Origin of the sequence: Nonlabens dokdonensis DSW-6, assembly GCF_000332115.1 — a bacterium.
Taxonomy (GTDB): Bacteria; Bacteroidota; Bacteroidia; order Flavobacteriales; family Flavobacteriaceae; genus Nonlabens; species Nonlabens dokdonensis.
Genome location: NC_020156.1, coordinates 864,311 through 979,653 on the forward strand (window position 1 = coordinate 864,311; position 115,343 = coordinate 979,653).

Below are 115,343 nucleotides of genomic sequence, written 5' to 3' on the forward strand. Positions count from 1 at the left end.
ATGCTCCAAGAAAAAATTAAACAACGGGAAATCTTTGGCACTTGCACTTTTGTTTATAGATAATGTTTCGTTTTCTAAAGCATAGGCAACCAGCTTTAACAACTCTTGCATTGCATTATTTTTGTTATTGAAATAAAAACCTTTAATATCCTCTTTGTTTGCCCAGGTTGCCAACTCGTCCCAATGTTTACCCACATTGGCTCTAATTTCCATTACTTGTTTAAAACTATATTTATGTTTTCTACCAATTTTTGTGATTAATAAACCTTTAATTAACTCTGCTTCAGTCAGCGGAACTTTATTACTATTTAAGTTTTTAAAAACGGTTTCACTTTCTATATGAGATTCTATTGAGTTTACAATCAGTTTTACATTGTTGATTAAGTAATTATAAAACAAACCCAAGTCTTTTTTTCCTTTAAAAAACGTAGCCGATTTTTGAAGGGCAGAAAATATATAAAAGACATCTTGCTTATTTAAGCTTTCGTCTGCACTAAAATCTTTCCAAGTGGTGACTAAAACTGCGTTTAACGCTTCTGTTGGATACACATGATTGGTAAAAATATTATCTCTTATGGCATAATCTAATTTGTTAAAAGAGATATTTTCCAACTCTAATTGTGCAGATAAAACGGCTAAAATGATAGACAAGGTGGTTAGACGCTGTTGACCGTCTATAACCTCTAAACAACTTGTATTTTTTAGTGCTATTTTTTTAACGGTAATGTATTGTAAATAATACTCTTTACTTTCTTGATTTTCGTAGCTTATAAAAGCATTCCATAAATCATTTAATAAAATACTTACTGCACCATTTTTAGTCGATGCCCATTTGTAACCACGTTGGTAAGCTGCAATATGATAATAACTACAATCGTATTGCGTTAAGCACCCATTTTGGTTATGGCTATTAAAAATATGTTCTATGCTAAAAATTAACTCTTTCATACCTAACAAACCCTAACCTTCCCAGTAACAACCCCATTAATCAAACTACTCTTATACTCGGTTAACTTCTCGATCTCTTGCTGCTTTAAAGCTATAGCCGTTTCTATTTTTTCTGAAGCGGTTTCTATATAAGCTGAAATTTCTTTTTGTTCTGAAAGTGGTGGATAAGGAAACCTTTCGTTCTTAATTACTCCTACGGCTATTCCTGGTTGTGCTGCTGATTGTGATAGGCGATTGAAATCCGCTACTTTTATTGTTTCTCCCAACCATAACGTATCTTCGTTATTTATTGGATAGACAACAACTGCGTGCTCTGTAGCATAAAATTTTCCATCTGCATAATTTACATTTCCACATAATGCGCCTTGCCGACCAATTAAAGCATATAAACCATCGTTAGTGTAATTTTCACAATATGCTCTAAATCCGTTTCCACCATAAACAGGATACCCTTCTTCTTTAAAATCATCAGAAGATATAAACTCTCCACTTTGAAGGTTAGAAATAAACTTTAATGCCTTCACTTCCCAATGCTCCGGAATCTCCCCAATCCACTCCACACCAGCGTTTTTCAAGGTCACACTATTATCTAGTCCACGAGTCACCGCTTGGTGTATTAAAATTTGCTTGCGCTCTTTAAGCAAACTGATTTGTTGCTCTTTAATGGCAATAGCATCCTCTATTTTACTGGTTTTATCGTCTAAAAATTGAGCGATGGCGGTTTGTTCTGGAAGTGGTGGAAATGGAAACGGAAATCTTTTAAAATCCCAAAAACTTATATTCTGTCTTAGTCCAGAACCTAAACCATAAATGACTTTATTTATATCAATTGTATGTAAATAATAATGATAAAACGAGTTAGAATACTTTTCCTTAACTCTTAAGTTAATATAAGCACTAGTAATAATTCCATGATCTTTTGCTAAACCAGTCCTTAAACTTGTCTTATCATTCTGTAAATCTGTTGGCCTAATAATTATATCTCCAGGTTTAACTAATTGATAAGTTTCAAAGGATTCAGGAACTAAACCTGTTAGTTTTTCTTTTGGTTTCACTATAACATTTCCATAGCTTAATGAAAGTACTGTTTTTTGAATAAAACCTATATTTTTTTCTTTGCTTTCATTTAATATTGTAAGACCAGGTTTCACCTGCCAATTCTCAGGAATTTCACCCAACCATTCCACGCCACTATCTTTATAGCTCGCATAACGCTCTATATTTTTTACAGCCGTTTTACTTTCCATCCTTCTTCTTTTTTAGCTGTTTATTAGTGATTTCTAAATGTTTTATAAAGTCTTTTTCTACTTTAGAGAGTTCGTTCTTGATCTGTTCTTTATAGCTGTTATAGTTTTCAGTAGCTTTTTCTAGTGCCTTTTTATGACTTACGGTTCCTGCATGCGTCAGGATATCGTTACCGGTCATTTGTATAAAGTCGTCAGCTCTTTGCAACCAGTCTTTCATGTACATGGGTTTACGATTAAGTGCCTGTAATTCTGCTAGCTCTAAATAAGCGGTTACCATACGGTTAAGCACGTTCATTTCTTGCTCATTGAGGTAATTCTTTGCAATGGTAGTTTCTTTCTTAGTAGGTTGTTCTCCTTTAAAACTCGTCAAACCTAAATAGGGTTTTGCGGCATCGATGCGGTTATAAATAACCTCTGCCGCAGTCTGTCCATGTGCTGCCCAGTGCATTTTATTCTGTATGGTTTTAAAGAAGCGTTGCGAGGTTTTTGCTTTAGGATCATAATCCACACTGGTCGCATAAATGTCCAGTACTTTGCGCCAAAACACTTTTTCTGAGGCTCGTATATCACGTATGCGTTCCAGTAGCTCCTCAAAATAATTACCACCACCAGCTTCTTTTAACAAATCATCATTAAGTGTAAATCCTTTTACAATATATTCTCGCAACCGCTGTGTTGCCCAAATCCTAAACTGAGTGCCACGCAACGACTTTACACGATAACCTACTGAGATGATCACGTCCAGGTTGTAAAATTTAACAGGCCTGTCTGAACCACTAATGTGCAAATGTTGCACATTGCTTTTTTCTTGTAGTTCTCCTTCTTTAAAAATCTTCCCTATATGCTTAGTGATCACACTGCGTTCCCTATCAAAAAGCACACTCATTTGTTCTTGAGACAACCAGACGGTTTCATTTTCTAATCGTGTCTGGATCTTAGTCTGTCCATCTTCAGTCTGGTATATGATGATTTGTGATTCCATAACTAGACTAGGTTTAAAATCTCTGCAATGAGACCATCGCTTTGTTTTTCTAGTTCTAAAATATCAACAGTTACTTCTTCTATATCACGCAGTGGTGTGTGCTCATAAAAGTATTTATTAAAGCTGATCTCATAACCTATTTTAGTCGCGTCTAGGTTGATCCAGGCTTCTGCTACGTGTGGTTGTACTTCTTTTTTGAAATAGTGGTGTATATTGTCTTTTAAAGGTACATTTTCTGTATCGCGCAGGTCGCTTTCGGTCTCGTAGGTGATGTATTCTCCTTTTTTGGGTGTTATTATTCCTAAAGCTTTTGAATTTGAGAAGCGCTTCGACAGGCTCAGCGTGACATCGGGATGATCATGAGCATAGTAACCAAAATCTGCTAGATCTTCTTCTTTGCAATCTAAATGTGCTAAGAGTTTTTTTAGTTTGTCACCTGAGAGTTTTTCTACTTTTTTGATGACTTTTTCAGCGGTAGCATCATACCAACTTACCGCATTTAGAATGGCTTTTTTATCGCTGGCGCTTATACTTAGTTTTTGTGCTTTCACTTCATCATCCACATCCTTTTTAAAAATATTAAAATCGCGGTATTCTTTATCTCCTATAACATTAGATAGCGCTAGCGCACATTTTAATTGGTTTAAATGCTTTTGCCAGGTAGCAGGCTTGGTTAGTTTAGTTTTATTTGCAGCCGATAGGTTCAACTCGTTTTTCTCGCACCATTCTAGTAATTCGGCGGCGTGTTGTTTAGTGTTGGTGTATATACGTTCTCCATAGGTTTCAAATGCATATTGCATGGGTTCTTGTAACACACGATCATAACGCAAGCTCTCGATACGTTCTGGCGTAAATTGTGCTTTGAGGCGTTTTGGTCGTTCTATTGTCGCTTTATAGTAGCCAAAATCTTCATTATCAAAAATTTGACTAGCAAGAGGCTGGTTTTCAGTTCGCTTTCGCGAAAGCGAACTCATATACACACTCGTGATTTCTTTTACATGTTCTGGTGCAAATTCACAGTTCTTGTTCCCTAAATTTTTGCGCAGTTTGCGGTACAGCTGTCCAGCATCAATCAATTGTACTTTACCTTTACGGTCAGTCGCTTTATTATTGCTCAAAATCCAGATGTATGTGGTAATACCTGTGTTATAAAACAGGTTATTAGGCAATTGTACAATGGCTTCTAGCCAGTCGTTTTCTATGATATAACGACGTATGTTGCTCTCGCCACCACCAGCATCTCCAGTAAACAAACCACTACCGTTATGTACTGAGGCGATGCGCGTACCAGCTGGGCTTTGAGATAGGGATTTCATTTTATCTACCATTTCCATAAGAAATAGTAACTGCCCATCGCTAGATCGTGGTATGGCATCTACCTCTTCTTCTACATTCCAGTAGTTCTTAAGACTGATTTTAAATCGTGGATCGATGATGTCTTTACCATCCTTAATATATTTTTGCTCACTGCTCCAGGACTTTCCATAAGGTGGATTAGATAGCATGAAGTCAAAGGTTTTTCCAGCAAACTCATCTGTAGAAAGAGTAGAGCCTACTTTTATGTTCTCTGGATCGTTACCTTTAATCATCATGTCTGACTTACAGATGGCATAGGTCTCGTCATTTATTTCTTTACCAAAAAGGTATACATCACCAGTGGCACGTATGGCGCCTTCTTCATCTTTGATAAAATTTTGACTCTCGGTAAGCATTCCACCACTACCACAGGCAGGATCATAGATGGTCATGACCTCTGGTAAATTATCTTTAATGGGATCAAAAATGATATGCGTCATCAGGTCGATTACCTCACGCGGTGTGAAGTGCTCACCAGCCTCTTCATTATTCTCCTCATTAAATTTTCTAATGAGTTCTTCAAACACATAACCCATTCCTAGGTTAGAGAGTGCTGGTAGTTTTCGACCTTCTGGATCTTCTTTTTCAAAAGGCGTTACGTTAATGTACGGTGATGTGAACTTTTCTAACACATCCAGAAGTACATCTTTGGTCGCCATGTGGCGCACCTGACTGCGCAGTTTAAATTTCTCAATGATTTCCTTTACATTAGGACTGAAACCGTTCAGGTAATCTTCAAAATTTGCTTGTAGTATTTGCTGGCTATTAGTCGCGGTGTCCTTTAACTTCTGTAAGGTATAGGTACTGGTATTATAAAACACATATCCAGAGGCTTCTCGCAATCCTACTTCATCCCATTCTGTAAAGCCAGCTTCATCACGTTGAAACGCTAGTTCTTCAAGCACGGCATCTTTAGTAGGTTCTAATAATGCATCTAGACGTCGCAAAACAATCATGGGTAAAATTACGTCACGGTATTTACCGCGGACGTAAACGTCACGCAGGCAGTCGTCTGCAATGGACCATATAAAGGATACTAATTTATTGTGGGATGATTTATTCATAGGTTATAGTTCTGGTAGTGTAGTTCTCAAAGTTAGGGAAACGGCAAGCTAGTTATAAATTTAAATCTTGTAAAATTTGCTGTGCTACAGGATTTCCTTCTTCATATTTACTAATCGATTTTTTGCTTTTATTTAATAGGATCATGTTTAATTCTTGCTCGCGTTTTTTTAATTCTTGGATAAGAGCCGTTTCTACTTTTAAAGTTTGTCTTCTCAACAATTTATGATGTTCATAATTATCGTGATTGCGATCTTTTACTTCTTCTAAATATTCAAAATCATTGAGCTTAAAAGAATGATTTTCGATAGTTTTATTTGAGATCCAATTTTCAAATTTTTCACGTTTTACTCTTGGCTCATAATTATCCCATCCTAATTCATTTACAATTCCATTAAAAAGCTGATTTTGAGTACTCGAAGAGTAACCTAAATGTGCAGCAATACGATAAAACGACGCTCGCGCAGATAGGTGTTTTGCATCACCAGTCTGACCTATATAAATATACTTATGCTGTTCATCTCTTATGATAATTACATATACGGCATAAGCACTTACTAGATCTTTACCTTGTATGGTGATGTGATTATGTTCTTGAATGTTTATGGTATCGTTATTCGTATCTATATTACTTGATCATCACTTTTAAACCCTTGACCAGTTCCATTAAACTACCGCTACTACCATCTACCGTCCAGAGATTATCACACCAATCCATACTGCCCCAAGAACTACCTCCTATATTCATACAGTGGAATCTGTTTTTCTTCTTTTGCAGTTTTTGGACTTCTTTGATTCGCTGCTCGTTTAGAGATGGGAAAACACCATCAGTAATCATTAATAAATCAGCATTTTTATAAGTATCAGATTTCATGGTATCGATAGCATATTCTAATGCTGGATCGATGTCCGTACCACCATGGAAACTATGCCCTAAAAATCTAGCTAGTTGCGCGATGTCCATGGTTTTGGTATTCAACTCTATTGTTTTAATGCTTGTAGAAAATGAAATGATCGTCATAGGTCTATCGTCCTTTGAGGCTTCTTTTGCAATGGCTAGCGCGATGAGCTTTGCCATTAACTCTGGTGTACCGTGCATACTACCACTAGTATCTACCGCTATAAGAAAAGGCCCTTTATCTTGCGGTATTTCTTTATCTACTGTAATCGTACGGTTTTCTTGAAACTGAGTGGTATTTCTATCAATTAACTCTAAGGTTTGAATTTTCTTTTCGGCAAATTTCTTTAGAAATATATCTTCTGTTTCTGGTGTTTCAAGGAGCGCCATCTCGCCTGGTAATGCATAATTGAGATCATTACTTTCTTTGATACCCATTACCTCAGCCTTACCATGTGGATTAATGACATCTTCAGGTCTGAAGAACATTTCTTGCATTTCTTCTTTCTCAACGGCAATTCCTGCCAGTCTCAATCGGCCTAAAAGTGCTGCCAGCTCTTTTACATGTTTATTTTCTTCTAGTAAAGCGGCATATTTCTCAATGGCATCCGTGTCCATTTCTTGCCATAATCCATTTGATAAATCCCATAATCTACCTGGTGGTAAAATTTCCTTAAGAATAGGATTGAGCTTTTTCATGAGGTCTAAGATCTTCTTCACATGCTCCTCTAATCGTTGCACCAGTTCTTTTCTCCATTCATCTATGGCATCAATTTCTGCCTGCATCGCTGCTAGATCTAATTGCTCTTCTAGGTTTTTGATGCGTTCATTTTTTAAGCGATCAATTTCTTTTTGAGAAGTAGATTGAGGTAAAGCGATGATTTTTTTAAATTGTTGATCTAGTTTATTGAGGTCTATCTGTCTTTTCTTATACTTTTCTCTAATAAAGTCTTTATGTCTATTATTTTGCTTCCAGTACTTTTCAAAGTATGTGTAACTATACCGATTAAGATCATCGATTAGTTGATCCTCCTTTGTGGTAATACCTGCATTGCTTAATTGAGCAGCGAGAGCTGTATTTGAAATAGGCTTCTGTTGCTTTTTCCATATGGCTATTAAATCGTTTTGAAAGTTTTTTATTTGTTCTGTTCTAGACGTTTGTAAGTCGTTGTCTTTTGTGGCAATTTCTTCATTATGGATTGTATACTCTTTTGATACAGGAATATTGTTTACGCTTTCGCGAAAGCGTAATTCCTTACCATCTTTCCACTGCTGTAATAATTCTCGATCTTCCTGAAATTGATCTTCTATTTCTTCAGGTGGCGATTCTTCCAAAGCCTTTAATATCTCTTCAGTGATTTGATCTTTAAATGAAGCATCTTCTTTCAATAAACTTCTAATAGCCCTATTACTCAAAAACTCTTGTAACAAAGATCGTGTAGAGTCAATCAATACTGATTTCTCTTGTGAAATTAAACGCCATTTATCTATGGTCGCAACAATTTCTGATCGTTGTTCTCTATTATAAAGAACACCAAAGTCAAGAAAGTCTTGCAGTTGTTCTTTACTTGAGCTTGTCATAATTTACCTTAATTTGAGCGAGTTGTTTTTCGAGCGCTTTAGTCTGAGATTTTAATTTAGATAAAGGATGATCCAGCATACTAGTAAGATGCTGTGATACAAATAGATTATCAAACGTATCCTTATTCTCTAAGATGTTGGAAGACTTTAGAAGCTTTTGAAACTCCTTAGTCAGAGATTTATGATTTTCTAGAATGTTTTTAGAGATGACGTCGTTGGGTTTTTTACGAGTTTTTTTCTTAACGTTCTCCTTTATCATCTGAATTCTGTATGAAATGAAATCATTATTCCAAGAGTTAAGTCTTTTGTGTAAAACATTTTTACCATACTTCTTAAAATCTCCACGGAATGCTCTGTTTCCATCATAGTAATATAACTGTTCAAAAAATGTAGTCAATTGATCCCAATCTTCTTTTTGTATCGCTATATCATCTGTAGGGTTTTCTTTAGCTACAAACTCGATATAAGTGCTATCATCTATTTCTCTTTCAACCAATACCTCTTTGGTAAGTTCTTCAAAAAAGGTGGTTTTTTCTACTACCATAGTTTTGAACCTTTCTATTTTACTGGTCCAATCTGCAAGGTCAGATTGCCCTTCTAGACCATGATTTAAAATAGCTTCTGTAACAAAATCGAGAACTCTATTCTCTTGAGAAGGATGATCCCAAATCATGTGGCGTATCAAAAAACAATCTGTTGCGTCTATTGCCTTACGATCATTCAGGTAAGCAGAGGTTTTAAGGATTTCAATGATCTTTTTCCATCGCCTGTCGGACACATAAATCTTGTGTTCGTTGATAGCGTCATTATTATAGAGATTGATGTAGTTTTTAATTTTTAATACTACATCTACTACGTGTATCAATACTTTTACTTGACTTGCCTTTTTCCTATGCATTTCATAGTCACGCGTTGACAGTTGTAATTTGGGGTCAATTTTAAAATCTGTTTGCGGCGCATTCATCAAGTAATCACTAAACTGAGACTGACCAGCAATATTTTTTACAGAAATACGTACAATGAAACGATCCCATAAGGCTTCCAGCCCTTGACCTTGATCGGGCAACTCATTACTTGCCGCGATTAATCCTTTGAGTGGAACTTTAATATCTTTACTACCATTGCGATATAGCTTTTCATTGATAATAGTTAATAATGTATTTTGAATGGAAGGACCAGCTTTCCATATCTCATCTAAAAAAGCAATGTCTGCATCTGGTAAATAACCTTTTACAGCTCTTTCATAGGTATCTGACTTTAGTTTAGAAATTGCCACAGGACCAAAAATCTCATCTGGTGTACTGAATCTATTCATTAGGTATTCAAATGCCGTAGCGTCTTTAAATACTTCTTTAATTCTGCGAGCAATCAAACTTTTTGCAACTCCTGGTTTTCCTAATAAAAATATACTCTGTCCTGAAAGAACGGTAAGCAAGGTTAGACGTATAGCTTGCTCTCTTTCATAGAGATCTTTATTTAAGGCGCCCAATAAGTCTTCAAAATGTTTTCTCATGCAACTACTTTTTCCCTTTTTGATTAGGGTTTAGCTGCTTACCCCTATTTCCCTGCGCCTTATCATAAGCCTTATTAGTACCTGATGTTCCTTTGTTTTTATTTACTTGATTTGAATTGTTGTTATTGTTTTTTTGAGCCATGGTATTATTTTAAAAATTAAAAAACCCTAAAACGCACTGATCCAATGATGTAGGAAAAAGAGTGTTTTAGGGGATTGTGAATATAAGAAATTGTACGTTTTTATTTGAAACCTAACACTCAAAAAAAGAAACACCCATAATAAATTTAGATACAGTTCCTATCTACCACTGTAGTATTTAATTGCAAAACTGCCCACAACTCTAGTACTGAAATAATCGAATCCAAATCCTATAGGAGCGCCTAGTAAAGGAACCATTTTGGTAAAACTAGTCAAGGATTTCTCGCCAGCTTTAGTAATAATTTTTTGTGGAACAACTTTCCATATTTTTTTCATTACTTCCACGGTAACCTTTTTCTGTATAGCTTTTTTTTGTAATTTCTTTAGAAGCTACCACACCTACTGTTTTTAACGCTTCTTTTGCAGAATTCCCTGCTAGTATTAAATAAACATCAGTTTTAAGATCTGCTGTATTGTGCGTCTGTCCATAAACATGAGCAATCGCAAAAGCTAGTCCTATTTGAATTTTCCAAGATGCAATTAAATCAACTGGTACAGTAATAGGTAAAGTAATTAAACCTCCTATTCCTGTAGCAGCGCCTACTAATCCATTTTTAAAGGACTTTCTATTCCTTATTTTTTTAGCAAGTTTTTCATTTGATATACTAGGATTTTGCTCACGTAATTTTGCAACATATCCCTCGATATATGATTTGTTTGCGCCTAAAAAAGTTTCAATGTATTGCTCGATCCAAAGAGCAACTTTGCCTTTATCTTCTTCTATGATTTGCTTTGACATAATTAATCCTTTATTGGACCAGTGGAACATTCACAATCATTAAAATTCTCTCCACAACTCGCACAAACTTTACTCTTTTTACTTTCTGGGTATTTTTTCATGTAATCAATTTTTATATAATATATTTTAAGAAGAATTAATCCAAATCTGGCGCACAAGGCGAGTTATCTCCATAAGGTTCTATATAACTCCAAAATGCTTTTCCTGCGCTATCCAGATAGTTCAAAGAGTAGTTATACTTTGTATTAGACCCTACTTGATATAAGTACTCACTACAGCCATAAGAGTATTTGCTCTTAAAACAAACTACGGCAAAATATATGGTGCTGTAATCTATTGTAGCTTCATAGAAAGTAACTTGAGATATCGCTGTACTTAATGGACTACTGTAGGTAGAGCCATAATAATTATCTTCTAAATATTCAATTTGCTCTTCACAGGATTGTGAGAACACCAGGCTTGATAAAAACAAGAATGTAATGGTGGTAAGAATAGTTTTCATAGCGTTTTATTTGAGTATAAAATCTTTGATGACTTTGTCCATATTAGCAGGAAGACCTGCTGTTTTAATCTCATACTTCTCAACTCCCATAGCATCAAACCATTCACTCCAATATTTCCTTATAACATCTTCTTCATACGGATTTTTACTATCTGGATTAATTCCTAAAACTAAAACTTCTAAATTATCGAGACCTTGCGTCGCAGGAATAAATCCATAATTATCATCATTAAACTTCTCTTCCCATTTACTAGTATTTAAACCATTTGCTCTAATCGTTTGAGGTGTTATATAGGTACTTTTATTGTCTTCTTTAAACTTAGTATCCTTATGATAGATGTAGCCGTCAGTCAACACAACTAATATGTTACGGTGATCTTTTTCTACACAATAATCTTTAACTTTAGTTTTAAAGAATTTCCAAGTATCAGAACCTATATATTTATCACTGCTATTGCTAGTTTATATATTTCAACTGGCATAGAATCATAAACCTTTCGAACTTCATCAATTTTATTTAGAGTAGTTGTTTTTCTAGTAAAAGAATATTTTAAATTACTGGACATTTTATTTATACTTTGATTTAAAGGCTCAGGATCAAAGAAGACTTGAATTTTATCATTCATTAATCGGACCTTTTTTCCTCTCAAATGAGAATAAAAAGCAGTAGATACAGATTTTATGTATGCTGCATCACGTTCATAAAACTCCATTGTGGGGTTAGGATATTTTTCTGGATTAATTCTATCTGATAAGTCAAGAAGAAAACTAATATTAAGATTTTCAGTCCCAGTACTAGTCTTTTCAATTAACAGTTCATCTAAAGCTAGAGAAGAATCAAGATCATCATTTTCAGTATCTTTCTTACAACTAGTGAGTAAAAAAGAAATTAAAATGAATGAGAAGAAAAAACAATCCCTATTAATGCATTTATAAATTTTCATATTTGGTTTAAATTATTATTAAGAATAAACTACATTTTGATGGTCAGACTCAGAAACATTTAGTTTCTTCAAATGATCACTTGCTACTATTTCACATTTTTCTCTCAAATCATCTAACTGTTTATTAGGAAACTTGAGTTCTGAATTGATGGCTTGATACCATCCTTTCATATATTGATAATGGTAATGGAGATATTCTTTAACAGGAAATATGAATCCGTCAATTTTGGACTGAAGCTCTGCAATTTTGCCTTCAATTTCTGAAATATCATGTTTTAATTTATCTATTTGCTCAATAAGCTCATGTTTCTTCTCCACATCGTTCCTAATAGCTTCTTTCTTGTTACGGATAAAATTTCTTATTTTGTCTACGTTCTCATATTCTTTCATCACAAAATCAAAAACCAATCCCCAGATAATATAAACTACAAATCCTGCGAATATAATTCCCCAAAAGTTAACGCTTTGAATAGCATCACCAGCAGTAAAAGATTCTCCTGGAAGTGCATTAAAATCAAATATTTTTTTCTCTATCAAATAAGCCAGAATAACATCAAAAAGGAAAGTCAGAAGAAATAGTACAATCAGTTTCATAACACTCTTCCATCCTTTTTCTTTCTGAAACATATGAACTAAGTACCCCAAGCCCATAAAGACAAATGGTATTGTCCCTACAAAAACTGCTTCCAGTACACCATCGTTTAACGCTTTGCTTAAAGCTTCAGCATCAAAGATAGCAGCCGTTAGACTTCCGTCTTCAAAGTTTTTAAAAAATGATGAATAAGACGCAGAAATATAAAATACAAAAAGATAAATTGTTATCGGGAGCAGAAGTGCTAGACCAATATAGAACTGCGCTTTAGGCCTTTTATCTACATCAATACCATATTTATCAGGATTCGTCTTCACATCCATAATCTCAAACTTATGCCTGTCTATATCATCAATTTTAGCTTTAAGTTGCCCCTCATAAATTGACAATGCTGTTTCTGATCTTCTAAGATTAGTCTTCTCTTGTTCTTGGCTCTGTTTATGAGGTTGTTTTAAAATCTCCTGTTCATTGAGCTGTTTTCTACATAAATCCTCAAAACTATTATAGAGATCACTTAGAGACATTCCTAGAGTGAGAGGTTCTCCCAATGCCTTGGTAGAATCTCCATAACCTGATTGATAGTAAGTAACTCTGATTTGTTCTCTCGCCTCTTGTGTGTCAACCTCTTTAAGAACTGGCTTCACAGTTTCATTTTTTAGCTTGAATAAATTTTTAATTGAACTCATAATTTTAAGAGTTTATACTATTGATGATTTCTGTTTTACTTACACCTTCTTTAGCAGACTTCAAGAGAAAATCGGCTAAAGCTTCAATGTTTTCATCTAAAAATTCAAACTTCTTACAGTATTTAGTCAATGTAATATATTCATCATCATCTACTCTGCCGTCTGCCCAGATCATAATAGCTAAATCATATAAATACTCGATTCGAGTTTCTAAAGATTCTGGAATAGAAGTATCTATCGATGGATTTAATAGAATACTATCTAGCTGTTCTTTTGTCAATCCTCTATCATTAGCAAATTTGTATAACATTTCTAATTCTAGTTTATCAAAACTATCATCTGCAAATGCAATTTGATAAAGACGTAAAAAATGACCTTTTAATTGGTTAGTTATCATTAAGTTGGTTATTAAATTATTCTGATAATCGATCTAAAAAACAAACCTAAACCTATCTTACATAAATTCTTTACGGTTTCCCGTAGCACAGGTCTAATTAGTTATAAATATCTTTGCAAATCTTGATTTGTCTTCTAGCTCAACTGGAGTAATAGACGCTTTTATAATTCCGCTTTCGCGAAAGCGAAACATTCAACCAACCAATTATCTTTTAACTAATGAGTAGAAAACACCTATTACTTTTACTGTTCTTTATGATGAGTTTACCACAACTTATCATAGCCCAAAAAGAAACCTCACTCGTTTCCTGGAACATCAGAGACTTTGGGAAAACAAAGTCTGCTGAAGAAATAGAAGATATTGCCGAAATCTTAAGAGATTACGACATCATCGCTATTCAAGAAGTGGTGGCAGGATATGGTGGTTCTCAAGCGGTAGCTAGACTGGCAGACGAGCTGAATAGAAAAGGTAGCAAATGGGATTATTCCATTAGCTACTCCACAAAGAGTCCTAAATACAAGACGGAGAAATATGCTTTTCTATGGAAAACAAGTAAGGTAAAAGTAGTTGAAAAAGGATCCCTAATTAAAGAGCTGGAAGCATGTGTTTATCGGGAACCCTTTCACATCAAGTTTAAAGCAAACGGGAATAAATTTACTGTTATCAATTATCATTTTAGAAAGCACAGCGAGCAACCAGAGACAGAAGTAAACTGTATAAGTGATTACATCCTCAACCATAAAGAGGAAAATATTATTCTTGCTGGAGATTTTAATTTATCAATAGGTCATAGCGCGTTCAACTCATTAAAAGAAAATGACTATAAAGCGTGCCTCGACGGCGATAGAACGACCTTAAAAAGAACCTGTAAAGACAACAATTACTTGAATCATGCAATAGATAACATTCTCCATGATTCACTTAAAAACGAATTAATAGAATGTGGCACGATTGACTTTGTGCAAGAATGTGATCGGTTAGAAGCCATGAGAATGCTTTCTGATCACTTGCCTGTTTTTATAAAGTTTAAGAGTAATAAAAAATAACTGTACCGGTCTCGACTCTTTGTAATAGTTTACCAGCACCATCAAGATTTTAAATAATTAAAACGAGCCGCGCCCTTAAGTAAGAGTCACAAAAAAAGCCCTTGATTTCTCAAGAGCTTTTTAACTTTAGTAGCGGGAACTGGACTCTTCTCGAACCAAATATACTATCAATTAAAGGAATTATACAAGCTGAAACCCATTCTTGAGGACGAGGGATTGTATCCGATCAATGATGATGTTGAATCTTTAAAAATCAACATCGGTGCATAAAGTACATAGTATACCGATAGATCTCTGCCAATATGCATTGAAAAACCGAAAGATTAATGAACTAAAACTATTCATTCATCTTAAAGATATCAGCAGTGGTCATATTAAATTCTCAAATACAATTTTTGACTATAAAATTGACTGGGCAGAGGATTTAGGTTTAAATCATAAGACTATTAAAAAATGTTTAAAGTGGCTCATAGAAGAAAAGTGGCTCACTATAAACAACAAAAGGAAATCTATACGAGTAGTTGGGTATCGACAGTTAAAGAGAAAAATGATGTTTGACAATAATTCTTCTGCCTTATGGGAATCAGAAGACTATAATATGTTTAAACCATTTTGTTGTTCAGCTGTAATTAGTTTTTATAGGAATAAGAAAAGATTTATTGATCATAGGCGATCGGCAACTAATATGGAGCGTGCCAGTATGAATCGCAAGAGAGATAAAGATTTTTATTCAATTCCAATACAGTATATCGCAACATGTATTGGAGTAAGTAAAACAACCGCCAACTCTTATATTAAGATTGCGATAGAATCAGGGATGATTGAAGTTAAAAAAGACATTAAAACGCTGAAAACAGAAACAGGAAAACCAATTACACTAGAACATTACTCCAGCTTGAAAATTTCCTATAAAGGATATGTATTTAATGGACGACTTAGAAGAGGTAAAAAGTACGTGAAATTAATTTGTGCAAATCGGATTAAGTCAAATCTACACTTAAAACACAAGCGTTATTCTTAAAGGAAAAAATCGGAACGTAAGTTATGGTTACCTAAGGCAAAGAATAATGGAGGAACGGAGCCTCAAAACTATCCAAAATCAATGCACGAGTAAAATAAATCTATAGTAATAAGTTATGCATAAACATAGAACAAGGAAAATATTTCAACGGAGAATGAATGAAGGTCTAAACATTTTTGACCTCATAGACTCATTTAGTTTAGATTATTCTGATATAGAAATATGGGTGTCAGATGATAGAAGTTTTTATCTAGATTACCTTAAGGCTATCGATATAACGGAGAAACAGGATAACTTCATCAAGGCTTACAAAAGACATTTATGTAACGTATCGAAAGCATGTAGAAAAGTGAATATTCACCGCAGTACCTACTACGATTGGAAGAACAAATCCGACAGTTTTTCCAATTTGGTCGATTCAGCTAGGGAAGAAATGTATGATGACATCGAAAGTATCCTCCTTAATAAAATCATTGTTGAAGGCAATACAAGACTTCTAATGTTTTATGCCAGTACAAGAATGAAAGACAGAGGTTATGGGTCGACAGTCATAGTTAAAGGAGACAATAGGTTAATCCAAGGATACTCAAATAAGTACTCTGGAATGACTATCGAACAACTGGACAGTAAAATATCTGAATTACAGGATTTTAAGCAATAAAACAAGCCTCTTAGATTGGTCAAAAGTCACTTTCTGCATAGTTTTAAAAAAAACTTATGCATCCAGAAATTTTCACTATCGGATATGGAAACCAGAGAATTGAAGACATAATATTTAAGCTGAAAAGATTTGGGGTCACGCTACTTGTTGATGTGCGCACTACTCCATTCTCCAGATTCAATCCAAACTTTAGAAAAGTAAAGCTTGAACTCCATTTAATGAACAATGATATCAAGTATCTATTCTTAGGTAATGAGTTAGGCGGAAGACCTAATGACGTTAGTTGTTACACTGATAATGTAGTTGACTATGACAAAGTAATCAGAACCGAAATATTTCAAGAAGGTATTAATGCTGTAAAAGAACTATCAACAGATTTTAATATCGTTCTCCTTTGTGCAGAGTTGAATCCAAACAGTTGTCATAGAAAGGCTATGATAGGTGATTATTTAGAATTAATGGGTTACAGAGTGAAACATATACTCAAAGACGGTACGATCTTAAATGAACTCTTCTAATGATTACGTTTCTTAAACATCCATCTAAAAAATGTAACTAATGAATAATTTTGTAGCCTATTATCGAGTTAGCACTCAAAAACAAGGGAGGTCTGGGTTAGGATTAGATTCTCAGAAAAAAGCGGTACTAAATTTCCTGTCAGTAGATGACGTCATATCTTGCGAGTTTACCGATATCGAAAGTGGTAAAAACAACAATAGACCCAATTTACTTAAAGCAATTGATATTTGTAGACAATCTGGAGCTATATTACTCATTGCAAAATTAGACAGGCTTAGTAGAAATGCTGCGTTTATTTTTAAACTCAGAGACTCACAGGTCAAATTCAAATGCGTAGATATGCCAGAAGCAAATTCTGTAACGATAGGAATTATGGCTGTTCTCGCCCAAGATGAAAGAGAAAGAATAAGTATAAGAACCAAAGCAGCGTTAGCGGAAAAGAAAAGTCAAGGTTTCAAATTAGGAAATCCAGAAAATCTGACCTCAAAAGCTCGGATTAAAGGAATGGAGCAGAGAATTAGGAATGCTAGATTAGACAGCAACAATAGAAAGGCTACAGCGATGATAGTTGCTTTAGAAAAACAAGGGAAAACATTTTATACAATAGCAAACGAATTAAATAATTTGGGCTTTTGTACAAGAAGAGGAAATAAATTTCAACAGAATCAAGTACAAAGATTATTTAATAGATTTGTAGAAGAACAAAAACAGAATATATGATTTAAGAAATTATTATAAATATAAAAGGAAGCGTTAGCTTTTTAGGTATCATAAAATCGCCAAATTTTAAAAATTCACCTATAAAAAGTATGACGCCCACGTGGATAATGGCGTGGGCTGTACTTATATGGTGGATGGGTGTTTGGCGATACCTTTGATACTTATGAGCCTCAGTTCCACGCTTCTTAATTTTCACAATGCTACAAGGACTGGTAGCTCATACTAATAAATATGTCTATAAACACCCTGCCGTTGAGGTATCATAAAATCGCCAAAATCACTCTACTTATTCTTATTGGTTTTGTATCTAGTTGCTCGAACAATTCAAAAAAAAGTCCGCTAGATGAACTTTGGAAATATCAAGACTATATTAAAGATTCTGAAAAAATCACCTCTCAATTAGATTCTTTAGCATTAAGTCAAAGAAATTTAGCTATAGAAAAACTTAAACAAAACAACACCTATATACAGATTGTAGATAGCTTACAAACAAACCCAGAATATTTAGTTATACTAAATGCCATCAATGATGGTGTAAGGAGTAGTTACGTTAATCAAGAAGGAAAGGAAATGTTTTCTATTGATGAATCATTATTAGCTAAAGTAGAAAGATTACCAAATGCTGATGACAAAATTGAATTTATTATAAACGTCACACTTTTAACGCTTCCAAATAAGGGAGGTCTAACGCAACCAATATTGAGTAGTTTGAATCGATATCAAAAACGATTCAATTACTATGGATTACCACAAACCTTTTATAATACAAAGGGAGAAAAGAAATGGAGCATTGACTACCCATACGATCTCAGTGCCATTTTCAACATACTTGATCCAAACAATAAAAAAGCTATAAATGCACTTTACGAAGCAAAATCAAAAGGCATTTCTAATTGGTTTACTGCCAATGACAAGAAATTTATTAATCCAAGATTAGCTACTGTCGAAGGCTATATTAAATTTCTTAAGTCAAATCATAAAAGAAGCGACCATTTACCTGATAATTATGATTCTGAATTTTGGGAAAATTATGATGAGGAGGTTAATATTAGAATTATAAAAATGATCCTATTTAAAGACTGTAAAGGTCTACAAAAGGAGTTTGATATTGCTGACAAAAATTCTGAAAGTCAAAGAATAAGAACAGGTTCTGGTAATGTTCAGCTTATGAACTTCATTAACTCTCAAATGATTAAAATGGATTGTTTCTAAATCAATCTTCTACCAATAAATTAACGTTTTACACGTATTATATTTATTGTAAATTGCAAAAAAAAACGACTTGTCTAGCCACAAAAAATTTCACTTCCCAGTAATAGAAAAAGTTACAATAAAAAACTTTTCTCTTTATAAGAGAAAAGAAGCTGTTGAAATAACATTTGACAAAGATGTATTTTGTCTTGCTGGTGCAAATGGATTAGGGAAATCAACCTTTTTAACAATAATAAATTATGGGCTTACCGGTGTGGTTCTTAATCCTAAAAAGAATTTCAAGTCTATAGTTTCGACATCTCAATTTTATAACCAAAACAAAAAATTCGCTGAGGAATACTTCAATGGTAGAATTTTAGAAGAGGATAGAGAAAGGGCTAGCGTTATTATAAAGTTGAAAATAGGAGATAAAAGAATTGAAATAGAAAGAAGCTTTTTTCAATCTGATCAACTAATTTCCTTTAAGAAGGGTTTGAATGAATATACCAAACTGTCAGAAGCGAAAAAGCATCAAGAATATGTAGATTTTGTTTTGAAGGAAACTGGGCTGAACAGCTTTGATCAATATTTTTTTATTCAGCATTTCATATTAACATTTGATGAATATCATCATTTACTATTTTGGGACGAAAGTCTAATGGAAACTGCACTATATCTATTTATAGGACTTAATCCAGAAGAAGCCCAAAATGCTAATGAGTTACGAAAAAAAATAAATCAATTTGGATCAAACATTAGAAACTGGAGTGACCAAAGAAACAGAACACTTAAAACGGTTAAGTCACTAGAAGACAAACTGCAGGAGGCAAGCTCTGGTATTTCAGATGAAATCTCTAAAGAATATGAAATATTAGATGACGAGGTTCTTGAACTTAAAGAGAAAGTCTATTCTAACACTAGAGAAACTAAACAAGCGGATCTTAACTTATCAGATTACTCCCTACGAAGAACTGAATTAGAAAATGTATATGAACAACAATTCGGGCGACTTTTTGAAAATAATCAAAAAGACTTATGTGATGATGAGCAGTTAAAAAAAATATTCCAAAGCCTTCAAAATGAAATTTGCAATGAGTTAGACTACAGTAAATCTATTGATGATATAGTGGCGAGGATACGACAGGAGCACTGCCAAAGCAAGAAGCAAGATGATTTAATAAATACAGATGATCTAAAAACAATCGATAAACAGATTCAAGAAATCAAAGATAACATCGATAGATCTAATAAGATTAAAATAAGATTACAAGGTGAATATACAGAGCTTCACAAAGCTATTCTAGATAAAGAAAAGCGTCTATTTAAAATCGAAGAAGAATATGGGGAAATTATAAAGTCTTTAAGAGCAGATTCAAAAAATGATGTCACCGGTGTACTTTCTTCTTACGAAAAGCAAATAGACAAACTAAATGAAGATATTGAAGCTAGAAAGACTGATCGTGAAAAAAAGAAAGATCAACTAAAAGAGCTTGAAAAAACTCTTTATAAAAGTTTTAAAAAAGCTCAGGATGATTTTATTCCAAAATTCAAAAGTTACGTAGAAAATTTTCTGGGCTTTGAAGTACAAATCCACTTGAGGAATAGGACAGGCGGAACTGTTCTAGTGTTAGAGATAAATGATACAGAGAGAGTAAAATCACATCAACTCTCAGAGAGTCAACGCTACTTTGTGGATATAGGTTTAAGAATGGCTCTTATTGATTATGCGTGTAATTCAGCAATGTTCTTAATTGATACTCCAGAAGGATCTCTCGACATAGCTTATGAAAGTAAAGCTGGAAAAATGTTTGCTAATTTTGCTTTTAATAATAGATTATTAATGACTGCGAATATCAATTCTTCTGAATTATTATTAGTACTTGCTGATCAGTGTAAGGATTCTAGAATGAAATTAGAAAGAATGACTGAATGGACGTTGTTGTCTGACGTACAACAACAGGAAGAAGATAAAATTGATAGAGCCTACGACGCAATTGAAAAAAAGCTGAACTCAAATGCAGATTAACCCATATACAACATATGATGTTATTTCATTAGTAGAGAAATTGCAAAAATTACTTGGGGACGTCGCTGAGCAAGAAATTCAATTGTTTTCTTATTTAGCTTGTTTACTCTCTCTTTATGACGGTAAAACACTGACTTATTGGAACTACCATTTTATAAAGAATGACATAGGTGCTCCATATTCAGTTCAGATAAATGAAGCGATTAAATTATTGAATAGAAATGATATGTTAATCAGCGACGATGGTTACCTACAAATAACTGATCGAGGTATGATTAATTTTAATCGCTTATCAGAATTAAATTTAAATGCAGACCGAGAGAAATATCTCAATGCCTCAGTCAACTGTTTACAATATTCACCCTTTTCAGTTGTTAAAGAATCTCTGTTCAAGGAACCTATTCTAAATGACGTTATTGAAATTTCTGATAGAAAAAATTTACTAGATGAAGAGGATCTATCTGTCGAGCTTTTGTATGAACAATTCACAAGTTTACATAAGGCTTTAGAGGGTAAATATTCTGATCACTTAGTTGTTCCAGCTTTAACTTGGCTTTCTTTACTTGGTAAAAATCAGATTGGATAATATGGATGTTACTGATCTGATAGAAAGCTATCTTAAAAATCTGTATGTAGCCAAAATAATTGATGCCTATGGAGCTATTGGAGAGCAAAACCTGAATAGATTGACGAAGGAACTCAGGGATATATATACCGTTTTAGATTTAAGAAAATTTGATTCAATATACGTACTAAAAAATATGGAGGACGAGTGTCTAATTAGAGACGCCTCCTTTTATAAACTCAACGAATTAGTCAGTTGGACAAAGAGTAATGTTTTAATTGAATTGAAAGATAATGGCTATTTAGTTCGTGAAATAGAAGACTTCGATCCGCAAAACTTCTGTGACAAGGCAATAATCTATGAATATACAAACTTATACGAAAGCTTTTATCTTTCAGATGGAAGTAAGGATAAATTGAATCATTTAGAAGGACACGATAGCTATTTTATTAAACCATCTTACAAAGAATTAGATGAAGCTTTGGCTCAATATAAAAGAAAGGAAGCTAGAACATCATCTTGTCTTATAATGAGAGCGAAGGCATGGACAAATGATAATCGAGTCGTTCTCGTCCCTTCGCCTGAATGGATTTTAAGAGATTCTTTATACCAATTTCTAAAGAGTAATTTAAGGAATTACAAAGAACTCTTAAGAGAACAAAATGTAAATGTTAGTAAACCAATAGATATTAAAATCTCTTGGAACTATAGTAACAAAGTAGCATTGATCGAAGTAAAATGGATTGGAATGTCTGGTTCTGGTAATGCTTATTTAAAAAACAAAGCAGAACGTCGTGTAAATGAAGGTGCTATACAATTAGTAGAATATCTAAATTTGTTTAGAACGGAATCACCAGATCAAAATACTAGAGGCTACCTCGTAACTTTCGATGCTAGGAGAGATAAAGTATCCAAAGATACGACCGCATTATCTAGGGAAGATGGTTTCAAATTTCAAAATGAAGAAATTGATTTAGATCCCAATTATCCTTCCCTAAGAAATGACTTTGAACCTCACGTAAGGATATTTTTAGAACCTAACTGTTTAAACTGATGATTAATAACGATTTCAGGCTAAAAGATAAAGGCTATTCTAATGCGCCAAGCACCCGAGAGCAATCAAGACATCGATGGTATTACTACAAAGAAGGTTTTTCAGAAAAGTTAGTTAGACAAGGTATTGACTTGTATGAGTTAAATTCAAAATCGACTATTCTTGACCCATTCAATGGAAGCGGAACCGTAACATTAACAGCTTCGCAAAACTTAATTCCTTCGATAGGGTTTGAGGTCAACCCATTTACAAGCTTTGTTTCCAAATCAAAAACTTTGAACGCAGATCCTAAAAGACTAATGGATCAATACAATAAAGTCAAGGAATCTATTGATAGGGGTTCTAAATCACCTTTAGAAAATTTTTCGACATTCACTGAAAGTAATAAAAACAATAGCAAATGGCTTTTCAACAAAGAAGTACTGCAAGCTTATGAAGGAGGTCTCAACATTGTTAAAAATGATAAATCCAATTCATCAAAACTACTAAAGCTAGCACTAATGTCGTCCGTGATGGATAACTGCAATGCTAGAAAGGATGGTAAGTGTGTCAGGTACAAGAATGACTGGCAAGAAAAAGGGTATTCTAAAGAAACTTTACTTACTTCTTTGGATATAAAAGTTAATCAAATTATTGCTGATTTAGAAAATCGTATTGTTCAAAGACCAAAAATTATTTCTGGTGATGTAAGAAAACAATTAGGCAAAATCTCTGAGAAATTTGACTTTTGCATAACATCACCACCGTACTTGAACACCTTTGATTACACGGACATTTATCGACCTGAATTATTCATGGGAAAATTTGTAAAAAGTCATGAAGAACTTTACAGATTGAGATTAAAAACTTTACGTTCTCATGTTCAAGCTAGATGGAAACATTCAAAAAAAGAAGATTTTGGATTACTATTCAACAAGATCATCAACGACTTGAAAAGGAATGAAAGTCAAATTAGACATAAGCAAATCATTCCAATGGTTTATGCTTATTTTGATGACATGGAAAAGATATTCCAGCAACTCAAGACAAAAGCAAATGAAAATGCTCACTTATGGATCGTAGTTTCAACTTCTGCATACGCCAATGTTCATATTCCAGTCGATTTGATTTTAGCGGACATTGCTTCAAATAACGGGTGGAAACTAAGAGAAGTTGGTGTACTAAGAGACATTTTGAAAAGAAAGTCTAAATACAGCCCCGATATAGATAAGCTTAGAGAAAGTCTAATAATCCTAGAAAGGAAATAGACTTCTTTAAATATTTAATTTTGTTACATTAATGTAATATCGTACCTTTACCAAAAATTTTGCTATGGGTATAGATGTAAATAAATTGCGTTCAAAAGAGGTATTAACAAAGTTTGATCAAAACGCAACAATTGAAAAACTGGAGCAAATTCCAGAGAAGTTGATCCAGTTTTCTGCCAGTTCAACAATAAAATATTGTCTAAACAAAAAATTTAGAGCTAAATCAGAGCCAAGTGCAAGAGTCCTGAACAACTGGATTGAAAAGGGACTCGTCCAAGTTTCACCTGATGATAAAGGTAAAATCAAACGTTTTGATAAGATTGAAAGTATTTGGATAAATATAATTATTGAGCTAAGAAGTTTTGGAGTTTCAATACCAAGTCTTTTAAGAACTAGGAAGATTTTATTTGATTATTTATTAGGAGAATTTTCGCTAATTAAATTTCAATTTTTAAATGCAATCCTCTTAGAGTCGCAAGTATTAATCGTTTATAAAGATGGAGGCGCAAGAATACTTTCTTCTAAAAACTATCAAGCAATAGCACTAAAAAGTCAACTTCTCCCTCATATAAGGCTTGATTTAGATCTTTTCATCAAGCCCGAATACCCCAACAATACTTTAGATAAAATATCGCTTCTAAGCCTTCCTTTTGATTCAATTGAAAAAATCAAACTTCTATTCTTTCTGCGCACTGGAGACTATCAATTTCTCAAAGTAAAAATTACGGAAAATGATATTCGATACATCGAACATTACGATATGTTACTCCAAAGTGATGACGTTATTCAATCTATTGAAAATTGGTCTTTTTCAGAAATACTAGTAAGTATCGATGAAGAAAATAGCACTATAATAAATGGTAAAAAGTAGTGGATGTATGTTATCAATTGAAAAATGTCAAATTATTCTGGAAGATAACAGCGACCGTTGTTATTCTAAAGAGGAGGTGATTCAAATACGAGAATTTCTTGAAAAAATGTCGAGATTGGTAAATGAAGAAGCTAGTAGACAGAAAAGAGAATGAAAAAATATAAAACCGCAGTAGGCTACCTACGCATAAGCTCAGAAAGTCAGAAGGATGGTTCTTCAATTGAGGAGCAAAAGCTAAGTATAAAAAGTTTTTGTACGAATCAAGGAATAGTATTATTAGAATTATATGTAGACACATTTTCAGGTAAAACATTTAATCGACCAGAATTTGAAAATTCATTTAAATATTTAAAGGATAATCGAAATGATGTGGATCTGTTTTTAACAAAAAAAGCTGACAGATTTACTAGAGGCTTGAAAACAGGATTAGAAGCATTTGATGAAATTTCAGAATTAGGGATTGAAGTTAATTTTGTAGATGAATGGATTGAAAACATTCAATCTCCTCAAGGGCAAATGCTTATGCATTTAAAATTTACGTTTGCTGAATATGAAAGAGCTTGTATTTATGAAAGGACGAGAGCAGGTGAAAGAAGAGCATTACAGAGCGGAAGATATACTAAAACTCCACCTTTAGGGTACAGCAGAGGAACTATTTCCAGAGGAGAGTTTATCGGGAAAAAAGGAATGGTTCCGAATGAGAAAGCTCCATTAGTTAAAGAACTTTTTGAAGACTACTCCACTGGATTATACAATCAGAGAGAGCTACTAACTAAATTTAGAGCTAAAGGTCTGAAAACTTCAAAAAGTGCAATAAGCGTTATACTTTCAAATCCTCTTTACGCAGGAATAATTGACTTAAAAAGATACGAGACTTCGCCTTTTACCCAGATCAAAGGATGTCATCAGCCAATTATAACGGAAGATCTATTCCTAAAAGTTCAGAGAATCAAGCAAGGCAAAAACAAGAATAAAAAGAAAATTAGAGGTAAAAATCCACTATTCCCCTTAAACACCTTTCTCTACTGTAGCTCATGCGGTAGTCCTATGAGAGGAAGCACAAGTAATAATGGTAAAAAAAGAAATAAGACAACTTGGTATAATTATTACAGATGTGCAAATAATTGTGGTGAGTCATATACTCCCGAAGAAATTCACTCTAAATTCCTATCTGCCTTGGCGTCTATTAAACCCTCAGCGGAAGTTATAGAACTTTTTCGTCATATCCTCATAGACAATTACAAAACCAATTCTCGGAATAGAATAAAAATGCTATCTAACATTAATAAACAAATTGAAGAGGTTGAAAAATTACAATTGTCCCTCACAGATAAATTTGCACGAGATTTGCTTTCTAACGAAATATATCAGAAAGCTATAACAGCAACTGAATATGATATCAACAAGTTAAAAACGGAAAGAGAACAGCTGGGAGACTATCAAGATGGCTTAGACAAATACGTAAGATTTGGCTTAAACATATTTGTCAGCCTAGACTATTATTACAAAAATGCTTCAATAGAGGTTAAAACGAAATTGCTAAGTTCGTACTTTAACGATAAGTTATATTTTGATAAAAATAAATTCCGAACCTTACCCTTTGTTAATATCATCAACCTCATTTGCAATAAAAACAAGGGTTTCCAACAATTAAACAAAAAAAAAGGAGCTAATAAAAATATTAACTCCTTGGTAGTAGCGAGGACTGGACTCGAACCAGCGACCTTCGGGTTATGAGCCCGACGAGCTACCTACTGCTCTACCTCGCGATTTAAAAACTATCAGTCACTTGTTTTACAACTTCAGATCATTACTCTGACGACTTATTGTTTTATTGGGGTGCAAATATACATCGGTTTGATACATTACACAAGATAATACGTAAATATTTTATTGGCCTAATTCCCTTGCCTCAAAACTCGTCAATTCGCCTTCTTCAAAAGCCACTTGTATTTCAATAGGGTTGCAACATACTTCACAGTCTTCTACATAAGTTTGTGAATAAGCAGGATCTAACAACATAGAAATCTCTTGCCAGCAATGCGGACACATAAAATAATGTTCTATCACAATGCTACATTTAGGATCTGTCCAGCTAATTGAAGCAACTGGTATTCTGCTAATTTTGCGTCGTATTTTGCAAGATTCTTTACCGTTTCAGCATTTAAGAGGTTTACTTGGGCCTGCCTAAATTCCACACTAGAAACCTGTCCTAGTTTGAATTGTTCTTGTGTACGTTCAAAATTACTTTTATTAGTCAACACGTTTTGCTCTTGCATTCTATAGATGGCAAGAGCGTTCATGTAATTTCCCTTTGCATTGGCTACATCTCTTGCTACTTCTTGCTCCATCTGACTTTTAAAAAGAGCTTCATTTTCGTAAGCAATTTTTGCATTGCGCAAATTGTTTATTGAACTACCACCATCAAAAATATCCCAAGTCAAATTTGCTCCTATAGCAACATTAGAAGCTGTACGAGTAGTCGCTGGAAAAAACGCACTAGGCGGATTCTCCGTCCTATTCCACCCATAACTTCCGGTTAAACCTATTCTAGGTAACAATAACGCCCTAGTAGTTTTGATATCGTAATCACTTATTTGCAATGAGGTTTCTGACTGTAATAGTCGTACGTTATTCTCAGGTACTTTTTCTAGAAAACTATCGATTACCAGCAAGCTTTGTAATGTTACGGTAGTATCTACTGCAAAGCTGGCATTTAACTCACGATTCAGTAATAAGTTTAAATCTCTTTTTGTATTGCGCAACTGCTGCAAAGAATTCATGATATTAATGCTATCGGTATTTATATCTACTTGCGCATTAAGAACTTCTAACTTATTAGCTTGTCCATATTCAAATTGGTATTGAGCACGTTCCTCACGTTTTTTAGAAATTTCCAAATTTTGTTCAAAAACCTTAACGTTCTCTGTGATGCGTGCAACTTCCAGATATACGCTCATTAATTGTACTGTAGTTGTCTCAATAGTAGATCGAGCTTCTAGCTGACTCAAAGCAAACTGCTCTTGAAGCCTCTTGTAATTGTACAAACGTCCTAAACCATCAAATAAAGTATAATTCAAATTAAGTCCCGCATTATACTGCGTGGTTTGGGCATCGTTAATTTCTATATCTGGTCGAGGATCACCGTTTTGATCTAGTGCGCCGTTAAAATCTGTTCTAGAATCGTTCTCATCTTTTGACGCTCCTGCCGTTCCTTGCAACGATGGCAAGTACCCAGAATTCAAGATTCCAGAGTTATTCTCTGCGATTTTGGTGGTGTTTTCTGCGATTTTGATGCCGTAGTTGTTTTCTAACATTAATTTTACAGCATCTTCTTTGCTTAAAACGCTTTCAATAGGTTGTTGTGAGTACGCTTTCGCGAAAGCGAGACACATCAAAACACCTAAACTATAAACCAGCTTACTCATTTTCATATTCTTCTAGTGCTTGTTGCTCTTTGGCAATGCTAGTTACCTCAGTTTTTTCTATTTTTTCTCCAGTTTTCAACCAATGAATCCATACTTTAATATTGTTTCCAAAACTTAAAAACAAGGGCAATAAAAGTAAAGTCAACAAGGTTGCGATTCCAATTCCGTAAGAAATGGAAATAGCCATAGGCTTTAGAAATTGTGCTTGACGACTTTTCTCAAGTAATAGTGGCGCAAGACCAGCGACAGTTGTCAACGAAGTTAAAAATATGGCTCTAAACCTGCTTTTACCAGCTTCAAAAAGTGCCTCGTCAAATTGTAAACCACTTTTTATCAAAGAATTAAATTTACCTATCAAAACCAATCCATCATTTACCATAATCCCTATCAATGCAATAATACCCAACATGGAAAGAATGTTTACTGGAAAACCGTGAATCCAGTGTCCCCATGCTACTGCTATAAAACTAAATGGTATTAATAATATGAGCATGATAGGTTGTGTACCACTACGGAAAGTAAAGGCAATCACAAAATAAATGAGTAATAGTACAATAGGAAAAATAAAACCAGCGCTGCTGCTTATCTTTTCGGCTTCTCGTGCTTGTCCACTTAGATAATTAGGAGATATGGTAGGATATTTTTTCTGTAAATCTGGAATGATGTTAGTTCTTATATCCTCCAGAATGTCAGTAGCGCTTTGATTAGGATCTTTCATATCTGCACTGATCAAAATCTCGCGTCTTCCTTCTAAGTGATTGATGACCACGTCACCTCTCTTGATCGTATAGCTCGCTACATCACGCAATGGTACTTTATCTCCTGTAGGTGTAGTAATTCTAAACTCATCCAGATCTTTAATACTGCTACGGTTTTCTCTATCGTATCGCACCCAAACTCTGATCTCGTCTTGTCCTCGTTGGAAACGCTGGGCTTCTCTACCGAAGAAAGCGGCTCTTACTTGAGACATGATTTCGCGCGAATTGAGACCTAAGGCAAATGCATTATCATTAAGTTCAAGATTGATTTCTTTTATACCAGCAGGATCGTTGTCTTCAATATCTTTAAGCAAAGGATTGCGACTCAATATTTCTTTAAAATCTTCTGTCGCAGCTTTTAATTCGCTGATGTCGTTGCTTAATAGAGAAACCGCTACTGGACTACCTCCAAAGTTACCACCAGAACCAAAGGTCAACGTTTCTGCGCCAGGAATAGTGCCTACAAGCTCTCTCAAACGATTTGCTACAATAGGTGATTTTAATTCTTCTGGCCTCGTCTCTCCTGGTAGTAAATTGATCGATAAACTCGCTGATGAAGAAGATGTTTGTGCTTTGATAATATTCTCAAAAAGCTGAACGGTATCGCCGTACTTCTCATCAGTTAAATATTCTTTAGTAAGTTCCTTATTAACGATTTTTGCTTTCTCTTCTATTGAAGAAATAATAGAATCAGTGATACTTTCTGCTGTTCCATTAGGCATGGAGAGATTAACCGATACCTGATCACTAGAAATACTAGGAAAAAGTGTCACACCTACAATTCCACCTTGTACAGAGCCTATCGTAAGTAACAACGCCGAAAGAAAAAATGAGAAAGCCAATAATTTATACTTTATAGTAAATCGCAGTGCTGGAGCATACACTGTATCTCTCATCCAGTTCATAGCTTTATCACCATAATCGTTGACAACGCGCATTTTCTGGAATAATCGAGCGATACCTTTTTTAGGCTGATCTGATCTAGGTTTTAAGGCTTTAGAATGAGCTAAGTGAGCAGGTAAAATAATAAGCGCCTCAACTAGAGAAACGGTTAAGGTTAAAATAACAATTACCGAAACCTCACTAAAGAACTCTCCTATTCTACCATCCAGAAATAGAAAGGTAGAAAAAGCAAGAATAGTCGTAATAATAGCGCTTAGGATAGGTGGTATAACTTCCATTGTACCATCAATAGCCGCTTGTACTGGACTTTTACCATCTTCATAATGTTGATAAATATTCTCTGCAATCACGATACCGTCATCCACGAGAATACCGATAACGATGATCATCCCAAACAAAGAAAGAACATTTATAGTCACATCAAATTGGCCAGCAAATATGAACATTCCCAAAAAAGCAATAGGTAAACCAAAAGCAACCCAAAAGGCTAGTCTTGTATTTAAAAATATAGAAAGAAACAATAATACTAATAGCATTCCTACTATTGCATTCTCAGTAAGTAATGCAGTACGTTGATTAAGCGTAATTGATAAATCTCGAACTACGTTTAACTCTACATTACTTGAACGCTGGTTGTACTCTTCAATATATTCTTTTACCTTATCTGCACTAACAATTAGATCTTCAGAGTTAGTACTTGTTACCGTAATATTTACAGATCGTTCTTCATTAAAATAGGAAGCATTAGGTGTTTCTGAAAAGCGATCCCTGATTTCAGCAACGTCTTTTAAATAAACGGTTGAGCCGTCTGCAAGAGTTCTTACTGGCACAAAACTTAGTTCATCACCATAATAACTTCTATTGTTAGCTCTTATTAAATACTCCTCCGTATTTGTTTTGATATTACCACCAGTGGTCAAGATGTTTGATGCAGCAACAGCATCTGCTACTTCTTGAAAGGTGAGATTATACCCTAAAAGTGTATTTTCATTTACTGCAATCTCAATTTCTTCATCTGGATAACCAGCGATAGAAATTTGTGAAATACCATCAATACCTCTTAAATCATTTTCTACATCTCGTGCTAGCTGCTTAAGCGTTTTAAGTGGCACATTTTTTCCACTTAAAGAAAAAACGATCGTAGGTCTTGCATTTTCTTGTTTGGCAACTACTAGAGGTTCCATACCAACAGGAAATGATGGTACTCGATCTACTGCATTTTTAATCTCTAGCAGCATGAAATCGATATCATAGCCTTTGATAATTTCTACGGTAATGGTTCCAGAATTCTCTCGTGATGCAGATGTCACACGATCAATACCTTCGATCCCTTTTAGGTTATCCTCAATCTTAAGCACCACACCTTCTTCAATTTCTTGTGGTGATGCTCCAGGATAAATCACATTTATAGTTATGATTTTAGAGTCAACTAATGGAAAAAAGGAAGACTTTAATGATAAAACTCCTAGAACTCCAAATATCACAAATGCAGCAATAACAACATTTACAGCAACATGATGTTTTATGAAATAAGCTATTACTTTTCTCATAATTTATTCTGATTGAGCGTCGTTAGATTCCTTTTCTTTTTCTTCTCTTGCTTGTTTTTCGGTCTTAACAATAAGGCCTTCATATGCGCCAGGAACTGATTTAATTATGATAACAGTTCCATCTTTAAGTCCTTTGAGAACTACCTTTTTATCAGAAAAATGAACTGGAGTAACATCAGTAAGCGCTAGCTTTCCTTCTTCAACAGTAAAAATTTGATTCCCTTCTTGAAGCAAACTGCGGTCTATAGAGATAGCTTTTTCAACCTCTTGAGCTTGTAAATTTGCCGTAAGGTACATTCCTTCTTTAAGATCAGGATGCGACACCTCAATAACGGTGGTAATGGTTTGAGTAGATTGATCTACTTTACCGTTAATACGCGTCACTTTTCCTGTATAATTTTTAGTGCCAGAAATATTGCTCAACTCCACTTGCTTTCCTATTTCAAGCAAATCAGAAAAATCAGCACTTATGGCAACTTGTATTTCAAAAGTACCGCTTTGGATAAACTCTCCTAATTGTTGCCCGTTACGCACTAGTGTTCCTTCGCTTACCATAGCTTCAGTTAAAATACCATTAAACGGAGCTGTAATTCTAAATTTAGTAAGTCGGTTTTCTAGGTTTTTGATATTGTAGTAAGTAGTATAAATATTTCTTCCAGTAATAAAGTACTTTTCTTTATCATTTTTAGGTTCAGGAAGTTTTGGAATAGTTCGATCAGTGTCTAGGGAATTTAAATAATCCAACCATTGTGGATAGGATTCTGGATAATCCAGTCTTAAATCTGGCATTAACGACGTGATTTGATTATTAAGGTTACTTCTTGAACTTCTTACTTGTGCATAAAACTCTGTATTATCGATAAGAATGATGGTCTCACCAGCGCGATAATTTTGTCCGGTTCTAAACAATTTACCTGTAGGCCTAAAAACACCAGTAACTTCTGCAAACAACTCTACTCGTTTCTTTGCTTCAAGATTACCATTTGCAGGAATTATAATAGGAATCTTAGTATTTTGAATCGTATCAGTAGATACTATTTTAATATCCTTCTTGACTTTTGGCTTCGGAGCAGTTTTGCTGTCAATAATCATTTTTGCACCAAATGCAGCACCCAAAATTAATATAACAGCGAGAATAGATAGTATTACTTTGCGCATTCTAGTGATAGTTATTTATTATAAATCAACCGTCAAAACTAGTCAAGTATAAAACTTTATGTCTTAAATAATACTTAAACCTAACTATCAAAATTTTCTAGCTCCTCAGAAATGTTTTCCCACTTAGTCATCCAGTCTTCTAATTCTTTCTTTTTAGACTGATAACCGTCAAAGAATCCTTCCTTTTGGGCTAGCTCGTCATAGTTTGCGGCAAGCTCTGCATCGAGTTTAGAAATCTTTTTCTCTAGTTCATTAATTTTAGATTCTGCTTTAGAGAGCCGGTTATTAAGTGATTTTTGCTTTTTTTGATCTTCGTAGGAAAGTTGCTGTTTCTGAGGATCTCGCTTTCGCGAAAGCGTATCATCCTTCTTCACTTCTACCTTCTCAATGGCTCTCATGTCCTCAGCCTTTCTTTGATCAAGATAATAATCGATATCACCTAAATATAAATTGAGCTTATGATCGCGGAATTCATAAACCAACTCTGTAAGACCTTGTAAAAATTCCCTATCGTGAGAAACCACTATTAAAGTACCATCAAATTTTACTAATGCAGCTTTGAGTACATTTTTAGACTGAATGTCTAAGTGGTTAGTAGGCTCATCCATAATCAAGACATTAAATGGCTGTAATAACAGTTTACATAAAGCGAGCCTGTTGCGTTCTCCACCACTTAATACTTTTACCTTTTTCTCTGCCTCATCACCTCTAAAGAGAAATGAACCTAGCATATCGCGCACCTTGACACGATTATTGTCGGTTGCGGCATCGAGCATGGTATCCAAAACCGTTTTCTCACCATCGAGATACTCGGCTTGATTTTGTGCAAAATACCCAAGCTGAACATTATGCCCTAAATTCACGTTTCCTTGCGCTTTTACATCTCCTACGATTATTTTGGCCAGCGTGGATTTTCCCATTCCATTTTGACCTACAAATGCAACACGTTTACCACGCTCTAAAGAAAGACCTACATCTTCAAGAACTTTTTTATCACCATAAGATTTACTGATATTTTCAATATCTAAAACTATTTTCCCAGGCTGGATAGATGTCGCAAAGTTGATGTTCATCGCTGCATTATCTGTTTGCTCTATCTCTACCACGTCCATGCGGTCCAGTTTTTTAACCAGCGATTGTGCCATGGTTGCTTTACTAGCTTTGGCTTTGAATTTTTGGATGAGCTTCTCCGTACGCTCAATTTCCTTTTGCTGGTTCTTAAAAGTGGCTTCTTGTTGTTCGCGCATTTCTGCTCTTAGGGCAAGGAACTTAGTGTAAGGCTTTGGGTAATCATAAATGCGGCCTAGACTTATTTCAATTGTACGGTTAGTCACGTTATCGAGAAACATTTTATCGTGACTTACAATCACCACAGCACCTGGATAGGTTTGCAAAAAAGATTCTAACCAGAGAATAGAATCGATATCTAAGTGGTTAGTAGGCTCATCCAGTAATAGAATATCGTGTTTTTCAAGTAGTAATTTAGCCAGCTCAATTCTCATGCGCCATCCACCAGAAAGCTCGTCAGTTAATTTATTAAACTGCTCTGGTTTGAACGCAAGTCCTTTAAGTATTTTCTCGGTTTCTCCTTTGTATTGGTAACCACCTATTATTTCATATTCATGGTTGAGATCTCCTATATCTTCTATGAGTTTTGAATAGGAATCTGACTCATAGTCTGTTCTAGTGGCTAACTCTTCATTTATTTGCTCGATTTGTGACTCTATGGTTCTCGCTTTCGCGAAAGCGGTATAAGCTTCCTCCAGCACCGTACGACCTTTTTCAAAATCAATATCTTGTCTCAGGAAACCTATGCTCATATCCTTTTCTATAGCAATATTACCTTGGTCGTGAGCAATATCACCAGAAATCACTTTAAGAAGCGTAGATTTTCCGGCACCATTTTTACCGATGAGACCTACGCGATTGCCCGCATTGAGCCTAAATGTAATCTCTTCAAATAACGGTTCTCCACCGAAACTAACATGTAAATCGTGAACGTTGAGCATAGTCGTTTTGTATCTTTGCAAAGATGTGTTTTTACAGACTATTACTAAAGTTTTATCATGCTAAAAGGAACTAAATTATACAGCATTTTTACAGGAACCTGCCCTGTATGTCAAAATGAATCCATGTATACGAGTAGTAATTTGTACAATCCTAAGAAAACTCAGGAAATGAGAGAAAGGTGCAGTCACTGTGATACTAAATACAAGATTGAACCTAGCTTTTTCTATGGTTCAATGTACGTGAGTTATGGAGTAGGTGTTGCTATTGCAATGGTTGCTTTTGCAGTTACTTATTTCTTACTCGACCTTTCTAGATGGAATATCTTTCTTGTGATTACCTTCATTTCTATATTTAGTCTTCCTATAGTTATACGCATCAGTCGTAATATCTGGATCAATATTTTTATGGATTACGATAAAGAAAAGGCGAAGAGGAGTTAGGAGTTAGGAGTTAGGAGTTAGGAGTTAGGAGTTAGGAGTTAGGAGTTAGGAGTTAGGAGTTAGGAGTTAGGAGTTAGGAGTTAGGAGTTAGGAAAATTTGAAATTCTGAATATAATTAGCAAGAAAAAGCTGGTCTCATTCCAAAAATAATAAGCCATTATTTTGTCATTCCTGAACAGCGGTGAGAAATAATTTCAAATTATAAAGGCATAAAATAACTAAGACTTTTTATAATTGAATAGTTTTAGTTATTGTTAAACCTATTGATATTGATTTCTTCGTTGAGCGGCTGATTATTATAAAGAGAATCAAATAGCTGCTTTGCTGCCCATGGTGCCATAAGGACTGCACGACTTCCCATACCATTAAACACCATATAATTAGGAAAATCTTTGTGCGCACCTACAAAAGGTCTTCGATCCTTTGTTGTAGGTCGTATGCCGTGCTTATGATCTACTATTTCATAAGGCAACTTTAAAAAACGCTCTAACCGTGAAATGAGAAAAGTTTTGGCTTCATCTGTTGGCATGTCTGACAACTCATCTCTGTTATAGGTGGCACCTACCCAGAAAAGGTCGTCAATATAAGGCATCAAGAAAACAGAAGACTTAATAATGTAATCTAATTGTAATCCTGGAATTTTAACCGTCAATACCTCACCTTTATTTCCTTGAAGTGGAAGGTCACTAAAGAAAGGATTTGCTGTCATTTTAAAACCTTCAGAAAATATAATTTTAGAAGCATGATAAATTTTATACTTTACAGAATCTTTTGAATGAACTAGCTCATTGTAATCGAACTCTTCTTCTAAGAAATTATTCTGATATAAAAAATACTTTCTTGAAAGCTTCATATATCCTATAGTATCCACCCAACCAGTTCCAGAAACTTTTCCATAATTAAAAGGAGCTTCTATCGCAGCATTGTCATAAGGAAAAATATCATGAGACATGAAAGGTTTCAATTCGGGACGTTGAGATTTTTTTTGCCATGTTTTAACCTCGCGTTCATCATGTAATCTTCTAAGAATTTCAATAGGATGTAAGAATTTGGAAGCGACCTTTTCTTCAATTAAAGGGTAAAAGCTATTCAAATAATCTAATTGCTCTCCAGCTTTCCAAACAGAGGTAAATCTTTTCAAAATAGTTGGGTTATACACTCCAGCCGCGACTGAAGAAGAACCTTTCTTTCCATCACCTACTAATAATACCGATTTCCCATTCAAATGCCATTGCCATGCAAGCGAACAACCGGCAATACCAGAACCTACTACTATAATGTCAAAATCTGTTTTCAAATCTTTTAATGCCAAAAATAATAATCTTAAAACGAGGTGAATAAAAAAAGCTTCACAATAAGTGAAGCTTTTCTTTATGTAATATAATAGGAATTAATAATTCCACATATCTAATTCAAAATTCCGAACGATCTCTTTCAATCTATCTGACTCTAATAATTGCATCATTGAATTATCAGCGATATAACTATCAATTGATCTATCACCTTGTACATTATCCATTTTATAGATAAGAGCATTGAATCTCCTGGAGTTTAGAATATGATCAAAAGAAATAGGTCTAGCAGAGTTCAGAGTGTTGAAAGCTTTGTTATTATGAAGTAACTCTCTGGCATCAGGATAATAAATCCAAAACAACTCTACGCCTGTAGGATCATCTGGAAAATTCACATCTGGTGTCACTGGACAAATACCCAACAATCTATATCTCAACTCACTTTGGCGTGTATCAAAATACCACAAACCACGAATCCTGTATTCCTTAACATCATCTGCACCTATAGTTCTCGTCTCAATGTATTCATCAAAACCAGGAATGTTATAAGTTGTATCGATATCTAAAGGCTTTACACCTTCTTCTGGAATTACACCATTGTCATTTAATATATCGATCCCGGCATTAGTAATCTTCTGACTTTTTAAGGTATTCTCTATATCTTTAAACTCACGTGCTTCATTAAAATAAGAATCACCATAAAGCGTGATCTCTTCAGACATAGCAGCTGCAGTCAATACATGATATAAAGATCTACGTTCTTTACCCACATAATTCGTATCTACTGGGTAGTATAGTGGAAAATTAACTCGCTCGTCTAGATCGATAGTTTCCCATACCGTACGTTGCCATAAAATGTCACGATCTCCAACAAAACCGTACGGCAGTGGTTTATCGTTATCATTTTCCTGCTGAGCCGAAGTTTTAGTACCAAACTCAGCTGGACTTTTTGCATTAAGGATATTGTTTTGAGCAAAAGCACTTCCTGAAAGAGCTATTGCTGCTAATACAACTATGATCTTATTCATAATTTGAATTTATAATATTAATTAGTCTGTAATTTCTACAGTGACGTCAGAGACACTTTTCACATTGACTCCTGGCAATACTGCTTTAATATTTGCAAACTGAACTAAGTCTCCTTTACGAGCCTTATTCAAAACATTAACCGCTGTACCACTTAGTTTAGTCCCAGTAACTGGAACAGAAGGTTGACCAGGAACTTTAAACAAGAAACCAGTAACTCTAGGAGTTAAATCAAAATCAAAATCTAAGAACTCAGCTGATACTGTTGAAATTGCAAGGTTACTACGCGTTTTACGCACATTTTCGTAAGCTTTACTTACCATACCTGTTGGACGTGGTAAGTTTTTAATACGGAATTCTTTAGAATCAGAAACAGACTCACCAGTAGAAAGCTTGGCCGTCACGTTAATTTTTACCGAAGTACCAGATCCAGGATTCATAACATAGCTATCACCAGACTTTCTAGTAAGACCAGGAGCACTAGCGTTTACGTTATTACCTGAAACACCAGCAAAAGAGATTGTCATAGGGTTAGGAACACCACGATAAACAACATTCATTTTATCTGCTGCAATTGTAGCAGAATTAGGCTTTGGAATGGTTGCAAAAGACTGTTCGACAGTTATAGACTCTTCCTTTCCGCCTTCTTCGAAAATTAAAGCACCTGTAATTTTGTGATCTCCAGGACTACCAGCACCTACTTTAAGATCGATACGGCCTTCTGAAATTTCAAAATCCTTACCTTGAGTTAAGTTACGACCATCTAATTTTAATTCTACTCGTTTAGGTTTGAAAGTAGGATCTTTTTTCCCTAATACAATACTTCCATCAAAGGTCTCACCATTATAATAAGCAGATTTAGGTTGTTCCAGCAAAGTAGTAAGCTTTGTAACACTTAACGCACTTGCCTGCTCTGAACTTATTAACCCAGCTAACACTTGAGTTTCTATGTTCTTAACTTCGCTTTGTAATAAAGTAACTTTTGCAATCGAAGCAATTAAAGGATACCCCTTGTAATTATAATCTAAATAAGGAACCATTACACCATCTCTATTTTCAACAGGTTCTGGGGTAAATTTCTCATCCAGTTCATTTGCTAATCCCGTATTATTAGGTATGGTTTCTTTTATAGCGTCTCTATATCCAGTCATACGGTCTAGAAACTCTTGACCTTCTGGTGTTATTTTACCGCCTTTAAGAAACTTTACATCTAAAAAGTCACCTTTATCCATAACCGCATAATCTTCAGAATCATCCACGGTACCTTCCATTTCATTTTTCAAACCTTCAAGATAATTAAAGTACTCTTTCGATATTTGATCAACTTTTTCACCTTTCAACTTTGCATCACCATATTGTTTTGGTTGTTCCGATGCTAATTGGGTCAACCCTGCCATTGCAGCATTATTTTTTGCGGTAGCCGCAGCATTACTTTCTTCTATATTAACATTAAGCAAACCGAATGCTGTAAGCACTTCCTTACTCATGTTTAACGCAAGCATTGCGATGAAAACCAAATACATTAGGTTAATCATCTTCTGCCTTGGGGACTGTTTTCCTCCTGCCATAATATTCTAATTAGTTTTGTTATAGTTTAAATTAAAATTTAACTAATTATCCTTTCATAGCTCCTAACATGTTTCCATAAACGCCGTTAAGAGAAGATAAGTTATTAGTAAGTCCTGCCATTTGCTCTTGAAGTTTTGTTGCATTATCAGCAATTGCTTCATTTGCTTGAGCCTGTCGAGAAGAACTCTCCACTTGAACTTTATATAAACTGTTTAATGATTCCATTTGAGCAGCAGCAAGAGCCATCTCCTCTGAATACTTTTTAGTAGAAGACATTGCTTCAGCCGTAGGAGCCATTCCTTTTGCAGCACCTTCAAAAGAACGGATACTATCACCTAAACTAGACATTAACTCACCATCTAATTTTGCTTCTTTCAACATCTCATCTAACTTTTTAGATAAAAGACCTTGAGCATCTTGAGGTGCTTCTTTTTTACCTTTAGCATTAGCTAACTCTCCACCTGCTAATTCTGGATATACTAATGACCAGTCCAGTTCATCTTCAACCGGCTCAAATGCAGATATAAAGAAGATCACTGCTTCTGTAATCAATCCTATCATAAGAAGATTATTACCAGAAAAACCGTAACCGAAATCCCAGTGTAGAATTTTGAAAAGTGCTCCAATGATTACTACAGAGGCTCCGATACCGTAAGCCATGTTAAATAATTTCTTTGTTGCTTTAGACTGTGCCATTTTTTTAAAAATTTAGTTAAGTTAATTTGTTTTAATTGGATATTTTAGTTAGTAGCTGCATTAAGAGTAACGTCAGTTCCCATGTAAGATTGTACCGTACGGAAGCCAATGTAGCTTCTTGCACTATCTTGATATTCATAATCACGAGTTCCTACTTGAAGAAAGTAAGAAACATCTTTCCATGATCCACCACGTACACCTTTACGTTTATTGTTAGCATCGTTTACAACAGGACTCATAGAAGACATCATTTCATAAGCTCCTGCTTCATAAGAAGAATTCACCCATTCAGAAACGTTACCAGCCATGTTGTATAAGTTATACTCATTAGGCTCATAAGATCTAGCTTCTACTGTATACAACGCTTGGTCTGCTGCATAATCACCTCTTAAAGGCTTAAAGTTTGCTAAGAAGCAACCTCTATCATTTTTTGCATAAGGACCACCCCAAGGATAAGTTGCTCCTTCTAACCCACCACGAGCGGCATATTCCCACTCTGCTTCTGTAGGCAAACGGTACTCATTTACTCTTTCAACATTACGTTGTTTACGGTAAGCATTGTGATATAAAGTTCTCCATTGGCAAAAAGCTTTCGCCTGATTCCAGTTTACACCTACAACAGGATAATCGCTATATGCTTCATGATAAAAATAATCATTATGCATTGGCTCATTATAACTATAATTAAAATCACGAATCCAAACAGTAGTATCTGGATAGATTTTTACGGGAACTTGAGAGATAAAATCTTTTCTAGTTTTGTTAGGATCACGATTTCTTGCCGCAGCATTTAAATCAAGACTTGTATATGTAAAGATGATCTTTTCTGTATCAATGGTACGCTCTCCGTTGTATGCCTCATCAAAAGGAATATACATTTGATCGTAAACCTCAGCATAGAATTCATCTGGAATATCTTCTGTATCCCAAATCAAATCAACATCGTGATTTAACTTGCGACCTTCATAACCTGTAGGACCTAATCCTACATAATTATCTTGAACATATTGTTCCCATGGTGTTAAAGGATCATTACCAGCTCCTTCTGCATCAAGAAAAGCATACTCTCCAATTCCATTATCTCCAGGAGTTGCACCGTTATCATCTGCCATGATAGCAAGGTTAGTTCTAAACAGAGAATCTCTTGTCCAGTGAACAAACTGACGGTACTCTGCATTTGTAATTTCAGTTTCATCCATATAATATGATGGAACCGTAACTGTTTTTGTGGGAGCATTACGAGTAGCGGCGATATCATCGTCACTTTTACCCATAATAAATGCACCACCTGGTACTAATGTCATACCATAAGGTTTCTCTGGGTGCCATTTTTTTCCTTTGGTACCTACTACCATTCCGCGGTCTCCTTTACCACAACTTGCTAAGAAGGTAACTACTGCAACAAGGACTAATAACTTTTTCATAAGGGTAATTTATGTTTTCTTTATGAATTAAGGGCGTAAACCTATCTAAAAGATTTCGATTCCACAACTTTTTTTTCTCAATAAATCAAATAAGACCTATTCTTTAACTTATCAAATTTCGTTTTTGCGACGAGCCTTAAGCCATCTATCGGGATAGACCTGATTACAAGCTGTCTCATAATCTTGCCTATCGCATGGTAATAACGTGTGTTGTTTTAATTTATTATTAACATGAGAAATAAATGGCAATTCTATCCACCATCTACCAGTATTTGTAGACTTATAGAATATAAGTACCTGATCATCAATAGGAACTTTATATACAATACAATCTTTGGTCACGTCCTTTGGGTACTCAAAACTTCTTAAATTATAACCTTCAATAAAATACCAAATCATTTCGGCTACCAACTGTGCCCCTGTATTTCTCTCATTATTGATCTCAAAAATTCCAAATACCTTTAATCGATCACTTATGCCAGAATATCTCGATAAACTGCAAATTTGTTTTCCATTCAGCCCGTTAGGATTCGCTTTCGCGAAAGCGAGATCACCAGCACGCACCACACTCATATCAACACCTACAACATCAGCATCTCTCAATACTGGTTCTGCGAGTGTACTATCTTCATCTAAGTGACCTAAACGAATGGCATCAAAATACATTCTCTCTAAAAGATCAATTTCTTCTTGAGAGTTAAAATAAGTCTGAAACCCTAGATTACTATAATTAAATAAGTTGTAAGGCTCCACAGTAATCATTTTACCAATGTAGCTGCGAGATGAAATAGGAAGATCAATATCGCCTAAATCAAATCTACAATCTACGTTCACCACATTTATCATATGCTGAAATTCATCAAATGCTCTATAAATGGGGTACATTAAATCCTGACTTCCTCCTAAAAATATAGGTATGATAGAAGATCGCAATAAATGCTCTGTCAACTGTCGCACCACGTAGTAAGTGTCTTCTACCGTTTCACCAGCGTGAACGTCTCCTAAATCTGCCATAGGGCTGGACCAGTTACCGGGATAAAGTTCATAGAATTTTTCTCTAGCAAAATCTAGAGATTCCACTTGAAACAAAGCATTTGCATCACGACGGTTTTCTAGAATACCGATGATAACAATTTGTACATCGTCTAGAACTGGCAAACCTTCATTTACCGTATGCAGTTTAATGGTAGACGCAATTGTATGCTTAGGTTGCATCTTTACATGAGCAACTAAGGCTTCACTGAGAGGTTTTAGAAAATCTAAAGCCATTTTATAAAATTACTTTTTTGTAGTTTTCTTTTTGGCTGTCGTTTTTTTCTTAGCTGGAGCTTTCTTTTTAGCCGCTGCTTTTTTCTTAGGCGCTTTCTTAGCTATAAGTTCTTGAGCTTTCTCTAAGGTTATTTTCAAAGGATCGATATCTTTAGACAACTCTACTTTTGTTTTACCTTTAATAATGTTATGCCTACCCCAACGAGCCTTTTCTATGCGGATTCCTTCCTCTTCCCAATCCACGATAAGTTTATCTTTCTCCTTTTGGATTTTTTCTTTTATCAGCGTTTCAATATCGTCATTTGATAAATTATCAAAATCATATTTCTTATTTACTGAAATAAACATTCCTGCCCACTTGATATAAGGACCAAAACGACCAACACCTTTAGTAACGGGCTGCTCATCATACATGTATATAGGAGCATCTGCTTTTTCTTTCATTTGAATAAGCTCTGCTGCTCGTTCAAAAGTAAGTGTCATAGGATCATCATCTTTCTCTAAGCTAACAAAGGTCTTACCATTGAATTTCACATAAGGCCCGAATCGACCTTGAGCAACCTCAACAGGATGTCCATTGTATTCTCCTACTGTTCTAGGTAATTTAAATAAATCCATTACCTCATCGAGAGTAATTGTATTTAAATTTTGAGAAGGCAGTAAACTAGCAAACTGTGGTTTTTCTTCATCTTCTACACTTCCTATTTGAGCCATGGCACCAAATCTTCCTAACCTCACACTTATAGGCTTGCCGCTCTCTGGATGTGTTCCTAAAACTCGTTCTCCTACTTCACGTTCTGCATTTTCGGCTACGTCTTTTACTGTAGGATGAAAACCTTTGTAGAAATGGTTCATCATGTCGGTCCACTCCTCTTTTCCTTCGGCAATATTGTCAAAGGACTCCTCTACCTTTGCAGTGAAGTTGTAGTCCAACACATTTCCAAAATGCTCTACTAAGAAATTATTAACCACTCGACCTACATCAGTAGGAATCATTTTGTTTTTATTAGATCCTGTTTTTTCTGTAAGCGCCTTTTCTGAGACTTTATCTTTACTTAGAGTGAGCTGCACGTAATTGCGTTCCTCACCTTCAGACTGTCCTTTTTCTATGTATTTTCTATTTTGGATTGTAGTAATAGTAGGTGCATAAGTAGATGGACGACCTATTCCTAGCTCTTCTAATTGCTTTACGAGAGAAGCTTCAGTATATCTATAAGGAGGTCTTGTAAAACGCTCTGTTGCTAGAATGCGTTTGTTTAATAAGTTCTGTCCTACTTTAAGATCTGGTAAAAGACCTTGTTGCTCTAAATCTTCGTCGTCGGTACTTTCTAGATAAACTTTAAGAAAGCCTTCAAACTTTACGATTTCTCCACTTGCTGTAAACTTCTTATCATGCTTGTCTGCAGCGATAGTAACGTTAGTTCTTTCCAGCTTTGCGTCACTCATTTGACTTGCAATCGCTCTCTTCCAGATCAACTCATATAATTTTACCTGATCACGATCTGCTCCAGAGCTGTGTAAAGCAAAATTAGTAGGTCGTATCGCCTCATGTGCTTCTTGAGCGCCTTTAGACTTTCCTTTATAGTTGCGTTCCTTATGAAACTCGTTACCGTATGCTTTTTTAATTTCTTCTTCAGCACCTTTTTTTGCTTCATTACTCAAGTTAACAGAATCTGTTCTCATATAAGTAATCAAACCTGCTTCATAAAGGCGTTGTGCGAGTTGCATCGTACGACTTACGTTAAAAAACAATTTGCGTGATGCTTCTTGTTGTAAAGTAGATGTGGTAAATGGCGGAGCTGGAGATTTTTTAGCTGGCTTTTTAACCAAGTCAGCTACCTCAAATTTTGCTCCTTTATTTTTATCTAAAAACTCTTTAGCAGCCTTCAAGGACTTTAGGTTGCTAGGTAATTTTGCTTTCAGTAACGCCCCATCACCTGTATTGAAATCGGCATCAATTCTAAAAAAGTTATCCGACTTGAAGTTTAATATTTCATCTTCTCGCTCCACGATCAAACGCACTGCAACAGATTGAACTCGACCAGCACTTGCACCGCCTTTTACCTTACGCCATAGAATAGGAGAAATTTCATATCCTACAATACGGTCTAAAACTCGTCTTGCTTGTTGCGCATTTACAAGATCGTAATCTATAGTTCTAGGATTATCGATAGCATGCTGTACAGCACTTTTTGTAATTGCATTAAAAACAATACGCTTGGTCTTTTCTTTCTTTAAATCCAGCTGCTCTGCAAGGTGCCATGCAATAGCTTCTCCTTCACGGTCCTCATCACTTGCTAGCCACACAATATCAGACGCCGCAGCAAGTTTTTTAAGCTTACGAACTAAATCTTTCTTATCGCTACTTACTACATATTTAGGAGCAAAATCTTTGTCAACATCAACTCCTAATTCTTTAGAAGGTAAGTCGGCAATATGACCAAAACTGGATTCTACTTTAAAATCCTTTCCTAGAAATTTTTCTATTGTTTTTGCCTTTGCAGGCGACTCTACTATTACAAGATTCTTTGCCATTAAGCTGCGATTTTTGGACTGCAAAGGTATGTGATATTTTTTTTAAGTTTACAAATAGCTGCAAAACAACTAGTTAAAAAGCTAAAAATAATTTTTAAACCGTTCAGGTCTTGACGGTTAAGAAATAAAAGCTTTTACGAGAAACATCATCTTACCCCATTCAACTTTATCAGTTCTTGTTTTTGATGTGTTCCGCTTTCGCGAAAGCGAGATAAAAATAAACCCATTACAGGTAGGATTTGAGAACCTATTTCGTACTCCTGGTTTTTCTTATCTACGCTTCTAAAAACATCATGCTGACATTGTGTCATAAATTATTCAAATAGTATATCTTTGCATCGATATTTAAGATCATGATTGATGGAAAAAGTAATTGAAGAAGAAAAGCAAGGAACTGCGGTAGTTTTAGAACATAATGCGCAAAATACTCGCAAATTATATATAGAAAGTTATGGATGTCAGATGAACTTTTCTGATAGTGAAATCGTTGCGTCCATTCTAGCTAAAGAAGGTTTCAACACCACAAATAACATGGAAGATGCTGACCTAGTTCTTGTGAACACCTGTTCTATAAGAGACAAGGCTGAGCAAACTGTGCGTAAAAGACTGGAGAAATACAATCGCGTTAAGAATAAAAAGAACCCTAATATGAAAGTAGGTGTTCTAGGCTGTATGGCTGAGCGATTGAAATCTAAATTTCTTGAAGAAGAGAAAATTGTAGATATGGTTGTAGGACCAGACGCCTATAAAGATTTACCAAATCTTGTTGCAGAGATTGATGAAGGTCGTGATGCCGTGAATGTTCTTCTTTCTAAAGAAGAGACTTATGGTGATATTGCTCCGGTAAGATTAAATTCTAATGGAGTAACCGCTTTTGTATCCATTACTCGTGGTTGTGATAACATGTGTACCTTTTGTGTAGTACCATTTACTCGTGGACGTGAGCGCAGCCGTGATCCACAATCTATTCTAGAGGAGGTAAATGATTTGTGGAATAAAGGTTTTAAGGAAGTAACTTTATTAGGTCAAAATGTAGACTCCTATTTATGGTATGGCGGTGGTCTTAAAAAAGACTTTAAAAAAGCGAGTAAAATGGCAAAAGCAACCGCTGTAGATTTTGCGCAATTGTTGCATAAAGTGGCAAATGCGCAACCTGATATGCGTGTAAGGTTTTCAACTAGCAATCCACAAGATATAAGTGACGATGTGTTGCATGCTATTGCTGCTCACAGAAACATTTGTAATTACATTCATTTACCTGTGCAATCTGGAAGTGATCGTATTTTGAAAGAAATGAATCGCTTGCATACTCGGGAAGAATACATGAGATTGATCGATAGAGTACATGCTATTATACCAGAATGTGCTGTTTCTCAAGATATGATTACAGGTTTCCCTACAGAAACTGAAGAAGACCATAAAAATACCTTGAGTCTTATGGAATATGTAAAATATGACTACGGCTTTATGTTTGCTTATTCTGAACGACCAGGAACAATGGCTGCTCGTAAACTAGAAGATGATGTACCTGAAGATGTGAAAAAACGACGTCTTAATGAAATCATCGCAGTGCAAAGAAGAACTGGTCATGAAAGAGCACAATACTTTGTAGGTAAAACAGTGGAATGTCTCATAGAAAAAGAGTCTAAAAAATCAGACCAACAATGGGCAGGACGTAATACACAAAATTATGTGGCTATTTTTGATAAGGAAGATTACAAAGTAGGTGACTATGTGATGGTGGAGATTACAGACTGTACCAGCGCAACCTTAATAGGTAAAGCAATAGGTTATAGCGATATGAAAGGACCTCTAACTTATGAAACCTTATAATATGGAAAGTGTACAAGCCATAAAACAACGTTTTGAACTTATAGGTAATGACCCTGGATTTAATAGAGCCATAGAAAAAGCTTTACAAGTTGCTCCCACAGATATTTCTGTTTTAGTGACTGGGGAAAGCGGTGTTGGAAAGGAAAGTATTCCTAAAATAATTCACTCGCAATCCTTTAGAAAACATGCTAAATACATTGCGGTAAACTGTGGTGCTATTCCAGAAGGGACAATAGATTCAGAATTATTTGGTCACGAGAAGGGTGCTTTTACAGGAGCTACTTCTACTCGATCAGGTTATTTTGAAGTAGCCGATGGCGGGACCATATTCCTTGATGAAGTAGGTGAATTGCCCTTACCAACTCAAGTGAGGCTTTTACGTGTTCTTGAAAATGGAGAATTTCTCAAAGTAGGATCTTCTAATACTCAAAAAACTGATGTGCGCATCGTGGCAGCAACAAATGTCAAGTTGTTTGACGCTATTGAAAAAGGAAAGTTTAGAGAAGATTTATATTACCGATTAAGTACTGTAGAAATAGATTTGCCTCCTCTAAGAGATCGCAAAGGAGACATTCATTTGCTATTCAGAAAGTTTGCAAGTGACTTTGCAATGAAATACAAAATGCCTACCATAAGACTAGATGAGAACGCAGTTTCTATGCTTTCTAATTACAGGTGGAGCGGTAACATCAGGCAACTAAGAAATATAGCTGAGCAAATAAGCGTTTTAGAAAAAGATAGAGAAATCAATGCTACTAAATTGCGCAACTACCTACCTGACGCTGGAAAAAATCTACCAGCAGTTATAGGGGGCAAAAAGAATAGCGATAGTGAATTTGCAAACGAGCGTGAGATCCTATATAAGGTATTGTTTGATATGAAAAACGATCTCAACGACTTAAAAAAACTCACTAATGAACTTATGGAGAACGGTAACGCAAGTCATGTTAGGGAAGAAAACCCCAACCTGATCAAGCGTATTTATGGCAACCATAATGACAGCGAGCAAGATTATGAAGAGGTTATAGATAACGCTTATGATTTCAATCAAGAAGAGCAAAAATCCACTACTATTTCATCAAATAATGAATCAAGTCCTTATGTTGAGCCTGTTCAAACCACTGGCGATCGATATGATTTTGCGCAGGAAATTGTAGAAGAAGAATCACTTTCTTTAGCTGATAAGGAAATAGAATTAATAAAAAAGTCGTTAGAAAGACATAAAGGAAAAAGAAAAGCCGCAGCAGATGATTTAGGTATCTCAGAGCGAACTCTTTACCGTAAAATAAAACAATATGATCTTTAAGGAAATTCGGTTTTTTATATTAGTAATTATCGCACTAAGTTTAAATTCTTGTGGGTTTTACAGTCTTAGCGGCGTTACTATTCCTGATAATATCAAGACATTTCAAGTAGATTATTTTGGTTATCAAGCGGTATTAGTTGAGCCAGGATTAGAAAGAGACTTCACTCTTGCTCTTCAAGATTTAATTAACGACCAGTCCAGATTAAGTCTTACACCTAGAAATGGTGATTACATTTATCAAGGTGAGATTACCAGATTCTACATCGCACCTATGACAGCTACTGCAGACAGTAGAGCTGCACAAAACCGAGTTACTCTAGAAGTAAATTTAAGGTTTACCAACACAAAAAACGACGAAGAAAGCTTTGAAAAAAAATACAGTTTCTTCTTTGACTATGATGCTAATGCCCAGTTGCAAGGCAGTACTCTAGAAGCAGCAAAAGAAGTGCTATTTGAGCAAATTACCCAAGATATTTTTAACGACACATTAGCCAAATGGTAAACACTGCCCGTATTAACGAAGTGATTGCACATCCAGAGTCCATACATGTGGACCATATTAGTATTCTAGAAAAAACACTAGAAGAATACCCTTATTTCCAGTCGGCTAGAAGTTTGTATTTGAAAGGATTGAAAAACCAAAACAGTCCTCTGTATAATCGCGAGCTTCAAAAAACAGCTGCACATACTACCGATAGATCTGTGCTATTTGATTTTATTACCTCAGCATCCTTTTCACAAAATGAAATAAGCGATCACATTAAAAATCTACAACTGCAAGATTTAGAAAATAGCAATGATGACTCTTCTCCAGTAGAAAAAGTGATTACGGTTATTCGAGAAGAAGATTTTAATGCCAACAAAGATTTTACAAAGATTACCGACAAAGATTTATTTGAAAAGAAAGAAGAAACATCGATTATTGATGAACCACTTGATTTTGATAAAAACGAGACGCACAGTTTCTCTACGTGGTTACAACTTACCACATTGAAACCCATTGACAGAGAAAATGAGACAGCTCTAGAGAAACAGTCTGAAGCAGGTAAATACAAAGTAGAAAATGAAGCTCCTCAAATAAAACCAGTGATTCAAGAAGTTGATGATCGTGCTAGAAAAATGGCAAAAATTGATCAATTTCTCGCTGAAAAACCGAAAATAAAACCTCGCAAGGGCGCAAATAGCGCCATACAAATCTCTATTTCTAATGAAGATCCGAGTCAATTCATGACAGAAACTTTAGCAAAGGTTTATCTAGCGCAGAAAAACTATTCTAAAGCTTTAAAGGCTTATGAGATTTTACTATTGCAGCATCCAGAAAAAAGTGGTTTATTTGCAGACCGAATTCAGGAAATCAAGAATTTACAAAGTAATAACATATAATGACAACATTTTATATCTTTTTAGGACTCATCGTTTTAGTATCCTTTCTACTCGTAGTAGTGATTATGGTACAAAATCCTAAAGGTGGTGGATTATCATCTAGCTTCGGTGGTGGAGGAACTCAACAATTAGGTGGAGTAAAGAAAACAGGTGACTTTTTAGACAAAAGTACTTGGGTACTTTCTACAGCGCTTTTAGTACTTATTCTTTTAGCGAGTACAACTCTTATCCAAGATAAGGCTACAAATACTATTGATGTAACCGATCCAAATGCTGTTGAAGTTCCAGCAGAGGTTCCTGCTCCAGCAACGACTACAACAGAAGAAACTACTTCAGACTCAGAATAGTTCTTACAACATATAACTGACAAAATATCCAGCTCTTAAGGCTGGATATTTTTATTTACAGCAGTTTTGTCAGTGAAAAAGAATTGGCATATTTATGGAAATAGAGCCAGTATATTAATCAAAAACACATTTTTTAAAATGGCATTAAATATTCAACCTTTATCAGACAGAGTAGTAATAGAACCTGCACCTGCTGAAACGAGAACCGCTTCAGGTCTTTATGTACCAGACACTGCAAAGGAAAAACCTCAACAAGGAAAAGTAGTAGCAGTAGGAAAAGGGAAAAAAGATCATGATATGACCGTAAAAGTGGGTGATACTGTGCTTTATGGAAAGTATAGTGGTACAGAATTAAAATTAGACGGTAGCGATTACCTCATCATGCGAGAAGACGATATTCTAGCGATAGTATAATCGATAATTAGGAAATAAATTCTAGAAATTAGTTTCATAAATCCGCTTTCGCGAAAGCGGAACAAAAACAAACAAAATGGCAAAAGACATAAAATTTGATATAGAAGCAAGAGATGGTATTAAACGTGGAGTTGATGCACTTGCAAATGCAGTTAAAGTAACATTAGGCCCTAAAGGTCGTAACGTTATTATAGGAAAATCATTTGGTGCTCCCGTAGTAACTAAAGATGGTGTAAGTGTTGCTAAAGAAATCGAGCTAGAGAACGAGCTGGAGAACATGGGCGCGCAAATGGTAAAAGAAGTAGCCTCAAGAACTAATGATCTTGCAGGTGATGGAACGACTACAGCAACTGTACTTGCTCAAGCAATTGTAAAAGAAGGACTAAAAAACGTTGCTGCCGGCGCAAACCCTATGGATTTAAAACGTGGTATCGACAAAGCTGTTGAGGCTATCGTAAAAGATCTTGAAAAGCAAGCAAAAAAGGTAGGCGACTCTAGCGAGATGATCAAGCAAGTTGCTTCTATCTCTGCAAATAACGACGAAGTAGTAGGTGATTTAATCGCTAAGGCTTTTGGAAAAGTAGGTAAAGAAGGTGTAATCACTGTTGAGGAAGCAAAAGGAACTGAAACTTATGTAGATGTTGTAGAAGGAATGCAGTTTGATCGAGGATATCTATCTCCTTATTTTGTTACTAATTCTGAGAAGATGACTACAGAGTTAGAAAACCCATACATCTTGTTATTTGACAAGAAGATTTCTACAATGAAAGAATTGATGCCAGTTCTTGAGCCAGTTGCTCAAACAGGTAAACCACTTCTTATTATTGCTGAAGATGTGGACGGTGAAGCTCTTGCAACACTTGTAGTAAATAAATTAAGAGGATCACTTAAGATCGCTGCTGTTAAAGCACCAGGTTTTGGAGATCGTAGAAAGGCAATGCTAGAAGACATCGCAATTCTTACTGGTGGTACTGTAATCTCTGAAGAAAGAGGATTTACTCTTGAGAACACTACTCTAGAAATGCTAGGAACTTGTGAAAAAGTTGATATTAATAAAGACAACACAACTCTTGTTAATGGAAGTGGTTCAAATGATGATATTAAATCAAGAGTAGGACAGATTAAATCTCAAATCGAGAACACTACCTCTGATTATGACAAAGAAAAACTTCAAGAGCGTCTTGCAAAACTTGCAGGTGGTGTTGCTGTCCTTTACGTAGGTGCAGCTAGTGAAGTTGAAATGAAAGAAAAGAAAGATCGTGTAGATGATGCACTTCACGCAACTCGCGCAGCAGTTGAAGAAGGTATCGTTGCTGGTGGTGGAGTTGCTCTTGTAAGAGCAAAATCAGTTCTTTCTAAAGTAAAATCTAACAATGCTGACGAAGAAACGGGAATTTCTATCGTTGCTCGTGCTATAGAATCTCCATTGAGAACTATTGTTGAAAATGCAGGTGGAGAAGGAAGTGTCGTAGTTTCTAAAGTTCTTGAATCAAAAGGAAACCATGGTTATGATGCCAAAAACGATAAGTATGTAGACATGCTTAAAGAAGGAATTATCGATCCTAAAAAAGTAACTCGTGTTGCTTTAGAAAATGCAGCTTCTGTTTCTGGAATGATTCTTACTACTGAGTGTGCTCTTGTAGAAATTAAAGAAGATGCTCCAGGTGGTGGAGGAATGCCAGGAGGAATGCCAGGAGGCATGGGCGGAATGATGTAATATCATTTTCCAGTAATTAACATTAAGCCATCTCATAAGAGGTGGCTTTTTTTATTTCTCGCTTTCGCGAAAGCTTCATCAGTAAAACTCTCTGCTAATTGTATAGTTATTCGTAAGAAATAGCTTCTAGTTAACGCCTTGTTAAGAAATAATGAATTTTATGATAATATATTTAGGCATCAAATAAAACTCTAACTACATGCGTACAATCAAAATGTTAATGATGTTGCTTCTTGCAGCCTCAGTCACAACAAGTTGTTCTATTTTCCAAGGAAAAAAGAAAGCTCCGGCAAAAAAAACTGCTTCGGCCAAAAAACCTAAAAAAGGCGATATTCAGCCATATTCTAAGGTGATTACAAAAGAAGCTAAAAGTGATGAAGGTTTATTTACCGTTCATCAGGTAGATGACAAGTATTTCTATGAAATTCCTGACTCTCTTTTTGAAAGAGAAATGCTCATGGTAACTCGTATTGCAAAAACTGCTTCTGGATTAGGTTTCGGAGGTGGTAAACAAAATACACAAACACTAAGATGGCAAAAGAAAAACAAAGATGTTCTTCTTAGAGTGGTGTCTCATCAAGTAGTTGCAGCAGACTCACTTCCTGTAAGCATCGCAGTGGAAAACTCTAATTTTGAACCTATTCTATATTCATTTCCTATAAAAGCAATAAAAAAGGATAGTGTTACTAATAATACTGTAATAGATGTTACCGACTTTTTTACAAAAGATGTAAAAGCTATCGGCTTCCCTCAGAGAGCGAGAAGAAATTACAAAGTTAGTAGGCTAGACGATTCACGATCCTACATAGATACCTTAAGATCATATCCTCAAAATATTGAATCTAGACATGTGAAAACTTATCTTTCTAGTGATCCTCCTTCTAATAGTAGTGTTCAATCTATTTCCTTAGAAATGAGTAACTCTATGATTCTTTTACCAAAGGAGCCTATGAAGAGACGCTATTTTGATCAACGCGTGGGATGGTTTGCTAGAGGGCAACAAGACTATGGACTAGAAGATCAAAAAACTAAAACAGTTACTTATCTAGACCGATGGAGACTAGAAGTTAAAGATGAAGACATTGCTAAATTTAAGGCCGGCGAGTTAGTAGTGCCTAAAAAGCAAATCGTTTATTACATCGATCCAGCGACACCGGTAAAGTGGAGGAAATACATCAAACAAGGAATTGAAGACTGGCAAGTTGCTTTTGAGGCTGCAGGTTTTAAGGAGGCTATTATCGCAAAAGATGCTCCTACTAAAGAAGAAAATCCTGAATGGAGTCCAGAAGATGTTCGTTATTCTACTGTAAGATACTTGGCCTCTCCTATTCCTAATGCAAATGGACCTCACGTAAGTGATCCTCGTTCTGGTGAGATTCTAGAAAGTGATATCAACTGGTATCACAATGTAATGACTTTATTACATAACTGGTTCTTTATTCAAACTGCAGCAATCAATCCAGATGCTCGAATGAATAACTTTGATGATGCAGTTATGGGTCGTTTGATACGTTTTGTAAGTGCTCACGAAGTAGGTCACACTTTAGGATTGCCTCACAACATGGGTAGTTCTATCGCATATCCTGTGGAGAAACTAAGAGATCCTGCTTTTACTAAGGAGTTTGGTACAGCACCTTCAATAATGGACTATGCTCGTTTTAATTATGTGGCTCAACCAGAAGATGGTGACGTGGCATTAATGCCAAATATAGGTCCTTATGACAAGTATGCTATCATGTGGGGTTACAAGCCTATATTAGACAAAACTGCAAAAGAAGAAAAAAGTGTTCTTGACTCTTGGATTCTAGAGAAAGCTGGAGATCCAGTTTACAGATTTGGACGTCAACAGCGTGGAGTAATCGATCACACTTCTCAAACTGAAGATTTAGGTGACGACTCCATGCGAGCAAGTGCTTATGGTATTAAAAACTTAAAGCGTATTGTTCCTAATTTAGGAAAATGGACTGGTGAAGAAGGAGAGAACTATGATGAGTTAGAAAACATGTACGGACAGCTGGTAGGACAGTTTAATCGTTATATGGGTCATGTAACCGGAAACATAGGTGGAGTTAAGGAAACTTACAAAGCCTATGGTCAAGAAGGAGCTGTTTATGAACATGCTTCTAGAGACAAGCAAACTCGTGCGATGGCATTCTTAAACGAGCAACTTTTTGACACACCAGAATGGCTTATTGATCAAGATATCTTCAATAAAATAGAATCTGATGGTGGAATAGATAGAATACGTAGTATTCAAGTTAGAACATTGAACAATGTACTAGATTTCGGTCGTATGGCTCGATTAATGGAGAATGAAGAAGTAAACGGAGACGATGCTTACGGTTTATTAGAAATGATGACTGACTTAAGACAAGGTCTTTTCAAAGAGCTTCCTAGAGGTAGAACTATTGATCGTTACCGTCGTAATCTACAGCGTGCTTATGTGGAGAGACTAGAGTTTATTATGAACAACGAACAACCTAGAATACCTGCGGCTTTTAGAAGATTTGTTTCTCAAAGTTCTGTTGATGTAGTTCAAAGTGATATTAGACCTATTGTACGTGCAGAATTAACTACACTAAGAAGAGATGCAGCTAGAGCAGCAAATCGAACTAGTGATAGACTTTCAAAAATTCATTTGCTAGACTTAGTAGAACGTATCGATATGATTTTAGATCCTAAGTAGTAAGATCTTAATTAAAATTCAAAAGCCGGTTCTTTTCAGAATCGGCTTTTTTATGTTCAATAGCTTAATAAAAAAATTACTGATTGATCTTAGTTTTAGAAATAAAGTAAAATCCTGGAACTAGAATGAAGAGTAAAATAGGATGTATTAAAAATCTTCTTGTATAAAAGAGTCCCATTTTAATCCATTCATAATCTAAATTACTAAGTATTAAAAACGCAACACTTAGAATAATAAAAGCAAATAGATAAACCCATAAGGCAGCTTTTATAAACTCTCTCTTTTTATAAAGAAACCAAATTATTACCAGTGATAAAGCTAGATTAAGGCTATATCTAAATATGGTCGACACGATATAACTTAAAGACTTAAAATCTGGCAGTTCATAAATTTGAAAATTAGATTTGAAATATGCTATAAACGGATCGTTGAACAGAACATTTTCAAATATCCTAACACAAACTAATCCTACAACAGCTAAGGCGATAAAAAATATAGAGCTAGCTTTTTTCATTACGAGCCGTTTTTGAATCCTTGATCCAGTAAATCCATAGCAACACTACTGCTCCATAAATTACTGAAGGAAAAATAATATCATGTGCAACATCTGAATAGTCACTGTAACTATAGAAAACGATTCCTAGAATAACTAATCGTATGAGATTCACGATATAAATAAACAGAATCCCAAATAAAATAAACAATAGTGTTTTCTTGAAACCTCTTGCAAAAGCGACTACAAACGCCGTAAAAAGTATCATGACACTGATAGCATTACAACCTTCTATTATCCTATAAAGTACAGATTCATCAATAAAAACTAATACCGAAGGATGACCTACAGAATTTAAAGTTTGTGCGTTATATCCCAACAAGATTAATAGCTCTTGAGTTTGATAAGCTATTTGAGCTGTAACAGGATCTGGATATAATTGTGAGCTCCATTCTAAGTCTAGAAAAAAGTAGTATAAAATAGAGAAGCCTATGTATAATACTGCAAACGTAGCTACAAACTTAAATATGGGATAATAAGGCTTAAGCGATTTCAATTCGTTTAATTTTAAAACAAAGTTAGCCAATAAAACAAAACCATAACCTAGCTTTGTAGTCTTAAAATTAATGCCATGAAAATAGCTGATTTAAAACCAAAAGTTTTAGAAATTTTACAACAGCCTGAACTACCTATTAATCATAAAATGCAAGCTGTTTGTGATTTGCTGCAATCTAATGTAGACACTTATGACTGGGTAGGTTTTTATATGGCACATGAGACAGAGCCTACTCTACACTTATGGAATCAAGCGGGAGAACCTACAGATCATACTGTAATTCCTTTTGGTAAAGGAATTTGTGGTCAGGTAGCGGTCTCAAACAAAAACTTTGTGGTAGATGATGTGCACGCTCAAGATAATTATATCGCCTGTAGCATTCATGTGAAAAGTGAGGTAGTCATACCTATGTTCAAAGATGGAAAAAACATAGGTCAGATTGATATCGATAGCAACACGCCTAATGCATTTAATGAAGAGGACGAGCGTTTTCTAGAATGGGTCAATGAATTAGTTGCTGCCCAACTATAGTATAAGCCTTTAAGACTCCTTTCGTAAAATTACTATTTTATTCTATTATAGTGTTATATTTAATTAAATTGCTGCCATGAATTACCTATTATACTTTGATGCTGGTTTAGGAGCCATGATTGCTCAAGCTGCCATCGCTGCATTAGCTGGCTTTGTTTTATTCTACAAAACAGTTATTGCTGTTATTAAAGGATGGTTAGGTATGAGAAAAGAAAAGAAAAACGGCAGCTTTGACAGCAGCTATGAAAAAGATCCTGAAAATAATTAATGCTCAGACATCCTTCATCATATCGAGATCCTTCTGGCTTTATGTACAAAGAAAACGGTCTTTATTACAGATGGATCAATCCAGTTTTCTTCATAGAGTACAATCAGGCAAAATCAGAAGGGATCTATCAAAAACTATTTGATAAAGGCTGGCTTATCCCGCATAAAGAAATTAGCTCTAGCGATGATAAAATAATCATCCAACCTGAGCAATTGGGTTTTATTACTTATCCCTATGAGTGGAGTTTTACACAGTACAAACATGCTGCACAACTCACCTTAAGGATTCAAATATTTCTCTTAGAAAATGACTTTTCTCTTAAAGATGCTAGCGCATTTAATATTGCTTTTCACAAAGGAAAAGCAATATTTATCGACACTTTAAGTATTGAAAAGTATAAAGAAAATACTCCTTGGAGAGCTTTGAAACAATTCAACGAGCATTTTTTCGGGCCATTATTACTTGCGCAAAAACATGGTGGTCGCTATTTGAAGACATTACAGCATTCTATCAATGGATTAGATCTCAATGACGTGAAAAGACAATTAAGTTTTATGTCTCGATTTAACCCTACAATTTATAGCCACATTCATTTGCTTTCTAAATTTCAGAATAACAATGAAAAAGAGAACAACACAAATAAAGAGGTTCACCTTTCTAAGCCTTCACAGATTAAAATGCTCAAAGCACTAGAACAGCATATCGATGCCATGACTTCTGCAGAGAATACCGAGTGGTCCAGTTATTATAATGAAATAAACTATCAAGAGACTTCCTTTCAAATTAAAAAAGAACTTATAAAAGAATGGTGTCGCGACGTTAATGCAGCAAAAGTTATCGATCTAGGCGGTAACGATGGCACTTTTGCAAAAGAATTGTTACCACAAACCGATCAAATAATTGTAAGCGATATCGACCAGCCAGCGATAGATCAATGTTACTTAAACTTGTTACAATCTAAGGAACAGAAAATTATACCTATAGTTTGCGATTTAATGCAACCATCACCATCTATAGGTTTCCACAATTCAGAGAGAGATTCATTTACCTCTAGAGTAATTGATTTTGAGCCAGATGTAAGCATGGCGCTTGCGTTAATTCATCATATAACTCTTACTGGAAATGTACCTTTCGAAATGAGTGCTGCATATTTTGCACAATTATCAAAGTATTTGATCATAGAGTTTCCAGACCGTACCGATAGCTGGGTGACCTATATCTTGGATAGCAAACGAGAAGCTCGACATTTATTTGATGGTTATAATAGTTCCGCTTTCGCGAAAGCGTACCAAAAAGAATTTAAATTGATCAAGTCAGAGAAAATTCAAGGCACAGAGCGCACGTTATTTCTTTTTGAAAGACATGAAAGATAAAATTTTACATTTCCTTTCTGAAGATAAACACCGCTGGTGGACGGTTACTGTTATACCAGGACTATATGCGATCGCGTATTTGTATCTTAAAAATTTTACTGTAGTTAATTCATGGCAACAATTATTAAGCTTTATCGCTTGTTTTATAGTGGTCCCATCGGTACTATTTTTAGGTGTCGATTTTTTCTTTAAGAAGAAGTTTCCAACTAAAAGACCACAATTATATTGGTCGTATTTCTTGATTAACTTTTCCATTATATTTTCTCTATCTATTTACTTGGGATGGCGATGGAAAGCTCTTTTACTATTTGCTTTTATCGCAATAGGCTCTTCTTATTTTACCGCAAAACATTACAAAAAACTAGTTTTGCTTTTATCCTTTATGTTGTTGATCGCATCTAGCCAGCTGCTTTATTATCTAGTTACAAAGGTCTATAATAGTAACGATTGGATTGAAGAAATGCCTTTTGAGACGGCTGTATTTAATCAGCGCCCTAACGTTTATGTGATACAGCCAGACGGTTTTGTAGGCAAGCGAGCAGGAGATAATCCTCTTTATAATTTAAAGTTAGGTGAGTTTTATAACACTTTATCTGATCTCGGCTTTCAATTCAATGATGAATTTAGAAGTAATTATCCTACTACCCTTGCATCTAACAGTACTTTGTTTACAGCTCAGCACCATTATTTGAATTATGGAGATATAGGCAACGAGTTGATAAATGCACGAGACATTATTCTAGGAGATAATCCAGTAATTAAAACTTTTAAAAAGAATGGATACCAGACTAACCTTATTTTAGAACATTCTTATTTGATGCTCAATTATCCAGAAGTGGCTTACGATAGAAATAATGTTTCTTATGCTGATCTTTCTCCTCTTTTACCCAACTATTTTCTAGGTAAAGATTATCAAATTGATTTTGAGAATATGGTTTCTAACTCTGGCAATAAGCCTCAGTTTTTCTTTGTAGAGATTTTAGAACCCAGACATATTTCTTTCAGTAAAGATCGAGAAGATGCTATTGCATTTGAAACACGACGCTATCAGCAAGAGGTTGATTCCATTTCAAAAAAGCTAATAGAAATGGTACGTTTCATTGAAAAGAGAGATCCAGAAGCAATAATTATGCTCGTAGCAGACCATGGAGGTTTTGTAGGCTACACGCACACTGGTGCTGCTTATAGCGAGCCAGAAAATGATGAAGATTTAAAGCAAAGCATATTTAACGCTTTATATGCGATTAAAGCGCCACCAGAATTTGAATCTCATCGTAAAGATGTAAAATCTAGTATTAGTGTATTTCCAGCTCTGTTTAATTACCTATCTGGTCAGAATGAAACCAATCTACTAAAATTAGATAATAGTAGTTATTTACTGATCGACAACAACTCTGATAAAGAATTGTATCAATATTTTGATAATAATGGTTACTCAGTTTCTCAAAAGCTGAGTAAAGATTCTATAACTAATTAGCTTCCTGCAGCCTCATACGTCTAGAATTCTATCCTAGCAAGCTTACCTTATTTTATTAGTCATTATTCTATTGTTGCATTGCTGAACTATCGTCTTATTAAACCGGAGCATAGTTAGATTAATAATCCCGCTTTCGCGAAAGCGGAATAGCAACAGAAGTAGTTGTAATAAAAAAATGATTTACCTCAGTTGTGTAACTGAGATAAATCATTTCTAAAGTTTTGTTTATTAGTGCTCTTCTCTACTCGATCACTAGTTTTCTTACTAGCTTATCTCCTTCTTCGGTAGAAACCTCTAGAATGTATAAACCTGTTTTCAAGTCGCTATCTTTCCATTCATATAATCCTTGTGCGCTGAACTCAATCGCTCGATCGCTGATTAGTTTTCCGGAAAGGTCGGTTACTCGTAATTTTGCCTGCTTGCTTGCTAGTTGTGAAGATTGCATGCTTATAACCGCATTAGTCGCTGCTGGATTAGGATACATCGTGAACGCTGCTCCTGCTATAGTATCTTCTACTCCTAACGTGACATTCTCAAATCTTAATTGGAAACGATCTGCCGCTATACTTCCTATTATAGAAGCATCTACTGTAAAGTTGAAAGTATTGAATCCATCTACTAGAGGTGTTGATGTACTTGTGTACTGATCATAAATATAAGCATCAACAGATGTAAGCCCTGTAAGGTCTATCGTATAGGTATAATCGGTATCACCATAGTTGTAATGATTTAATTGTATCACCTCATTATGAACTGGTAGCGATCTTCCTGCAACTGCATAATTGTTTGCTAACTGCTCTACGGCTACACTCTCATCAAAGTTCATGATCTTAACATAATCTCCAGCTCCTATAGCATTTGAATAATTAGAACCAAAACGTATCAATAACCCATCACTTAATGAGTTCCCGCTAGTAAAACTTGCAGTATCATATAAGGACATTGAGATAGATGCTGGTCCTGTAGATGGAATGCTTGTTACTGAATTTGAAGCTCCTGTTACTAAACCACTGATATCCGTCTGATCTGGTCTGTAGCTGATCACGGCATCATTGGTAGGCCCGTTTGCTCCTGCATTTGCTCTTACAAACACTGCTTGTCCTGGTTGTATGAATCCATTGTTAGCACTAGCTGGTGTTGCTATTCCTGCGCCGCCTCCATCAAATCCTGTGTACGTCACATAAGCTCCACCACTACCTGTTAAACCACCTAGGGTTGGATCCCAATAGTACACAACGTCATCTTCTATGTTTGTACTTGCATCAATAAGGTCTTCTACCTTAACCGCGTTTTGGTATGGATTTCCTGTAAAAATAAAGTCGCTTTGCTCTACATCATAGCTTTTTGAGATAGGCTTGTGCTCTAGAATTCCTGTTGATCTTAATACCGTAGCACTACTACTAGTGTTTGTTGTTAAATCAACATTACGGTCTCCACGTATATAAAGTAAGTAAGCTTGAGCCACTTTTAAAGAATCGGCTGCTTGATTTGTACTGGTAACTACATTAAAACTTTGACTGGTATCATTACTATAAGTGCGCATGCTATTTGCTCCAGAAGAAGTCTGATCAAATCCAGTTGCAGCATCTACCATTCCTACTGTTCCAGAAGTTCCTGTAATATGAGTTCCAAATCCTGATGGTGAAGCACCGTTTTCTTGCCATTGAGAGAAAATCGTACTCATAGAAGAAACTGGCGAGCTTACAAATCGATAAGCACGACCTCGTACACTGTTGTTTTCTGGTATGAACTGCTCTACTTGTACTAATCCTGTGATACTTGCATTCTCAGAAGATCCACTAGTAAAATCAATAGGATTATAAACAGCTGTACGATCATCTGTTGACTTAAATGTAATCGTTTTTGAGAAGTTTATTGAGCGATCACTCATCTGAAATTCTTCATAAACATCCATTTCTAAATCAACATCAACTGTATTTGCATTCCCATTCTCATTCACATAAACAAAAGCGCCTATGTATGCATTCCCTGTTCCACTAATCGAACTCAACGACTGATTAGTGATAATTACGATTGCAGTAGCGGTTGAAGGGATTCCTCCTGAAAGTGGATTCAAAGCTCCGTCAATTTCCATCTTATAATTAAGTAACAGGTAATCATAGGAAATACTTGCGTTCTGTGCTACATATAGACTTCCTACACTCGGCGGAATAGGTTGTGTACTGTTTTCTGATGGCTGCTGAAAAGCGTCGCCAGCAAGTACTTCTACCCTTTTGTGTGGATTATTTACTAATTCAGGATTACCGTTTGGTGCTTGCCATCCATTATTATAGGTGTAAATCACAGGCTCAGACACATCTATACAATAATCTATACTAGAATTATCATTGCTATATACTTGAACATAATACGTATTTCCAGCCGTAAGTCCTTTGGCATCTATAAAAGTACCGTCTAATAATTCTACCCCTGGTAGTACAGATGAAGAAGAACATGCTATCGCTGAGCCTAAAGTAGAAAAATCACCAGGTGTGGACGGTGCTTCATACAAAGCTAATGTCAATGCGATACTTGGAGATTGAGGTCCAAAAGTATCTATTCCATCATCAGTAATCTTAATCAATGCATCTCCACTACTAGAAGCTACAAATGTAAACCACTGAGATGAAGCTTGGGCAGGAGCAAATGGTGCACCTGTATCAAAAGCACAATCAGGAATATCTTCTCCCAACTCCAATGTAGAATCTTGAATATCATAAATACTTCCTGTACAACCAGCTCCATAAACTAAGGCAGTAGGTGTTGCTAAATTATCATTAGATGAAATAGTCACAGATTGTGAAGCACTATTAGGACATGTTCCAGTTGTTGTATAGGTCACTAAATAAGTTCCAGCCGTAGAAGCTGATAAGTCTATCGTTCCAGTCATACTATTTACTACCAATCCTAGACCACTTGAAAAACTTCCTCCTCCTAGTCCAGTAATCGTCGGTGTAGGGTCGGCATCTGAAGCGGAGTAAGAGCTAGCAGAGTAACTAAAGCTTGCATCATCCAATCCATTTATGGTTATTGTCGCCGTTGAAGTATTTGGGCAAGTACCACCTGTTGTATAAGTTACAGAATATGTCCCTGGTGTAGATGCTGAAACATCTATTGCTCCTGATGAGGCGTTTAACGACAAACCTGCGCCACTTGTAAATGTTCCTCCTCCTAAGCCTGTAACTGTTGGTGCTGGATCTGAGCCGTCTGCACAATATGCAACTGCGCTATAATTAAATGAAGCATCGTCTAAAGGCGTTACATTTACCACTTGTACACTAGTATTTTGACAACCACTAGAAGGAGTCGTATATTGTATAGTAATTTGATCGCCTGCTAAAAAATTAGATAAGATTCCAGATACGCTATCTATTGTTGCGCCACCTGATCCAGTCTGACTAGAGATTGAAAACACTCCGCCAGCTGTCGCAACTCCCGAAATCGTGTTTGTTGAAGACTCACAGAAATCTGTACTTGTAAAATCAGCATCGTCTAAAGGCGTTACATTTACCACTTGTACACTAGTATTTTGACAACCGCTAGAAGGAGTCGTGTATTGTATAGTAATTTGATCGCCTGCTAAAAAATTAGATAAGATTCCAGATACGCTATCTATTGTTGCTAAACCTGATCCAGTCTGACTAGAGATTGAAAACACTCCACCAGTTGTCGCAACTCCCGAAATCATGTTTGTTGAAGACTCACAGAAATCAGAAGAATTGAAACTTGCATCATCCAAAGGTGTAGGTGTTATTGTTATAGTACTGCAACTTCCAGGTGTCACGCATCCACCTTCACCTCTCACAAAATAAGTTGTTGCAGTATTAACTGCTGAAATTGAAAAACTACCTGTTGTAGTTGTACCTAATAAAGTACCACCACAGGAACCTGTATAAATATACCATGCGTTAGCGTCATTTAAGCTACCTGAAATATTAATCGTTGCACTGGAACCTACACAAACTGTACTAGGTGAGCTAGTAAGAGTTGGAATATCTGGATCGCTACAAGGTGTAGGCACTACAGGACTTGTAAAGTCGATTGAGCGTATTTCAAAATTTGCAGGTGGTCCTCCACCAGTTACGGTAAAAACAATTTTTGCAACACCTAGAATAGGTAAGTCGTCTCCAGAAAACAAAGGGTTAACTGAGGTTTCTGTTGTTGTAAGGGTTCCAGAGATAGTCATCGAGCCAACTGGATTATCATCTTTATCGAAATATTGAATTGTAGTACCTGTATAGGTAGATGAACCTGTAAAATTTGCAATTCGAATATCGTTTAAATCGAAGGACTCTGCATCTACATTATCAGCTTGGATAGTTAAAACTTCTGTACCACCTGAAAAAGATTCATCTGAGCCATATAAAAGGTTCAAATCATGATTCAGATTGTTACTTGCAACTAACTCTGCAATATTGTTAATTGTTTTAAATCCTGTACCTCCAGAATCAGCAGCACCCAAACCAGAAAAAGTCTGAGGAGCATAAAAATTGGACATATTTATTCCTGGAATTTCTGAGTGAAATGATTTTATAATCGAAGACTCAGAAATTGAACTAAAATTAGTTCTTGTGTTAGTTAAATCATCAACATTTTCTGTAGTTGGGATTTCAAATGAGTTGGTATAATTTACCACAGGCTCAGCAAACTTACCAGAAGTTTCGTTGAAAATCAATGTGACAAAAAGTAATGAGAAGAGATAATGAGTATAGTTTTTCATAGTAATCTTGGGTAGTAAATAAAAACATATCGTCGATATAATTACTGACGACAAGCTATTGTTAATTAAAAAAATGATTAAGAAAAATTAATTTCTTGAAGGGTACGTACCGACTAACGCAATGATGTAGTTCAGAGCTAAAAAAGGGCTTCTATTTTCATGCGACAATTGTTGCCCAGTATTACTAAGCGTAACCTCTACATTATTTGTACCCATAGGAACCGAAGTTACAGGACCAGCATCATACATATTGGTGGTTACCGAAGTTCGTCTCGTAACACGAGTAAGCGGTATACCAAGATTTGCCGAACTAGCTTCATGATCATCCCCATTAGAAGATGATGCTCGTACCGTTCCAGAGGCTGAATGATTATGTTGTGGCAGTTGTAGCTGATTTAGGGTGACACTTTCTATTCCACTTCGGCTACCCAATTGTCGATTGGATAAACCTGGACCTTGACCGGAACTAACTGCAACTCTTCCTCTCAAATCAGGAATACCAAACGTAGTTCTTCCATCACCACCATATGTTGTACCTACCAGAGAAAACAACGCTGAATTACCAGAAATGGCAAGCAGTTGACCGTGACAAAGTGCCCAACCGCGAGGGGCAAAATTACCTGCAAACAGTTTAATTTGTGCTATAAAAGGGTTCATAAAGATGGTTTTAAATTAATTTCTAGAAGGAAAGACTCCTTGAAGTGCTATAATATAATTAATTGCTAGAAAAGGTTGCATATTCGTATGTGATTGAGAACTTCCGGAGTTCCCAACTGTGACATCAACATTATTAGCTGCCATTGTTCCATCGTTTGCTCCAGACGTATACACTTGAGTATCTACAGTTGTTGTAGGGTTTAAAGGAGTACTTGCTGAGGCAAAGTTTGCACCAGCAGGATCATTACTAGTACCAGTACCACTTGATGCTTTTGCAGTACCTGATGCGGTATGCGTATGAGAAGGTATTTGAGTTTCATTTAGAGTAACACTTTCTAATCCACCTCTTTGACCAAGGTTGTAACTACTAAGCCCTGGACCGTTTCCTTGACTAACAGCAGCTCTACCTCTTAAATCAGGTAGAGCAAATGTGGTTCTTCCATCACCTCCGTAAGTAGTTCCTAAAATAGAAAAAAGTGCTGAGTTTTGACTTATTGCTAGAAGTTGTCCATGACAAAAGGCCCAGCCTCGAGGGGCAAAATTGCCTGCAAACGTTGTGATTTCTCCAAGAAAAGGATCCATAATTAAAATGTTTTTTGGTTAATTGACTCTAAATATAACACTTAAAACAAATAACACCCAAATCCATGTGAACAATAAAACTTACCCAATAGAATAATATTTGATTCGAGCTACTTTCTGATAATCAATGTCATAAATAATTATAGACTCTATTTCTCCCGCTTTCGCGAAAGCGGAATAGCAACAGAAGTAGCTGTAATAAAAAAATGATTTACCTCAGTTGTGTAACTGAGATAAATCATTTCTAAGGTTTTGTTTATTAGTGCTTTTCTCTACTCGATCACTAGTTTTCTTACTAGCTTATCTCCTTCTTCGGTAGAAACCTCTAGAATGTATAAACCTGTTTTCAAGTCGCTATCTTTCCATTCATATAATCCTTGTGCGCTGAATTCGATCGCTCGATCGCTGATTAGTTTTCCTGAAAGGTCGGTCACTCTTAATTTTGCCTGCTTGCTTGCTAGTTGTGAAGATTGCATGCTTATAACCGCATTAGTCGCTGCTGGATTAGGATACATCGTGAACGCTGCTCCTGCTATAGTATCTTCTACTCCTAACGTGACATTCTCAAATCTTAATTGGAAACGATCTGCCGCTATACTTCCTATTATAGAAGCATCTACTGTAAAGTTGAAAGTATTGAATCCATCTACTAGAGGTGTTGATGTACTTGTGTACTGATCATAAATATAAGCATCAACAGATGTAAGCCCTGTAAGGTCTATCGTATAGGTATAATCGGTATCACCATAGTTGTAATGATTTAATTGTATCACCTCATTATGAACTGGTAGCGATCTTCCTGCAACTGCATAATTGTTTGCTAACTGCTCTACGGCTACACTCTCATCAAAGTTCATGATCTTAACATAATCTCCAGCTCCTATAGCATTTGAATAATTAGAACCAAAACGTATCAATAACCCATCACTTAATGAGTTCCCGCTAGTAAAACTTGCAGTATCATATAAGGACATTGAGATAGATGCTGGTCCTGTAGATGGAATGCTTGTTACTGAATTTGAAGCTCCTGTTACTAAACCACTGATATCCGTCTGATCTGGTCTGTAGCTGATCACGGCATCATTGGTAGGCCCGTTTGCTCCTGCATTTGCTCTTACAAACACTGCTTGTCCTGGTTGTATGAATCCATTGTTAGCACTAGCTGGTGTTGCTATTCCTGCGCCGCCTCCATCAAATCCTGTGTACGTCACATAAGCTCCACCACTACCTGTTAAACCACCTAGGGTTGGATCCCAATAGTACACAACGTCATCTTCTATGTTTGTACTTGCATCAATAAGGTCTTCTACCTTAACCGCGTTTTGGTATGGATTTCCTGTAAAAATAAAGTCGCTTTGCTCTACATCATAGCTTTTTGAGATAGGCTTGTGCTCTAGAATTCCTGTTGATCTTAATACCGTAGCACTACTACTAGTGTTTGTTGTTAAATCAACATTACGGTCTCCACGTATATAAAGTAAGTAAGCTTGAGCCACTTTTAAAGAATCGGCTGCTTGATTTGTACTGGTAACTACATTAAAACTTTGACTGGTATCATTACTATAAGTGCGCATGCTATTTGCTCCAGAAGAAGTCTGGTCAAATCCTGTAGCTGCGTCTACCATTCCTACAGTTCCAGAAGTTCCTGTAATATGAGTTCCAAATCCTGATGGTGAAGCACCGTTTTCTTGCCATTGAGAGAAAATCGTACTCATAGAAGAAACTGGCGAGCTTACAAATCGATAAGCACGACCTCTTACACTATTGTTCTCTGGTATGAACTGCTCTACCTGTACTTGCCCTGTGATACTGGCTGTACTAGATACTGTAGAGGTTGGAAAAGCAAAGTTTTGCGAATTAAACACCGCGGTACGATTATCAGTTGATTTAAATGTAATCGTTTTTAGAAAGTTCATAGGACGGTCACTCATTTCAAATCTTTCATAAACATCCATCTCTAAATCTACGTTGACAGAGTTGGTATTTCCATTCTCATTTACATAGGCAAATGAACCGATATTTGCTTTACCTATTCCAGTTATAGCAGTTAAAGATTGATTTGTTGTAGATACTGCTGCGGTGGCTGTCGTAGGTATTCCTCCTGAAAGTGGATTCAAAGTTCCGTCTATCTGCATCTTATAGTTGAAAACTAAATTATCATAGGAAACACTTGCATTTTGCGCTACGTATAAACTTCCTACACTTGGAGGAACAGGTTGACCACTATTTGTCAGAGGCTGCTGCACGGCATCTCCATTTAAAATCTCCACTCTTTTATATGGGTTATTAACTAGCTCTGGATCTCCATTTGGTGCTTGCCATCCATTATCATAGGTGTAAATCACAGGCTCTGACACGTCAATACAGTAATCAATACTTGAGTTGTCATTACTGTATACTTGAACATAATACGTGTTTCCTTGGGTAAGCCCCTTAGCATCTATAAAAGTACCATCTAAGAACTCCAAAGGTGGTGTAATAGATGTTGATGAACATGCTATAGCTGCTCCTAAAGTTGAAAAATCACCAAGCGTAGACGGTGCTTCATAAAGACTCAAAGTTAAGCCAATACTAGCTGACTGAGCTCCAAATCCAGAGATACCATTATCAGTGATCTTAATTAACGCATCTCCACTACTAGAAGCTACAAATGTAAACCACTGAGATGAAGCTTGAGCAGGAGCAAATGGTGCACCTGTGTCAAATGCACAATCTGGAATATCTTCTCCCAATTCCAATGTAGAATCTTGAATATTATAAATACTTCCTGTACAACCAGCTCCATAAACTAAGGCAGTAGGTGTTGCTAAATTATCATTAGACGCTATAGTCACAGATTGTGAAGCACTACTAGAACATGTTCCAGTTGTTGTATAGGTCACTAAATAAGTTCCAGCCGTAGAAGCTGACAAGTCTATCGTTCCAGTCATACTATTTACTACTAACCCTAGACCACTTGAAAAACTTCCTCCTCCTAGGCCAGTAATAGTTGGCGTTGGGTCGGCGTCTGAAGCGGAGTAAGAGGTAGCAGAGTAACTAAAGCTAGCGTCGTCCAACGCATTAATGGTTACTATAGCTGTTGAAGTATTTGGACAAGTACCAACAGTCGTATAAGTTACCGTATACGCGCCTGGTGTAGATGCTGACACGTCTATTGCTCCTGAAGATCCATTGATAGATAATCCTGTGCCACTTGTAAATGTTCCACCTCCTAAACCTGTGATTGTAGGAGTTGGGTCTGCATCATCTTGACAGTAAGCGCTAGCAGAGTAGCTAAAGCTTGCATTATCCAGTGCATTAATGGTTACTGCAACTGTTGAGCTGTTCGGACAAGAACCTGAAGTTGTATAAGTAATCGTATATGCTCCTGGTGTAGAAGCTGACACGTCTATTGCACCTGAAGATCCATTGATAGATAATCCTGCGCCACTGGTGAATGAACCACCGCCTATACCAGTAATCGTCGGTGTTGGATCTGATTCATTTTGACAATAAGCGCTAGCAGAGTAACTAAAGCTTGCATTATCCAGTCCATTAATGGTTACTGCAACTGTTGAGCTGTTCGGACAAGAACCTGAAGTTGTATAAGTAACCGTATATGCTCCTGGTGTAGAAGCCGACACGTCTATTGCACCTGAAGATCCATTGATAGATAATCCTGCGCCACTTGTGAATGAACCACCGCCTAAACCTGTAACCGTAGGTGCTGGATCTGTATCATCCTGACAATAAGAGCTTGCAGAGTAACTAAAGCTTGCATTATCCAGTCCATTAATGGTTACTGCAACTGTTGAGCTGTTCGGGCAAGAACCTGAAGTTGTATAAGTAATCGTATATGCTCCTGGTGTAGAAGCTGACACGTCTATTGTACCTGATGATGTGTTGATAGACAAACCTGCGCCACTTGTAAATGTTCCTCCTCCTGAACCAGTAATAGTTGGAGTTGGATCTGATTCATTTTGACAATAAGCGCTAGCAGAATAACTGAAGCTTGCATCATCTGCTCCAGAAATACTTATAAATTGATTGGAACTTGCTGAACAAACTCCGCCCGTTGTATATGTTATTTGATAAAAAGCAGGAGACGAGGCAGATAAATCAATTAGACCTGAGCTACTATTTATAGAAAGTCCTGCAGGAGAACTAGTAAATGTACCTCCTGTTGTTCCTGATATCGTTGGAGAAACATCTGCACCATTAGAGCAATAACTAAAAGTAGAATAATTAAAGTTGGCGCTATCTGCTCCATTAATGGTCACATTTACACTAGAGCTACTAGGACAAGAACCTGATGTAGTGTATGCTATAGAGTAGTTTCCTGGAGTAGACGCTGATAAATCGATAAAACCATTTGATGGATTCAATGACAAACCGAATGTACTTGAAAATGTACCACCAGTTGTTCCAGTGATAGTAGGTAACGGATCTGAATCACTTGTGCAATAAGAAGAGGCAGAATAACTAAAACTAGCATCATCAACCGCAGTAGGATTGATGGTAATAGTACCACAACTTCCCGGAGTCACACAACCACCTTCTCCTCTTACAAAATATGTCGTTGAAAAATTTACTGCAGGAATCGCAAATGATCCAGTGGTAGTTGTACCTACTAATGAACCACTACAAGAACCAGTATAAATATGCCATGCAGTAGCATCATTCAAATTTCCAGAAATATTGATTGTTGCAGGTGAGCCTACACAAACAGTACTAGGTGAGCTAGAAAGAGTAGGGATGCTTGGTTCGTTACAAACTGCAACAACTGATGTTGCAGTAACTAAAAGGTCATCAAATAGCATTTCTTCTTGAGGACCTTGTGAATCAAAACGAACACGTACAACAAGAGATGTACCTGTCCCTGGAATAGCTTTAGTTATTTGTTGCGAATTTTGATTAATATTTATATCATCACCGCCTCCACTGATTCCGTTTCCAGCTACATCGTAGTAAAAGTTAGTATTTGGTGCACCTCCTGTATTAATAAGTGTTTGAAATGCACCACCATCAATAGAATATTGTACTTGTAGAAAATCACCTGGTTCATATCGGTTACCATCACTTCCACGTGGAGCGGCAAGACGAAATGTAAAACTCAATCCTGTTGCACCAGTAATATCAATTTGATCTGTATTAATAGAATGTGGTCCAAAAAAACCTGCACCATCATGATCCTCCAAAGCAATTACGTTACCAGAGAAACCAGAAGCTGGATTTCCTAAAGGTAAACCGCCTGAAGCTGCTCTTTGTATGTAATCGCTACCATTAATTGCAAAACTCGCAGGACCACCACTAGAGTTACGCAGTTGATAACCACTCATATCTGGACCTTCAAAACCATTAGAATAAAGAGTAACCTGTGCATGTAAGCTGACGGCACAGAATATGAACAATGCTGAGAGTAGTAATTTTTTCATAATAAATTTATTTAAACACGATTTTATAGTAAACAATCAAGGTGCTAGCATCAAATATGCTAGCACCTAAAAAAATTAAATCTATCAATTTCTAGATGGAAATGTTCCTTGCATTGCTATAATGTAATTAATACCAATGTAAGGATTTCTAGATGGAAATGGTTGTTGACCACCAGTATTCCCTAATTCAACACTTCCAAAACTTAAAGCTGTAGTTGACGCACCTTCTACAAATATTTCAGAAGACCCAATAGAGGCAGAACTTCCTGGTGAATCGTCATCAGCAGCAGCGTTAGACACTTTTATTTCACCTGTATGAGAGTGATTAGGTAAATTTAATAATGATAAACTGATTTGCTCATTACCGCTGCGCTCACCCAATCTAATGTCGGTTAAACCAGGACCTTTTCCCTGATGGATCGGAGACCTACTTCTAAAATCCGGTAACGCAAACGTTGTTCGACCATCGCCGCCATAAGTCGTACCTAAAATTGAAAAAAGTGCTGAGTATTGGGTTATTGCTAGTAATTGACCGTTACATAAAGACCAGCCACGTGGTGCAAAATTTCCGGCGAACATCACTATTTCTCCTAAGAATGGATTCATAATTTGAGTTTTAAATGGTTAGTTAAATTCTTGGGTAATTAATTTCTAGATGGAAAAATCCCCTGCATAGCTATTATAAAATTCACTCCTTCAAAAGGGTTTCTTAAATGAAATGGTTGTTGCCCTCCAGTAGCCAATGTTTGGACACTTCCAGAAGCTAAAGCCGTATTTGCAGAACCCTCTACAAAAATTTCAGATGCACCTATGGAAGAGCCTGAGCCTGGACTATCATCGTCTGCAGCGGCGCTAGAAACTTTCATAGAACCCATGTGCGTATGTGAAGGCATTTCAGAAATGGTTAATGTATGAGTCTCCGCTCCACCTCTTTCACCCAATTTGATATTAGTTAATCCAGGTCCTGTTCCTGGATGTATAGCTGTTCTACCTCTTAGGTCTGGCAATGCAAATGATGATCTACCATCACCACCATAAGTAGTTCCTAGAATTGAAAATAACGCTGTGTTTTGAGAGATTGCCAAAAGCTGGCCATCACAAAATGCCCAGCCTCTTGGTGCAAAATTTCCTGCAAAGGACACAATTTGTCCTATAAATGGATCCATAATAATTGAGTTTTTTGGTTATTAGTTGGATGAAAATACAACAAATAATATCCTAACCAATCATATAAACCGCTGTTTTTATCTAATTTAGGTGTAATTACCTATAAGAACATGGGTATAAATACCCATAGAAAGTTTGAAAATCAACAACTCACATTTCAAAAAAGCTATATCAAAGTAAACGTTAAGACTTGAATTAATGAACGAACTATACTAAAACCTAAATTGATCCATTAAAAAACTCCCTAGAATAAAATCCTAGGGAGTCATTTTTTAAAAGTTCGAGCCTTTAGTAGGATATAATAAATGAGCCATTGGTGACATCAAAGTTGTCAGGTGGACCAGTCATAAAGTTAAACGTCCCAGAAACGGTATTATTTGCAGCATCTGCTGCTGTTATAATTAAGTCACCGCTCACTGCTTGAGCCACATTACTACCTTCTACATAAGAAGCAGAATAAGTAGAACCAGCTCCCGATAACATATAAGTTCCTGGAACCACACTGTCTGGCATGGTAAGCACTATTGATCCATTACCATTACTACCTGTAACAGCAAGTATTCCTCCATTTGCCACACCATTAATAAGTGTAGGGTTCAAATTACTACCGTCTATAGTTGCGTTAAAAGAATTGGAAACTGCTCCTCCTGCACCACTTCCTAGAGCTGTGCCAAATGGCACTTGAAATATTACTCCTCTACGCATGTAAAGTGAATCTGCATTATTTGCCAAATAACTTACAAAGCTAAATTCACCTGTAACACCAGATATCGCATTTACTGAGGTAAGACGTACCTCACCAGTTCCGTTACCAAAATTTGTGGAAAAAGTATCGGCGCCATTAAAGGTGTACAACGCCTCACTTTGCGAGCCTGAACCTAATCTATAAATTCCTACACTATCATCTTCTAATCTCAACTCCAAAGTTTCTAATGGGGTCTGACCGAATAGCGATAAGCTACCATCGTCATTCAATGTTGCACTCATGCGGTCTGACTTAAAAAACTCGCCATTACGCACTGCTTGTAAAGCTGGAACGTTATCATCGTCAAGATTCTCTTCACAAGAAATAAAAGAAAAAACAGCTAGTGCTATTAATAAGTAAGTGCCTATCGTTTTCATAGTAATAAAATGTGTTTAAGCAAATGTAAATAAAATATAAAGATATGATGTATATAATTAAATAAATGATATTTTTGCAAACTCAAATTAATAATCAGGGTCGGGCACCCATAAACTTTAATAGTTATGCCAGTAAAAATTAGATTACAAAGACACGGTAAAAAAGGAAAACCTTTTTATTGGATCGTTGCAGCAGATGCAAGATCAAAAAGAGATGGTAAATATCTTGAAAAGTTAGGAACTTATAACCCTAACACAAACCCAGCAACAATTAATCTTGATGTAGATGGTGCTATAACTTGGTTAGAAAACGGAGCACAACCTACTGACACGGCACGTAACTTATTAAGCTACAAAGGTGTTATGATGAAAAAACACCTTAAAGGTGGTGTTTCTAAAGGAGCTTTTACTGAAGAGCAAGCAGAAGAGAAATTCAACGCATGGTTATCTGAAAAAGAAGCTAAGATTGCTGGTAAAGCATCTGGCCTTCAAGCTGATGCCGATGCAGCAGCTGAAAAAGCTCTAGAAGCTGAAAAAGCCGTTAATGAAGCTCGTATTGCCGCAAATGCTCCAGAAGTAGTTGAAGAACCAGCTGCAGATGGTGATGACGCAACAGGAGAAGAAGAATAAACCAAAGTCATGCGTAAAGAAGAATGTTTTTACGTAGGTACAGTAGTAAATAAATTTAGCTTTAAAGGTGAGCTGCTAGTTAAACTAGATACAGACGAGCCTGAGCTTTTTACAGAAATGGAATCAGTTTTTATCGAGATCGGTAAAAACTTGGTTCCATTTTTTATTGAAAAAAGTCAGTTGCATAAATCTTTGTTGCTTCGCCTTAAAATAGAAGACATCGATGATGAAGCTACTGCAGACAGTATGATGAAAAGAGATTTGTACCTACCTCTATCATTTCTACCAGAATTAGAAGGAAATAAATTCTACTTTCATGAAGTCATCAATTTTAAAATGGTAGACTCAAATCATGGTGACATCGGTATAATTACTGACATTAATGACACTACCACACAGGCTTTATTTGAGGTAGATTTCAACGGTAATGAAATTCTTATACCACTCAACGATCATTTTATCAATCAAGTAGATCGCAAGAACAAGACGATACACGTTACTACACCAGAAGGTCTAGTAGATTTGTACTTAGAATAATTAACTATCTCTATAATGGGTTTGTTTAAATTCAAAGAGTTTCACATTGCTCAAGACCGCTGTGCACAAAAAGTAGGTACTGATGGTGTTCTTTTAGGAGCCTGGACCACACCTCACAAGATTCCGCAAAATATTTTGGACATAGGAACTGGTACTGGAGTCATTTCTCTTATGCTTGCACAACGTTTCACTGCATCAAACATTGAGGCTATAGAGATAGATACAGATGCGTTTGAACAAGCTACAGAAAATTTTGAAAACAGTCCTTGGGGCGATAGGCTGTTTTGCTTTCATTCCTCGTTTCAAGAATTTTATGAAGAAGTAGAAGAACGTTTTGACCTCATTGTGAGTAATCCACCTTTTTTTGATTCCAACAGTTTAAAAAAAGAGTCTCAAATTGAAGAAAAAAGGCAGCAAGCACGATTTGATGATGCGTTACCTTTTGAAGAATTGGTTTACGGTGTGTATCAGCTGTTAGCTTTAGACGGCACATTTTCCTGCATCATTCCTAAAGAAAGAGAAGAACGTTTTCTTGAGATTACTTCTCATTTTCAATTAACTCCAGTACGTACAGTTTATATAAAAGGCACTGCTAATAGTCCTGTTAAAAGATGTTTGATGGAATTCCGCTTTCGCGAAAGCGTAAAAGAAACAAACACCACACCTACAATTGAACATCTCACGATAGAAATAGCAAGGCATGACTATACCGATGATTACATCAACCTCACCAAAGATTTTTATCTCAAGATGTAAGGCGATATTTATAAAAATATATCGAAATTTCTAACCACAAACCGTTTGTAGATTGCTATTTTTACGACCAATAGAAAACAGCTTAATAACTACTCTATCGATATAGTAGTTCTATAAAAAAATATCCAATGAAACCAGACTTATTTGAAGCACCAGATTATTATAACATTGACGATCTTTTAACTGAAGAGCATAAAATGATAAGGGACGCAGCTCGTTCATGGGTAAAGCGAGATGTTTCACCTATAATTGAAGAGGCTGCTCAAGAAGCAAAGTTTCCTAAAAGTATCATTCCAGGACTTGCATCCATAGGTGCTTTTGGACCTTATATTCCTGAAGAATATGGCGGTTCTGGACTAGATCAAATTTCTTATGGTCTTATCATGCAAGAAATTGAGCGCGGTGATAGTGGGGTGCGTTCTACAGCCTCAGTACAATCTTCACTAGTTATGTATCCTATATGGAAATACGGTAGTGAAGAGCAAAAGCAAAAATTCCTTCCTAAACTAGCCAGTGGAGAGTTTATGGGATCTTTTGGACTTACAGAGCCAGATCATGGATCTAATCCTGGAGGGATGATTACTAACTATAAAGATGCTGGTGATGGTGAGAATGTGATTCTTAATGGCGCTAAGCTATGGATTTCTAACAGTCCGTTTTGCGATGTTGCAGTAGTATGGGCAAAAAACGAAGAAGGCCGTATTCATGGTGTTATTGTGGAACGTGGTATGGAAGGTTTCTCTACTCCAGAAACGCACAACAAATGGTCATTAAGAGCTAGCGCTACAGGAGAACTCATCTTTCAAGATGTAAAAGTTCCTAAGTCCAATATCTTACCTAACAAATCTGGATTAGGAGCACCACTAGGTTGTTTAGACTCAGCTCGTTTTGGGATTGCCTGGGGCGCCATAGGGGCGGCAATGGATTGTTATGATACCGCATTGCGTTATGCAAAACAGCGCATACAATTTGGAAAGCCTATCGCAGCTTTCCAGTTGCAACAAAAGAAACTGGCCGAAATGATTACTGAAATTACAAAGGCACAATTACTAGCTTTAAGGTTAGGACAACTTAAAAACGAAGACCGAGCTACTAGCGCACAAATTTCTATGGCAAAACGTAACAACGTAGAAATGGCAATAAAAATAGCTCGTGAAGCGCGACAAATCTTAGGCGGAATGGGAATCACAGGAGAATACAGCATCATGCGACACATGATGAATTTAGAAAGTGTGATTACTTATGAAGGTACCCACGACATTCACTTATTAATCACAGGTTTAGATATTACCGGTGAGAATGCTTTTAAATAAGATATTTATTAATATTTGAAAGGCTTAGAAATAAATTTCTAAGCCTTTTTGTTTCAAAAATTTCATTATGAAATACGTTCAAATCTTTTTTTACTTTTTATTCACAGTTCCTGTTTTTGGGCAAATAAATATCAACGGCACATATAATATCATAAAATATGAAAGAAGCACGAAAATGATATTTATAGATGGAGAAGAAAAAAGTGTATTAACTTCAGAAACAAAATTTGAAGGAAAGAGTAATGCTAATATTACTTTCTTTGAAAACGGAACTGTTGTTACTGAAGGCTCCATTCTTTGTTCTGTAATTACCAATGATGAAGGCGAAATTTATGAAGAAACTGAAGAAATTAATTTAGATGATGAAGGCTCTTACAGCATTGAAGGAGAAGAATTAATTATAAGTTCTGGAGAGTTAATGACTTTCAAAATATTACAATCTAGTAAAAATAGATTCACAATAATGTATAAAGATTCTACAGAAGACGAATATGGACAGAAAGAAACAATGGCACTAATTGAATTTATGAAAGATTGAAAACGTTTTAGCAGAATATTATTCTCCTCAAAACAGAAACAAAGCCTGATTTTAAATTTAATGCGCAAGGCACTTACACATTAGTAACACAGTAATTAGATATTATTTTATTTAAAACGGTATTAAAATTGAGGGTTAGAAATCAAAATTACTAATCCTTTTTCATTTCTCTATTATGAAACTACTTATCAACTTCATATTCGTGCTATGCTGTATGTTACTAACAGCTCAAAACAACTCAAAATCTAGCTTTTCTAATGAAACTATAAAAAGGATTCATTTGCTTTCTCCTGGTTTTGAAATTGAACAGGATCTGAATAAAAACTTATCTTTCGTAGGGAACTTTGGTTTTTTCCCAGCTTTCTATAGTCAAGGTGGTAGTTTAAATAAAAGACGTGAAGGTATAGTATGGGCACCGTTTATAGATTTACAAGGCAGGTACTATACCAACTTTAATCGCCGACTTGACAAAGGAAAATCAATAGAAAATAATAGCGGTAATTTTATAGCATTAAAGCTTACTAACTACTTTCCAAGTGAAAATGATGAAGCTACTACAGATGCTTTGACTATAGCAGGTTTTGTCTATGGAATACAACGTACTTACTGGGATCATTTTCATATAAACCTTGAAAGCGGACTAATGGCAGACCTCAATGCCGCTCAAAATGACAGCTTTGTTTTGCCTTGGGTTTCTTTTCAATTAGGATATACATTTTAAACAATCCTTAAAGATTTGGGTTCAATTTAAGCCATTTGTAAGTCCTAATAATTAAAAACTTTTTCTCGACATTGTAAGTCACTTAATTTGTTTCATCTGCGATCAAAAGAAAGGTTTTATGTCCAGATAAAATCCAATACTTAGCATAAAAAAAGTCAGCTCAAAAGTAAGAGCTGACTTTTTTATATAGGTTTGATTTTAATTTACAAATCAATAGAATCTCTATGATCTTCTTTAAGCGTTTCACCACTTACATCTTGAACAGTTAAAATCTGCGGTGCGTGCTTTTTTATGGTAAGTTCTACTCCAGACTTAAGAGTCATTTGATTGACACTACATCCCACACAAGTACCTAAAAGTCGTACTTTTACATACTTATCTTCCTCGATAGAAACTAGCTCTATATCTCCATGATCACGTTGTAAAAAGGGTCTTATTTCTTCTAAGCCAGCCTCCACAGCAGTTTTTAATTCTTGTCCTGTCATCATTATTTCTTATTTACAGCACTACATCCAGCCATAGTGGTTATTTCTATCGCCTTTGTAGGTGGCAACGCGTCATTTCTACGCACGGTTTCTTGCACAACCTTTTTGGTAATTTCTATAAAGGCATTTTCTATATCTGTACCTTCTTGCATGGCTGCAGGCCTACCTATATCTCCAGCTTCTCTTATAGATTGTATTAGTGGTAATTCTCCTAAAAATGGAATATTCAAATCTTCAGAAAGGTTTCTTGCTCCATCTTTTCCAAAAATATGGTACCTATTTTCTGGTAATTCTGGTGGTGAGAAATACGCCATGTTTTCAACAATCCCTAATACTGGGACATTTATACTTTCTTGCTGAAACATAGCAACTCCTTTGCGAGCATCAGCTAGTGCAACAGTTTGAGGTGTGGATACTACTACTGCACCTGTAAGCGGTAGCGATTGCATGATACTTAAATGAATATCTCCTGTTCCTGGTGGAAGATCTACAATAAGAAAATCAAGATTACCCCATGCAGCATCAAAAATCATTTGATTCAATGCTTTTGCAGCCATTGGACCTCTCCATACCACTGCTTGATCTGGTTGTGTAAAGAATCCTATAGATAGAATTTTGACTCCGTAGCTTTCTACTGGCTTCATTTTAGACTTACCATCTACATTTACAGAAAGAGGTTTTTCATTGATGATATCAAACATTATCGTCGCACTAGGCCCATAAATATCAGCATCGAGAAGTCCTACTTTAAAGCCCATTTTAGATAGTGTTACAGCAAGATTTGCCGTAACTGTAGATTTACCTACACCACCTTTTCCAGATGCTACAGCAATGATATTATCAATACCAGGTATAGGTTTTCCTTTAATCTCTGGTTTTTTATCTGGGGTTGCGGCAGCTTCTACTTTTAAATTTACCTTGATTTGTGCCTTTTCATACACTTCTTTGTGGATCGCTTGTAATATAGAAACCTCTGTCTTTTTCTTTGCTTGAAGACTGTGGTTGTTAATGGTTACATCTACCACAACTTCATCACCAAAAACAAGAACGTTTTTAATCGCTCCACTCTCTACCATATTTTGTCCTTCTCCTGGAACCGAAATGGTTTCCAACGCTTTAAGGACATCTTTCTTTTCTATTTTCATCTTAAATTTTAGAGTCTTACAAAGATAACTCTCAGAACTCGTAGTTAAAAATCATTCTAAATAAAAGACATAGATTGTTCTTATACCGCTTTCGCGAAAGCGTATTTAAAAACAGTTAAATGATATTATAGACTTTCTTGATAATGAATACCTTCTATCATTAAAGGTCGCACCTCGTTTCCTAGCTTAAAACGAATAGTTTCTCCCACTTTTGCGCCCATCAACACTTTTGCTATAGGAGTGGTAAATGAAATTTTACCTTGAGCAACATTGGCTTCATCAACGCCGGTAATAGTTATTTTTTGACTAGAGTTGGAGTTTAAGTTTTTGAAGATTACCGTAGCCCCAAAGCGCACCTCATCCTGCGGTTGCATTTTTAAGTCAATAGGTCTTGCTTTGGCGATGCGTTCTTTGAGTAAATTTATTTTTCCCTGAATAAGAGTTTGCTCTCTTCTCCTTTCATTCTCGTCTTCTATTGTTATTGAAGAGAAATTATTTTCTAAACTTTTTAGCTCATCGTGTAAAGCAGTAAAACCAGAAGGCGTGACATAATTGATAACACCATCAGGCAACACAGCTCTTTGCGGTATCACTACTGGTTCTTCTTGATCGCCTTCTCTTACAAAACCTCTACTCATCTACGACATATTTTTGTAATAACTCTATGGTAGTGTATTCTAAAGCTTTATCATCAGTAGATTTGAGTGAAACCTTAGGAGCTTTTCCTACCTTTTCGGCCTCCAGCCATCTTAGAATGCACAAGCACCACTTGTCTCCAGGTTTCAAGCCTGGGAATTGATATGCAGGTATAGGTCTAGTAAGGTCATTTCCTTTAGACTTTGTAAAGTCTAGAAATTCTTGGGTCATTATGGCGCATACCACGTGCGTGCCTTGATCTTCATTTGCAGTACGGCAATAACCATCTCTCCAGTAACCAGTCATAGGATCAATACAACAAGATTCTAATGTGGTTCCTAGAACATTTAGTGCTTTGGGTTTTTCTGTGGTTTGTGACATACTAGTAGAGTAAATAAAAAGGGTTAATACTAATGTTAGAAACTTTGAATACATTATAGGTAGTAGAATTAATTAGTAATTTGAAAGTTACTGATAAAAACTAAACCGCTGCTGCTGCTTTATCAATTTGAGCTTTCAACTCATGTAAAGGTTGTACTCCAGCTCCTTTCCAAATTTGTTTCCCATTTTTAAAAATCATAAAAGCTGGAACTCCTCTTATTTGAAATTTAGTTGCCAGTGCTTGATTTTTATCTACATCAATTTTTAAAATACGCACCTTATCACCTAGTTCTTCTTTTAATTTATCTAAAACAGGCATCATGGTTTGACAAGGTCCACACCATGTGGCAAAAAAGTCAATTAAAACCGGCGTATCACTATTTGTTATTTCTTTAAAACTAGACATAAAATTTTATTTAAGTATGAAGGATATACAAAGATAAAAAGCAGTCGAAGCATTATTCAAAATCAAAACCTAAAGTTTACCCTAGTGAAATCGCTACATGTAGATTTCTAGTAGCTCCATATGTGTTGCTTCTAATTGTACTTCTGCTAATCCTGCAGGAAGTAATAAACACTCACCAAAACCCAATTTATAACTTGTTCCGTCATTTATCAAAGTACCGTTTCCTTTGACACACATATAAATTACAAATGAATCTAATTGTGAATAATCTCTATTCAACTCACCTTGAACTTGTAGAAAATTAGAATTGAAAAAAGGCGTATTAATCAGCTCATTAGTCTGGTTTATTTTCCTGTCATAATCGGTATGATAAGAATCTTGCAGTTCAAAATCTATAGCGTCTAGTGCATGATCTGTATGTAACTCACGTTTCTTGCCCGTGACAGCATCTTTACGGTCATAATCATAGATACGATAAGTCACGTCAGACGATTGCTGGATCTCTGCAAGCACAACTCCTTTTCCTATGGCGTGTATTCTACCTGTAGGAATATAAAAGGCATCACCTTCACTTACTTTAATTTCATTTAAAACCTCTGTAAGCGTATTATTTTTAAGGTGTTCTTGATAAGATTCCTTATCTATTTCTTGATTAAAACCTACAGTTATAGTGGCATCTTCAAAAGAAGGCATGATATACCACATTTCATTTTTACCAAAAGAATTGTGACGCTCTTTAGCCAGTTGATCATTAGGATGCACTTGTATAGAAAGAGGCTTTTTTGCATCTATGAATTTGATAAGCAATGGAAACTCGCCTTTATATTTTTGGTAAACTGATTTCCCTATAAAATCTTCCTTATATTCAGTGACCAACTCATAAATGGTTTTACCTGTATAGACTCCATTTTCCACTAGGGTCTCACTTCCTGGAACTGCACTAATTTCCCAAGTTTCACCTATAGATTCTTCCTCATAATCTTTACGAAAATGTGTTTTGAGACGTTCACCACCCCAAATACGGTAGTGAAATACTGGTTTAAATTTTAGGGGATAAAACTTCATTAATGACTAACTAACAGCATCAAGCCCGCAATTTAAGATATAGGCAGCACAAATACTATTATTTTATACTCTAGATCGCTTTGAGTTACGCTTTCGCGAAAGCGAGACAAGCATAAACTTCTATTAAAAACAACTTTGCAAAGTGATCAATATTCCTATCTTTACTGTGCTATGGAATTACCACCTCTTGAGGTACAAATTAAAACCTTACCACTATCGCCTGGAGTCTACTTGTATTTTGACAAAAAGGACAGACTTCTCTATGTAGGAAAAGCTAAAAAGCTTAAAAAACGCGTCTCCTCGTATTTCAATAAGAATCACGATAGTTACCGTATCAAAACGATGGTAAAAAACATCCATCGTATTGAACATATAGTGGTAGAAACAGAGACTGATGCTTTACTACTAGAAAATAGTTTAATAAAAAGTCGCAATCCTCGATATAACATCATGCTACGTGATGACAAAACCTATCCGTGGTTAGTTATTAAAAAAGAACGTTTTCCTAGAGTGTTTCTCACGCGTAAAATGATTAAAGATGGAAGTGAATACTACGGTCCTTATACTAGTGTAAGAACGGTGCGAACTTTACTTGAACTTGTGAAAACCTTATATCCTATACGAACTTGTAATTATGACTTACAACAAGACAAGATTAATGAAGGTAAATTCAAATTATGCCTAGAATACCACATAGGAAATTGTAAAGGACCATGTACAGGTTTACAAAATGAGGTGCAATACAATAGAAGTATCGAGGCCATAAGAGGAATTGTAAAGGGAGACTTTAAAGAGGCTGTTTCTTATTTTACAGAGTTGATGCAAGAGCATGCGGCAAATATGGAATTTGAAGAAGCACAACTGCTCAAGGAAAAATTAGAAATTCTCACTAGATATCAGGCAAAATCTACTGTGGTTAATCCTAATATTTCAAATGTTGATGTATTTACTATAGTAAGCGATGAAGCTGCAGGATATGTGAATTACTTGCAAATCAATCATGGAGCAATCACTCGTTCTCATACCATGGAGCTTAAAAAACAGCTGGATGAGACCGACAAAGAGCTTCTAGAATTAGCCATCATAGAAATAAGAAATAGATTTGATTCTCAATCTAGAGAAATTTATACTCAATTTGAAGTAGAACTAGGTGAATCCCTTAAAGTTACTATTCCAAAACTAGGCGATAAAAAGCGAGTTGTAGACCTGTCAGAACGTAATGCAAAGTTCTTTAGGCAAGAGCAATTTAAAACCATAAAAATCGTTGATCCAGACCGACATACAAATCGTCTTATGGTTCAAATGAAAGCAGATTTGAGGCTAGATGAAGAGCCACGTCATATGGAATGTTTTGACAACTCAAATATTCAAGGTACTAATCCTGTTGCTGCCTGTGTGGTATTTAAAAACGGTAAGCCCAGTAAAAAAGACTATAGAAACTTTAATATTAAAACCGTTGAAGGTCCAGACGACTTTGCCAGTATGGAAGAAGTCGTTTATCGACGTTATAGAAGATTACTAGAAGAAGATCAACCACTACCTCAACTTGTTATCGTAGATGGAGGAAAAGGACAGCTTTCTAGCGGTGTGACTGCATTAGAGCGATTAGGCTTGCGAGGCAAAGTACCGATTATAGGAATTGCAAAACGTCTGGAAGAGTTGTTTTATCCTAACGATCCTGTACCTTTATATCTAGATAAGAGATCAGAAACCTTAAAAGTTATACAGCAAATGCGTAATGAAGCGCACCGCTTCGGTATCACACACCATAGAAATAAAAGAAGTAAACAAGCCATAGAAACAGAGCTTGACGAGATACCTGGAATAGGAGAAAAAACAGTTGTAGAACTTTTGAAACACTTTAGAAGCGTAAAACGCGTTAAAAATGCAAGCAAAAAAGAATTAACTGAAATCGTGGGTACTTCAAGAGCTCAAAAAATAATAGACTTTTATATAGATGAGGAAGAGTAAGATCATATTACTTTTTATTGTTCTCGCTCTTGCGAAAGCGGACTATCTTCTAGCGCAACAGAATGAAACTTCTTCACGACCTAAAATAGGATTAGTGCTATCTGGTGGCGGCGCAAAAGGTCTTGCACACATAGGCACGTTAAAAATCATTGACTCCTTAGGTATCAAAATAGATTACATTGCTGGAACAAGTATGGGAGCGATAATAGGCTCTTCATATGCGTCTGGTTATACCGGCAAACAACTGGACTCAATATTCAAAACTTTGGACTTTGATAAAATCATCTCTGACGATATACCTCGTAGCGCCAAAACTTTCTTTGAACGTAGAAGCAATGAAAAGTATGCGATCACATTACCTTTCAAAGATTTTCAAGTGCAAATCCCTTCTTCACTAAGCAAGGGACAGAACATTTATGATCTTTTATCTGGATTGTTGTATCATGTAAAGGACATCGATGACTTTAGTGAGTTACCTATTCCATTTTTATGTATTGCGACAGATATTACCACGGGAGAAGAGGTTGTTTTAGACAGTGGTTATTTACCTAAAGCAGTAAATGCTAGCGGTGCACTACCTTCGCTTTTTGCGCCTGTTGACATCAACGGTAAACTTTTAATTGATGGCGGCGTTACAGATAATTACCCTATTCAAAAATTAAGAGATCGTGGAATGGACATTATTATAGGAGTAGATGTTCAGGACGATTTAAAATCTCTTGAAGAGCTGGATAGCGCACTCGATATCCTTTCTCAAATCAATAATTTCAGGACGATCAATGACATGAAAGAAAAAGCACCTGAAACAGATGTTTATATCATGCCAGATATCTCGTCGTTCTCTGTGGTGTCCTTTGAAAAAGGGAGAGAAATTATCAAAAAGGGAGAGCTCGCCGCAAGAAGACAAATGGAACAACTGAAGGCTCTCAGTGCAACAGATTATCAAAAACCTGAGTTGCAAATAAAAGCTCGGGATAGTGTTTATATAAATGATATAAACGTTGATGGCAATAACAATTATACCAGAGCTTATATAGTAGGTAGATTTAAAGTTAAAACACCAGGAAAGATCGCTTATGATGATATTAATATAGCTATTAATAATTTACAAGCCTCAGATAATTTTGCCAAAATCAACTATGAAATCATAGGGTCTGGAGAAGATGCCACTTTAAACATTGAAGTTGTAGAAAGCGATGTACGTAACTATCTACGTCTAGGATTGCACTATGATGAATTGCTAAGAAGTGCTGCACTAATTAACCTATCTAGAAAAAATGTGCTTTTTAATAGTGATATTATCTCTGCAGACGTTATTGTAGGAGATAACCTCCGATACAACTTCGACTATTATATCGATAAAGGAAGATACTGGTCCATAGGGATTCATAGTGAGTTTTTAAAATTTCAAAAAGATGTAAAAGCCTCCTTAGTTCAGGAAATAGGGAACATACCATCTTTAGGAGTAAATAATATCGACTTAGAATATAGGGACTGGACGCAACAATTGTATGTACAAACTAGAATTAACAAATCCATTAATTTTATCTCAGGTGCCGAAATTAAAACTCTTGATGTTTTTACAGAAACCTTGACCACTCCAGATCCAGATGATAATGATATAACGGACTTCTCAAATGGTACTCTAGGTAGTATTTATGGTAAGGTTCTACTTGATTCTTATGATAATGCATTCTTGCCTTCTTCGGGCTGGAGAATAGATGGAGATTTTCATCTGTACCTTTTTAATACCGAATTTGGCGAGCGTTTTAATGAATTTTCTATGGCTCAGTTGCAGGTAGGTCGTGCACAGAGTTTTGGTAATTTAACGTTACGCGGTAATGCGCACATTGGGATTACCATAGGTGACACAGATAACTCTGCGATGGATTTTTTCTTAGGAGGCTATGGCTCAAGACGCATTAATAATCTCGTCCCGTTTTTTGGATATGACTTCATAAGTGCTGGTGGAGACACTATAATTAAAGCGTTATTTGAAATCGATTATGAAATTTTTAAAAAAAACCACATCATCTTTAGTTCTAATTTTGCAAGTGTAGAAGATAATTTATTTGAAACTAAGGACTGGTTTACAAATGCCCGCTATACAGGTTATGCCATAGGCTATGGAATGGAAACTTTTTTAGGACCTATTGAAGTTAAATACACGTTCTCACCACAACAAGATGATGGGCAAGTTTTTGTCAATCTGGGATTCAGGTTCTAATGAGAAAAGTACTCCTGCAACAACGTTTGTGATGATCTCGCTTTCGCGAAAGCGGAATTAACAACATGCTTCTTCTAATTTTTCGTATTCAACAAGAATAACTTGTAAATAATTCCTATTCCTCATGGAAGGATCTAAATTATTTACGAAATTTGAGAGATTTAACTTGTTACTATGCCTTTTTACCACAAATTAGGAAAGATACCTCCTAAAAGACACACACAATTTAGAAAACCAGATGGTTCGTTGTATTCAGAACAACTCTTTGGCACGATAGGATTTGACGGAATGTCAACTAACTCCTATCATGTTCACCGACCTACGATGGTAAAGGAAATAAGGAATCAGTATAGTGTAAAACCAGAGATAGCCTTAAAAAATCATATCAAATCTTACAGATTGCGAGGTTTTCAAATTGCTCCTGAAAAGGATTATATAGAAAGCCGTAAAACTGTCCTAATCAACAGTGATTGCGCCATTATTCTTGCTGCACCACAAGAGTCAACTAAAGATTACTTCTATAAAAATAGTGATGCAGACGAGCTTTTATTTATACATAAAGGAACTGGAACATTAAGAACACATCTTGGAAACTTAGAATTTAAATATGGTGATTACTTATTAATTCCCAGAGGAGTCATTTATAAAATAGATTTTGATACAGAAGATAATAGAATGTTTATTGTAGAAAGTAGACGACCTATTTATACTCCTAAGCGATACAGAAACTGGTTCGGACAGCTGTTAGAGCATTCTCCATTTTGTGAACGTGATTTGCGACGGCCAGAAACACTAGAAACTCACGATGAAAAAGGTGAGTTTATAATCAAAATTAAAAAGCAGGACGATATTTTTGAAATGGTGTATGCTTCACATCCATTTGATGTAGTAGGTTATGATGGATACAATTTCCCTTATGCTTTTTCTATTCATGATTTTGAACCTATAACAGGACGCATCCATCAACCGCCGCCAGTGCACCAAACATTTGAGACCGATGCCTTTGTAGTTTGCAGTTTTGTACCTAGGCTGTATGATTACCATCCTGATAGTATCCCAGCACCTTATAATCATAGCAACATTGATAGTGATGAGGTGTTGTACTATGTAGATGGAGATTTTATGAGCCGCAATGATATAGATGCAGGACACATAAGCTTACATCCGGCCGGCATACCACATGGACCACATCCTGGAACCGTAGAAAAAAGTATCGGTAAGGAAAAAACAGAAGAACTAGCTGTTATGGTAGATACTTTTAAACCGCTTATGGTAACTAAAGAAGGATTAGAAATTGCCGATGATAGTTATCACAAAAGCTGGTTATAATAAATTATTTTTGCGCAAAACATTATAGCATTGGAAAACGACACACCAAATTATTCAAACAAGCCTCCTTACGGGAACTCGGGACAGCAACCTTATCAAAACCAAGGACAACAGCGGTCTGGACAGAATCAGTATCAAAATCAGGGGAATTATCAATTTCCCTATCAAGGAGAAAAATTACCTGGAGACCCTAGCGCATTGACTTTAGGAATAGTTTCTTTAGTGCTGTTTTTTATGGGGTGTATTTGCTATGGTATTCCATCAATTATTACCTTAATACTAGGAATCATAGGACTAGTAATTGCTAATAGAAGTTTAGCTACTTATCAGGAAGACCCATCAAAATATAGTCAAAGTACGGTAAAGAGTGTCAACGCAGGTAAAGTAATCAATATTATAAGCGTAGCCCTTTCTGGATTGACTTGTCTCATATTTTTAATCATCGCGTTGTTCTTTGGTGGTATTTTCCTTTCTATCATGAATGGTGAATTTGAAGGTTTTGAAGACTTTAAAAATCAACAAGAGCAAGAATCAATTTATGAAGACGACAATTCATACTCTGACGATGACTGGCAATACAACGATGATACTGAAGCAGAAAGCATAGAATTAGAAAATGATTCTGTACCTGTTTTTGAAGAGATGGAAGAGGAAGAATTATAATGGTAGTAAAAAGAATAGATTTAACGGCACACGGCAGAGCCATGTGGTAGCTTTAATAAGCTCAAAAAAAATCGTATTATTTAATTACCTATTTAAAAACAAATTATGGCAGCTGAAATAAAAAACCTCAAAGATTTACAGAACACAGAATATTCACTTAAAAAACTTTTTAAAGAAGCCGAAGACTTTCTTCCTCTTCTTGGAACTGACTATGTAGAGCTTTACGTAGGTAACGCAAAGCAAAGCGCACATTTCTACAAAACTGCTTTTGGTTTTCAATCAGAAGCCTATGCTGGTTTAGAAACAGGACTTAAAGACCGAGTTTCATACGTCTTGAAACAAGGCAAAATAAGATTAGTGCTTACCACACCACTTCAAAAAGGTGGCGAACTTAACGAACATATTAATATACATGGCGATGGTGTAAAAGTGGTGGCATTATGGGTAGAAGATGCAAGAAAAGCCTTTGAGGAAACAACCAAAAGAGGAGCAAAACCGTATATGGAACCTACCGTAACATCAGATGAACATGGTGAAGTTGTACAATCTGGTATTTACACCTATGGAGAAACAGTTCACATGTTTGTGGAACGCAAGAATTACGATGGCATCTTCTTGCCTGGATTTAAAAAATGGGAATCTCATTACAATCCAGAACCTGTTGGACTTAAATTCATAGACCATATGGTAGGTAATGTAGGCTGGGATGAAATGAATACCTGGTGTAAATTTTATGGCGAGGTCATGGGATTTGCACAAATCATCTCCTTTGCAGATGATGATATTTCCACTGAATACACAGCTCTTATGAGTAAAGTAATGAGCAATGGAAATGGAAGAGTTAAGTTTCCTATAAATGAACCTGCAGAAGGAAAGAAAAAATCTCAAATCGAAGAGTATTTAGATTTTTACAACGGTCCAGGAGTACAACATATAGCAGTTGCCACAGATGATATCGTTGCAACCGTAAGTGCCATGCGAGACCGAGGTGTTGAGTTTCTTTATGTTCCAGAAGAATACTATGACGACTTACTGGAACGAGTAGGTGAAATAGATGAAGACGTAGAAGTACTTAAGAAACACGGTATTTTAATCGATAGAGATGAAGAAGGTTACTTGCTGCAACTGTTTACAAAAACAGTAGTAGATCGACCTACGATGTTTATAGAAGTGATACAACGTAAAGGAGCACAATCCTTTGGAGTTGGTAATTTTAAAGCTCTATTTGAAGCTATAGAAAGAGAACAAGCCTTAAGAGGTACTTTATAATAAAATGGTAGTGAGTCAGTTATCATTTTGGAATAAACTTTGTAAAGGTAATGATGAAGGGCATTTTGTCTTTATTCAATTATAATACGATATGAAAAAGATTATTTTTATAATGATAACTGTATTTACTGTATCAACAGCATTTACACCTGTTCAACCACCTGAAGAAACTGTTGAAGACCAACTTGCTTTTAAAAATGGAGAGTGGTTTAAATTCAGGATTCACTACGGTATTTTTAATGCCAGTTATGCAGAGCTTAAAGTAAACAAGTCCAGACTTAAAGGAAAACCAGTTTATCACATAAAAGGAACTGGAAAATCCACTGGTTTACTCCACCTATTTTTTAAGGTAGATGACAATTATGAAACTTACATAGACCGTGAAACGGTAAAACCTTACCGCTTTGTTAGAAAAATAGATGAAGGTGGCCACACTAAAGATATTCAAATAGATTTTGATCACGAATCTGGAACGGCTTTAGTACACGATAAAAAACACAAGACAAAATCTACCGTTAAAATAGCACCATCTACTCAAGATATGATGAGTGCCTTCTACCACTTAAGAAATATGGTAGACATCGATAGCCTTCAATTGGGTGATGAGTTTACATTGCCTATGTTTTTTGATAAAGAAAACTTTGATTTTAAACTGAAATACCTCGGTGAAGAAGTTGTTAAAACTAAGTTTGGTAACGTGGCTTCTTTAAAATTTAGGCCCTATGTACAGTCAGGACGTGTATTTGAAGAAGAGGAAAGTCTTACCGTATGGATTTCTAAAGATGAGAACAAGATACCTCTCAAGATTAAGGCAAAGCTAGCTGTAGGATCTCTAACAGCTGATCTTGATGCTTTTAAAGGACTCAAACATTCCTTCAAAATCATAGCTGATCGATAGTTCTAGAATGACTCTTTTCTATTCAAAAAGATAGATCCTTTTTTTAAAGTTATTTATCGTTAAGACTATGCCCTAAAGAATTGATAAAAACCTTAGGGTTCGTTACTTTTGTAGGTCATTTTTAATGAACCAGATGTCAGCAGAAATCAGCCCAGAGATTGCAAACCGGATTAAGTTACTTGAAGACAAGTTTAAACATTCTGGACAAGACATGCTTTCTTATCTCGATGGCTTGCTCTACGACACTTATACCACATACTGGGATTATATAAGACTAGACACTTTACTTAGCCTTCAAGTTCCTTCTACTGAGTTTCCTGATGAGATGATCTTCATAGGTTATCATCAAATTACGGAATTGTACTTTAAACTCATCATCCATGAGCAAAAGCAAGTTATAGAAAATGAGCACCTCACTGGAGCTTTCTTTCATGAAAAAGCCGTGCGCATTAACAGGTATTTTCAGGTATTGATTAATTCTTTTGAAGTTATGATCAAAGGAATGGAAAGAGAACAGTTTCTCAAGTTTAGAATGTCTCTTCTGCCTGCTAGTGGTTTTCAAAGTGCACAATTTAGAATGATTGAATTCTATAGTACTTCGCTTTTGAATTTAGTGCATCCGTCGGTTAGGTCTCGCTTTCGCGAAAGCGATAATCAAAACAGCAACGAAGATCTTTATGAAAATATCTACTGGAAAAAAGGCGGTATAGATATGTACACTGGAGAAAAGACACTGACACTAAAACAATTTGAAAAACGTTATACTCCTAGATTTTTGAGAATCGCAAAAGAAGTAGAGAATACTAATTTGAATCAGCGTTTTATCGCCTTACCAGAAGAAGAAAAAACTCCAGAACTAATAGATGCACTACGTTCTCTTGATCAAAATTTAAATATCAACTGGAAATTAATGCACACAGGCGCTGCTCATCGCTATTTGCGTAAAGAAGGACAAGCCGTTCAAGCCACAGGAGGAACTAACTGGAAAGAGTTTTTACCACCTAGCTTTCAAAAAATATCATTTTTCCCATCACTTTGGAGCGATCAAGAACATGGAGATTGGGGAAAAGAATGGGTTAATCATGTATTAAATACAAAATAAATGATCAAAAAAATTATTGTTGCTTCACTAGCAATAAGCCTTAGTATTTCTTCCTGTAAAAAGGAGGATAAGACCGTGGAGCCTGTTGTTCCAGAAAAGCCTGTAGTTGTAGAACCGATGATCAAATATGGCTTTGATCTTAATGAATATGAAATCGTTGCAGATACGGTGAAAAGCGGTGCCACGTTTAACGATCTTATCATACAGCATATTGTAGAAGGTCAAAGTGCCTACAAAACTGCACAAAGACTGAATGAAATCTATGATTTACGCAGAATACAAGCCGGTAAACCATTTAAAATTTTAAAAAGAAAAGATAGTATAGGCACGCCAGAGGTTTTTATCTATGAGTCAAGTAAACTTGATTATGTTGTTGTAAATTTTAATGACACACTAGCCGCATATAAAGATAAACACCCAATTACTTTTAAAAGAAAAACGGCAAGCGGTATTATCAACTCCACACTTTCTGAAGCAATGGAAGATGAAGGTTTAGGATTAAGCGCGATATACGAATTATCTGATATTTATAGATGGTCTATTGATTTCTTTAAACTTCAAAAAGGAGATCGTTTTAAAATGATTTACAAAGAACGCTATATAAATGATTCTATATATGCAGGAATTGAGTCTATAGAAGCTGCAGTATTTGAAACTGATGAGACGCCATTTTATGCTTTTGACTATGTAACAGATTCCATCACAGAAATAAGTGATTACTACGATGAGAACGGTAAAACTTTGAGAAGTTTTTTCTTAAAAGCTCCTGTGAATTACTCTAGAATCTCGTCTAGATTTACTAAAAGAAGATTTCATCCCGTACAAAAACGATGGAAAGCACACAAAGGAACAGATTATGCAGCAGCATACGGTACGCCTATTGTAGCTACAGCAAATGGTGTGGTTACAAAATCTGGTTACACTGGTGGAAATGGTAATTATGTCAAGATCAAACATAACGGCACCTACTCTACTCAATACCTACACATGACTAAGCGTAAGGTTAAAGTAGGACAACGAGTAAAGCAAGGTCAGATCATAGGAACTGTAGGAAGTACAGGTTTAGCAACAGGTCCACATGTATGCTATAGATTTTGGGTAAATGGCCGTCAGGTAGATCCCTATAAACAAAACTTACCAAGTGCAGATCCACTGCCTAAAGATAAAATGGATGATTACATGCAATTTATCGCTCCACTTAAAGATGAAATAGATCAATTGCCATTCAAAGAAACAGATGAAGTTCTGTAAATCAACCTCCTTTTTTACCTTTTAAGATAATAGAAACTCTATGAAAAATATAAATCCTACCTCAACCGATGCATGGAATGTTTTGACAGAACACTTTAAAGATGTCAAAAACCTAAACTTGAGAGAAGCATTTTCTCAAAATTCCAATCGCGCTGAAGAACTTACGCTTACCGAAGGTGATTTTTTAGTAGACCTTTCTAAGAACCTTATCACAAAAGAAACACAGCAAAAACTTATAGATCTTGCAAAAGAATGTGAGCTGGATGCTGCTATTCATTCGTATTTCAATGGTGAAAAAATTAACGCAACAGAAAACAGAGCTGTTTTACATACTGCATTAAGAACTCAGGATACTAGCTCTAAAGTAGGAGAAAAGGTAACTGCTGCTCTTGCAAGTAAAGAAAAGATGTTTGCTTTTGTAGACGCAGTAAATGATGGTAAAATTACCGCAGCAAACGGGCAAAAATTTGATACCATTGTTAATATAGGAATAGGTGGTAGTGATCTAGGACCAGTGATGATCTATGAAGCTCTACAAGCCTATAAAAATGAAATGACTCTTCACTTTGTTTCTAATGTAGAAGGAGATCACGTCGAAGAAGTCATCAAAAAAATAAATCCAGAAACAACTTTATTTGTGATTGTTTCTAAGTCATTTGGGACCCAAGAGACACTTACTAATTCTACAACTATAAGAAATTGGTTCTCTAAAAAAGTAAATGATCATGCAATAGCGCAACACTTTATTGCAGTAAGTAGTAATGTTCAAAGAGCAGTTGATTTTGGAATCGATCAAGAAAATATCTTCCCTATGTTTGATTGGGTAGGTGGTCGTTTCTCTTTGTGGAGTACCGTAGGTATGTCTGTCGCATTAGGAATAGGAACTCAAAATTTCCAAGATCTACTTGAAGGAGCACATGAAATGGATGAACATTTTAAAAACACCACTTTTGAAAAAAATATTCCAGTTCAACTCGGTTTATTGACTATATGGTACAATAACTTTTATAAAGCACAGAGTGAAGCCGTTATTCCGTACACGCAATACCTACATAGACTTCCAGCTTATTTACAGCAGGCAATTATGGAAAGTAATGGCAAGAGCGTAGATCGTAATGGCAATCCTGTGAACTATGAAACTGGAAATATCGTTTGGGGTGAACCTGGAACTAACTCTCAACATGCCTTCTTCCAATTGATACACCAAGGAACCAAGTTAATTCCTGCTCATTTTATCGCTTTCGCGAAAGCGAAATACCACCATCCTGATCACCATAACAAGCTCATGGCAAATTTCTTTGCACAGACCGAAGCATTGATGAACGGGAAGAATCAAGATGAAGTGATTAAAGACTTACAGAGCTCTGGCAAGTCAGAAGAAGAGATAAATAAGTTAGCTCCTTTCAAAGTATTTACAGGCAACAAGCCCACTACTACTATTTTAATTGATGAACTTACTCCTAGAAGTTTAGGAAAACTAGTGGCTATGTATGAGCATAAAATATTTGTAGAAGGAGTTATCTGGAACATATATAGTTATGATCAATGGGGCGTAGAACTGGGTAAAATTCTTGCAGATCGCATCCTTAACGATATAGAAAACTCAGAATCTGACGCTCATGATGCAAGTACAACACAACTTTTACAAAAATTTTACTCCATAAATAATTAGATAACTGTATTTCAGATTATTAAGCTAAGTAAGTGTTTCACTTCTTAATGTTAGCTTAATATTAGAATGGTTGATTAGGGCGTACTTTTGCAAAATCAAACTAAACATATTCTGAAATGAACAGATCATTAAAATTTTTATTTACGATTGGACTTTTTATAAGTTCCATGGCAGTAAGTGCTCAGGTAACCACCTCGAGCATTAACGGTCGTATCATGGAAATGATGGACAATGCCGAAGAACCACTTTTAGGAGCAACCGTACAAGCGCTGCATGGTCCTACTGGTACTAATTATGCCACTTCTACTGACATAGAAGGTTATTACCGTATTTCAAATATGCGTGTAGGTGGTCCTTATACCATTACTATTACCTACGTAGGTAAAAAAGAGGAAGTATTAAACGACATCTTTCTTCAGTTAGGTGAGTCTGAAAGAATCAGCATCACGATGACTGATGAGTCTAACGCACTTGATGAAATTGTAATCAATGCAGTGAGAGATGGAATTTTTGATTCTGGGACGACTGGAACAAACACTAACATTTCGCAGCGTGAAATCAACACAATGCCTTCTGTAACAAGAGGTATAGGTGATTTCTTAAGAAAGACACCTCAGGCACAAGTGTCTGAAGGTGGCGCGATCTCTATCGGTGGTCAGAACAACCGTTACAACTCTATCTTTATTGACGGTGCCGTAAACAATGACGTTTTTGGTCTTGCAGGTTCTGGTACAAATGGTGGTCAAATAGGAGTAAACCCTATCTCTATCGATGCTATCGAGTCTTTTCAAGTAAACGTTGCCCCATTTGACGTACGTCAATCTGGTTTTACAGGTGGAGCAATTAACGCAATTACTCGTTCTGGTACTAACGAGGTAAAGGGAAGTGCTTATTTCTATACTCGTAATCAAGATCTTGCTGGTAAAACTCCAGTAGGAATTCGCGAGGATGATCGTGAGAAACTAGACGACTTTACAGCAAACCTTTATGGTGCTCGTGTAGGTGGGCCGATTATCAAAAACAAACTTTTCTTCTTCGTAAATGCTGAAATTCAAAGAGAGGAAGAGCCAAGACCTTTTGATGCAGCATTATATAGTGGTGATAGCAGCATTGCAGATATCAATACTTTAAGAGATAATTTAATCAGCCAGTTTGGGTACAATCCAGGTGGTTATGAGAATACTATTACTGAATTAAACAGTGAGAAATTTACTATCAAGTTGGATTACAACATTGATGATAAGAACACCATAACAGCAAAGCACAATTATGTAAATGGTGAGTCTCTTTCTCCAAGTCAAAGTAATAATGGTAACATTAACTTTGCAAACGCCGGAATCTTTTTCCCATCTACTACTAACTTCTCTACCTTAGAGTGGAATACAACAAATGGTAGCAACTTATCTAACAATTTAATTGTAAGTTATACAGATGTTTTAGATGATAGAAGTCCATTAGGAAATCCTTTCCCAAGAGTTAGTATTGATGATGGTAATGGATCAATCACTTTTGGATCTGAGGCGTTTTCTACTGCAAACATTCTTGAGCAGAAGATCTTTACAGTTACTAACAACTTTGAAGTTTCTAAAGGAGCACATAACATGACCTTTGGTGGTAACTTTGAAAATTATAACATAAGAAACGTATTTGTAAGACAAAACTTCGGTCAGTACTCATTCAACTCTCTAGCAGACTTCAATACGTACTTTGATAACGACCCAACTAACGACGCGCTTGCAGATTCTTATTTTCACTCTTACTCTTTAGTTGATCCAGCGGGAACTTCTGGAGATGCTATTCAAAATGCAGCTGCAGAATTTCAGTATTCTCAATTAGGTCTTTACGCACAAGATCAATGGAATCTTACTGATAATTTTAAGTTAACTTATGGTGTTCGTTTTGATGTTCCTTTCTTTGAAGATGGAGCAGCAAATGATGACTTCAACAATAGAACCGTAGCTTTATTAGAAGCAGAAGGGAAAGACCTTGAAGGTGCTCGTGTAGGTAAGAAAATTAAAAGCCAAATACACGTTTCTCCTCGTGCAGGATTTAACTGGGACGTAAATGGTGATAGAAGAACTCAAATACGAGGTGGATTAGGAATCTTTACTTCAAGAATACCTTTAGTATGGCCTGGTGGAATTTACAACAACAATGGTTTAAGTGTAGGTGGTACTGCCGCTTTTGATAGCCAAACTTTCGTTGCAGACCCTAACAACCAGCCATTAAACGGTGCTCCAGCTCCAGGAAGTGGTGCAAACGGTGGACAGATTGATATCTTTGCTCCAGACTTCAAGTTACCACAAGTAATGAAGTATAACATCGGTATTGATCAAAAAACTAATATATGGGGATTGATAGTTAGTGCAGACTTCTTGTACAACTCTACAATCAATAACGTTTTCTATCAAAACTTAAATTTACGAGATGCAAACGAATCATTAAACAATGCAGATGGTCGTCCATTCTATGATCGTGGTGATGAAATTGATGATACATATACTAGAGTTATCTTAGGAACTAACACAAATGAAGGATGGTCTTACAATGGTACGTTTAGTATCTCTAAGCCGTTTGAAAATGGTTTCGGAGGTCAAGTTTCTTACTCTTACGGACAAGGTAAATCTATTTTTGAAGGAACTTCTTCTCAAAACAGTTCACAGTGGAGAAATGTTGCTACTGTAAATGGTAAAAACACTGCTGGTATCGGTAATTCAGAATTTGCTTTTGGTCACAGAATTTCTGCAAACGCATCTTATGAAATCAACTGGAATGAAAACTTAAGAACTACGTTTGGTTTGTTCTATAACGGTCAACAAGGTGGAACCATCAATTATATCTACAGAGGTAGAGATTTATTAAACGATGATTCATCTGATAACGCTCTTTTCTATATTCCAAGAGACCAAAGTGAAATCAACTTAGTAGATAATAATGGTGTTACTGCTGCTGAGCAATGGGCTGCACTTGATGCTTATATAGATAGTAATGATTACTTAAGCGAGCGTCGTGGTAAGTATGCTGAGCGTAACGGAGATCGTGGACCATGGAATCATATTGTAGACTTAAAAGTATTACAAGATTTCAATTTAAACATCAACGATAAAGAGCATACATTTCAAGTCTCTCTTGATATCTTCAATTTCTTTAATTTCTTAAATAAAGATTGGGGTGAGCAAAGTTTCATACCTGGTAACGTAGGAATAGTTGAAGTTGAAAGAAACGGAGTAGACCCAGAATTCTCTTTTAATCCTAATTTTGCTCAAGACCTTGAAATTATTGATGACGCAGGTACTCGTTCTTCAAGATGGCAAATGCAACTAGGTCTTAGGTATATCTTTAACTAAAAGCCTATCCTAAATCCTTTCCATAGGAAAGGACTTCAAATCAATATTTTTTTCAAGAACCCTACTCAAAACGAGTAGGGTTCTTTGTTTTTGGATTATTTTTGAATCAAATATTTTTTATATGTATTCCATCCTTAAATCTGCTCACTCTGGTTGGGCCTACCTACTATTATTAGTCTTACTTGTTGCCACTGTAAATGCACTCATCGGCTTTTTCGGTAAAAAAGAATTTGGTAACAAAGATTTTAGTCTTGCCTTAGTAGGTTTGATCGTAACTCATATTCAATTGTTATTAGGTTTAGCACTATGGTTTGTAGGACCCTATTTTTCTATGCTTTTAGAAGATTTTGGAGGATTAATGACACCAGAATCTAGAGGCATCCGTTTACTTGCATTAGAACATCCACTAACCATGATTATCGCTGTGGCATTATTAACAGTAGGTTATTCTAAACACAAAAAGAAAATAGTAAGCAATGGCAAATTCAAGATGCTAGCCATTTTTTATACACTTGCATTTATACTAGTGTTATCAAGAGTGCCTTGGAAACAATGGTTATAGGATTTTAACGATCTCGCTTTCGCGAAAGCGTAAATAAACAAATAAAATAAACCGCTATTGCATCCTGAAGGTTGTAACAGTGGTTTTTTATTTCTACGGACTAACTAACTATATTTGAACAAAATAAACGCTATGAAAAGGGAACCTCTATTATTAGTTATTGCTTTCCTGATTGCTACCTCTGCTGTCCAAGCTCAAGATTGGATTTATAGAACTCCTATAAAAAATATCTCTGATATTACCGAAATAGACATCTCGCCAGATGGCAGCATTTTTCTATTTGATAAAAGTAATCTCCTCAACAGAATGTACGTTAGTGAAAACAACGGTGCAAGTTATAGACTAGAAGGAAACGGTCAAGGATTTGATATGCAAGTCTTAAATGACAATCTCGCTTATATAGTAGCAAGTAATCGAGTTATTAAATCGACCGATAAATTTCTTACATCACAACAGTTTCCAGTTCTTTCGTTTAGACTAACCAGTATATTTTTTCTTAATGAATTAGAAGGTTTTGTATCTGGTGGTAATGGAGAGATTTGGAAAACTACAGATGGTGGCGCCAATTGGACACAACAAGTAAGCGGCACTACAGAAAATATAAACGACGTCTACTTCTTAGACAGTAACACCGGTTTTGCATGTGGTGATGACCGTACCTTTTTAAGTACTACAGATGGAGGAATCACTTGGAATCCAATTATTCTACCCATTCAAGATTTCTGGCCGTTAAACAAAATCACTTTTTCTAGTGCTACTGATGGTTTATTAATAGCCTCTGGAGGATTTATTTTTTATACTAATGATGCCGGTCTTACATGGAATTCTGCCACCAGTGGAACAGCAGAACGTCTTAATGATGTAGATTATATCAATAACCAATATTACATAGTAGGAAATGACGGAATAGTTTTAAATAGTACCGATCTAGGACTAACATGGAGTCTACAAGATCTAGGAAGAGATGATTTGTATAGTATCGCAGGAACTCCTTCTATTTTATATATAGGAAGTGAAGAAATCGTTCTTCAATCTACTGATAATGGTACCACATGGAACAGTCACTTAGAAGACTTTACTATGAGCGATCTAGAACAAGCTTCTTTTGCAAACAGCAATACTGGGCTTATCGTGGGAATAGGAAACAATGGTAGTGCTGTATTTAGAGATGTTATGTACCGTACTACAAATGCTGGAGTATCTTGGGAACGCAAAACCGTAAGTGGTGGTTATTATGCAGTGCAGCTCAAAGAAAATGGTGAAGCACTCACCACTAACTTTAATATCAATCGTGTGAGCTATTCTGATGATTTTGGGGATACTTGGATAAATATAACTGGACCTAATATTACACAGCAATTTATTGCCAAAGACGTCTGGCTGAAGTCAAGAGATGACTTTTTTGTGGTAGGAGGTAACTTTTTTGCAAGCGATGGGATTTATCGTTTTCAAACTGGAACCGGCTGGACTCATGATACCACAACTGGAAACACAGAGTTTATTAAATTTCTAGATGACAATGTAGGCGTCGCTACTAACACAAGTAACCAAGCTTTTAAAACCCTAGATGGAGGAACCACCTGGACACCCATAAATTATACTGGCGGAAATTTTGAAGGCATCGAGTTCATAGATGCTAATACATTCTACATAGGACAGCAAGTGACAACCGATGGCGGCCTTACGTTTCAATTTCACAACTTTCCAGGAGTTATACTCAGCTACCGCTTCTTCACTTCCACATTAAGTATTGGGATGAACAGTAATGGAGATGTTTATCAAACCTTAGACGGTGGTAATAACTGGCAATTGATCCTAGATCCTGTCACAAATGTTGGTACCAAGTTTTTTATTACCGAAGATATGATCTATAATTTTCAAGACCGCACAGACATTTATACGCTAGATATAAGTACTGTGCTAAGTAATCCTGAAAATTCAAATCAAAAAGAACTCGTATCGATCTATCCCAATCCTACTTCTAATTTTGTAATCATTGAATCAAGCGATACTGTTGCTCAAAAGGCAGAAATATTTGATCTGAATGGGCAGCTATTAAAATCAATTGAATTATCAATTCGTTCCACTAGATTAAATCTCGAAGATCTTTCAGATGGTTTGTATTTTATTCATTTAAAGGATGCTGCTAGCAGAGTGATCTCAGCTCATAAAGTAATAAAGAGATGATGTTGTTCTCGCTTTCGCGAAAGCGAGAATTGTACCGTAAATCATAATATAAATAAACTGTATTACTTACTAACTTACCTCTTGTGCAGCTGGCATAATGGCGTTTAAAATTTGATACACACGATCTACATTACGCACGTTTTCTACCGTGAGAAGCAAACGTAGACCTGAACGAGTTTGCTTTTCTTTCATGCGCAAAATCTTCGGATTATTTTGAACCGCTTTTAAAACCTTTCCAAAAGACTCGCTCTGGTAAAAACCACTTTGTTGATCTGAAACAAAATACCCTATAAACTTACCTTGCTTCATGACAATTTTCTCCAAACCTAATCGAGTCGCAATCCATTTAATTTTTACACTGGTAAGTAATTGCTCTGCCTCTTCTGGCAACTCGCCAAAGCGATCTATTAACTCATTTCTATAGACTTCAAGTCCTTTCTCATCTTCTACTTCATTGAGTTTGGCATAAAGAGCCAGTCGCTCTGTAATGGAATTGATATAATCGTCTGGAAATAACAATTCAAAATCAGAATCTATGGTTACCTCTGTAACATGTTTCTTTTCTTTTTCATTAGTTTCATACAGGTCTGCAAATTCGTTTTCTTTAAGCTCCGTAATTGCTTCACTTAAGATCTTTTGATAGGTATCAAAACCTATTTCGTTTATAAAACCACTTTGTTCTCCTCCTAAAATATCTCCAGAACCGCGTATCTCCAGATCCTTCATAGCAATATTAAAACCACTACCTAATTCTGAGAACATTTCTAAAGCTTGAATACGCTTGCGAGCATCTTCAGTCATCACTTCATAAGGTGGCGTGATGAAATAGCAAAATGCTTTTTTGTTACTACGTCCTACTCTACCACGCATCTGGTGTAAATCTGATAAGCCGAAGTTGTTTGCATTATTGATAAAAATAGTATTTGCATTAGGTACATCGAGACCACTTTCAATTATAGTCGTTGATACTAAAACATCAAACTCTCCATTGATAAAAGCAAGCATTAAATCCTCCAACTTTTTACCGTCTAACTGCCCATGACCGATACCTATTTTTGCATCTGGAACAGATCGTTGTATCATCCCAGCAACTTCTTTAATATTTTCAATACGATTGTGGACAAAGAATACTTGACCACCGCGAGAGATTTCATAACTGACTGCATCACGTATGGTTTCTTCACTAAAACGCACTACCTTAGTCTCTACCGGATGCCTATTAGGTGGCGGCGTTTTTATCACACTTAAATCTCGTGCTGCCATGAGAGAAAACTGCAAGGTTCGAGGTATAGGAGTTGCCGTAAGTGTAAGTGTATCTATATTTTCCTTAAGTGTTTTGAGTTTGTCCTTTACTGCTACGCCAAATTTTTGTTCTTCATCAATAATAAGTAATCCGAGATCTTTAAATACGATGGATTTACTAACGAGTTGATGTGTCCCTATCACAATATCAATAGAACCATCTTCTAGTCCTGCAAGAACCCCTTTTCGTTCTTTTGCAGTTCTAAATCGGTTTAAGTAATCCACTTTCACGGGAAGGTCTGCAAGGCGTTCTCTAAAAGTCTTAGCGTGTTGAAAGGCTAGAATGGTCGTAGGAACTAGAACCGCGACTTGCTTACCATTCACAGCTGCTTTAAAAGCGGCACGTATGGCTACCTCAGTTTTTCCAAATCCTACGTCACCACAAACCAATCGATCCATAGGACGATCGCTTTCCATATCCTTTTTTACATCTTCAGTCGCAGTGCTTTGATCTGGAGTGTCTTCATAGATAAAACTGGCCTCTAACTCATTTTGTAAATACCCATCTGGAGCGTACTGAAAACCTTTTTGTGCACGACGTTTTGCATATAATTTTATTAAGTCAAAGGCGATTTGCTTGACTTTAGTCTTTGTTTTTGCCTTGAGCTTTTTCCATGCTGGACTACCTAATTTATAAACCTTAGGCGCTTTACCATCTTTACTGCTGTAACGAGTAATCTTATGCAACGAGTGAATAGAAACATAAAGAATATCACGCTCACCGTAAATCAATTTAATTGCTTCTTGCTTTTTACCGTTGACATCAATTTTTTGAAGCCCACCGAATTTCCCTATTCCATGATCGATATGTGTAACATAATCGCCTATTTCTAGGGTATTCAGTTCCTTTAAGGTAATGGCCTGCTTTTTGGCATAACCATTCTTTAATTTGAACTTATGGTAACGGTCAAAAATTTGATGATCGGTATAACAAACTACTTTTAAATCATGACTTATGAAGCCTCGATATAAAGGCATGACAACCGTATCGTATTGCACGTTTGCCTTCATATCATCAAAGATATCGTGAAAACGTTTTGCTTGCTGGTCACTACTACAAAAGAGCAAGTTTTTATAACCCCTTTCTTCGTTTTCCTTTAAATTCTCAATCAGTAAATCAAACTGTTTGTTAAAAGATGGCTGCGGTGCTGTTTTATAAACAATCATTCCGCTGGCCGTTGTGAATTCTAAGTGGTTGTATTCTTTGAGTTGTGATTTGATCAAGGCACTATCACTAAATATCTCCTGTGGCGTTAACTGGCGTATTTCTCCTTGCAGCTGGTTGTATGCTTGTTCCGCTTTCGCGAAAAGCGAATCCACACGACCATATAATAAATCTACATTCATCGAGAAGATCACTGTCTTGCTTGATAGGTATTTTAAAAAGCTCTCTCGTACCTCATCAGACTGTTTGTTTTCTACATTTGGAATGATGGAAATTTTCTTCGTCTGTTCTTTTGAAAGTTGAGTTTCTACATCAAAAACACGTATGGAATCAATCTCATTTCCAAAAAATTCAATGCGATATGGTTCATCATTTGAAAAGGAAAATACGTCTAAAATTCCACCTCGCAACGAAAATTCCCCTGGCTCAGTTACAAAATCAACACGTTTAAATTTGTACTCAAACAGCACCTCATTTGCAAACTCGATTGATATTTGATCGCCTACCCTTATTTTAAGAGTGTTTTTTTCTAATTCTTTACGCGTTACTACTTTTTCAAAAAGAGCGTCTGGATAGGTAACAATAACCGCAGGTTTCTTGCGTGAGTTGATGCGGTTCAAAACCTCAGCACGCAGCAATACGTTTGCATTATCAGTCTCTTCAATTTGATAAGGACGTCGGTAACTGCCTGGATAGAAGAGGACTTTCTCCTCGCCTATCATTTTTTCTAAGTCGTTGAGATAAAAAGCGGCCTCTTCCTTATCATTACAAATAAGCATGAAAGGCTTATCAGCATCTTTAAAAACAGCTGTTAAAACTATGGAAATAGAACTTCCGTTAAGTCCTTGAACTGTAGTCGATCCTTGAGATGGGGACACAGCTTCTCGCAAGCTTTGCGTTTGTGTAGCTTGTGAAAATTTATTCAGAATAGTAGTAAAACTCATAATATCTTCACAAAGATACGTCCTGAAGAAGGCATACCAAGAATATTGAGAATTCTTTAATAGTAGTGAAAAATTATAGCGAGTACCTTTAGGTCATGAAGAAATTTGATGTTTTTATTTTTGGTACTGGAACGGCTGGCAAATTAGTGGCAAATACTTGTAAAGACGCTGGTAAGAGCGTTGCGATAATCGATAACAGAGAATATGGCGGTACTTGCTCACAACGTGGTTGCGATCCTAAAAAGCTAATTTTATCTTCTGTTGAAGCATTTGATCATGCTCAAAACATGAAAAATGATGGTATTTCTGGAAGTGTAGAACTGGATTGGAGAGCTGCTCTTAATTATGCTGGAAGATACACAAGTGATATACCAGATAACACTGAAAATAACCTAAAAAGTAACGGCATTACTTGCCTTCATGGCGAGGCAACCTTTCTTGATTCCAACACGGTACTCTTAGAAGGTGAAAAATATCAAGCGAGTCATTTTGTGATTGCAACTGGAATGCAAACATTATCACTGGGAATTCCTGGAGAAGAATTCATGCTTACTTCAGACGATTTCTTTACTCTTAAAGATGTACCAGAGAAAGTAGTTTTTGTAGGTGCTGGTTATATAGGGATGGAATTCGGTCAAATGCTTGCAAGAGCTGGTTCAAAAGTAACATTGATAGAAAAAGGAGATCAAGTTTTAGGACCATTTGAAGAATTTACTGCAAACTTTATAGAAAAAGCATCAAAAGAATTAGGGATTCAAATCATTAAAAACGCTCAAGCATCTAGTGTAGAAGAAAAAGAAGGCAGATTTATAGTTAATTATTCTAAAGAAGATGGAATGCACCAAATTACTACAGATTGCGTTTTTAATACCGCAGGACGAGTGCCATCTATTGAAGCATTAAACTTAGAGAAAGCAAGTGTTCTTACCGACAAAAGAGGTGTAGTCGTAAATGAATATTTACAGAGCACGACACAACCTCATATTTATGCTTGCGGTGATGTATCCAGCAAGAATTTACCGCTTACACCTTTAAGCGGTATAGAAGCTAGCATCGTTGCAAAAAATATATTGGGCGAGAAAACCAAGCTAGACATACCAGCAATACCAAGTACAGCTTTTACCATACCTCAATGTTCAGGTATAGGATTAACAGAGGCTCAAGCAAAAGAACTTCATAAAGAGTTTGAAATAATTGAAAAAGACGCCAGTGAATGGTTTAATAATCAAAGAATTAACGCCTCTTTTTATGCTTATAAAATCATTACTGATAAGAAAACTGGTTTAATTCTAGGAGCTCATATTGCTGGTCCAGAAGCAAGCGAACAAATTAATATGTTTGCCATCGCCATGAAAGCAGGAATGACTTTTAAAGAGTTGAGAAAAACTATATTTAATTATCCTAGTTGGGGTAATGATTTAAGGAGTATGTAATGAAAGCAAGCTACTTAATCATTTTGATTCACGCCATTCCATGAACTTTTTACCAGGATTAGTTTTTACGTTTCTATATCCATGAATACCAGTTTGAATAAATAGTGCGATTGCTAGACCTAACGCCGTATAGCTTATTAATGAACTTGAGGAAACATCTATCATATCTACAGAAGATTGAAATCGAACATAAATAGCAACCAGAGCCCATACTCCAACTAACGCAAATTCTCGCATATTACGCATCCATATCATTAAAGAATTGATAATAAAGGCTACTGTAATCATAACTATAGTAATAGTAACTTGTGTCTCTACAGCTATCTCATAAGTCCCATTAAGCCATGCGGCTACATTTGCGATAGTAGCAACACTTATCCATCCAGAGTACAAACATAATGGCCACCATACAAAAGCAATTATAGGAAACGGTGCATCCCAAATTTCCATATCCAACTGTCTAACACATATCAACAGGCAAAATAAAATCCCGAACATCATGACTACCGATGCCGCAATATTCTCATCCAGCCATAAAGCAACCCATAAACCACAAAAAATATTTGCAGCGAGAAACCATGGACTAGTAGTAAGTAAAAAATCAGATCTATAATCCTTTTTTGCCTCTTGATGCTTTTTAGAAAACGCTACATAAACGCCGTAAATTCCAAAAACAGTTAACATTAAAAAGATAATTCCCCAGATTGAAAATGCATAAGAGGCTGGCGTGAATAAATTATCATATTCTGCACTTAGTTCACCTACACTTTTACCATTATAATTTCCAGTGTTGGCATACCCATTCCAAGCGATAAGAATAATAACACTTACTAAATTTAATATGGAGGTAGTTTTTTTAGACATAGATCAAATATAAATGTATCACTTTTAAATCTACATAATTAGATTTCATTTAACGACAATTTTTGTATCATTAAGAATGAAGTATCTGAGCTTATTTCAGCTCCACGACCTCATCATCTGCAATGACAAAGATCCTATTTCCCTTTTTAGGTTGTAGGGAATAAGTACCAGTAAAATCACCAAATGCTGGCAGAATCATTCCATATTCTGTACAAAAGAAACAAGAAAGCTTAACTTTTTGTCTACCTGCACCTTTCAACTTTACTGATGGATGAACGTGCCCAGCAATATTAAATTTTCCATCTACCTCTTCTGGGTGATGCGTTAAAAATAAATTCCCCATTTGCAGTGCGTCATAGGTTTTCATTCCTAATCGTTCAAAGGAATCTCTAGAAATCACATCATGATTTCCCATAACAAGTGCGATTTCTATTTCTTGAGACCGCAACCATTGTTCAAAAAAGTGCCACTCTGCATTTTTATAAGAATGAAATAAGTCGCCCAAAAACCATAATCGGGAAGGTTGAAACTCTTCAATTACCTGATTAAGCTTGTCAAATTCTTGATCATCAGCCTGTGATGGTACTGCCATTCCATGCCTCCTAAAATGAGCGCTTTTGCCCAGATGCACATCGGCCAGAAGCACCACATCTTGCTCCAACCAATAACACGCGCCACTGCTGTGCAATTGAAAGGTTTGATCTTGGAGTTTTATTTCTAAAGCCAACTTGCAGGATGTTTGTTTAATTAAATTAGGCTGTTTTGAGTGGAGAGGTTTGTTTTAATACCGCTTTCGCGAAAGCGAGAACGTTAAAAAGCATATTGCAATGACAGTATTAAATTACGTCCAGCTGCTGCTATTCCAGAAGAATACGTCCTGTATCGCTGGTCCGTAATATTTTCTACAATTGCAACTGCGGTGAGTGTATCGTTGATTTTATAATTGGACCTAAAGTTGAAAGTGTACCATCGCGGTGAATAAGGATTGCCGTTCTCATCTTGAGCAAATAAATATGGTCTGGACTGCTGGCTAGGAGCTAAATCTTCAAAATCAAATTGCCCATTAAACACTAAAAACGCATCAAAATTCCATTTGTCATTTTTAAATACCGCATGTAAATCTCCAAAATTAGGCGATACGTGACGCACTGGAACGGTAGAGCCATCCATTTCTTCTTGTTCCCCATTGAGCCAGTTGTAGTGACCATAAATTCTAAACTGGTCGTTAAACTCGTATTGCGCACCTATTTCAAGGCCATAAACGGTAGCAGTTTCGGCATTTTGAATGGCTTGCACCTGACTCAACTCACCTTGATAAACAATCATGTCTTGACCATTAAGCTGAAAGTCTCGTGGGACAAGTGCATCTTTCAAATAAGTGTAATATCCCGCAACGTCTATGGTGAAACGGTCGCCGATGCGTTTTTTCACGCCTAGCTCACTATTATAAGAGTACTCAGACTCGAGATTAGGATTAGGAACAATAACAGTTCCTGGATTAGGATCAAATAATTTCCCTTTATCGTCAATGTTAGGTGCTCTAAATGCGGTGCTGAAGTTTGCTCTAAGTTCCCAAGTCTCATCTGGCAAATAGGTAGCTCCTAAAGCTCCAGTTAAAGCTCCTGTACTCAAATTTGCATCTGTAAATGGAAAGTCATAAAACTGATCGTCAAATTGTGCATCAAGCCATATATGATTGTAACGCAATCCAGATTGAATTACTAATTTTGGGTCTACTCGCCACTGGTAATTTGCATAGGCAGCTAGAGATCGCCATGAGGAATTGTCTGGATACCTGCTAGGAGCTGGCGCTCTTTGCTCGGTTTCTATATCAAACACGCTTCCTACAGAATTAACTCTATTATGAAAAAACTCTGCACCGTAAAATAGGACATTGTTCTCTCTGTTGCGTCTTTCAAAGTCTACTGAGGTAGTAAAAACATCTACTTGCTCTTTATTTTGAAAAAGCTCCGGTTCCCTAAATGATCTGTCATTACGACTTTCTTCAAATTGCTGAAAAGCTTGAGAGATAATCATTTTATCGTACCATTTACCATTACCGCGGTGTGTTGCTTTGGCCGTTCCCATGAGCCATGTTTGTGGTCCATAATACCATTCTGCATTACGAGGGTTTCCATCATCATCCAAGCGAGTTAAAATATCGTATCTATCAAAATCGCTTGTAGCAGTATAAATGATACCTAGATCAAAGTCCCACTTTTGATTAGGTCGGTATTTGAACTTTTGAAGTAGGTTGATCTGGTCAAAACCAGTTGAAACTTGCCTTTCAGGATTCTGATTATTGATTACCTCATCTCGACCGTTAATTCTAGCAACATATTGATTGCGTAGATATTCCTCAGGCCCATGAGATCCCATAACTAAATCTCCAAATGAGTTGATCGTTATACTGGTTGCAGCGGCAAATTTAGATGTCCCGTAATTGAAATCGAGATGTGCTGTGTTCTCATCGTTTGCAGTTGCATACCTGATCAATGCATTACCTGTAAAGGCAAGAGAGTCTTGAGCTAATTGTGGTTTTTTAGTATAAAAATTCATCACTCCACCTATGGCATCGCTACCATAAACCACACTTCCTGGACCTAAAATTACTTCGGTCCTAGAGATGCTCAACGGATCTATAGAAATTACGTTTTGCAAATTCCCTCCTCTGAAAATGGCGTTATTCATACGTACGCCATCAACTGTAATTAATAGCCTATTAGTTGAAAAACCTCTTATTAAAGGACTTCCACCACCTTGTTGGGATTTTTGCACATATACCTGACCAGACTGTTGCAAAAGGTCTGCACTGGTTTGAGGATTATTTGTTGTAACATCCTTGGCGCTTTGTGATATTATCTTTTGCGGGATATCTTGCTTGCGTTGTTCAAATTTTGATGCCGAAATCACAATAGGGTTGATCTCTTCAGATCTTGGTTTCATTAAGATTTCTTGCCCTACTTTCTTGATCTCACTTTTATTAATTGCAAAAGTTTCAAATGCCATGCTTTGAAAATAAATGCGATCACCTTTTGAAAACTTTTTTAAATCAGCAACTCCATCAAAATCAGTGATGGTACTTACACTTTTATCTTTATTATATACCGCAACAGATGGCAAAGGCTCTTTTGTCACCTCATTCAACACGGTAACCGTTTGTGAGTTTGCAAAAAAACTTAAGAATACACAGAATAATAATACTAATTTCACTTGTCGAAAAGTTGCTTTAATATGGATAACGAATGAGGTTTTTTAAAGATTTGCAAATGTATCTGAAAATAGTCAATGACCAAATTTAATAGGGCATTACGCTCTTCTCGATGCATCTTTATTTGATTTATTTGATCAAAATCTGTGCCTAGGAACTGTTTTAGCAAATTGCTTTCAGTTATCGACAAATGATGTGGCTGCAAACCGTTGTCATCAAAATTTCCATTGAGTAAATTGAAATAAGGTTTTTCCATGGTCGATGTATCAGGTTGAAAACCTAAAAACATGGACATATCAATCAACATCTTAATAGAAAAATTAGCTACTTCTTCGGCTTGATCCAGATACTGAAAAACTGAAGATAAATATTCAAACAACTCTTCGTCTGGTTGCTGTTCGGTAAGTATTTGAGATAATACTTCAGAAAAAAACATTGTGATACTGCTCTTCACAATACTGGTGTGTATATAAACGTAAGGATGAATTACTTGTGCTTCTTTTATATATTCAAGTGATCCTTTTCCTTTATAATTGGTTTCTATTACCAATTGCGTGAGTGGTTGAAAAAACGAAATACGTAGTTTACCTTTTCGAGTTTTACGAATTCCTTTTAGAATAAAGGATTGGGTTCCTAATTCTTTAGTATATAATCTTGCGATGAGATCTGCCTCACTATACTTTAAAGTGGACAGTACTATTGCTGGCGTCTTTACAAGCATTTACCTTACGATCATCACTTTAGAAACAGTTGTTTCTATATTATCACTCGTCGAAATAAATAACAGATAAACGCCAGAAGCTACTTTGTTTCCAGAAAAGCTTCTAGTATCCCAGGGAATACTTCCTCCTTGGGAAACGGCTTCATAAACTAGGTTTCCTTCTATATCGGTAATTTTAACTCTTGCTCGCTCTGTTAAACCATCTATTGTGACGTTACCATCAAAACCTGGTCGTACTGGATTAGGAAAAACTCTTATACTTTCAAGGTTTTCTTGAGGTTTGCTAGATCGTTCTCCTTGAAATGCAACTATACCTTTGTTTGTGGCAAAATAAACTTTTCCTGTTTCTTCATCAATGGCAATATCATTTACAGAATTAGTAGGTAATGGTGAATTATCTGTTGTAAACTGAAATAAAGTCTCTCTTCCCGAAGGTGAAAACAAGAAAGCTCCAGAGCTTGCAGTAGCAACCCATTTATTATTATTTCCATCTATTTCTATATCAAGTACCGCCTCATCTTGTAGCAATTCTCTAGGAATACCATTAGTGTCTTCTATAATGATAGAACGAGCATCTTGGATCTCATCAGAAAATAAACTGTTTACGTTAAATAATACTCTTAAACCTAAATTAGAACCAATCCATAACTGGTTGCGCTGATCTATTCTCAAAGCACTTACATAAGGGTTAATAAGATTACCTTCTGAAACCTCATCGGTCAGTCTAGTAAATTGGTCAAGAGTTGGATCATAACCTATAAGTCCACCATCTGTAGAACCAAAAATTATTTTATCGTCGTTTGTAATAACCAACTTAGTAGTACTTGAGCCACTTGGAACTTCTTCAAACACAGAACCCACATCAAATGCTGTCCAGTTTCCAGATGGGTTTCTTCTACTCAAAGCAAAGTCTACTTGCTGCTGTATCACCCATAAATTTCCTTGAGAATCGTATTCTCCATCTGGTATTCTAACAAAAAAAGTAGATGGTGGCAAAATACTAGTAAGCGAACTATTATTTATGCCATATCGAGTGCTAGCCACACCATCAATAAAGTCTAACAATCCATTATTCATAGAATGAACTACTAAGTCTGTAGGGTTTTCCGGATTTATAGTTATGGTTGGAACACTTAGCAATCCATCAATATCATCATTAGTGTAATTGATCCATCCTCCTTCAACAAAATGACTTATTCCTAACGCGGCATTATCAGGTGTATAGAAAATATCGTGAGAACCATAAGTAACCCACAATTCTTCGGGCAACGTCTGGATAGAAAAAGCAGCGTTTCTAGAAGGACCATCTGCTACTATAAATTCAAAGTCGGTTTGATTAAGTAGGTTCACTCGTATCATTCCATTTACTTCTGTTCCTATAAAAAGGTCATCACCTACTACTATTGCTTGTGTAAACTCAAATGATTCTCCATTGACATTAATTAAAGTTAAAAACTGACTCAAAGAAGTGTCATAAATGATAATCTGATTGTTGAGTGTAAAGACTAAAAAATCATTTGTCGCAGAAGCGTCCAGTACTCGTGATGGAAATTGAGTAATATTATTTGCAAACGTAGTACCATTAAACTCGGCAAGAAATCCTCCTACTGTTACAGCAAATAGCCCAGCATCAAAAGCTATTACTTCATCCCAAACATCTGGATTAACTTGTTGCCAATTCATAAAATCAATCAGAAATGGGTCTGCAATGGGTGCTCTTCTTAAATTATTAGAAGCATCAAGTGTCGCAGCGTATAAGAAGCCATTAAATATTTCTAGAGAAGAAACAGGAACTTGTTCTCCATTATTTCCTATAAAATAGGTGTCATCAAACTCAAGTCTTTCTAGATTATAAATAGCAATACCAAAATCTGTCGCAATATAAATCAGGTCACCACTCTCTAAGAATTCATTTACTTTCTTATTATCTGGTGGAATTACTTGTTTGTCTTTGATGGCGACTACATCGGTAACATCTCCATTTTGGTCGACTATTTGTAGCAGTCCGTTTTCATAACCTATTACCAGCAATGATTTATCTTCACTATAATGAATCTGGCTTATCTCGTCACCGCTCAGCCCATTTACTGTAGTCAATGTAGTAAATGTGCGAGAGCTTAAGTCGTAAACAAAAACTGCATTTTCACTAGCTGCATAAACTGCAGTAGCAGACTCATCAATATCTACTATTGTAGTAAACGAGAATAACCCTTCCCAAGAATCAGTAAAATCTTGCGCACTAGTTATATTAAAAGCTAAAAAAATAAAGAATACTACTTTTTTCATATCGATAGAACGTACTCATCATTAATATATGATAAGTAGAAGCAAAAATAAACTTAATTTAAACCATTAAAAAACCTCTGTAGCTTTTACAGAGGTTTTAGTTTGTTGGGTTTCCGCTTTCGCGAAAGCGGAATAAAAATAATTATTTATGATCTACACAATTCCTTGTGCCAGCATAGCGTCTGCAACTTTTACAAAACCTGCAATGTTTGCTCCTTTCACGTAGTCTACAAAGCCATCTTCATCTTTTCCATATTCTACACATGCTTCGTGAATATCGTTCATAATACTATGAAGCTTACTATCCACTTCTTCGGCAGTCCAGCTGTAACGCATAGAATTTTGAGACATTTCTAAACCAGAAGTTGCAACACCACCAGCGTTAGAGGCTTTTCCTGGAGAGAATAAGATCTTATTATCTAAAAAGTGCTCTATTGCCTCTGGAGTACATGGCATGTTTGCTCCTTCACCTACACAAATACAACCGTTTGAAACAAGAGTTTTTGCCTCCTCACCGTTCAATTCATTTTGAGTAGCACATGGTAATGCGATATCACATTTTACAGACCATGGACGCTCACCGTCATGATAAGTTGCATTAGAATATTGATCTACGTACTCAGAAATACGACCTCTTCTATTGTTTTTAAGATCCATGATAAAAGCAAGTTTATCTGCATCGATTCCTTCTTCATCATAGATGTAACCGCCAGAATCTGACATAGTAACTACTTTACCACCTAATTGAAGAATCTTTTCGGCCGCATATTGAGCTACATTTCCAGATCCAGAAATAACTGTAGTTTTTCCTTTGATCTCCTCGCCTCTAGTCTTTAACATGTTTTGAGCAAAGTATACGTTTCCATAACCTGTTGCTTCTGGACGGATTAAAGAACCACCGTAAGAACGACCTTTACCAGTTAAAATACCAGTAAATTCATTTCTCAGTTTTTTATAGTAACCGAATAGATAACCTATTTCACGTCCTCCTACTCCTATATCTCCAGCTGGCACGTCAGTATCTGCTCCGATTACACGTTGTAATTCTACCATAAAGGATTGACAAAAACGCATCACTTCACGATCTGACTTCCCTTTTGGGTCAAAATCAGATCCTCCTTTTCCACCACCCATAGGTAATGTAGTTAGACTGTTTTTGAAAACTTGTTCAAAAGCAAGAAACTTCAGGATACTAAGGTTTACAGATGGATGAAATCTCAAGCCACCTTTGTAAGGACCTATAGCACTATTCATTTGAATACGATAACCTCTATTTACATGAACTTCATTATTATCATCTGTCCATGGCACTCGGAACATTGTTACACGTTCTGGCTCTGCCATTCTTTCTAAAAGCTTGTCAGACTGATATTTTTTATTCTCTTCAATGAAAGGTATAACGGCTTCAGCTACTTCTTCCACTGCCTGAATGAATTCTGGTTCATTAGGGTTTTTCTTTTTTATCAAATCGATAAAACTTTGGATGTTTTTTTCCATTATCTGTAATTTGTTTCTTTAAGAAAACGTTTTCGTTAAAGTTGCAAATATAATATTATCGCGTTAGGGTTCTTTTTTTTTACCATTTTTTTATGCCTTACCACCTAATTGTTAAACAACATTTTAAGGTATTAATATGCTGTACATCTATTACTGATTTTATTATCAAATAATTATTATAGTTGTATGGATTACATTTTGTTATATTTGTTGCAATCACTTAGATTAATATTGATGACGCATCCATTTAGATATATTAGTATATTGCTTGTAGTGCTAGCTTCTAGTAACCTCAGTAATGCTCAATTAGGTTTCTCACATGAATTAGGTTTTATAACAGGTCCAGTAGCTTTTCAAAGTGATTATGGAGAACGTTACGACTGGGATACAAATTCTGGTAACGTGGGAATAGGAGTAGGTTTAGTTCATTATATCAACTTTGCTTACCGAGCAGATTGTGATTGTTACTCTGCAGACACTTACTGGAATGATCACTTTAAAATAAGAAGTGAAATTTCTTATCATGTCACTACTTTAAATCACTTAGGTCCTGAAGCTGAAAAACCATCTTTAGGAGGTTTACAATTAAGATCCATGCAAGGAAAGGCAAATGTCTTTGAAGCTGGAGCGCATCTAGAATGGTTTCCATGGAGCATAAGGGATTTTCAAACAGGAGGGAAAAAAATCGCCCCTTATTTGGGCTTAGGAGCGCATTATGTAAGCTATAGACCAGAAGCTACGAGTACTTTAGGTCCTCTGGGAAATCCTGTAACGACTTTTCCTACATTCATTGACCGTATCGACACTTCTCAAGGTAGTGCAATAGCAGTAGTAGGAGATGTAGGTTTAAGATATAAAGTAGGCCCAATGAGTGATATTTTGATATCATCAAAATGGCATTATTACACTGGAAGCAATCTTGTAGATGGCTTGAGTCCTAACAATGTTAATAATAGAGCAAATGATTGGATCTGGTGGTTCAACGTAGGTTATATTTTCTACCTATAGCTCTAAAACTTATCTAATAAATCCTTCTTACTTTTTATAATGATTAAACAGTTATTCTGGTTCCTTGTCCTTTTCTGCATCATAGCTTGCAAGACTCCTACTGGAAAAACAACTGTTAGTGATAAAAATAATTTTGATCTAAAAACCCTAACAATTTTAGATCCCAAGCTTACAGAGACTTCTGGGCTTGAAATTATCGACGACCTAGTTATTACTCACAACGACAGCGGTGATCTACCTACTTTGTACTTTCTTAATCAGAAAGGACAATTACACTATAGCAAGACCTATAAAAATATGAAAGCAGTAGATTGGGAAGACATTACTAAAGACGACACTCATATCTACATTGCAGACTTAGGTAATAATTATGGAAACCGCAAAGACCTGACTATTTATAAGATTGCTATAAACGATCTTAATGATGAAAATGCACTAGTAGAAAAACTACAAATTTCTTATCCAGATCAAACGAGCTTCAAAAAGGGTAATCAAGATCATCCTTATGATGCAGAATCTATAGTTGCTATAAAAGATGAATTGTTTGTTTTCTCTAAAGACTGGAAAAAACAAACTACTGTTATTTACAAAATTGATAAGAATGAACCCATCCAAAAAGCTCAAAAAATAAGCTCTTATAACGTTAAAGGCTTAATCACTGGAGCTACTTTTAACGGAAACGATAAAGTGCTCTTATCTGGTTACAATAGTAGTCTAGAGGCTTTTGTTTATGAAGTAGATTATGACGACCGCACATTTACTTTTATTAAAAAAACAGATCTTCAAATAAAAGGTGGCGCTCAAGTGGAAGGCATCACTTTTTTAAAGAGTAATAATCAAAAAGAAACCTACCTCATTTCATCTGAAACTACCCAAATAAAATTGGGTGAAGACGAGGCTTTATCACCGTCGCAACTGTATCAATTGACTATTGCTACACAGAACCGTTAATAAACTTTCTCGCCTGTCTTAAGGTATTTTGCCCAGGTTTTCCCAAATACATGAACCTTTTCAGTTGGTTTGTTTTCAGCATCTACAATTTGATATCCAGCATCTTTCCAAGAAAAAATACTCCCGTATAAATTATAGACTTTTTCAAATCCGTTTTTTTGTAAGTCTTCACCAAAAGATTCTGACCTGATGCCTAC

The 115,343-nt window shown here is 35.9% G+C and carries 96 protein-coding genes and 1 tRNA gene (2 of these 97 running past the window's edge); 46 read left to right on the top strand and 51 right to left on the bottom strand.

Translation table 11 applies throughout. The annotated features are described in order from the left end of the window. The 14 genes from DDD_RS03890 to DDD_RS03940 form a co-directional block, all read right to left on the bottom strand. Positions 1–948 carry the 5' portion of a DUF262 domain-containing protein gene (locus DDD_RS03890; RefSeq protein ID WP_015361450.1) on the bottom strand. Its footprint begins 828 nt before the window's first position, so only the first 948 of its 1,776 coding nucleotides appear in the window; its start codon is at positions 946–948; its stop codon lies beyond the left edge, outside the window. Positions 949–950: 2 nt separating this feature from the next. Further along, on the bottom strand, positions 951–2,195 hold the full coding sequence (locus DDD_RS03895) for a restriction endonuclease subunit S (RefSeq protein WP_015361451.1): 1,245 nt from the start codon (positions 2,193–2,195) through the stop codon (positions 951–953). Beyond that, positions 2,185–3,177, bottom strand: coding sequence for a virulence RhuM family protein (gene rhuM / locus DDD_RS03900; protein ID WP_015361452.1), 993 nt, complete (start codon positions 3,175–3,177; stop codon positions 2,185–2,187). Before rhuM ends, DDD_RS03895 begins: the two co-directional genes overlap by 11 nt. Before the next feature lie 2 nt (positions 3,178–3,179). After that, positions 3,180–5,597, bottom strand: coding sequence for a type I restriction-modification system subunit M (locus DDD_RS03905; protein WP_041566915.1), 2,418 nt, complete (start codon positions 5,595–5,597; stop codon positions 3,180–3,182). Positions 5,598–5,649: 52 nt separating this feature from the next. Further along, entirely contained in the window at positions 5,650–5,814 is a 165-nt protein-coding gene (locus DDD_RS17925; RefSeq protein WP_015361454.1) for a hypothetical protein, read from the bottom strand. 409 nt (positions 5,815–6,223) lie between these two features. Next, entirely contained in the window at positions 6,224–8,074 is a 1,851-nt protein-coding gene (locus tag DDD_RS03910) for a VWA domain-containing protein (RefSeq protein ID WP_015361455.1), read from the bottom strand. Next, complete coding sequence (locus DDD_RS17205) at positions 8,058–9,587, bottom strand: AAA family ATPase (protein WP_015361456.1); 1,530 nt, start codon at positions 9,585–9,587, stop codon at positions 8,058–8,060. Before DDD_RS17205 ends, DDD_RS03910 begins: the two co-directional genes overlap by 17 nt. Positions 9,588–9,591: 4 nt before the next feature. Beyond that, complete coding sequence (locus DDD_RS18100) at positions 9,592–9,729, bottom strand: hypothetical protein (RefSeq protein WP_015361457.1); 138 nt, start codon at positions 9,727–9,729, stop codon at positions 9,592–9,594. Positions 9,730–10,020: 291 nt separating this feature from the next. Further along, positions 10,021–10,527, bottom strand: a complete 507-nt coding sequence (locus DDD_RS03920; protein ID WP_015361459.1) for a hypothetical protein — start codon at positions 10,525–10,527, stop codon at positions 10,021–10,023. A gap of 136 nt (positions 10,528–10,663) precedes the next feature. Then, positions 10,664–11,029, bottom strand: a complete 366-nt coding sequence (locus DDD_RS03925) for a hypothetical protein (RefSeq protein ID WP_015361460.1) — start codon at positions 11,027–11,029, stop codon at positions 10,664–10,666. Between the two features lie 6 nt (positions 11,030–11,035). Then, the gene (locus tag DDD_RS18230; RefSeq protein ID WP_236613395.1) at positions 11,036–11,386 is read right to left on the bottom strand and encodes a hypothetical protein; all 351 of its coding nucleotides are present in this window, start codon (positions 11,384–11,386) and stop codon (positions 11,036–11,038) included. A gap of 77 nt (positions 11,387–11,463) precedes the next feature. Then, on the bottom strand, positions 11,464–11,973 hold the full coding sequence (locus DDD_RS18235; RefSeq protein WP_015361462.1) for a hypothetical protein: 510 nt from the start codon (positions 11,971–11,973) through the stop codon (positions 11,464–11,466). A gap of 18 nt (positions 11,974–11,991) precedes the next feature. Further along, the gene (locus DDD_RS03935) at positions 11,992–13,251 is read right to left on the bottom strand and encodes an ABC transporter permease (protein ID WP_041566916.1); all 1,260 of its coding nucleotides are present in this window, start codon (positions 13,249–13,251) and stop codon (positions 11,992–11,994) included. Between the two features lie 4 nt (positions 13,252–13,255). Then, positions 13,256–13,648, bottom strand: a complete 393-nt coding sequence (locus DDD_RS03940) for a hypothetical protein (RefSeq protein ID WP_015361464.1) — start codon at positions 13,646–13,648, stop codon at positions 13,256–13,258. Between the two features lie 218 nt (positions 13,649–13,866). Here DDD_RS03940 and DDD_RS03945 point away from each other — a divergent pair, with 218 nt between their 5' ends. The 12 genes from DDD_RS03945 (at position 13,867) to DDD_RS18385 (ending at position 26,306) form a co-directional block, all read left to right on the top strand. Further along, entirely contained in the window at positions 13,867–14,694 is an 828-nt protein-coding gene (locus DDD_RS03945; RefSeq protein WP_015361465.1) for an endonuclease/exonuclease/phosphatase family protein, read from the top strand. Positions 14,695–14,956: 262 nt separating this feature from the next. Next, positions 14,957–15,715, top strand: a complete 759-nt coding sequence (locus DDD_RS03950; RefSeq protein ID WP_015361466.1) for a hypothetical protein — start codon at positions 14,957–14,959, stop codon at positions 15,713–15,715. Between the two features lie 154 nt (positions 15,716–15,869). Beyond that, on the top strand, positions 15,870–16,376 hold the full coding sequence (locus DDD_RS03955) for a hypothetical protein (RefSeq protein ID WP_041566917.1): 507 nt from the start codon (positions 15,870–15,872) through the stop codon (positions 16,374–16,376). Between the two features lie 56 nt (positions 16,377–16,432). After that, positions 16,433–16,894: a DUF488 domain-containing protein gene (locus DDD_RS03960; protein ID WP_015361468.1), complete on the top strand. Its 462-nt coding sequence runs from the start codon at positions 16,433–16,435 to the stop codon at positions 16,892–16,894. Positions 16,895–16,934: 40 nt separating this feature from the next. Next, positions 16,935–17,615, top strand: a complete 681-nt coding sequence (locus DDD_RS03965; RefSeq protein WP_015361469.1) for a recombinase family protein — start codon at positions 16,935–16,937, stop codon at positions 17,613–17,615. 231 nt (positions 17,616–17,846) lie between these two features. After that, positions 17,847–18,827 carry a hypothetical protein gene (locus tag DDD_RS03970; protein ID WP_041566918.1) on the top strand — a complete coding sequence of 327 codons (981 nt, stop codon included), beginning with the start codon at positions 17,847–17,849 and terminating at the stop codon, positions 18,825–18,827. Positions 18,828–18,897: 70 nt separating this feature from the next. Further along, positions 18,898–20,832: an AAA family ATPase gene (locus tag DDD_RS03975; RefSeq protein ID WP_015361471.1), complete on the top strand. Its 1,935-nt coding sequence runs from the start codon at positions 18,898–18,900 to the stop codon at positions 20,830–20,832. After that, positions 20,822–21,418 carry a hypothetical protein gene (locus tag DDD_RS03980; RefSeq protein WP_015361472.1) on the top strand — a complete coding sequence of 199 codons (597 nt, stop codon included), beginning with the start codon at positions 20,822–20,824 and terminating at the stop codon, positions 21,416–21,418. The genes DDD_RS03975 and DDD_RS03980 overlap by 11 nt, the downstream gene beginning before the upstream one ends. 1 nt (position 21,419) lies before the next feature. Continuing rightward, positions 21,420–22,451, top strand: coding sequence for a hypothetical protein (locus DDD_RS03985; protein WP_015361473.1), 1,032 nt, complete (start codon positions 21,420–21,422; stop codon positions 22,449–22,451). Continuing rightward, entirely contained in the window at positions 22,451–23,698 is a 1,248-nt protein-coding gene (locus DDD_RS03990) for a restriction endonuclease subunit M (protein WP_015361474.1), read from the top strand. Before DDD_RS03985 ends, DDD_RS03990 begins: the two co-directional genes overlap by 1 nt. A gap of 64 nt (positions 23,699–23,762) precedes the next feature. Next, positions 23,763–24,569 (top strand): hypothetical protein, encoded by an 807-nt coding sequence (locus DDD_RS03995; RefSeq protein ID WP_015361475.1) that lies wholly within the window; start codon positions 23,763–23,765, stop codon positions 24,567–24,569. 150 nt (positions 24,570–24,719) lie between these two features. Continuing rightward, the gene (locus DDD_RS18385) at positions 24,720–26,306 is read left to right on the top strand and encodes a recombinase family protein (RefSeq protein ID WP_015361477.1); all 1,587 of its coding nucleotides are present in this window, start codon (positions 24,720–24,722) and stop codon (positions 26,304–26,306) included. Here the strand turns inward: DDD_RS18385 and DDD_RS04000 are convergent. From DDD_RS04000 to DDD_RS04025, 6 genes are all read right to left on the bottom strand, one after another. Further along, positions 26,266–26,338, bottom strand: a tRNA-Met gene (locus tag DDD_RS04000). The two genes, DDD_RS18385 and DDD_RS04000, sit on opposite strands and share 41 nt — an antisense overlap. A 121-nt stretch (positions 26,339–26,459) precedes the next feature. After that, complete coding sequence (locus DDD_RS04005; protein ID WP_041566919.1) at positions 26,460–26,639, bottom strand: CPXCG motif-containing cysteine-rich protein; 180 nt, start codon at positions 26,637–26,639, stop codon at positions 26,460–26,462. Next, on the bottom strand, positions 26,636–27,997 hold the full coding sequence (locus DDD_RS04010; protein WP_201764102.1) for a TolC family protein: 1,362 nt from the start codon (positions 27,995–27,997) through the stop codon (positions 26,636–26,638). The genes DDD_RS04005 and DDD_RS04010 overlap by 4 nt, the downstream gene beginning before the upstream one ends. Then, on the bottom strand, positions 27,990–31,208 hold the full coding sequence (locus tag DDD_RS04015; RefSeq protein WP_015361480.1) for an efflux RND transporter permease subunit: 3,219 nt from the start codon (positions 31,206–31,208) through the stop codon (positions 27,990–27,992). Before DDD_RS04015 ends, DDD_RS04010 begins: the two co-directional genes overlap by 8 nt. A 3-nt stretch (positions 31,209–31,211) precedes the next feature. Then, positions 31,212–32,366 carry an efflux RND transporter periplasmic adaptor subunit gene (locus tag DDD_RS04020; protein WP_015361481.1) on the bottom strand — a complete coding sequence of 385 codons (1,155 nt, stop codon included), beginning with the start codon at positions 32,364–32,366 and terminating at the stop codon, positions 31,212–31,214. An 80-nt stretch (positions 32,367–32,446) separates the two neighbouring features. Next, positions 32,447–34,375 carry an ABC-F family ATP-binding cassette domain-containing protein gene (locus DDD_RS04025; protein ID WP_015361482.1) on the bottom strand — a complete coding sequence of 643 codons (1,929 nt, stop codon included), beginning with the start codon at positions 34,373–34,375 and terminating at the stop codon, positions 32,447–32,449. A gap of 57 nt (positions 34,376–34,432) precedes the next feature. Between DDD_RS04025 and DDD_RS04030 the strand changes: the two genes are divergently transcribed. Further along, complete coding sequence (locus DDD_RS04030; protein WP_015361483.1) at positions 34,433–34,816, top strand: DUF983 domain-containing protein; 384 nt, start codon at positions 34,433–34,435, stop codon at positions 34,814–34,816. A 244-nt stretch (positions 34,817–35,060) separates the two neighbouring features. Here DDD_RS04030 and DDD_RS04035 read toward each other — a convergent pair whose 3' ends face one another. The 8 genes from DDD_RS04035 to DDD_RS17930 form a co-directional block, all read right to left on the bottom strand. After that, entirely contained in the window at positions 35,061–36,128 is a 1,068-nt protein-coding gene (locus DDD_RS04035) for an NAD(P)/FAD-dependent oxidoreductase (protein ID WP_015361484.1), read from the bottom strand. Between the two features lie 78 nt (positions 36,129–36,206). Continuing rightward, positions 36,207–37,136, bottom strand: a complete 930-nt coding sequence (gene porN, locus DDD_RS04040; protein WP_015361485.1) for a type IX secretion system ring subunit PorN/GldN — start codon at positions 37,134–37,136, stop codon at positions 36,207–36,209. Positions 37,137–37,157: 21 nt separating this feature from the next. Further along, positions 37,158–38,702, bottom strand: a complete 1,545-nt coding sequence (porM, locus tag DDD_RS04045) for a type IX secretion system motor protein PorM/GldM (protein ID WP_041566920.1) — start codon at positions 38,700–38,702, stop codon at positions 37,158–37,160. Positions 38,703–38,748: 46 nt separating this feature from the next. Further along, the gene (gene porL / locus DDD_RS04050; RefSeq protein ID WP_015361487.1) at positions 38,749–39,399 is read right to left on the bottom strand and encodes a type IX secretion system motor protein PorL/GldL; all 651 of its coding nucleotides are present in this window, start codon (positions 39,397–39,399) and stop codon (positions 38,749–38,751) included. 44 nt (positions 39,400–39,443) lie between these two features. Continuing rightward, entirely contained in the window at positions 39,444–40,823 is a 1,380-nt protein-coding gene (gene porK / locus DDD_RS04055; RefSeq protein ID WP_015361488.1) for a T9SS ring complex lipoprotein PorK/GldK, read from the bottom strand. A gap of 111 nt (positions 40,824–40,934) precedes the next feature. Further along, the gene (locus DDD_RS04060; protein WP_015361489.1) at positions 40,935–42,092 is read right to left on the bottom strand and encodes a formimidoylglutamase; all 1,158 of its coding nucleotides are present in this window, start codon (positions 42,090–42,092) and stop codon (positions 40,935–40,937) included. A 9-nt stretch (positions 42,093–42,101) separates the two neighbouring features. Further along, positions 42,102–44,627: a type I DNA topoisomerase gene (topA, locus tag DDD_RS04065; RefSeq protein ID WP_015361490.1), complete on the bottom strand. Its 2,526-nt coding sequence runs from the start codon at positions 44,625–44,627 to the stop codon at positions 42,102–42,104. Positions 44,628–44,773: 146 nt separating this feature from the next. Continuing rightward, complete coding sequence (locus DDD_RS17930; RefSeq protein ID WP_015361491.1) at positions 44,774–44,938, bottom strand: hypothetical protein; 165 nt, start codon at positions 44,936–44,938, stop codon at positions 44,774–44,776. Between the two features lie 49 nt (positions 44,939–44,987). Between DDD_RS17930 and miaB the strand changes: the two genes are divergently transcribed. The 8 genes from miaB to DDD_RS04105 all read left to right on the top strand — a co-directional run bounded on the left by miaB (position 44,988) and on the right by DDD_RS04105 (position 54,313). Beyond that, a complete protein-coding gene (gene miaB / locus DDD_RS04070; protein WP_015361492.1) occupies positions 44,988–46,460 on the top strand; it encodes a tRNA (N6-isopentenyl adenosine(37)-C2)-methylthiotransferase MiaB in 1,473 nt (490 codons plus the stop codon). A gap of 1 nt (position 46,461) precedes the next feature. Further along, entirely contained in the window at positions 46,462–47,766 is a 1,305-nt protein-coding gene (locus DDD_RS04075) for a sigma 54-interacting transcriptional regulator (protein WP_015361493.1), read from the top strand. After that, positions 47,756–48,268 (top strand): LPS assembly lipoprotein LptE, encoded by a 513-nt coding sequence (gene lptE, locus DDD_RS04080; protein ID WP_015361494.1) that lies wholly within the window; start codon positions 47,756–47,758, stop codon positions 48,266–48,268. The genes DDD_RS04075 and lptE overlap by 11 nt, the downstream gene beginning before the upstream one ends. Continuing rightward, positions 48,262–49,149, top strand: a complete 888-nt coding sequence (locus DDD_RS04085; protein ID WP_015361495.1) for a hypothetical protein — start codon at positions 48,262–48,264, stop codon at positions 49,147–49,149. Before lptE ends, DDD_RS04085 begins: the two co-directional genes overlap by 7 nt. Beyond that, positions 49,149–49,496, top strand: coding sequence for a preprotein translocase subunit SecG (gene secG / locus DDD_RS04090; protein ID WP_015361496.1), 348 nt, complete (start codon positions 49,149–49,151; stop codon positions 49,494–49,496). Before DDD_RS04085 ends, secG begins: the two co-directional genes overlap by 1 nt. Before the next feature lie 138 nt (positions 49,497–49,634). Continuing rightward, on the top strand, positions 49,635–49,910 hold the full coding sequence (locus DDD_RS04095) for a co-chaperone GroES (RefSeq protein ID WP_015361497.1): 276 nt from the start codon (positions 49,635–49,637) through the stop codon (positions 49,908–49,910). A 76-nt stretch (positions 49,911–49,986) separates the two neighbouring features. Continuing rightward, complete coding sequence (gene groL / locus DDD_RS04100) at positions 49,987–51,627, top strand: chaperonin GroEL (protein ID WP_015361498.1); 1,641 nt, start codon at positions 49,987–49,989, stop codon at positions 51,625–51,627. A gap of 199 nt (positions 51,628–51,826) precedes the next feature. Beyond that, a complete protein-coding gene (locus DDD_RS04105; protein WP_052329253.1) occupies positions 51,827–54,313 on the top strand; it encodes a zinc-dependent metalloprotease in 2,487 nt (828 codons plus the stop codon). Between the two features lie 76 nt (positions 54,314–54,389). Here the strand turns inward: DDD_RS04105 and DDD_RS04110 are convergent, their stop codons facing one another. Together DDD_RS04110 and xrtF are read right to left on the bottom strand one after the other, a co-directional pair. Then, positions 54,390–54,827 carry an exosortase F system-associated membrane protein gene (locus DDD_RS04110; protein ID WP_015361501.1) on the bottom strand — a complete coding sequence of 146 codons (438 nt, stop codon included), beginning with the start codon at positions 54,825–54,827 and terminating at the stop codon, positions 54,390–54,392. Further along, positions 54,814–55,362, bottom strand: coding sequence for an exosortase family protein XrtF (xrtF, locus tag DDD_RS04115; protein ID WP_015361502.1), 549 nt, complete (start codon positions 55,360–55,362; stop codon positions 54,814–54,816). The genes DDD_RS04110 and xrtF overlap by 14 nt, the downstream gene beginning before the upstream one ends. Positions 55,363–55,437: 75 nt before the next feature. On the opposite strand from xrtF, the gene DDD_RS04120 reads away from it, so the two are divergent. The 4 genes from DDD_RS04120 (at position 55,438) to DDD_RS04135 (ending at position 59,011) form a co-directional block, all read left to right on the top strand. Beyond that, a complete protein-coding gene (locus DDD_RS04120; protein WP_015361503.1) occupies positions 55,438–55,893 on the top strand; it encodes a GAF domain-containing protein in 456 nt (151 codons plus the stop codon). A gap of 76 nt (positions 55,894–55,969) precedes the next feature. Continuing rightward, the gene (locus DDD_RS04125) at positions 55,970–56,161 is read left to right on the top strand and encodes a hypothetical protein (RefSeq protein WP_015361504.1); all 192 of its coding nucleotides are present in this window, start codon (positions 55,970–55,972) and stop codon (positions 56,159–56,161) included. Then, positions 56,161–57,534 carry a class I SAM-dependent methyltransferase gene (locus DDD_RS04130; RefSeq protein ID WP_015361505.1) on the top strand — a complete coding sequence of 458 codons (1,374 nt, stop codon included), beginning with the start codon at positions 56,161–56,163 and terminating at the stop codon, positions 57,532–57,534. Before DDD_RS04125 ends, DDD_RS04130 begins: the two co-directional genes overlap by 1 nt. Then, complete coding sequence (locus tag DDD_RS04135; protein WP_015361506.1) at positions 57,524–59,011, top strand: alkaline phosphatase family protein; 1,488 nt, start codon at positions 57,524–57,526, stop codon at positions 59,009–59,011. Before DDD_RS04130 ends, DDD_RS04135 begins: the two co-directional genes overlap by 11 nt. A gap of 241 nt (positions 59,012–59,252) precedes the next feature. Here DDD_RS04135 and DDD_RS04140 read toward each other — a convergent pair whose 3' ends face one another. The 7 genes from DDD_RS04140 to DDD_RS04170 form a co-directional block, all read right to left on the bottom strand. Continuing rightward, a complete protein-coding gene (locus DDD_RS04140) occupies positions 59,253–63,731 on the bottom strand; it encodes a T9SS type A sorting domain-containing protein (RefSeq protein ID WP_015361507.1) in 4,479 nt (1,492 codons plus the stop codon). Positions 63,732–63,818: 87 nt separating this feature from the next. Then, positions 63,819–64,388 (bottom strand): phage tail protein, encoded by a 570-nt coding sequence (locus DDD_RS04145; protein ID WP_015361508.1) that lies wholly within the window; start codon positions 64,386–64,388, stop codon positions 63,819–63,821. 15 nt (positions 64,389–64,403) lie between these two features. Beyond that, positions 64,404–64,970: a phage tail protein gene (locus DDD_RS04150; RefSeq protein ID WP_015361509.1), complete on the bottom strand. Its 567-nt coding sequence runs from the start codon at positions 64,968–64,970 to the stop codon at positions 64,404–64,406. Between the two features lie 272 nt (positions 64,971–65,242). Then, positions 65,243–70,384, bottom strand: coding sequence for a T9SS type A sorting domain-containing protein (locus DDD_RS04155; RefSeq protein ID WP_041566921.1), 5,142 nt, complete (start codon positions 70,382–70,384; stop codon positions 65,243–65,245). Between the two features lie 84 nt (positions 70,385–70,468). Continuing rightward, on the bottom strand, positions 70,469–70,990 hold the full coding sequence (locus DDD_RS04160) for a phage tail protein (RefSeq protein WP_015361511.1): 522 nt from the start codon (positions 70,988–70,990) through the stop codon (positions 70,469–70,471). 38 nt (positions 70,991–71,028) lie between these two features. Then, positions 71,029–71,550, bottom strand: a complete 522-nt coding sequence (locus DDD_RS04165) for a phage tail protein (RefSeq protein ID WP_015361512.1) — start codon at positions 71,548–71,550, stop codon at positions 71,029–71,031. Positions 71,551–71,839: 289 nt separating this feature from the next. Continuing rightward, positions 71,840–72,673: a DUF6252 family protein gene (locus DDD_RS04170; protein ID WP_015361513.1), complete on the bottom strand. Its 834-nt coding sequence runs from the start codon at positions 72,671–72,673 to the stop codon at positions 71,840–71,842. 126 nt (positions 72,674–72,799) lie between these two features. Between DDD_RS04170 and DDD_RS04175 the strand changes: the two genes are divergently transcribed. The 6 genes from DDD_RS04175 to DDD_RS04200 all read left to right on the top strand — a co-directional run bounded on the left by DDD_RS04175 (position 72,800) and on the right by DDD_RS04200 (position 77,168). Beyond that, positions 72,800–73,303, top strand: coding sequence for a 30S ribosomal protein S16 (locus DDD_RS04175; protein ID WP_015361514.1), 504 nt, complete (start codon positions 72,800–72,802; stop codon positions 73,301–73,303). A gap of 9 nt (positions 73,304–73,312) precedes the next feature. Then, positions 73,313–73,840: a ribosome maturation factor RimM gene (gene rimM, locus DDD_RS04180; protein WP_015361515.1), complete on the top strand. Its 528-nt coding sequence runs from the start codon at positions 73,313–73,315 to the stop codon at positions 73,838–73,840. 15 nt (positions 73,841–73,855) lie between these two features. After that, positions 73,856–74,596, top strand: coding sequence for a tRNA1(Val) (adenine(37)-N6)-methyltransferase (locus DDD_RS04185; protein WP_015361516.1), 741 nt, complete (start codon positions 73,856–73,858; stop codon positions 74,594–74,596). A 128-nt stretch (positions 74,597–74,724) separates the two neighbouring features. Continuing rightward, positions 74,725–75,909 (top strand): acyl-CoA dehydrogenase family protein, encoded by a 1,185-nt coding sequence (locus DDD_RS04190; protein WP_015361517.1) that lies wholly within the window; start codon positions 74,725–74,727, stop codon positions 75,907–75,909. A 67-nt stretch (positions 75,910–75,976) separates the two neighbouring features. Next, positions 75,977–76,447 carry a hypothetical protein gene (locus DDD_RS04195; RefSeq protein WP_015361518.1) on the top strand — a complete coding sequence of 157 codons (471 nt, stop codon included), beginning with the start codon at positions 75,977–75,979 and terminating at the stop codon, positions 76,445–76,447. Between the two features lie 175 nt (positions 76,448–76,622). After that, complete coding sequence (locus DDD_RS04200; RefSeq protein ID WP_146250764.1) at positions 76,623–77,168, top strand: hypothetical protein; 546 nt, start codon at positions 76,623–76,625, stop codon at positions 77,166–77,168. A 203-nt stretch (positions 77,169–77,371) separates the two neighbouring features. On the opposite strand, the gene DDD_RS04205 is transcribed toward DDD_RS04200, so the two are convergent. The 6 genes from DDD_RS04205 to DDD_RS04230 all read right to left on the bottom strand — a co-directional run bounded on the left by DDD_RS04205 (position 77,372) and on the right by DDD_RS04230 (position 81,286). Further along, a complete protein-coding gene (locus DDD_RS04205) occupies positions 77,372–77,653 on the bottom strand; it encodes a NifU family protein (RefSeq protein WP_015361520.1) in 282 nt (93 codons plus the stop codon). A 2-nt stretch (positions 77,654–77,655) separates the two neighbouring features. Continuing rightward, a complete protein-coding gene (locus DDD_RS04210) occupies positions 77,656–78,798 on the bottom strand; it encodes an Mrp/NBP35 family ATP-binding protein (protein ID WP_015361521.1) in 1,143 nt (380 codons plus the stop codon). A gap of 125 nt (positions 78,799–78,923) precedes the next feature. Beyond that, positions 78,924–79,436 carry a GreA/GreB family elongation factor gene (locus tag DDD_RS04215; RefSeq protein ID WP_015361522.1) on the bottom strand — a complete coding sequence of 171 codons (513 nt, stop codon included), beginning with the start codon at positions 79,434–79,436 and terminating at the stop codon, positions 78,924–78,926. After that, a complete protein-coding gene (locus DDD_RS04220; protein ID WP_015361523.1) occupies positions 79,429–79,815 on the bottom strand; it encodes a DUF2237 family protein in 387 nt (128 codons plus the stop codon). Before DDD_RS04220 ends, DDD_RS04215 begins: the two co-directional genes overlap by 8 nt. 100 nt (positions 79,816–79,915) lie before the next feature. Continuing rightward, positions 79,916–80,221, bottom strand: coding sequence for a thioredoxin (gene trxA, locus DDD_RS04225; protein WP_015361524.1), 306 nt, complete (start codon positions 80,219–80,221; stop codon positions 79,916–79,918). Positions 80,222–80,314: 93 nt separating this feature from the next. Continuing rightward, a complete protein-coding gene (locus DDD_RS04230) occupies positions 80,315–81,286 on the bottom strand; it encodes a type I phosphomannose isomerase catalytic subunit (protein WP_015361525.1) in 972 nt (323 codons plus the stop codon). A gap of 171 nt (positions 81,287–81,457) precedes the next feature. Between DDD_RS04230 and uvrC the strand changes: the two genes are divergently transcribed. The 12 genes from uvrC to DDD_RS04290 all read left to right on the top strand — a co-directional run bounded on the left by uvrC (position 81,458) and on the right by DDD_RS04290 (position 99,764). Next, complete coding sequence (gene uvrC / locus DDD_RS04235; protein ID WP_041566923.1) at positions 81,458–83,257, top strand: excinuclease ABC subunit UvrC; 1,800 nt, start codon at positions 81,458–81,460, stop codon at positions 83,255–83,257. After that, entirely contained in the window at positions 83,244–85,484 is a 2,241-nt protein-coding gene (locus tag DDD_RS04240; protein WP_015361527.1) for a patatin-like phospholipase family protein, read from the top strand. The genes uvrC and DDD_RS04240 overlap by 14 nt, the downstream gene beginning before the upstream one ends. Before the next feature lie 174 nt (positions 85,485–85,658). Next, positions 85,659–86,813: a homogentisate 1,2-dioxygenase gene (locus DDD_RS04245; RefSeq protein ID WP_015361528.1), complete on the top strand. Its 1,155-nt coding sequence runs from the start codon at positions 85,659–85,661 to the stop codon at positions 86,811–86,813. A 30-nt stretch (positions 86,814–86,843) separates the two neighbouring features. Continuing rightward, positions 86,844–87,476, top strand: a complete 633-nt coding sequence (locus DDD_RS04250; RefSeq protein ID WP_015361529.1) for a CCC motif membrane protein — start codon at positions 86,844–86,846, stop codon at positions 87,474–87,476. Positions 87,477–87,581: 105 nt separating this feature from the next. Further along, a complete protein-coding gene (gene hppD, locus DDD_RS04255; protein WP_015361530.1) occupies positions 87,582–88,745 on the top strand; it encodes a 4-hydroxyphenylpyruvate dioxygenase in 1,164 nt (387 codons plus the stop codon). A 91-nt stretch (positions 88,746–88,836) separates the two neighbouring features. Further along, complete coding sequence (locus DDD_RS04260) at positions 88,837–89,643, top strand: DUF3108 domain-containing protein (protein WP_041566924.1); 807 nt, start codon at positions 88,837–88,839, stop codon at positions 89,641–89,643. Positions 89,644–89,776: 133 nt separating this feature from the next. Beyond that, on the top strand, positions 89,777–90,745 hold the full coding sequence (locus tag DDD_RS04265; protein WP_015361532.1) for a tryptophan 2,3-dioxygenase family protein: 969 nt from the start codon (positions 89,777–89,779) through the stop codon (positions 90,743–90,745). Further along, entirely contained in the window at positions 90,746–91,996 is a 1,251-nt protein-coding gene (locus DDD_RS04270; RefSeq protein ID WP_015361533.1) for a M23 family metallopeptidase, read from the top strand. Between the two features lie 40 nt (positions 91,997–92,036). Then, positions 92,037–93,668, top strand: a complete 1,632-nt coding sequence (pgi, locus tag DDD_RS04275; RefSeq protein WP_015361534.1) for a glucose-6-phosphate isomerase — start codon at positions 92,037–92,039, stop codon at positions 93,666–93,668. 116 nt (positions 93,669–93,784) lie between these two features. After that, a complete protein-coding gene (locus tag DDD_RS04280; RefSeq protein ID WP_041566925.1) occupies positions 93,785–97,015 on the top strand; it encodes a TonB-dependent receptor in 3,231 nt (1,076 codons plus the stop codon). A 121-nt stretch (positions 97,016–97,136) separates the two neighbouring features. After that, complete coding sequence (locus DDD_RS04285; protein WP_015361536.1) at positions 97,137–97,577, top strand: hypothetical protein; 441 nt, start codon at positions 97,137–97,139, stop codon at positions 97,575–97,577. A 132-nt stretch (positions 97,578–97,709) separates the two neighbouring features. Then, complete coding sequence (locus DDD_RS04290; protein ID WP_015361537.1) at positions 97,710–99,764, top strand: YCF48-related protein; 2,055 nt, start codon at positions 97,710–97,712, stop codon at positions 99,762–99,764. Positions 99,765–99,833: 69 nt separating this feature from the next. On the opposite strand, the gene mfd is transcribed toward DDD_RS04290, so the two are convergent. Next, on the bottom strand, positions 99,834–103,175 hold the full coding sequence (gene mfd / locus DDD_RS04295; RefSeq protein ID WP_015361538.1) for a transcription-repair coupling factor: 3,342 nt from the start codon (positions 103,173–103,175) through the stop codon (positions 99,834–99,836). A 95-nt stretch (positions 103,176–103,270) separates the two neighbouring features. Here mfd and DDD_RS04300 point away from each other — a divergent pair, with 95 nt between their 5' ends. Next, positions 103,271–104,608 (top strand): dihydrolipoyl dehydrogenase family protein, encoded by a 1,338-nt coding sequence (locus tag DDD_RS04300; protein ID WP_015361539.1) that lies wholly within the window; start codon positions 103,271–103,273, stop codon positions 104,606–104,608. A gap of 18 nt (positions 104,609–104,626) precedes the next feature. On the opposite strand, the gene DDD_RS04305 is transcribed toward DDD_RS04300, so the two are convergent. From DDD_RS04305 to gdhA, 6 genes are all read right to left on the bottom strand, one after another. Next, the gene (locus DDD_RS04305) at positions 104,627–105,472 is read right to left on the bottom strand and encodes a hypothetical protein (RefSeq protein WP_015361540.1); all 846 of its coding nucleotides are present in this window, start codon (positions 105,470–105,472) and stop codon (positions 104,627–104,629) included. A gap of 91 nt (positions 105,473–105,563) precedes the next feature. Then, entirely contained in the window at positions 105,564–106,199 is a 636-nt protein-coding gene (gene pdeM / locus DDD_RS04310) for a ligase-associated DNA damage response endonuclease PdeM (RefSeq protein WP_015361541.1), read from the bottom strand. Between the two features lie 83 nt (positions 106,200–106,282). Next, on the bottom strand, positions 106,283–108,685 hold the full coding sequence (locus tag DDD_RS04315) for a TonB-dependent receptor (RefSeq protein ID WP_041566926.1): 2,403 nt from the start codon (positions 108,683–108,685) through the stop codon (positions 106,283–106,285). Then, a complete protein-coding gene (gene recO, locus DDD_RS04320) occupies positions 108,682–109,404 on the bottom strand; it encodes a DNA repair protein RecO (protein WP_015361543.1) in 723 nt (240 codons plus the stop codon). Before recO ends, DDD_RS04315 begins: the two co-directional genes overlap by 4 nt. After that, entirely contained in the window at positions 109,405–111,690 is a 2,286-nt protein-coding gene (porZ, locus tag DDD_RS04325; protein WP_015361544.1) for a type IX secretion system anionic LPS delivery protein PorZ, read from the bottom strand. Positions 111,691–111,843: 153 nt separating this feature from the next. Then, positions 111,844–113,187: an NADP-specific glutamate dehydrogenase gene (gene gdhA / locus DDD_RS04330; protein ID WP_015361545.1), complete on the bottom strand. Its 1,344-nt coding sequence runs from the start codon at positions 113,185–113,187 to the stop codon at positions 111,844–111,846. Positions 113,188–113,421: 234 nt separating this feature from the next. Between gdhA and DDD_RS04335 the strand changes: the two genes are divergently transcribed. Together DDD_RS04335 and DDD_RS04340 are read left to right on the top strand one after the other, a co-directional pair. Then, on the top strand, positions 113,422–114,195 hold the full coding sequence (locus DDD_RS04335) for a THC0290_0291 family protein (protein WP_015361546.1): 774 nt from the start codon (positions 113,422–113,424) through the stop codon (positions 114,193–114,195). A 39-nt stretch (positions 114,196–114,234) separates the two neighbouring features. After that, complete coding sequence (locus DDD_RS04340; protein ID WP_015361547.1) at positions 114,235–115,146, top strand: hypothetical protein; 912 nt, start codon at positions 114,235–114,237, stop codon at positions 115,144–115,146. Here DDD_RS04340 and DDD_RS04345 read toward each other — a convergent pair. After that, positions 115,143–115,343: the end of a rhodanese-like domain-containing protein gene (locus DDD_RS04345; protein ID WP_015361548.1), read on the bottom strand. The gene runs 309 nt beyond the window's last position; only the last 201 of its 510 coding nucleotides appear in the window; its start codon lies beyond the right edge, outside the window; the stop codon is at positions 115,143–115,145. The two genes, DDD_RS04340 and DDD_RS04345, sit on opposite strands and share 4 nt — an antisense overlap.

Excerpts from the sequence above, each read along its gene's own strand:
- DDD_RS03895 (WP_015361451.1), bottom strand. The coding sequence starts at position 2,195 with ATGGAAAGTAAAACGGCTGTAAAAAATATAGAGCGTTATGCGAGCTAT.
- rhuM (WP_015361452.1), bottom strand. The coding sequence starts at position 3,177 with ATGGAATCACAAATCATCATATACCAGACTGAAGATGGACAGACTAAG.
- DDD_RS03905 (WP_041566915.1), bottom strand. The coding sequence starts at position 5,597 with ATGAATAAATCATCCCACAATAAATTAGTATCCTTTATATGGTCCATT.
- DDD_RS03910 (WP_015361455.1), bottom strand. The coding sequence starts at position 8,074 with ATGACAAGCTCAAGTAAAGAACAACTGCAAGACTTTCTTGACTTTGGT.
- DDD_RS17205 (WP_015361456.1), bottom strand. The coding sequence starts at position 9,587 with ATGAGAAAACATTTTGAAGACTTATTGGGCGCCTTAAATAAAGATCTC.
- DDD_RS18100 (WP_015361457.1), bottom strand. The coding sequence starts at position 9,729 with ATGGCTCAAAAAAACAATAACAACAATTCAAATCAAGTAAATAAAAAC.
- DDD_RS03920 (WP_015361459.1), bottom strand. The coding sequence starts at position 10,527 with ATGTCAAAGCAAATCATAGAAGAAGATAAAGGCAAAGTTGCTCTTTGG.
- DDD_RS03925 (WP_015361460.1), bottom strand. The coding sequence starts at position 11,029 with ATGAAAACTATTCTTACCACCATTACATTCTTGTTTTTATCAAGCCTG.
- DDD_RS18235 (WP_015361462.1), bottom strand. The coding sequence starts at position 11,973 with ATGAAAATTTATAAATGCATTAATAGGGATTGTTTTTTCTTCTCATTC.
- DDD_RS03935 (WP_041566916.1), bottom strand. The coding sequence starts at position 13,251 with ATGAGTTCAATTAAAAATTTATTCAAGCTAAAAAATGAAACTGTGAAG.
- DDD_RS03940 (WP_015361464.1), bottom strand. The coding sequence starts at position 13,648 with ATGATAACTAACCAATTAAAAGGTCATTTTTTACGTCTTTATCAAATT.
- DDD_RS03945 (WP_015361465.1), top strand. The coding sequence starts at position 13,867 with ATGAGTAGAAAACACCTATTACTTTTACTGTTCTTTATGATGAGTTTA.
- DDD_RS03955 (WP_041566917.1), top strand. The coding sequence starts at position 15,870 with ATGAATGAAGGTCTAAACATTTTTGACCTCATAGACTCATTTAGTTTA.
- DDD_RS03960 (WP_015361468.1), top strand. The coding sequence starts at position 16,433 with ATGCATCCAGAAATTTTCACTATCGGATATGGAAACCAGAGAATTGAA.
- DDD_RS03965 (WP_015361469.1), top strand. The coding sequence starts at position 16,935 with ATGAATAATTTTGTAGCCTATTATCGAGTTAGCACTCAAAAACAAGGG.
- DDD_RS03970 (WP_041566918.1), top strand. The coding sequence starts at position 17,847 with ATGTCTATAAACACCCTGCCGTTGAGGTATCATAAAATCGCCAAAATC.
- DDD_RS03980 (WP_015361472.1), top strand. The coding sequence starts at position 20,822 with ATGCAGATTAACCCATATACAACATATGATGTTATTTCATTAGTAGAG.
- DDD_RS03985 (WP_015361473.1), top strand. The coding sequence starts at position 21,420 with ATGGATGTTACTGATCTGATAGAAAGCTATCTTAAAAATCTGTATGTA.
- DDD_RS03990 (WP_015361474.1), top strand. The coding sequence starts at position 22,451 with ATGATTAATAACGATTTCAGGCTAAAAGATAAAGGCTATTCTAATGCG.
- DDD_RS03995 (WP_015361475.1), top strand. The coding sequence starts at position 23,763 with ATGGGTATAGATGTAAATAAATTGCGTTCAAAAGAGGTATTAACAAAG.
- DDD_RS18385 (WP_015361477.1), top strand. The coding sequence starts at position 24,720 with ATGAAAAAATATAAAACCGCAGTAGGCTACCTACGCATAAGCTCAGAA.
- DDD_RS04010 (WP_201764102.1), bottom strand. The coding sequence starts at position 27,997 with ATGAGTAAGCTGGTTTATAGTTTAGGTGTTTTGATGTGTCTCGCTTTC.
- DDD_RS04015 (WP_015361480.1), bottom strand. The coding sequence starts at position 31,208 with ATGAGAAAAGTAATAGCTTATTTCATAAAACATCATGTTGCTGTAAAT.
- DDD_RS04020 (WP_015361481.1), bottom strand. The coding sequence starts at position 32,366 with ATGCGCAAAGTAATACTATCTATTCTCGCTGTTATATTAATTTTGGGT.
- DDD_RS04025 (WP_015361482.1), bottom strand. The coding sequence starts at position 34,375 with ATGCTCAACGTTCACGATTTACATGTTAGTTTCGGTGGAGAACCGTTA.
- DDD_RS04030 (WP_015361483.1), top strand. The coding sequence starts at position 34,433 with ATGCTAAAAGGAACTAAATTATACAGCATTTTTACAGGAACCTGCCCT.
- porN (WP_015361485.1), bottom strand. The coding sequence starts at position 37,136 with ATGAATAAGATCATAGTTGTATTAGCAGCAATAGCTCTTTCAGGAAGT.
- porM (WP_041566920.1), bottom strand. The coding sequence starts at position 38,702 with ATGGCAGGAGGAAAACAGTCCCCAAGGCAGAAGATGATTAACCTAATG.
- porL (WP_015361487.1), bottom strand. The coding sequence starts at position 39,399 with ATGGCACAGTCTAAAGCAACAAAGAAATTATTTAACATGGCTTACGGT.
- porK (WP_015361488.1), bottom strand. The coding sequence starts at position 40,823 with ATGAAAAAGTTATTAGTCCTTGTTGCAGTAGTTACCTTCTTAGCAAGT.
- DDD_RS04060 (WP_015361489.1), bottom strand. The coding sequence starts at position 42,092 with ATGGCTTTAGATTTTCTAAAACCTCTCAGTGAAGCCTTAGTTGCTCAT.
- topA (WP_015361490.1), bottom strand. The coding sequence starts at position 44,627 with ATGGCAAAGAATCTTGTAATAGTAGAGTCGCCTGCAAAGGCAAAAACA.
- DDD_RS17930 (WP_015361491.1), bottom strand. The coding sequence starts at position 44,938 with ATGACACAATGTCAGCATGATGTTTTTAGAAGCGTAGATAAGAAAAAC.
- miaB (WP_015361492.1), top strand. The coding sequence starts at position 44,988 with ATGGAAAAAGTAATTGAAGAAGAAAAGCAAGGAACTGCGGTAGTTTTA.
- DDD_RS04075 (WP_015361493.1), top strand. The coding sequence starts at position 46,462 with ATGGAAAGTGTACAAGCCATAAAACAACGTTTTGAACTTATAGGTAAT.
- lptE (WP_015361494.1), top strand. The coding sequence starts at position 47,756 with ATGATCTTTAAGGAAATTCGGTTTTTTATATTAGTAATTATCGCACTA.
- DDD_RS04085 (WP_015361495.1), top strand. The coding sequence starts at position 48,262 with ATGGTAAACACTGCCCGTATTAACGAAGTGATTGCACATCCAGAGTCC.
- secG (WP_015361496.1), top strand. The coding sequence starts at position 49,149 with ATGACAACATTTTATATCTTTTTAGGACTCATCGTTTTAGTATCCTTT.
- DDD_RS04095 (WP_015361497.1), top strand. The coding sequence starts at position 49,635 with ATGGCATTAAATATTCAACCTTTATCAGACAGAGTAGTAATAGAACCT.
- groL (WP_015361498.1), top strand. The coding sequence starts at position 49,987 with ATGGCAAAAGACATAAAATTTGATATAGAAGCAAGAGATGGTATTAAA.
- DDD_RS04105 (WP_052329253.1), top strand. The coding sequence starts at position 51,827 with ATGCGTACAATCAAAATGTTAATGATGTTGCTTCTTGCAGCCTCAGTC.
- DDD_RS04110 (WP_015361501.1), bottom strand. The coding sequence starts at position 54,827 with ATGAAAAAAGCTAGCTCTATATTTTTTATCGCCTTAGCTGTTGTAGGA.
- DDD_RS04120 (WP_015361503.1), top strand. The coding sequence starts at position 55,438 with ATGAAAATAGCTGATTTAAAACCAAAAGTTTTAGAAATTTTACAACAG.
- DDD_RS04125 (WP_015361504.1), top strand. The coding sequence starts at position 55,970 with ATGAATTACCTATTATACTTTGATGCTGGTTTAGGAGCCATGATTGCT.
- DDD_RS04130 (WP_015361505.1), top strand. The coding sequence starts at position 56,161 with ATGCTCAGACATCCTTCATCATATCGAGATCCTTCTGGCTTTATGTAC.
- DDD_RS04135 (WP_015361506.1), top strand. The coding sequence starts at position 57,524 with ATGAAAGATAAAATTTTACATTTCCTTTCTGAAGATAAACACCGCTGG.
- DDD_RS04140 (WP_015361507.1), bottom strand. The coding sequence starts at position 63,731 with ATGAAAAACTATACTCATTATCTCTTCTCATTACTTTTTGTCACATTG.
- DDD_RS04145 (WP_015361508.1), bottom strand. The coding sequence starts at position 64,388 with ATGAACCCTTTTATAGCACAAATTAAACTGTTTGCAGGTAATTTTGCC.
- DDD_RS04150 (WP_015361509.1), bottom strand. The coding sequence starts at position 64,970 with ATGGATCCTTTTCTTGGAGAAATCACAACGTTTGCAGGCAATTTTGCC.
- DDD_RS04155 (WP_041566921.1), bottom strand. The coding sequence starts at position 70,384 with ATGAAAAAATTACTACTCTCAGCATTGTTCATATTCTGTGCCGTCAGC.
- DDD_RS04160 (WP_015361511.1), bottom strand. The coding sequence starts at position 70,990 with ATGAATCCATTCTTAGGAGAAATAGTGATGTTCGCCGGAAATTTTGCA.
- DDD_RS04165 (WP_015361512.1), bottom strand. The coding sequence starts at position 71,550 with ATGGATCCATTTATAGGACAAATTGTGTCCTTTGCAGGAAATTTTGCA.
- DDD_RS04170 (WP_015361513.1), bottom strand. The coding sequence starts at position 72,673 with ATGAAAACGATAGGCACTTACTTATTAATAGCACTAGCTGTTTTTTCT.
- DDD_RS04175 (WP_015361514.1), top strand. The coding sequence starts at position 72,800 with ATGCCAGTAAAAATTAGATTACAAAGACACGGTAAAAAAGGAAAACCT.
- rimM (WP_015361515.1), top strand. The coding sequence starts at position 73,313 with ATGCGTAAAGAAGAATGTTTTTACGTAGGTACAGTAGTAAATAAATTT.
- DDD_RS04185 (WP_015361516.1), top strand. The coding sequence starts at position 73,856 with ATGGGTTTGTTTAAATTCAAAGAGTTTCACATTGCTCAAGACCGCTGT.
- DDD_RS04190 (WP_015361517.1), top strand. The coding sequence starts at position 74,725 with ATGAAACCAGACTTATTTGAAGCACCAGATTATTATAACATTGACGAT.
- DDD_RS04195 (WP_015361518.1), top strand. The coding sequence starts at position 75,977 with ATGAAATACGTTCAAATCTTTTTTTACTTTTTATTCACAGTTCCTGTT.
- DDD_RS04200 (WP_146250764.1), top strand. The coding sequence starts at position 76,623 with ATGAAACTACTTATCAACTTCATATTCGTGCTATGCTGTATGTTACTA.
- DDD_RS04205 (WP_015361520.1), bottom strand. The coding sequence starts at position 77,653 with ATGACAGGACAAGAATTAAAAACTGCTGTGGAGGCTGGCTTAGAAGAA.
- DDD_RS04210 (WP_015361521.1), bottom strand. The coding sequence starts at position 78,798 with ATGAAAATAGAAAAGAAAGATGTCCTTAAAGCGTTGGAAACCATTTCG.
- DDD_RS04215 (WP_015361522.1), bottom strand. The coding sequence starts at position 79,436 with ATGAGTAGAGGTTTTGTAAGAGAAGGCGATCAAGAAGAACCAGTAGTG.
- DDD_RS04220 (WP_015361523.1), bottom strand. The coding sequence starts at position 79,815 with ATGTCACAAACCACAGAAAAACCCAAAGCACTAAATGTTCTAGGAACC.
- trxA (WP_015361524.1), bottom strand. The coding sequence starts at position 80,221 with ATGTCTAGTTTTAAAGAAATAACAAATAGTGATACGCCGGTTTTAATT.
- DDD_RS04230 (WP_015361525.1), bottom strand. The coding sequence starts at position 81,286 with ATGAAGTTTTATCCCCTAAAATTTAAACCAGTATTTCACTACCGTATT.
- uvrC (WP_041566923.1), top strand. The coding sequence starts at position 81,458 with ATGGAATTACCACCTCTTGAGGTACAAATTAAAACCTTACCACTATCG.
- DDD_RS04240 (WP_015361527.1), top strand. The coding sequence starts at position 83,244 with ATGAGGAAGAGTAAGATCATATTACTTTTTATTGTTCTCGCTCTTGCG.
- DDD_RS04245 (WP_015361528.1), top strand. The coding sequence starts at position 85,659 with ATGCCTTTTTACCACAAATTAGGAAAGATACCTCCTAAAAGACACACA.
- hppD (WP_015361530.1), top strand. The coding sequence starts at position 87,582 with ATGGCAGCTGAAATAAAAAACCTCAAAGATTTACAGAACACAGAATAT.
- DDD_RS04260 (WP_041566924.1), top strand. The coding sequence starts at position 88,837 with ATGAAAAAGATTATTTTTATAATGATAACTGTATTTACTGTATCAACA.
- DDD_RS04265 (WP_015361532.1), top strand. The coding sequence starts at position 89,777 with ATGTCAGCAGAAATCAGCCCAGAGATTGCAAACCGGATTAAGTTACTT.
- DDD_RS04270 (WP_015361533.1), top strand. The coding sequence starts at position 90,746 with ATGATCAAAAAAATTATTGTTGCTTCACTAGCAATAAGCCTTAGTATT.
- pgi (WP_015361534.1), top strand. The coding sequence starts at position 92,037 with ATGAAAAATATAAATCCTACCTCAACCGATGCATGGAATGTTTTGACA.
- DDD_RS04280 (WP_041566925.1), top strand. The coding sequence starts at position 93,785 with ATGAACAGATCATTAAAATTTTTATTTACGATTGGACTTTTTATAAGT.
- DDD_RS04285 (WP_015361536.1), top strand. The coding sequence starts at position 97,137 with ATGTATTCCATCCTTAAATCTGCTCACTCTGGTTGGGCCTACCTACTA.
- DDD_RS04290 (WP_015361537.1), top strand. The coding sequence starts at position 97,710 with ATGAAAAGGGAACCTCTATTATTAGTTATTGCTTTCCTGATTGCTACC.
- mfd (WP_015361538.1), bottom strand. The coding sequence starts at position 103,175 with ATGAGTTTTACTACTATTCTGAATAAATTTTCACAAGCTACACAAACG.
- DDD_RS04300 (WP_015361539.1), top strand. The coding sequence starts at position 103,271 with ATGAAGAAATTTGATGTTTTTATTTTTGGTACTGGAACGGCTGGCAAA.
- DDD_RS04305 (WP_015361540.1), bottom strand. The coding sequence starts at position 105,472 with ATGTCTAAAAAAACTACCTCCATATTAAATTTAGTAAGTGTTATTATT.
- recO (WP_015361543.1), bottom strand. The coding sequence starts at position 109,404 with ATGCTTGTAAAGACGCCAGCAATAGTACTGTCCACTTTAAAGTATAGT.
- porZ (WP_015361544.1), bottom strand. The coding sequence starts at position 111,690 with ATGAAAAAAGTAGTATTCTTTATTTTTTTAGCTTTTAATATAACTAGT.
- gdhA (WP_015361545.1), bottom strand. The coding sequence starts at position 113,187 with ATGGAAAAAAACATCCAAAGTTTTATCGATTTGATAAAAAAGAAAAAC.
- DDD_RS04335 (WP_015361546.1), top strand. The coding sequence starts at position 113,422 with ATGACGCATCCATTTAGATATATTAGTATATTGCTTGTAGTGCTAGCT.
- DDD_RS04340 (WP_015361547.1), top strand. The coding sequence starts at position 114,235 with ATGATTAAACAGTTATTCTGGTTCCTTGTCCTTTTCTGCATCATAGCT.